Origin of the sequence: Actinotalea caeni (assembly GCF_009733795.1) — a bacterium.
In the GTDB taxonomy this organism is placed as follows: domain Bacteria; phylum Actinomycetota; class Actinomycetes; order Actinomycetales; family Beutenbergiaceae; genus Pseudactinotalea; species Pseudactinotalea caeni.
The window spans coordinates 1-80917 of the sequence record NZ_WNXX01000017.1 but is presented as its reverse complement, the minus strand read 5'-3'; the positions used below and the strand labels follow the sequence as shown (position 1 = coordinate 80917).

The window sequence follows — 80917 nt, the reverse complement described above, 5'->3', positions numbered from 1 at the left end:
CGGAGCACAGCCCGCGCACGTCGCGGGTCCGCTGCCCGCGCAGCCGCCGGCCGCCGCCCCGGCACCCGCCGGCCCGCGGCACGGGCCGGGCTGGCGCCTCGTCTACGGCGGGTTCATGGGCGTCCTCGTCGTCGCCTGCATCGTGGTCGGCGTCCTGCTGGCCGTACGCGCCGGCAGCGAGCCGAGCTTCACCGGGCCTGCCGTCGAGAACCTCCAGGCCGCGCCGAACTCGGCCGGCGTCTACCATGTGACGGTCCCGGACGGGCTGCCGATCCCCGACGACGTCGAGTCCCGGGTGCTCGAGACCGGCACCGGCACGCCGCTGCCCGAGGCCCTGCAGGTCGACGTCTCGACCGACACCGCGTCCTGGCAGGAGGGCGAGACGTTCTCGCTCAACCCGATGGAGTCGGTCAACCTCGGCACGACGGTGACGCTCACGCCCGAGGAGCTCGCGGCGGCGATCGGCCAGGACGTCGCCGACATGCACGGCGACGACGTGCTGCTCGTGGCCGCGCCGGTCGGCTACTTCGCCAACCAGCACCCCGAGCTGGGCATCACCGACAGCGACGCCAGCGTCGTCGTCGTCAAGATCGTCTCGGTGCTGTGAGGCCCGCCCGGCGGGCCGCCGGACGACCGGTCAGGAATCGAGAAGCGACCTCGCGACGCCGTCCCTAGCGTGGCGGCATGACCACCACCGTCGAGACCGTCGTCATCGAGTCGGCCACCGCCGACGACCGCACCGAGGCGTTCTTCCGCGCACTCGGGCTGCAGGAGCGCGTGCGGGTGCGCCCGGGCGCGCCCGGCAGCGGGTTCCGCGGTTTCACCGTGTCGCTCGTGCTGGACCAGCCCTCCTCCGTGGACGCCACTGTGGCTGCCGCGCTCGCCGCGGGCGGCACCGAGGTGAAGCCCGTGTCACGGTCGCTGTGGGGGTACGGCGGCACCGTGGCGGCCCCCGACGGCACGGTCGTGACCGTCGCGTCGGCGCAGAAGAAGGACACCGGCCCCGCGACGAGCGAGATCCAGCAGCTCGTGGTCCAGCTCGCCGTCGACGACGTCGCCACGAGCACGGCGTTCTACGCCGAGCGCGGCGTCGGCACCGGGAGGAGGTTCGGCCGTCGCTACGCCGAGCTCGACACTGCGCCGGTCGCCGTCACGCTGAACCGGCGCGCCGCGCTCGCGAAGGCGGCGGGCGTGCCCGCCGAGGGCGACGGTGCCCCCGGTGTCGTGCTGCAGGCCGGCACCGATCCGTTCACCGATCCGGACGGCGTCGTCTGGGAGCCCGTGACGCGGTGACCGGTCGCACCTAGGCTCGACGGCGCGTGCCACCGCCGGCGCGCGCCGCGGCACCGAGGTCCGCCATGGCGGAGACGAGGACGACCGCGCCCAGGCTGCTCTCGGGCGGCAACCCGCAGATCCCCAAGGGCGACGGCGAGAGGCCGGTCCGCGACGACGTCGCCGCCATGCCTGGCTGGAAGCGCGCCGTCGGCAAGCGCCTCGACGAGCTCCTCGTCCGGGCGGTCCCGGGCGTGCGGCAGGCTGTCCGCTGGAACCAGCCCTGGTACGGCGCCGGCGACGAGGGCTGGTTCGCCTCCTTCCGGTGCTACGGCGACGACGTCCAGCTGCAGCTGCTGCACGGGACGTCGCTGGACCCGCGGCCACCGAAGGCGTCGGAGCACGAGGGCGTGCGCTACCTCGACATCCACGAGGGCGACGACGTCGACGACGCGCTGCTGACGTCGTGGTTCGAGCAGTCCGCGCGGCTGCCCGGCGCCTCGATCTGAGCCGGGCGAGGCCGTCGAGCGCGGCGGCCCCCGCCCGCCGACGGCGTCCGGACGGCGCCGACGGGCACGCCGTGCCCCCACCGGGGCTCGAACCCGGACTGCGCCGATTTTAAGTCGGCTGCCTCTGCCAGTTGGGCTATGGGGGCGCGTCCGAGGCTAGGCCACGACGCCGTCGGACCGGTGCGGCGGTGCGGGTGCGCACGGTGTTTCCGCGAGGTTGCAGTTCGGTCACCATGAGCCGATCTGGTCCGCGCGCCCTCCGGCGCCGTTCTAGTGTGTCGGCTTCGAGTGAGACCCATTCGAAGTACGAGAAGGAGCACCATGCGAAGGACCGCGAAGTGGGCTGCCGTAGCAGCCGCAGCCACGCTCATCCTCACCGGATGTGCGTCCCAGCGCGATGACGACGGCGGCGGCGAGACCGGTGGCGGCGACGGCAGCACCGGCGGCGGCGAGGTGACGTTCACCTTCGCGTCGTCCTCCGACCCGAGCTCGCTCGACCCCGCGTTCGCCAGCGACGGCGAGTCGTTCCGCGTCGCCCGCCAGATCTTCGAGGGCCTCGTCGGCACGGTCCCCGGCACCGCGGACCCCGCACCGCTGCTCGCCGAGTCCTGGGACGTCAGCGACGACGGCCTCGAGTACACGTTCCACCTGGTCGAGGGCGTGAAGTTCCACGACGGCACCGACTTCAACGGCGAGGCGGTCTGCTTCAACTTCGAGCGCTGGAACAACTTCACCGGCGTCGCCGCCTCGGAGAGCCTGTCCTACTACTGGGGCAAGGTGAACGGCGGCTACGCCGAGGACGGCAACGGCAAGTACGAGTCCTGCGAGGCGCCCGACGAGACCACCGCCGTCGTGCGGCTCTCCTCGCCGCTGCCCGAGCTGATCGCGGCGCTCTCGCTGCCCGCGCTGTCGATGCAGTCGCCCACCGCGCTGCAGGAGTACGACGCCGACAACGTCGGTGGCCAGTCCGACGCCCCGGTGCTGCCCGAGTACGCGCTCGAGCACCCGACCGGCACCGGACCGTTCGTGTTCGACTCCTGGTCGCCCGGCGAGCGCGTCGTCCTCACCGCCAACCCCGACTACTGGGGCGAGCAGGGCGAGGTGACCCGCGTCGTCTTCCCGATCATCGACGACCCGACGGCCCGCCGTCAGGCGCTCGAGGCCGGTGACATCGACGGCTACGACCTCGTCGGTCCCGCCGACGTCGTCGCGCTCGATGAGGCCGGTTACGAGATCGTGAACCGCGACCCGTTCAACATCCTGTACCTGGGCATGAACCAGGCGGTCCCGGAGCTCGCCGACGTCCGCGTCCGGCAGGCGATCGCGCACGCGATCGACCGCGAGGCGCTCGTGGCGGCGACGCTGCCCGAGGGCACCGAGGTGGCGACGAACTTCGTGCCGCCGTCGGTCGTGGGCTGGAACGACGACGTCCAGACCTACGAGTTCGACCAGGACGCCGCGCGCGACCTGCTCGCCGAGGCCGGCTTCGCCGACGGGCTGACGATCAACTTCACCTACCCGACCAACGTGTCGCGGCCCTACATGCCCACCCCGGTGCAGGTCTTCGAGCGGATCGCCGCTGACCTCGAGGAGGTCGGCATCACGATCGAGGCCACGCCGCTGCCGTGGTCGCCCGACTACCTCGACCGCATCCAGGGCGGCTCCGACCACGGGCTGCACCTGCTCGGCTGGACCGGCGACTACAACGACACCTACAACTTCATCGGCGTCTTCTTCGGCGGGCAGTCGATGGAGTGGGGCTTCGACAACCCCGAGCTGTTCCAGATGATCAACGACGCACGCGTGCTCCCCGACATCGAGGAGCAGACCGCGGCCTACGAGGAGGCCAACGCCGCGCTGCTGGAGTTCCTGCCCGGGCTCCCGATCGCGCACCCGGTGCCGTCGCTCGCGTTCCGCGAGGGCGTCGTGTACCCGGCCTCGCCGGTGCAGGACGAGGTCTACAACATGGTCGAGCTGCCGGACTGACGCACCGCGTCAGCCCCGCCCGCTCGACCGTGACCTGACCGCCGCCGCGCCGCCCCGGGACCCCCGGGGCGGCGCGGGGCTCGCGAGGACCCCGTGCTCCGACTGATCCTGCGCCGTCTGGCGCTGCTCGTGCCGACCCTGTTCGGCCTCTCCGTGCTGCTCTTCCTCTGGGTGCGCGCGCTCCCCGGCGGCCCCGCGGCCGCCCTGCTCGGCGAGCGCGCCACCCCCGAGGCCGTCGCCGAGATCAACCGCCTCTACGGCTTCGACCGCCCGCTGCACGAGCAGTACGTGCGCTACCTGGGCCAGCTGCTCCAGGGCAACTTCGGCACCTCGTTGACGACCCGGCGGCCGGTGATGGAGGAGTTCACCAACCGCTTCCCCGCCACCGTGGAGCTGACGATCTGGGCGATCCTCATCGCCGTCGTCGTCGGCATCGCGCTCGGCTACGTCGCCGCTCGCCGGCACGGCAGCCTCGTCGACAACGCCGCGGTCGTGGCGTCGCTGGTCGGCGTGACCGTGCCGGTGTTCTTCCTGGCGTTCATCCTCAAGTTCGTCTTCGCCGTCCGGCTCGGCTGGTTCCCGAGCACGGGCCGGCAGTCCAACGACATCGACGCCACCCACTACACGAACCTGTACGTGCTCGACGGCATCCTCACCGGGGAGTGGGACGCCGCGTGGGACGCCGTGCTGCACCTCGTGCTGCCGGCGCTGGCGCTGGCCTCGATCCCGCTCGCGATCATCGCGCGCATGACCCGCTCGTCGGTGATCGAGGTGCAGAGCTCCGACTACGTGCGCACCGCCGTCGCGAAGGGCCTGCGGCCGCCGCGGGTGCGCAACCGGGTGCTGCTGCGCAACGCGCTGCTGCCGGTCGCCACGACGATCGGCCTGCAGGTCGGGCTGCTGCTGTCCGGGGCCGTGCTCACCGAGACGGTCTTCTCCTACCCCGGCATCGGCGGCTTCCTCGCCACCGCGATCTCCAGCGCCGACTACCCGGTGCTGCAGGGCTTCATCCTGCTGATCGCGCTCGTGTACGCCCTCGTCAACCTCGCCGTCGACATCTCCTACGGCATCATCGACCCCCGCCTGAGGACACGATGACCGCGACCCCTCCCCCCGCCGAGCCCGTCGTCGACGCGGCTCCCCCGCCCGAGCCCGGCGGCTCCGACACCCGACCCGGCAGCAAGCGCGACGGGCAGAGCCTGTGGCGCCAGGCGTTCCGCCGCATGCGGACCAGCCCGATCGCGATCCTCGGCGCCGTCATCGTGCTGGCGTTCGTGCTGGTCGCGCTGCTGGCGCCGTGGCTCGCCCCCTACCCCGCGCAGGCGACGCCCGGGCGTGACCTCATCCGGCCGACGATGATCCCGGGGCCGTCCGCGGAGTTCCCGCTCGGCCTCGACCGGTTCGGCAGCGACGTGCTGAGCCAGCTGATATGGGGAGCGCGCGCCTCGCTGGTGATCGGCGTCGTGTCGACGCTGCTCGGCCTCGCCGGCGGCGTGGCCGTCGGTCTGCTCGCGGGCGCGTTCGGCGGCTGGGTCGACACCGCGGTGATGCGGTTCGTCGACCTGATGCTGGCGATCCCGTCGCTGCTGCTGGCGGTGTCGATCGCGGCGATCGCCGGCCAGAACAACACCTCGATCATCATCGCGATCGGTGTCGTGCAGATCCCGATCTTCGCGCGGCTGCTGCGCGGCTCGATGCTCGCGCAGCGCAAGGAGGACTACGTGCTCGCGGCCCGCTCGCTCGGGCTGACGCGCGGCACCGTGACGATGTCGCACGTGCTGCCGAACTCGCTCGGCCCGGTGATCGTGCAGGCGACTCTCGTGCTCGCGACGGCGGTCATCGAGGCGGCCGCGCTGTCGTTCCTCGGGCTCGGCGGCGGCCGTCCCACGGAGGCCGAGTGGGGCCGCATGCTCACCGGCGCGCAGGCCGAGCTGTCGATCGCACCGCGGCTCGCGCTGCTGCCGGGCCTGTGCATCTCGATCACCGCGCTCGGGTTCACGCTGCTGGGCGAGTCGCTGCGCGAGGCGCTCGACCCGCGGATGAGGAGGCGTCGATGAGCGCGCAGGACGACGCGGTGACCACACCACGCGACGACGAGGCGCCCGCGCTGCTGCAGGTGCGCGACCTCGAGGTCACGTTCACGACCGACGCCGGCCCGGTGGTCGCGGTCAGCGGCGTCAGCTTCGACGTCCGCGCCGGGCAGACGGTCGCGATCGTCGGCGAGTCTGGCTCCGGCAAGTCGACGGTCGCCGCCGCCGTGCTGGGGCTGCTGCCGCGCAACGGCCGGGTCACCGCCGGATCGGTCACGCTCGACGGGCAGTCGCTGCTGGGGCTCTCGCAGCGACGGCTGCAGCGGCTGCGTGGCCGCGTGCTGGGCCTGGTGCCGCAGGACCCGATGACCAACCTCAACCCGACAGCGACGATCGGCCGCCAGCTGGTCGAGACGCTCGAGGACACCGGGACCGCGTCGGGCAAGGAGGCGCGGGACCGCGCCGTCGAGCTGCTGACCGAGGCCGGCATCGGGCAGGCCGAGGAGCGCATCGCCGCCTACCCGCACCAGTTCTCCGGCGGCATGCGGCAGCGCGCGCTGATCGCGATCGGCCTGTCGGCCTCCCCCGAGCTGCTCGTCGCCGACGAGCCGACCTCGGCGCTCGACGTCACCGTGCAGCAGGTCGTCCTCGACCGTATGGAGCAGCTGACGGCGGCCCGCGGCACCGCGGTCATGCTCATCACGCACGACCTCGGTCTGGCGGCCGACCGCGCGTCGGACGTGCTGGTGATGTACCGGGGCGAGCTGGTGGAGTCCGGGCCGGCGCTCACGCTGCTGCGGGAACCGACCCACGAGTACACCAAGCGGCTGCTCGCCGCAGCGCCGTCGCTGGCCTCGCGACGCATCGAGATCGCCAAGCAGACGGGTGCGGAGGACGCCGTCGAGGGCGACGACCTGCTCGCTCGCACCGACGGCCACGAGACCGGGACCGACGAGCCCCCGCTGATCCGGGTCGAGAACCTCCGCAAGGTCTTCCCGGGGGCCCGGCGCGGCCTGTTCGGGCGCGAGCCCGACGTCGTCGCGGTCGACGACGTCAGCTTCGACATGCCGCGCGGCCGCACGGTCGCGATCGTCGGCGAGTCCGGCTCGGGCAAGTCGACGGTCGCGCGGATGCTGCTGCACCTGCTGGAGCCGACCTCGGGCCGCGTGCTGCTCGAGGGCCAGGAGGTCGACGCGCGGCGCCAGGCCGACGAGATCGCGTTCCGGCGGCGCGTGCAGCCGGTGTTCCAGGACCCGTACTCCTCGCTGGACCCGCTGTTCACGGTGTTCCGCACGATCGAGGAGCCGCTGCGTGCGCACGGCTACGGCGACGCCCGCACCCGGTCGCAGCGGGTCTACGAGCTGCTCGACCAGGTGGCGCTGCCCGCCGCGATGGCGCGCCGCTACCCCGCCGAGCTCTCCGGCGGCCAGCGGCAGCGCGTCGCGATCGCCCGCGCCCTGGCCCTGCAGCCCGACGTCGTCGTGTGCGACGAGGCGGTGTCGGCGCTCGACGTGATCGTGCAGTCGCAGATCCTGCACCTGCTCGCGGACCTGCAGGAGCGGCTGGGGCTGACCTACCTGTTCATCTCCCACGACCTCGCGGTGGTGCGGCAGATCGCCGACCACACCTGCGTCATGGAGAAGGGCAGGATCGTCGAGCAGGGCCCGACGGACGTCGTCTTCGACTCCCCCGAGGAGCCCTACACCCAGCGCCTCCTCGCCGCCATCCCCGGCCGGTCGTTGGAGCTCAGCCTGTAGCGGCCCCCACCCACCCCGCCCACCGGCCCACTTTCACCGCACTTTGGAACACGGGCAGGTTTCACCGCACTGTGGAACACGGGCTGGTTTCACCGCACTTTGCAACACGGGCGAATCTCACCGCACGTGTTGCCCTGCCCTCGTCTCACGGCACCGCGCCGCGCCGCACGCTGGCACGGTCGCTCGGGGCGCCGCCGATCACGTTGCAAAGCGCGGTGAAAGTCGCCGGTGTTGCAAAGTGCGGTGAAAGTCGCCGGTGTTGCAAAGTGCGGTGAAAGTCGCCGGTGTTGCAAAGTGCGGTGAAACCGCTACTGGTGGCGGGGCTGGTCGCCGGCGGCCGCGGCGACGAACTCGGCGCGGGGTGAGGAGAAGCTGCCGAGCGCGACCATCTCGCGGCGGAACAGCAGCGCCGTCGTCCAGTCGAGGATGATGCGGACCTTGCGGTTCAGGGTCGGCATCGCCCACATGTGGTACGTGCGGTGCATGAACCACGCGAGCGGGCCGCGGAGCTTGATGCCGAACGTCTGCGCGACGCCCTTGTAGAGGCCGAGGGAGGCGACCGTGCCCAGGTTCGCGTGGCGGTACTCCTCGAGCGGCTCGCCGAGGATGTGCCGGGCCAGGTTGGCGCCGAGGTGACGTCCCTGGCGGACGGCGTGCTGCGCCGTCGGTCCGCACAGCGCACCCGGTTCGCCGGTGAGGTCCGGGACGGCGGCGTTGTCGCCGGCCGCCCACGCGCCCTCGATCACCTGGCCGTCGGCGTCGACCACCTGCAGCTGGGCGTTGGTGCGGACGCGACCGCGCTCGTCCAGCGGCAGGTCGGTGACGTTGAGCGCCGGGTTGGCCTTGACGCCGGCGGTCCAGACGAGCGTGTCGCTCTCGAAGCGGTCGCCGTCGGAGGTCTCGATGTGGCCGCCGACGCACGACTCGAGACGGGTGTTGAGCTTGAGGTCGATGCCGCGGGCGCGCAGCTGCTCCAGCGCGTACCCGCCGAGCTCCTCGCCCACCTCGGGCAGGATCCGGCCCATCGCCTCGATGAGCACGAACCGCAGGTCCTCCGGGCGGATCGAGTCGAAGTCCTTGCAGGCGTTGCGGGCCATGTCCTCGACCTCGCCGAGCGCCTCGATGCCGGCGAAACCGCCGCCCACGAACGTGAAGGTGAGCAGCCGGCGGCGAAGCGCCGGGTCCCACACCGAGCTGGCGGCCTCCATCTTGCCGAGCACGGCGTTGCGGAGCGCGATCGCCTCCTCGATCTGCTTGAAACCGAGCCCGAACTCGGCCAGCCCGGGGATCGGCAGCGTGCGCGCGACCGCGCCGAGGGAGGTGACGACGTGGTCGTAGGAGACCCGGTACGGCTCGCCCTCCAGCGGCGTGACCTCGGCGACGCGGTTGGCGTGCTCCAGCCTCGTCACGCGCCCGGAGAGGATCGTGCAGCCCTTGAGGGTGCGCCGCAGCGGCACCACCACGTGACGTGGCTCGAGGTTGCCGGCCGCCGCCTCCGGGAGGAAGGGCTGGTAGGTCATGTAGGAGCGGGGGTCGACGACGACGATGGCCGCCTCGCGCCGGCCGAGCCGCTTGCGCAGGGCCATCGCGGCGTACAGGCCGACGTAGCCGCCGCCGAGGACGAGGATCCTGGGTACCTTGCGGGGGGTCACTCCTCCAGGCTATGTCGCATCACGCCCGATGGCGTGTGTGATCGGACACCTAGCCCCGCTCCCCCAGCGCTCGCGCGCGCAGCAGCACGTCGTCGAGCATCGCCTCGGTGAGGCGGCCCGTGAAGGTGTTCTGCTGCGACACGTGATAGCAGCCGAGCACCTGCACGCGGCGGCCGTCGGGCGAGACGACGTCGATCTCGACGCCGTGGCCGAACGCCGGCCGCGGCCGCGGCACGGCCCACCCCAGCGCCCCGAGCGCGGCGAACGTCGCCTGCCAGGCGATGCCGCCGAGAGCGACGACGGCCGCCACCGACGGCGTCACCAGCTCGATCTCGCGGTGCAGCCAGTGGGCGCAGGTGCGGCGCTCGTCGGGCGTCGGCTTGTTGTCGGGCGGCGCGCAGCGGACGGCGGCCACGACCCGGGCGTCGCGCAGCTCGAGCCCGTCGCCGGCGTGCACCGAGGTCGGCTGCGTCGCGTACCCGGTGCGGTGCAGGGCGGCGAACAGCCAGTCGCCGCTGCGGTCGCCGGTGAAGACGCGGCCGGTGCGGTTGGCCCCGTTGGCCGCCGGGGCGAGCCCGACCAGCAGCAGCCGGGGCCGCTCGTCGCCGAAGCCGGGTGCCGGCCGCCCCCAGTAGGGCTGTTCGGCGAACGAGCGGCGCTTGGTCACCGCGACGTGCTCGCGCCACTCCACCAGCCGCGGGCACGCCTCGCACACGCTGCTGCGGGCGTCGAGGACCGGCAGCGCGTCGCTGCCCCGAGCCAGGCGCTCGACGTCGCGCTCCTTCCGGGCGACCGGGGTGCCGGCGTCGGCCGGGTCGCCGGGCCAGCCGGTGCCCGGCGGCACCGGCGACGGGAACGGCTGCCCGGTGAGCGGGTGCGGCAGCGGGGCCGGGTCGACCATCACGCCACGCTAGCCGCCCACGGGGTGGGCGGCAGCGGTGCGCCGCGGGACCTGCTCGCGACGCGCGTCGGAAGTGGATGTCACGATGCGGAATCGAACTTCCACTGAAGGCTTCCCAACCGTCGCCTGGGCGTGTAGCCTCGCCGCAGGCCGCGGTTGTTCGCATGGATAACCAGCCGCGGAAGGCGACTGCGAACCATGCGCGAGCAACGACGCGCGCGATGGGAGTGGTCATGACCGACATCGAGATCACCGTCAACGGTGAGCGGCGCCGCGGCGACGCCAGCACCGCTGCCCCGGTGACGGCGGCCACGACCACGCTCGACTGGCTGCGCGGCCTCGGCCTGACCGGCGCCAAGGAGGGCTGCGCCGAGGGCGAGTGCGGCGCGTGCTCGGTGCTGGTCGCCCGCCCCGACGGCGCCGGCGGCACCCGCTGGACCGCCGTCAACTCCTGCCTGGTGCCCGTCGGGTCGCTCGACGGCGGCGAGGTCGTCACCGCGGAGGGTCTCGGCGGTCCCACGGCGCTGCACCCGGTGCAGCACGAGATGGCCGTGCGAGGCGGCTCGCAGTGCGGCTACTGCACGCCCGGCTTCGTGTGCTCGATGGCGGCGGAGTACTACCGCCCGGACCGGCGCCCGGTCGAGGACCCCGACAGCACCACCCCCGACACCGGCACCGAGGCGGTGCAGGAGGCGCTCGACGCCCACGAGGTCGGTCCGAACGGGTTCGACCTGCACGCGCTGTCGGGCAACCTGTGCCGCTGCACGGGCTACCGCCCCATCCGCGACGCTGCCTACGCGCTCGGCGAGGTCGGAGCCGACGACCCGCTCGCGGCACGTCGCGGCGAGCCCGCACCCGCGCCGAGCCGCACCGTCATCGAGGGCGAGCACCCGTTCCTGCGCCCCGCCGACCTCGCGGAGGCGCTGGCGGCGCTCGCCGAGGTGCCCGGCGCGGTGCTGGTGGCGGGAGCCACCGACTGGGGCGTCGAGAACAACCTGCGCCACCGCCGCGCGCCGCTGCTCGTGGCGATCGACCACCTGCCCGAGCTCCGCGGCCTGCACCGTGGCGAGAACGTGCTGGAGATCGGTGCCGCGCTCACGCTGTCGGAGATCGAGCAGCGGCTCGCGGGCTCGGTGCCGCTGCTCGCCGACCTGTTCCCGCAGTTCGCCTCCCGGCTCATCCGCAACGGCGCCACGCTGGGCGGCAACCTGGGCACCGGGTCCCCCATCGGCGACTCGCCGCCGGTGCTGCTGGCGCTGGACGCGCGCCTCGTGCTGACCTCGGTCCGCGGCGAGCGCGAGGTGCCGCTGGCCGAGTACTTCACGGGCTACCGCACCAGCGTGCGGACCGACGACGAGCTGATCCGCGCGGTGCGCGTGCCGCTGCCGCTGCTGCCGCGCACGAGCTTCCTCAAGGTCGCCAAGCGCCGTTTCGACGACATCTCCTCGGTCGCGGTCGCGATCGCCGCGGACCTCGACGGCGGGGTGGTGCGCCAGGTGCGGATCGGGCTCGGCGGCGTGGCCGCGACGCCGGTGCGCGCGCACGCGACCGAGGCGGCGCTGGAGGGCCGGCCCTGGGACCTCGAGACCGTCACCGCCGCGGCGGCCGTGCTCGCCGGCGAGGGCACACCGATCGACGACCACCGCGCGAGCGCCCGCTACCGCGCCGCCATGCTCGAGCAGAGCCTGCTGCGCTTCTACGACACCACCTCTCGAGAGGGGGCGCTGGTATGACCGCCGGGACGAACCCGCTCGCCGACCGCCCGGAGGGTGCCGTCGTCGGCGTCGAGGTGCCGCACGAGTCCGCGCGCCTGCACGTCACCGGCGCGGCGCTCTACACCGACGACCTGGTCGCGCGCACCCAGGGCGCCCTGCACGCCTGGCCGGTGCAGACCGCCGTCGCGCACGGCCGCGTGACGGCGATGCGCACCGAGGCCGCGCTCGCCGTCCCTGGCGTCGTGCGGGTCCTCACCGCGGCCGACGTCCCCGGCGTGAACGACGCGGGCGTCAAGCACGACGAGCCGCTGTTCCCGACCGAGGTCTGCTACATGGGCCACGCGGTCGCGTGGGTGCTCGGCGAGACGCTCGAGGCCGCCCGTCTCGGCGCGGAGGCCGTCGAGGTCGACGTCGAGCCGCTGCCGGCGCTGCTGACGCTCGCCGAGGCGATCGAGGCCGGCTCGTTCCAGGGTGCGGCGCGCACGGTGTCGCGCGGTGACGTCGAGGCGGGTCTGGCGCGCGCCACGCACCGGTTCTCGGGCGAGCTCGAGATCGGCGGGCAGGAGCACTTCTACCTGGAGACCCACGCGGCGCTCGCGCTGGTCGACGAGGCGGGTCAGGTCTTCGTGCACTCGAGCACCCAGCACCCGAGCGAGACGCAGGAGATCGTCGCGCACGTGCTGGGGCTGGCGAGCAACGAGGTCACGGTGCAGTGCCTGCGGATGGGCGGCGGGTTCGGCGGCAAGGAGATGCAGCCGCACGGGCTGGCCGCCGTCGCCGCGCTGGGCGCGACGCTCACGGGCCGCCCGGTGCGGCTGCGGCTCAACCGCACCCAGGACATGACGATGACCGGCAAGCGGCACCCGTTCCACGCCGTCTGGGAGGTCGGGTTCGACGACGACGCCCGCATCACCGCGCTGCGCGCCACGCTGACCTCCGACGGCGGTTGGAGCCTCGACCTGTCCGAGCCGGTGCTCGCGCGGGCGCTGTGCCACATCGACAACGCGTACTGGATCCCGGACATCGAGGTGCACGGGCGGGTCGCGCGCACCCACAAGACCTCGCAGACGGCGTTCCGCGGGTTCGGCGGCCCGCAGGGCATGCTGGTCATCGAGGACCTGCTCGGCCGGGTCGCTCCCGCGCTGGGGCTGCCGGCCGAGGAGCTGCGGCGCCGCAACTTCTACTCCCCCGGCCAGAGCACGCCGTACGCGCAGCCGGTGCGGCACGCGGAGCGGATCGTCGAGATCTGGGACCGGCTGCGCGCGACGAGCGAGCTCGAGACCCGGGCGGCCGCCGTCGAGCGCTTCAACGCGACCCACGAGCACGTCAAGCGCGGGCTCGCGATCACCCCGGTGAAGTTCGGGATCTCGTTCAACCTCACCGCGTTCAACCAGGCCGGCGCGCTCGTGCACGTCTACAAGGACGGCTCGGTGCTCATCAACCACGGCGGCACCGAGATGGGCCAGGGCCTGCACACGAAGATGCTGCAGGTCGCGGCCACGGCGCTCGGGGTGCCGCTGTCGCTGGTGCGGCTCGCCCCGACGCGCACCGACAAGGTGCCCAACACCTCCGCGACCGCGGCCAGCTCGGGCGCCGACCTCAACGGCGGCGCTGTGCAGGACGCGTGCCGCCAGATCGTCGACCGGCTCCGGGTGGTCGCGGCGCAGGCGCTGCACGTCAACCCGCACGACGTCCGCTTCCACGACGGCGCCGTCACCGGTCTCGGCAGCGCCGCGACGCTGTCCTGGGCCGAGGTCGTGGGGCTGGCGTACGTGCAGCGGGTGCACCTGTCGGCGGCCGGCTACTACCGCACCGAGGGGTTGCACTGGGACGCCGAGCGCATGCAGGGCTCACCGTTCAAGTACTTCGCCTACGGCGCCGCGGCGACCGAGGTCGAGGTCGACGGGTTCACCGGCGCCTACCGCACGCTGCGCACCGACATCGTCCACGACGTCGGTGACTCGCTGTCGCCGCTCATCGACCTGGGTCAGGTCGAGGGCGGGTACGTGCAGGGCGCCGGCTGGCTGACGCTGGAGGAGCTGCGCTGGGACACCTCCGACGGACCGACGCGCGGCCGGCTCGCCACCCAGGCGGCGTCGACCTACAAGCTGCCGTCGTTCTCGGAGATGCCGTCGGACCTGCGCGTGGAGTTCTTCGAGCGCGCGCACGAGAGCGGCGTCGTCTACGGCAGCAAGGCCGTGGGGGAGCCGCCGCTCATGCTCGCCTTCGCGGTCCGCGAGGCGATCCGGCAAGCATGCGCCGCGTTCGGCCCGGCCGGGCACGTCGTCGACCTCGGCTGCCCGTCGACGCCCGAGCAGGTGTTCTGGGCCGTCCAGGAGGCGCGCCGTGCCGCGGCGGCGCGCCCCGAGCGCTCCCACGCTGCGCCCACCCGCGCCGGTGTGCCCGACGACGGCGCCCGTCCGGCCCCGGCGGCGCCCGCCCCGGCGCACGTGGAGGCGTGACGTGGACTGGGTCGAGGCGGTCGCGACGTTGCGCGCCGAGGGGGTCGCGCACGTGCTGGTCACGGTCATCGAGGTGCGCGGGCACGCGCCGCGCGACGCCGGCACGAAGATGGTCGTCTCCGGGGCGAGCACCTGGGGCAGCATCGGCGGCGGCAACATGGAGATCACCGCGGTCGAGCGAGCACGCGGGATGCTGGCGCAGCGCGCGGAGGGCCCCGAGGTCGTCGAGTTCGGTCTGACCGAGCACGCGAGCACCGAGCACGGCCGCCAGTGCTGCGGCGGCCAGGTGCGGGGGCTGCTCGAACCGATCGGGGTCCGGCCGACGGTCGCCGTCTTCGGGCTCGGGCACGTCGGGCACGAGCTCGCCCGCATCGTCTCCCGGCTCGACGTCGCCCTCCACCTGGTCGACTCCCGCGCCACGATCCTCACGCCCGAGCAGCGCGCCGACCTCCAGGGCGGCAGCGCCTCGGTGCGGTTCCATCACCCGCCGGCGCCGGAGTCGGTGCTCGCCGGCGACCTGCTGCCCGAGGACGCGCACGTGCTGGTGCTCACCCACGACCACGCCGAGGACATCGCGATCTGCGACGCCGCGCTGCGACGCCCGCTCGGCTCGATCGGGCTCATCGGGTCGCGCGCCAAGTGGGCCCGGTTCCGCGTGCGGCTGCACGCCGCCGGACACGACGACGCCGCGCTCGAGCGCATCACCTGCCCGATCGGCGTCGGTGACATCACCGGCAAGCAGCCGGCGGTCATCGCCGTCAGCGTCGCCGCCGACCTCCTCCGCACCCTCCAGAAGGCGAGCACCTGATGTCCACGCTGTTCCGCGCCCGCGTCGTCGACGCCCCGACCGGGCCGCTGGGCGCCGCGCGGCTGCGAGCGGACGACGACGCCGCGCTGCTCGTGCGCGACGGCGTCATCGTGGCGCGCGGGCCGTGGTCGCAGGTCGCGGGCTCGCCCGAGGCCGGCGGCGCCGATGTCGTCGACGTGCGCGACGGGTTGATGCTGCCCGGCTTCGTCGACACCCACGTCCACCTGCCGCAGGTGCGGGTGATCGGCGGGCTCGGCCGGCCGCTGCTCGACTGGCTCGAGCACCGTGCGCTGCCCGAGGAGGCCCGCATGGCCGACCGCGGCTACGCCGAGGAGGTCGCCGGCGAGCTGCTCACCGGGCTCGCCTCGGCCGGCACGACGACGGCCCTGGTGTTCGGCGCGCACTTCGCCGACGCCGTCGACGCCCTGTTCGCGGCCGCGGAGCCGACCGGGCTGCGGATCGCCGCCGGGCTGGTCACCGGGGACCGGCTGCTGCGGCCGGAGCTGCACACGGACGCCGAGACGGCGTTCCGGCAGGGTCTCGACCTCGCCGGCCGCTGGCACGGGCGCGGACGGCTGCGCTACGCCGTCACCCCGCGGTTCAGCCTGGCCGCGGGCGAGGAGCTGCTCGCGAGCAGCGCCGCCCTGCTCGACGCGGTGGAGGGCAGCGTCTTCACCACCCACATCAACGAGAACCCGCGCGAGGTCGCCACCGTCGCCGAGCTGTTCCCGGGCACCCGCGACTACCTCGACACCTACGACCGGCACGGGTTGGTGCGCCGCACCTCGGTCTTCGCCCACGACGTCCACCCGACCGACCGCGAGCTCGCGCGGCTCGCCGAGACCGGTGCGGCCGTCGCGCACTGCCCCACGTCGAACGCGGCGCTGGGGTCGGGCCTGTTCCCGCTGCGGCGTCACGTCGAGGCCGGGGTGCGGGTGGCGCTGGGGTCCGACGTGGGCGGCGGCACCGGCTTCTGCCTCATGAAGGAGGGGCTGCAGGCGTACTTCGCCCAGCAGCTGCTCGGCGAGGCAGGGCTGCCGCTGCAGCCCGCCGACCTGCTGCACCTGGCGACTCGCGCCGGTGCGGAGGCGCTCGGGCTCGACGACGTCGGTCACCTCGGCGTCGGCATGCAGATGGACGCGGTGCTCGTCCGGCCGACCGCCGGCAGCACCCTCGATGTCGCGCTGCGTCACGCGGAGTCCGCGGACGACGCCGTCGCGAAGGTGTTCGTGCTGGGGACCCCGGCCGACATCGCTTCGGTCTGGGTCGGCGGCGCCGCCCCGGGCACCCCCGACCGACACCCGGCCCCTGCCGTGACCCACCCGTAGACGAGAGGCGTCACGCACGGCACGTCGCCGTCACGGACGACGGCGACGACCACACCTGGAGGGGCACTAGTCTGCGGCCACCGGGCCCCCGGCACCGCACCGTTCTGCACAGGAGCACCCATGGCAACACGCACCGAGACGACCCAGCCAGAGGAGCAGGAGACGGCCGAACCGAGGCCGACCTCGTTCGTCGACCGGTTCTTCGAGATCACCAAGCACGGCTCGACCGTGCCGCGCGAGCTGCGCGCCGGGCTCACGACCTTCCTGGCGATGAGCTACATCATCTTCGTCAACCCGGACGTGCTCTCGAACGCGATCGAGATCGACGGCGTCTCCAACGTCTTCACGCAGCTGGTCATCGTCACGTGCATCGCGGCGGCGTTCGGGTCGCTGGTGATGGGCATCGTGGCCCGCTACCCGTTCGCGCAGGCGCCCGGCATGGGCCTGAACGCGTTCTTCGCGTTCACGGTCGTCATCGGCATGGGCTACACGTGGCAGCAGGCGCTGGCCGCGGTGTTCATCTCGGGCGTGCTGTTCGTCGTCCTCAGCGTCATCGGCGCCCGCAAGGCGATCGTGCAGGCGCTGCCGATGTCGCTCAAGCTCGCCATCACCGCGGGCATCGGCGCGTTCCTGGCGCTGATCGGCATGAAGAACGCGGGCATCGTCGTCGCGAACGACGCCACGGCCGTCGCGCTCGGCGACTTCGGCTCGCCCACCGTGTGGCTGGCGCTGCTCGGCCTCGTCATCACGGCGATCCTCATGAAGCTCAAGGTCACCGGCGCGATCCTGTGGGGCATCCTCGCCACGACCGCGATCGCGATCGTCTTCCGGCTGGCGGTCTACGTCGACGGCGACAACCTGGTGCCGTTCGCGGGTTTCGGCGACGGCATCGTCGCGCTGCCGTTCTGGCCCGGCGACCTCGCCTTCCAGATGGACTTCGGCGGGCTGTTCAACCCGGGCCACCTCGACGTGAGCCCCGGCATGCTGGTCACCTCGGCGATCACCGTGATCCTCACGTTCTTCGTCGTCGACTTCTTCGACGCGACCGGCACGCTGACCGGCCTGGCGCACCGTGCAGGCTTCATCGACGAGAAGGGCGACATGCCACGCGCCAAGACGCTGTTCTCGATGGACGGCCTCGCCGCCATCTTCGGCGCCGCGATGGGCACCTCGACGACGACGGCGTACGTCGAGTCCGCGGCCGGTGTCGAGGAGGGCGGCCGGTCCGGCCTGACGGCGGTCACCACCGGTGGTCTGTTCGTCGTGGCGATGTTCTTCTGGCCGCTGGTCGGCGCGGTGCCGAGCGCGGCGACGTCGCCGGCCCTCATCCTCGTCGGTGCGCTCATGATGGAGGGCGTCAAGGGGATCGACTGGAGCGACGTCTCCGAGGGTGTGCCGGCGTTCCTCACGATCGTGACGATGCCGTTCACGTACTCGATCGCGAACGGCGTCTCGTTCGGCATCATCTCCTACGCCCTGATCAAGGTCTTCACCGGCCGGTTCAAGGAGAGCAGCTGGCTGCTGTACCTCCTCGCCGCGCTGCTGATCGCGCGCTACATCTGGCTCGAGTAGGACGTCCTCGACGATCCCTGCACCCCCGGCAGCGACGACCGCGCATGGCACGATCGTGACCCATGCAGACGACATGGCTGGTCCCCGTGCTCGTGGTCGCTGTCGGGGGTGCGCTCGTCGCGGTGGTCGCAGCGGTCGTCCTCGCGCGCCGGGCGAGCGGCTCCTCGGCGGACACCGACATCGTCGCCGGGCGGGCCCCGTTCGCGGCTGGCCCGCCCGGGCCGGAGCTGCTGCGGCGGCTGGGGCTGACCGGGCTCGTCAGGCGAGCGAGCGGGGTGGTGCGGTGGCGGACCGAGGGACGCGAGGCCCTCGCGGCTCGCACCGACGGCCGCGGCTGGGCGACCACCCGCGGTGCGTGGCGCGCGCGCTCGACGACCTCCGGGATCGCCCACTCGCTCGTGGCGGTGCGACTGCCGGGGTCGCTGCCGACCATCAACGTGGTCGGCGACGGCGTCACCGCCTCGCACGTCGACGTCGAGTCGAGCGCGTTCAACCAGGCGCGCGACATCCGCACCGACGACGACCGGCACGCCCACGCCGTGCTCACGCCGCGGGTGATCGCCCTCGTGCAGCAGCTGCCCGACGACGCGACGGTGCAGGCGATCGGCGACCACCTGATCAGCGTCCGGCCCGGCGTCCCCGCCGCGGACGAGGTGCTGCGACGGGCCACCCTCCTCGCCCAGGTCGCGGACGCGATCCCCGCCTTCGTCTACGAGGATCTCGGCGACTGAGTCAGGCGAGCCGGCCCAGCACCGACAGCGCGATGCCGTCGAGGATGTCGTGCTCGCTCGCGACGACGGTGTCGATGCCGCTGTCGGCCGCCACCCGGCGCACCACCTCGGCCCAGACGAGCGCGCCCGCCCCGATGACGTCGACACGCCCCGGGTGCATGTAGGGCAGCGCGGCGCGCTCGGCGCGCGTGGCGTGCAGCAGCTCCTCGCACGCGGCGAGGACGTCGGCGACCGGCAGCCTGGCGCCGTTGATCGCCTCGGGGCGGTAACGGTCGAGGTGCAGCGCATGGGCGGTCACGGTCGTCACCGAGCCGGCGACGCCGACGAGCGTGCGCACCCCGCCGAGCGGGACGACGGCGGCGCCGGACTCGAGCGCGTCGCGCACGTCGCGCTCGGCCGCGGCGATCTCCTCGGCGGTGGGCGGGTCGGTGGCGAGGTGCCGCTCGGTCATCCGCACGCAGCCCATGTCCAGCGACGTCGAGGCGGTCGGCGGGCCGGCGGTCGGGCCGACGTCGCCGAGGACGAGCTCGGTGGACCCGCCGCCGATGTCGACGACGAGCGCCGGGCCGTCCTCGGGCGCGAGCGCACGCACGGCACCGGCGAAGCTCAGCGCCGCCTCCTCGGTGCCCGAGATGACCTCGGGCTCGACGCCGAGCCGCTCGCGGACCCCGTCGACGAACACGTCGCGGTTGCGGGCGTCGCGCGTCGCCGACGTCGCCACGAACCGGACCGCCTCGACGCCGTGCTCCTCGCACAGCGCGGCGTAGGTGTCGGTCGCCGCCAGCGTGCGCTCGAGCGCCTCGGGCGCGAGCTCACCCGTGCGGTCGACGCCCTGGCCGAGCCGCACGACCTCCATGAGGCGGACGACGTCGCTGAGCTCCGCGGCTCCGTCCGGCCCGGTCGTGGCGTCAGCGACGAGGAGTCGGATCGAGTTGGTCCCGCAGTCGATGGCTGCCACGCGTGTCACGGGCCCTACTCTCGCACCTCTCGCGGTACGCCTCGCACCTCGGACCGGCGCCCGAGCCGCTCAGCAGGTGCAGCGGTCGGGGCGCCAGGTGTCGCGGATGCGCTCGAGCGCCTCGTCCCCGAACGGATTGACGCCCGGCCCGACGGCCAGGGAGTGCGCGACGAGCACGTGCAGGCACTTGACGCGATCCGGCATGCCGCCGGCACTGATGCCCTCGATCTCGGGCACCTCGCCGAGCTCGGCGCGGCGGCGCAGGTAGTCCTCGTGGGCGGCGCGGTAGGCGGCGGCGAGGTCGGCGTCGTCGGCGACCCGCGCCGTCATCTCCTTCATCGCACCGCTCGCCTCGAGCGTGCTCACCGCCGCGACGGCGGGCGGGCACGTGAGGTAGAAGGTGGTCGGGAACGGGGTGCCGTCCTCGAGCCGGGGCGCCGTGCGCACCACGAGCGGGCGGCCGCACACGCAGCGCGCGGCGACCTCCACGACCCCGCGCGGCGGGCGACCCAGCTGCTCGGCGACGACCGCGAGGTCCTGCTCGCTGACCTGCGGCATCAGTCGCCGACCTCGCCGGCGACCTGGACCGAGTCCCACACGGTCAGGTACCAGGGGCCCGTGCGGGGCATCGTGACCGGGCCGTCCTCGCCGTCGGCGGCGACCTCCTCGCCGGTGACGGTCTCGGGGTCGACGACGACGAAGGGCGTCTCCCCCGGCATGACGAAGCCGAGCCTGTCGCGCGCCTGCGACTGCACGTACTGCTCGTCGCTCCACCGCTCGATCGCGCTCTCCAGCGCCGCGGTGCGCTCCCGGGAGGCGGCGATCGCGTCGTTGAGCTCGCGCAGCTGCTCCTGCTGCACGAGGTAGCCGCGCATCGTCGGCGCGAGCACGACGAACGCCACGAGGATGACGACGAACAGCATCACGGCGCGCACGGTGACCTGGCGCGGCTCCTCCGGCTGCTCGACCACGGGTCGTGCGGGCTGGCTGCGGCGCGTGGTGGCGCGGCTGCTCGCGGCGCTCCCGGGCCGTGCGCCCGGTCGCGCGGGGCGCGGGGGCCGGCGCGCCGCCGTGGCGGCAGCGGAGCGTGCGGCTGCGGCTCGGGGCGCGGCAGGACGACGGGAGCTCACCGACCCATGTTCCCTCAGGTGAGCGGCGAACCGGGTGAGGCGGGCGGGCGCGCGTCGCGGGCAGGACTGCCCGGTGCCGCGGCCTCGACGTCGAGCGCACCCTGCGCCACCTGCCAGGCCAGCGCGTCCTGGACCGCCGCGAGCGAGCCGAACCGCGGCACGAACCCGAGCAGCCGCTCGGCCTTGGCCATCGAGCAGCTCGGGCTGCGCGAGATGTGCTCGAAGGTGGCCGCGGCGTCCTCGGGACGCTGCTCGGCCGCCCACTGCTCGAACGGCGCGAACCGCAGCCGCGGCTCGTGCCCGAACCAGCGCGCCATCCCCTCGGCGTAGCCGCGCAGCGTGAGCGCCTGCGGCGAGACGGCGTGGAACGCCTCGCCGACCGATGCCTCGGGCCGGGCGAGCGCTGCCATCACGAGGGCGGCGATGTCGTCGGCGTGCACGTGGTGCACGGTCTCGAGCCCGAAGTTCGGCAGCGCCAGCTCCTCGCCGCGCGCGAGGATCTCGAACGCGGAGGGCGAGAAGTGGCCGGCCGGGTTGAGCGGCCACCAGCCGGCGCCGACGATGTGTCCGGGGTGGAGCACGGTCGCCCGCACCCGGCCGTCCTCGCCCAGCAGGGCGCGCTCGATCGCCAGCTTGTCGGTGCCGTAGCGTCCGACCGGCTCGCGCGGGGTGTCCTCGGTGACCGGCACCGCGGTCGCGTGGCCGTGGGTCCAGATCGTGCCGATGTGCACGAGGTGGGGGTCGCCGCCGGCGGCGGCGAGCGCCGTCACCAGCTGCTCGTTGCTGGCAGGCGTGAAGCAGATCAGGTCGACGACGACGTCGGGCCGCGTCGCGGCGATCCGCTCGCCGAGCTCGCCCGCTGCCTCGAGCGCCTCCCGGTCGAGGACGAGCCGCTCGACGGCGTCCCACGCCGGGTGCGGCTGGTACGGCTCGGAGCTGCCGCGGCTCACCGCGACCACCTCGTGGCCCGCGGCGACGAGCCGCGGCACGAGGTAGGTCCCGATGTGGCCGGTCGCTCCGATGACGACGGTCCTGGTCATCGATCCTCCTCAGAAGACGGGCGCAGCCCCGGGACGTGGACGTCCCGGGGCTGCACGCACGGCGGTTCTCGGCCGGTCAGGCCTGCGGCTTCCAGCGCGGGAAGGCCGAGGCGCCCGCGTAGCGGCCGGCGCTGTCGAGCTCGTCCTCGATGCGGAGGAGCTGGTTGTACTTGTTGATCCGCTCGCCGCGGGCCGGGGCACCGGTCTTGATCTGACCGGCGTTGACGGCGACCGACAGGTCGGCGATCGTCGTGTCCTCGGTCTCGCCCGAGCGGTGCGACACCATCGCGGTGAAGCCGTTGCGCTGCGCGAGCTCGACGGCGTCCAGCGTCTCCGACAGCGAGCCGATCTGGTTCACCTTGACGAGCAGCGAGTTCGCGGCCTTGCTCTCGATGCCGCGCGCGAGGCGCTCCGGGTTGGTGACGAACAGGTCGTCGCCGACGATCTGCACCTTGTCGCCGACCTCGGCGACCAGCTGCGCCCAGGAGTCCCACTCGTCCTCGCTCAGCGGGTCCTCGATCGACACCAGCGGGTAGTCGGCGACCAGCTGGCCGTAGTAGGCGATCATCTCGGCCGGGGTCTTGGTGCCACCCTCGAACTGGTAGCCGCCGTCGGAGAAGAACTCGGTGGAGGCGACGTCGAGCGCGAGCGCGATGTCGGTGCCGGCGGTGAAGCCGGCGCGCTGGATCGCCTCGAGGATGAGGTCGAGCGCCGCGCGGTTGCTGTCGAGGTTGGGGGCGAAGCCGCCCTCGTCGCCCAGGCCGGTGGCCAGGCCGCGCTCCTTCAGGACCGACTTGAGGTTGTGGTAGACCTCCGCACCCCAGCGCAGCGCCTCCTTGAAGGAGTCCGCGCCGATCGGGGCGATCATGAACTCCTGGATGTCGACGTTGGAGTCGGCGTGGCTGCCGCCGTTGAGGATGTTCATCATCGGCACCGGCAGCACGTGCGCGTTCGGGCCGCCGATGTAGCGGAACAGCGACAGCTCGGCGCTCTCGGCGCTGGCGCGGGCGGCGGCGAGCGAGACGCCGAGGATCGCGTTGGCGCCCAGCTTCGACTTGTTCGGGGTGCCGTCGAGCTCGATGAGCGTCGCGTCCAGGTAGCGCTGGTCGGCGGCGTCGAGCCCGAGGATCTCGGGCGCGATGACCTCGGTCACGGCGGCCACGGCCTCGCTGACACCCTTGCCGAGGTAGCGGGCCTTGTCGCCGTCGCGGCGCTCGACGGCCTCGAACGCGCCGGTGGAGGCGCCCGAGGGCACGGCGGCACGCGCGAACGAGCCGTCCTCGAGGGCGAGCTCGACCTCGACGGTGGGGTTGCCGCGGGAGTCGAGGATCTCCCGGGCGCCGACGGCCTCGATCGTGGCCATGTGTGACTCCTTGTCCGTGGGGGTGAGAACGCCGCTAGGGCGTTCGGGTCTGGTGTCCGGCGACCACACTAGCCCTGCGGGGCGGGCGGGTTCCGGTGGGGTTCGTCACGCGGTCCGGTGGCGCTCGTGCAGGGCGCGGACGGCGCTGCGCAGGGCCGCCTCGGCGTCGACGCCCGCGGCGTCGGCCTCGGCCACGACGGCGAGCAGCCGCTCCCCGATCCGCCGCTCGGCGTCGTCGGTCCCGACGTCGCCCTCGAGATCGCCGAGGGGCTCGACGATGCTCGACGGCGCGACACCGGCCTTGCGGAGCCGACCGACCGACTTCTGGGCGCGCGCGAGCGCCGGGAGCGAGACCGGGATGCCGTCGAGCGGGTGGGTGCGCTCGCGCTTCTCGGCCGCCTTGATCGCGTCCCACTGCTGGTGCACCTGCGCGGCCGTGAGCTCGGCGGCGTCGTCGAACACGTGCGGGTGGCGCCGCACGAGCTTGGCGACCAGGCCGCGGGCGACGTCGTCGATGTCGAAGCCCGGCTGCGGGTCGTCGGAGCCGCGCTCGCTCGCGACACGGGCGTGGAAGAGCACCTGCAGCAGCAGGTCGCCCAGCTCCTCGGCGAGGGCCTCGGCGTCACCGGCCTCCGCGGCCTCGGCGACCTCGTGAGCCTCCTCGATCGCGTACGGCGCGAGGGAGGCGTGGGTCTGCTCGGCGTCCCACGGGCAGCCGCCCGGGGAGCGCAGCCGGTCCATGACGGCGACCGCCTCCAGCAGCGCCGCCCCGACCGGCTCGGACCGCTCGGTCACGCGGCTTCGGGCGCCGGCTGCTCGATCCACTCGGGGAAGCTGAAGGAGACGGCGGAGCCGTCCCACTCGCCGTAGCGCGGGCTCACGGTGACGTCGAGGTCCGCGACGCGCTGCGCGGCCTCGTCGGCGAGCTCGGCACCCTCCTCGGAGCTGGCGAACGTCGTCTCGGCGACCACGCGGCGCACCACGCTCAGCGAGGCGTCGCTGAACTCGGTGCGCTCGGAGCCGACCGACTCGTTGAGCGAGAGCAGCACCTCTTCCGCGTCCTGCTCGGACAGGCCGACACCCGCCTCGGCGGCGACGTCGATGTAGGTCGGCGCCGTGATGAGCAGGCGCAGCGCGTCGGTCGGCGTCAGCTGGCCGCCGAAGTACGGCGCCAGCTCGTCGACCACGGTCGCGACCGCGTTCTCCCCGACCGGCCGGCCGTCGACGGTCGCGGCTGCGCCCGGGGCGGGCGCGCACGCCGTCATGAGCGCTCCGGCGAGCGCGAGCCCCGCGAGCGGGGCGAGGACACGGTGCGTCAGACGAGATGCGAGTCGAGCCACCCGGACATGGTACGGCCCCCGCACCCTCCCGCTTTCAACCCACTCCTGCCCCCCTCCTCCCGAGGTTTCAACCCACTCCTGCCCCCTCCCGAGGTTTCGACCCGCTTCCGCCCCCGCCCGAGCGGGCACCAGCACCAACTCCGGTCGTACACGAGCCGACGCCCGAATCGACCTTGTCCGACGGCGGGCCAGGAACGGGGACGAGGGGCACCGGACCGCGCAGAAGCGGTTGAACCGGCGGAGGGGCAGAAGTGGGCTGAAACCTGTGCGGGAAGAGTGGTGGATACCCGCATCGTGAGCGGGTGTTGCGGTTCTAGTCATGCCGACACTAAGGTGATCGCAGAGTTCAGGTCACATTGACCCTAAGGAGTCCGGCGATGACCGCAGCACCCGAGGTCGCCGTCTCGACGGTGATCTTCGCGCTGCGCCGCGAGGGCTCCGCCGAGCGGCCGGTGCTGTCGCTGCCGCTTGTCGTGCGCACCCGCGAGCCCTACGACGGCATGTGGGCGCTGCCGGGCGGGCCGCTCGGCGACGAGAGCCTCGAGGACGCCGCCCGCCGCACGCTCGCCGACACCACCGGTCTCGAGCCGGCCTACCTCGAGCAGATGTACACCTTCGGCGACCCGGACCGCTCCCCCGACGGCCGCCGCGTCGTCTCGGTCGTCTACTGGGCGCTCGTGCGCGCCGACGAGGTCGGCTCCGCGGCACCACGGCAGAACGTGCGCTGGCTGCCTGCCGACGACCTGCCGCGGCTGGCGTTCGACCACAACCTCGTCGTCGAGTACGCGCTGTGGCGGCTGCGCACCAAGGTCTCCTACAGCCGTATCGCCCACAACCTCCTCGGCGAGACATTCACCCTGCGCGAGCTGCGCGAGGTGCACGAGATCGTGCGGCAGACCCGGCTCGACCCCGCGAACTTCCGGCGGCAGGTCGAGGCCGACGGCGCCGTCGTCCCCACCGACCAGATGCGCACCGGCGGCGCCCACCGCCCCGCGCGCCTCTACCGCTACAACGCCGAGGTCGAACCGGTCGACCTCGGCCCGATCCGGAGCTAGGAGCCCACCATGACCAGCACCGCCTCGGTCGACCTGCGCATCCGCAGCATCGCCGCCGGCACGACCCCCGGCAGCACGTGCAGCTCCGACCTCCCGCAGGGGCCCTGGGAGTACGACGCCCGCACGTTCGGATACGGTCCCGGCGCCTCGCAGGCCGACCCGCTCCCGATCGGCTCGCCGCGCCAGGGCACCCTCCCGCAGCGCTACCGCGACGCCTCGCCCGAGCAGCTCGACGCCTGGATCCGGGCCGCGCGCGAGCGGCTGGCCGACGACGTCGTCGTGCTCGGCCACTTCTACCAGCGCGACGAGGTCATCACCTACGCCGACTACGTCGGCGACTCCTACCAGCTCGCGCAGGCCACCAAGGAGCACCCGGACGCCTCGACGATCGTGTTCTGCGGCGTGCACTTCATGGCCGAGACGGCGGACATGCTCTCCGGCCCGCACCAGCGCGTGATCCTGCCCAACCTCGCCGCCGGTTGCTCGATGGCCGACATGGCGAACCTCGACCAGGTCGAGGAGTGCTGGGAGCAGCTCGTCGACCTCTACGGCACCGAGCCGGACGCGCAGGGCCGGGTCCCGGTCATCCCGGTGACGTACATGAACTCCTCCGCCGCGCTCAAGGCGTTCTGCGGCCGCCACGGCGGCATCGTCTGCACCTCCTCCAACGCCGCGACCGTGCTGGAGTGGGCGTTCGCGCGCGGCCAGCGGGTGCTGTTCTTCCCGGACCAGCACCTGGGCCGCAACACCGCCAAGGCCATGGGTGTGCCACTGGAGCAGATGCCGACGTGGAACCCCAACAAGCCGCTCGGTGGGAACGACGAGGACACCCTCCACGACGCCCGCGTGCTGCTGTGGCACGGGTTCTGCTCGGTGCACAAGCGGTTCACGGTCGCCCAGATCGAGCAGGCGCGCGCCGAGCACCCCGGCGTGCGGGTCATCGTGCACCCCGAGTGCCCGATGCCGGTGGTCGACGCGGCCGACGAGTCGGGCTCGACCGACTACATCCGGCGCGCGATCGAGGGCGCGACCGAGCCGACGACGTTCGCGATCGGCACGGAGATCAACCTCGTGCAGCGGCTCGCGGCGCAGCACCCCCAGCACACGATCTTCTGCCTCGACCCCGTCGTGTGCCCGTGCTCGACGATGTACCGGATCCACCCCGGCTACCTCGCCTGGGTGCTCGAGGCGCTCGCCGACGGCGAGGTCCTCAACCAGGTCGCCGTCCCCGACGACGTGACCGCGTACGCGCGGGTCGCCCTCGAGCGCATGCTCGAGGCGAGGCCGCAGCCGGCGGTGGGAGCCGCGCGATGAGCCGGGTGCTCGTCGTCGGGTCGGGCATCGCGGGGCTGTCGCTCGCGCTCGACGCGGTGGCGGCCGGGCACGAGGTCACGGTCGTGACCAAGGGCGAGCTGGGGCAGTCGAACACCCGGTACGCGCAGGGCGGGGTCGCGGCGGCGCTGTTCCCGGACGACTCGGTCGCCTCGCACGTCTCCGACACCCTCGCCGCAGGCGCGGGGCTGTGCGACCCGGAGGCGGTGCGCGTGCTGTGCGCCGAGGGTCCCGACCGCATCCGGGAGCTCATCGATCTCGGCGTCGCGTTCGACACCCACGACGGCGAGCTCGCGCACGGGCTGGAGGCGGCGCACTCGTTCCCGCGCATCCTGCACGCCGGCGGCGACGCGACCGGGGCGGCGATCTCCTCGGCGCTGGTGGCGCGGCTGCGCGAGCGCGACGTCGCGGTGCACGAGCACGCGTTCCTGCTCGCGCTGCGCACCGAGGCCGGACCAGGCACGCGGGTCGTCGGCGCCGAGGTCGAGCTCGACGGCGGTGCCCGCGTCCTTCTCGACGCCGACGCCGTCGTGCTCGCGACCGGCGGTGCCGGCCAGCTCTACCCGTTCACCTCCAACCCGGCGGCGGCGACCGGGGACGGCGTCGCGTGCGCCGCGCGTGCCGGCGCCCGTCTCGCGGACGTCGAGCTGTACCAGTTCCACCCGACGACGCTCGCACTGCCCGGCAACTTCCTGGTCTCCGAGGCGGTGCGCGGCGAGGGAGCGGTGCTGCGCAACGCCGCGGGCGAGCGCTTCATGGCCGACGTCGACGGCGCCGAGCTGGCCCCGCGCGACGTCGTCGCCCGCGCGGTGTTCGCCGAGATGGATCGGCAGGGCGGCGTCCCGGTGGTGCTGGACGCGACCGCCCTCGGCGCGGAGTTCCTCGCGGCACGCTTCCCCAGCATCGACGCCGCGGTGCGCGCCGCCGGCCTCGACTGGGCCGCCGAGCCGGTCCCGGTGACCCCGGCCGCGCACTACTGGATGGGCGGCGTCGCGACCGACCTCTGGGGCCGCACGAGCGTGCCCGGGCTGCTCGCGATCGGCGAGTGCGCGCGCACCGGCGTGCACGGCGCGAACCGGCTGGCGTCGAACTCGCTGCTGGAGGGAGCGGTGTTCGCCGACCGGGCCGCCCGCGCCCTCGGCGACCTCGACTCCTGGCCGACACCGGGGTCGCTGCCCGGGACGGTGCTCGCCGACACCCCGGCGGCGCCTGCCCTCGCGACGAGCGTCCCCTTCACCCGCGCCGCGCTGCAGCAGCTGATGTGGGACGCCGTCGGGCTGGTGCGCGACGGCGAGGGCCTCGCCGCCGCGGTCGCCACCCTCGACGCCTGGGCGGCGAGCGCGCCGGCCGCGACCGACCGCGCCTCCCACGAGGACGCGAACCTGCTGCTGCTCGCGCGGGCGTGCGCACGCGCCGCGGCGGACCGCCCGCGCTCGGTCGGAGCCCACCACCGCTCCGACGACCCCGCCACCGCCCGCACGCCGCAGCTCGCCGCGGCAACCCGCTGACCCGCCGACCCGAGGCACACGCCTCACGAGGAGGACCGATGAGCGAGACCGAGACCCGCGTCGCCACGGCCGAGCGCGTCGTGCACGCGCCCGCCGAGACGATCTGGGAGCTGATCGCCGACCCCGCCCGGCAGCCGGAGTGGGACGGCAACGACAACCTCGCCACGGCCGCTCCGGGCCAGCGCGTCCGCGCCGTGGGCGACGTGTTCACGATGACGCTGACGAACGGCGCGACGCGCGAGAACACCGTCGTCGAGCTCGTCGAGGGCCGCCGCGTCGCGTGGCTGCCGAACGTGCCCGGCGAGGAGCCCCGCGGCCACCTGTGGCGCTGGGAGCTCGAGCCCGTCGCCGACGGCACGCTGGTGCGCCACACCTACGACTGGACGAACCTCACCGACCCCACGAGGCTCGCGCACGCCCGCGCGACGACGAGCGAGCGCCTGCTCGCCTCGATCGAGCGGCTCGCCGCCCTGGCCGAGGGCGCGTGACCGGCGTGCTCGACCAGGCCGCCGTCGCCGACGTCGTCGGGCAGGCGCTGCGCGAGGACGCCCCCTGGGGCGACCTCACCTGCCAGGCGCTCGTGCCCACGACCGCGACCGCGACCGCGGAGCTCGTCGCGCGCGAGCCCGGCACCTTCGCGGGCGGCGCCGCGGTCGCCGCGGCCTTCCGCCTGACCGACCCGACCACCGTGGTCGACCTGCTGGTCGACGACGGCGCGACCTTCGACGGCGGAGCGGTCCTGGCACGCGTGAGCGGCCCGGCCGCCGCGGTGCTGCAGGCGGAGCGGGTCGCGCTCAACTTCGCGCAGCGGCTCAGCGGCGTGGCCACCACGACGTCGCGCTACGTGGCCGCCGTCGCCGGCACCGGGGTGCGGATCGCCGACACCCGCAAGACCACCCCGGGGCTGCGGCTGCTGGAGCGTCACGCGGTCCGGGCGGGCGGTGGTCACAACCACCGCTTCGGCCTGTCGGACGCCGTCATGGTCAAGGACAACCACCTGGCGGTGCTGCTCGCCTCCGGGCTGGACGTCACCGAGGCGCTGCGGGCCGCGCGCGAGCGCGTGCCCCACACGGTGCGCATCGAGGTCGAGGTCGACCGCCTCGACCAGCTGGAGCCGGTGCTCGCCGCGGGTGTCGACGTCGTCATGCTCGACAACTTCACGCTCGACGAGCTGCGCGAGGGAGCGGCGCTCGTCGCCGGCCGGGCGGTCGTCGAGGCCAGCGGCAACGTCCGGCTCGACACGGTGCGCGCGATCGCGGAGACCGGCGTCGACGTCATCAGCGTCGGCGCGCTCACCCACAGCGCCGGCTCGCTCGACCTCGGGCTCGACATCGAGGTGCGATGACCCTCTACCTCGACACCGCCGCCACCGGCCCGGTGCGCCGCGAGGCCCTCGAGGCCGCCTGGCCCTACCTGACCGGCGAGTTCGGCAACCCCTCGAGCCGCCACGAGCTCGGCCAGCGGGCGGCGGCCGCGCTCGCCGACGCGCGGGCCCGCGTGGCGGCGGTGCTGGGCTGCCGGGTGAGCGAGGTCGTCTTCACCTCGGGGGGCACGGAGGGCGCGAACCTGGCGATCAAGGGGCTGGCGCTCGGGCAGCCCCGGGACCGGCACGTGCTGACGACCGCCGTCGAGCACGAGGCGGTGCTCGCCTCGGTGGACGCGCTGGCCCGGCTGCACGGCTTCACCAGCGAGGTGCTCGGTGTCGACGGCGACGGCGCGCTCGCGCCCGAGCGGCTCGCGGCGGCCGTGCACCCGGGGAGCACGCTGGTGAGCGTCGGCTACGCCAACAACGAGGTCGGCACCGTGCAGGACGTCGCCGCGCTGACCGCGGTGGCGCGCGAGCAGGGTGTGCTCGTGCACACCGACGCGGTGCAGGCGGCCGGGTGGCTGCCGCTGGACGTCGGCGCGCTCGGTGTGGACGCGCTGAGCATCTCCGGGCACAAGGTCGGCGCACCCAAGGGGGTGGGCGCCGTCTACCTGCGCGGCCGGCTCGCCGTCGAGCCGGTGCTGCACGGCGGCGGGCAGGAGCGTGGGCGCCGGTCCGGGACCGAGAACGTGGCCGGCGCGGTGGCGCTGGCGGTCGCGCTCGAGCTGGCCGAGGCCGAGCGCGGCGAGCGCGCGGCCGCGCTCGCGGTTGTGCGGGACGAGCTGGTCGCGAGCGTGCGCGCCGCGCTGCCGACGGCGGTGCTCACCGGCTCGGCGACGTCCCGGCTCCCGCACCACGCGTCGTTCTGCTTCCCGGGCACCAGCGGCGAGGCCGTGCTGCTGGAGCTGGAGCGGCGCGGCGTGCTGGTCTCCTCCGGCTCGGCGTGCGCCGCCGGTCGCGACGAGCCCTCGCACGTGCTGCTGGCGCTCGGCATCGACCCGGAGGTCGCCCAGACCGCGGTGCGGCTCACCCTCGGGCGCGACACCACCGCCGAGCAGGCCCGCGCGGCGGCGTCCGCGCTGGTCGAGGCGGTGTCCGCACTGCTGGTGTGAGGCCGTGGCAGGATCGAACGGGATGGATGCCACGCTCCGCCGCTTCCTGACCGACCTGCACGACGAGGGTCGCCGGCTCGACGAGCACGAGCCCGACCGGCAGCGCAGACGCCGCAACCTCGAGCCCGACGCCGCCGCGTGGCTGTGGTGGCACGTCCAGGCGGTCGCGGCGACCAGGGTCGTGGAGATCGGCACCTCGAACGGCTACTCGACGATCTGGCTGGCGGACGCCGTCGGGCGCACGGGCGGCCGGCTGACGTCGGTCGACGTCGCCGACCAGACCGAGGCCCGCGGCAACCTCGACCGCGCGGGCGTGACGGCCGAGCTCGTGACCGCCGACGGCGGCGCCTGGCTGGGCGCGTGCCCGCCCGGCTCGGTCGACCTGCTCTTCCTCGACGCCGAGCGCAGTCGCTACGCCGGGTGGTGGCCCGCGATCCGCACCGCACTGCGGCCGGGCGGCTCGCTCGTCGTCGACAACGCGGTCTCGCACGTCGAGCAGGTCGCTCCGCTCGCCGAGCTGCTGCGGGCCGAGCCCGGCTGGGCGACGGCGCTGGTGCCGCTCGGCAAGGGTCAGCTGGTCTCGGTCGCGGCGCGCTAGCGACCCGAGTGGCCCGTGTCACGCTCAAATCGCCTCGACCACGCCGCAGCGGCCTGGGTAGCGTGGTCGGTGACCGCGTGCGTGTCCGCGCCGCGGGTCGGACAGCGAGGAGCAGCGATGGGTGTCGCCGCAGGGAGCGGGGTGGCCGGACAGGCCTGCTCAGCGGTCGCTCCTGCCACCCGTCCCCGCTGACCGCAGCTCTCCTCGCGCACGCGACAGCGTGCGCACGCGTCGTCCCGGCGTGCCGTGCGTCGGCGTGCGGGCGGGTCCCGTCGACCCCGACCCCACGCACGAAGGACACCTCTGTCATGACCCCGCTCACCGACGCCCAGATCCGGGCGTCGTTCGTCAACGCCACCCGTCGCGAGGTCGCGCAGGCCACCCTGCCCGACCTCTCCGCCGTCCGCTGGGACCGGCTGGAGTACCTCGGCTGGCGCGACCGCAAGGCGCCGCTGGTCGCCTACGTCGTCGTCGAGATCGACGACGTCCCGACCGGTATCGTGCTCCGCGTCGCCGACCGCGGCAGCGGGCCGCGCCGGCGCGCGATGTGCGCCTGGTGCGAGGACGTCGTCGAGACCGACGACGTCACGCTCCTCACCGCGCGCCGGGCCGGTCCCGCCGGTCGCCGCGGCGACTCGATCGGCACCCTGATCTGCGCCGACTTCCGCTGCTCGACCAATGCCCGTCGTCCTCCGACGTCGGCCGAGGCCGGCAGCGGCGTCGCCGAGATCCGTGACCTGCTGGTCGCGGACCGCATCGCCGGGCTGCAGGAGCGCTGCCGGATGTTCGTGCGCGAGGTCGCGTCCCGCTGACCCGGCACCGGCGGCGAGGTCTCGTGCGGCCGGTGGTGGGCGTTCTCGGCGCCCCCGGGCGGGTCCGGGGCTAGGTTCGTCGTACCAGCTGCGACGGGCCTGCCCGGTCCTCGCCCGGGGGAAGGGATCGGCATGGAGGCGTCCGCACCACCCAGGCTCAACGCCCGCGTCATCGGCATCTGCATCGCTGCCGCGCTCGGCGGCTTCCTGTTCGGCTTCGACACCGCGGTCATCAACGGCGCGGTCGACGCGCTGACCGACCAGTTCTCGCTCGGGGCCGGGCTGTCCGGTTTCGCGGTCTCCTCGGCGCTGCTCGGCTGCGTCGTCGGCGCCTGGTTCGCCGGCGGGCTGGCCAACAAGCTCGGGCGCATCCCGGTGATGCTGATCGCGGCCGTGCTGTTCCTGATGTCCTCGATCGGGTCCGGGCTCGCGTTCGGCGTGATCGACCTCATCGTGTGGCGGGTGGTCGGCGGGCTCGGCGTGGGCGCGGCGTCGGTCATCGCGCCCGCCTACATCGCCGAGGTCTCCCCCGCCCGGGTGCGCGGCAGATTGGCCTCGCTGCAGCAGCTCGCGATCGTCACCGGCATCTTCGTCGCCCTGCTCTCCGACGCCTGGCTCGCCAGCAGCGCGGGCAGCGCCGCCAACGAGCTCTGGCTGGGCCGGGAGGCGTGGCGCTGGATGTTCATGGCCGAGGCCGTGCCGGCGATCGTCTACGGGGTGATGGCGCTGCGGCTGCCGGAGTCGCCACGGTTCCTGGTCGCGCGCGGCAAGGTCGACAAGGCCTCGCAGGTGCTGCTCGACTTCACCGGCGAGACCGACGTCAACCTCAAGATCGAGCAGATCCGCACCTCGCTCGGCGAGGAGCGCCAGCAGCGGCTCGGCGACCTGCGGGGGCGTCGGCTCGGGCTCAAGCCGATCGTCTGGCTCGGGATCCTGCTGTCCATGTTCCAGCAGTTCGTCGGGATCAACGTGATCTTCTACTACTCGACGACGCTGTGGCGGTCGGTCGGTTTCGAGGAGTCCGACGCGCTGACGATCACCGTGATCACCTCCGTGACGAACATCGTCGTGACGATCGTCGCGATCCTGCTCGTCGACCGGGTGGGTCGTCGTCCGATGCTGCTCGCCGGCTCCGCCGGCATGGTGGTCTCGCTCGGCCTGATGGCGGTCGCGTTCGCCAACGCCACGATCGTCACCGCCGACGACGGCAGCTCCACCGCCGAGCTCGCCGCGCCCTGGTCGACGATCGCGCTCGTGTGCGCGAACGTCTTCGTCATCGCCTTCGGCGTCAGCTGGGGCCCGTTGGTGTGGGTGCTGCTCGGCGAGATGTTCCCGAACTCGATCCGCGCCTGGGCGCTCGCGGTGGCCGCGGCCGCGCAGTGGTTGTCGAACTTCTTCATCTCGACGACGTTCCCCGCCTTCGCCGAGATCGGGCTCACCTTCGCCTACGGCTTCTACGCGGTGTTCGCGCTGCTGTCGTTCGTCTTCGTGCTCCTCAAGATCCCCGAGACCAAGGGCAAGGAGCTCGAGGACATGACCGACGAGATGGTCGTCGAGCGCCGCGGGCGGCGCAGCGCCGCGACCACCTGACCACGTCCGCTCGCGGCCTGCGGACGCCGGCCTGCGGACGTCAGCCGGTGGCGACCGGCACCGCGACGAGGGCGTCCTCGATCACGCTGCGCACCCACGCCATCAGCGGCTCGCCGACGAGCGGCTGGCCGCCGACCTTCGACGTCGTCGGCGCGGGCACCAGCGCGGTGCGCAGGGCGGGCTTGAGGACCGTGCCGGGGTGCAGGCGCTTGAGCCGCACCTGCCGCGACTCCGCGAGGTCGACCGGCGCGAACCGCACGTACTTGCCCTGCACGGTGATCTCCGACAGCCCCGCCGCGCGCGCGGCCACCCGCAGGCGAGCGACCTCGAACAGCCGCTGCACCGGCTCCGGCGGCGCGCCGTAGCGGTCGTCGAGCTCCTCGGCGACCTGGGCGATCGCGTCCTCGTCGGCCGCGGCCGACAGCTTCGCGTAGGCCTCCAGCCGGAGCCGCTCGTGCTCGATATAGCTCTCGGGGATGTGGGCGTCGACCGGCAGCTCGATCCGCAGCTCGGGCAGCTCCTCGGTCTTCTCGCCGCGGAACCCGGCGACGGCGTCGGCCACCATCCGCACGTACAGGTCGAAGCCGACCCCGGCGATGTGCCCGGACTGCTCGCCACCGAGCAGGTTGCCGGCGCCGCGGATCTCGAGGTCCTTGAGCGCCACCTGCATGCCGGCGCCGAGGTCGGTGTTCGCCGCGATCGTCTGCAGCCGGTCGTGCGCGGTCTCGGTGAGCGGGCGCTCGGGCGGGTACAGGAAGTAGGCGTAGGCGCGCTCACGGCCACGACCGACCCTGCCGCGCAGCTGGTGCAGCTGCGACAGCCCGAGCACCTCGGCACGCTCGACGATCAGCGTGTTCGCGTTCGAGATGTCCAGCCCGGTCTCGACGATCGTCGTGCACACGAGCACGTCGAACCGCTTCTCCCAGAAGTCGACGATCACCCGCTCGAGCTGGTGCTCGTTCATCTTCCCGTGCGCCACCTCGACGCGCGCGTCCGGCACCAGCTCCCGCAGCCGCGCGGCGGCCTTCTCGATCGACTCGACCCGGTTGTGCACGTAGAACACCTGGCCCTCGCGCAGCAGCTCGCGCCGGATCGCGGCGGCGATCTGCTTCTCCGAGTACGGGCCGACGAACGTCAGCACCGGGTGTCGCTCCTCCGGCGGGGTCGCGAGCGTCGACATCTCGCGGATGCCGGTCACCGCCATCTCGAGCGTGCGCGGGATCGGGGTCGCGCTCATCGAGAGCACGTCCACCTCGGCGCGCAGCTGCTTGAGCGTCTCCTTGTGCTCGACGCCGAACCGCTGCTCCTCGTCGACGACGACCAGCCCGAGGTCCTTGAAGTGCACCTCGCCGGTGATCAGCCGGTGCGTGCCGATGACGACGTCGACCGTGCCGTCCCGCACGCCGTCGCGCACCTCCTGGGCCTCCTTGTCGGTCTGGAACCGCGACAGCGCCTTGACGACCACCGGGAAGCCCGAGTACCGCTCCGTGAAGGTGTCGAGGTGCTGCTGCACCAGCAGCGTCGTCGGCACCAGCACCGCGACCTGCTTGCCGTCCTGCACGGCCTTGAACGCCGCGCGCACCGCGATCTCGGTCTTGCCGTAGCCGACGTCGCCGCAGATCAGCCGGTCCATCGGGACCGGCTTCTCCATGTCGGCCTTGACCTCCTGGATCGTGGCGAGCTGGTCCGGCGTCTCGACGAACGCGAACGCGTCCTCGAGCTCGGCCTGCCAGGGCGTGTCCGGCCCGAACGCGTGACCCTTGGTCGCCATCCGCGCGGCGTAGAGCCGGATCAGCTCGGCGGCGATCTCCTTGACCGCCTTGCGCGCACGGCCCTTGGTCTTCGCCCAGTCCGCGCCGCCCATCCGGTTGAGCGACGGCGCCTCGCCACCTGTGTACTTGGTGACCTGGTCCAGCGACTCCGTCGGCACGAACAGCCGGTCGCCGGGCTGGCCGCGCTTGCTCGGCGCGTACTCGATGACCAGGTACTCGCGGCTCGCCGCGGCCGCTCCGGTGCCCACGGTGCGCTGCACGAGCTCGACGAAGCGGCCGACGCCGTGCTGCTCGTGCACGACGTAGTCGCCGGCCTTGAGCGCCAGCGGGTCGACGACGTTGCGACGGCGCGAGGGCAGCGTGCGCATGTCGCGCGTCGAGGTGCCGGCGCGGCCGGTGAGGTCGGCCTCGGTGAACACCGCCAGCCGCAGCGGCTCGGAGACGAACCCCTTGCCGACCCTCGCCGTCGTCACGAGCACGATGCCGGCGGGCGGCAGCTGCGGGTCCTCGCCCTCGCGCGCGTCGCCGCCCGCGGGCTCGAGGTCAGCGACCAGACGCGCGGGCACGTCCGCGGCGAGCAGCTGCTCGACCATCCGTCGCGCCGGGCCCGCGCCCTCGGTGACCAGCACGAGCCGCCAGCCGGCGGAGGTGAGGTCACGCAGGTCCGCGACCGCGCGCTCGATGTCGCCGCGGTAGCCGACGACGTCGCGCGAGGCGATCGTCACCGACGCCGCGGGGTCGCCGTCGGCCCAGGTGACGTCGTCGCCTGCGCCCGCGGCGCCGTCGGCGACCTCGTCGCCGGCCTCCCGGGCGATCTCGGCGAGCTCGGCGTCGGCCTCGAAGGCGCCCAGCGTCCACCAGCCCAGGCCGCGGCGGGCCGCGACGTCGCGCGTCGCCGCGAGCGTCGCGAACGAGGCCTGGGACAGGTCGAGCGGGGTCTGCGCGCCGGCGGCGGCCGAGGTCCACGCGGCCTCGAGGAACTCCTGCGTCGTCGCCACCAGGTCGTGCGCGCGCCGGCGCAGCCGCTCCGGGTCGTCGAGCACCAGCAGCGAGTCGGCGGGCACCAGCTCGAGCACCGGGACCATCTCGTCGACGAGCACCGGGGCGAGCGACTCCATGCCGTCGACCGCGATGCCCTCCGCGAGCTTCTCGAGCATGTCGGCGGCGCCGGGCAGCCGCTCGACGAGGGCCGCGGCACGCTCCCGCACCCTGTCGGTCAGCAGGATCTCGCGGCACGGCGGCGCCCACACGCCGTCCTGCGCGATCTCCAGCGAGCGCTGGTCAGCGGCCGAGAACCACCGGATCTCCTCGACCTCGTCGCCCCAGAACTCGATGCGCTGCGGGTGCGCCTCGGTCGGTGCGAAGACGTCGAGCAGCCCGCCGCGCACGGCGAACTCGCCGCGGCGCGTCACCATGTCGACGCGCGTGTAGGCCGCGTCGACCAGGCCCTGCACGACGTCGTCCATCGAGGCGGTGTCCCCCGTGCGCAGGGCGACCGGCTCGAGGTCGCCGAGCCCCGCGACGACCGGCTGCAGCAGCGCCCGCACCGGCATCGTGAGCACGCGGATCGGGCGGGTCGAGCTCGCGGCACCCTGCTCGCCGTCGCCGTGGGCGTGCGCGAGCCTGCGCAGCACCGCGATGCGGCGGGCCACGGTGTCGGAGCGCGGCGAGAGCCGCTCGTGGGGCAGCGTCTCCCAGGCCGGGAAGGTCGCGACGTCGTCGGCGGGCAGGTAGCCGCGCAGCGCCTCGGCGCGCTCCTCGGCCTCGCGACCGGTCGCCGTCACGACGACCAGCGGGCGGTTGCCGCGGGTCGCCAGCTCGGCGAGGACGGCGGGCCGCACGCCGACGGAGGCGGCGATGTCGAGGGCGCCGCGCGCGGGCACGGCCTCGACCAGCTCGGCGAGGCCGGGGTCGTGGCGGAGCGCGGGCAGCAGGGCGGTCAGCGTGGGCATGAGCTCCTCGGTTCGGCCGGTGGGCAGCACGACGAGCCCACATCCGCCGGTCGCAGGGGGTGCGCGGCAGACGGCTGCGGGTAGGGCGTCAAGTCTACGGGGTCGCCGACGACGGACCCGGTGGCACGGGTCACGTCGGCCCACCCGGCGGGTGCGGGCTCAGCGCGGGGCGTGCAGCCGGTCCTGGGCGAGCACCAGGCCGTTCTCGACGAGGTCGCGCACGCCGTCGGCCGCCTCCTCGAGGATGACGGCGAGATCGGCCCGCTCGGCGACCGCGAAGTCGCGCAGCACGTAGTCCGCCGGGTCCTGGCGGCCGGGCGGGCGGCCGATGCCGACACGCAGCCGCATGTAGTCGCGCGAGCCGATCGCAGCGCTGATCGACTTGAGCCCGTTGTGACCGCCCTCGCCGCCGCCGCGCTTGAGGCGGAGCGTGCCGAACGGCAGGTCGAGCTCGTCGTGCACGACGACCAGGCGCTCGACCGGGATGTCGTAGAAGCGCAGCAGGGCGGCGACCGGGCCGCCCGAGAGGTTCATGTAGGTGCTGGGCCGCGCGAGCACGACCCGCGGCCCGGGCGCGCCGCCCGGCCCGACGCCCAGCCGGCCGTCGAGCACCTGGGCGCGCGCCTTGTGGTTGACGAACCCGCCCGGGACGTCCCGGGCGAGCACGTCGAGCACCATGTGGCCGACGTTGTGACGGTTGCCCGCGTACGCCGGGCCCGGGTTCCCGAGCCCGACGACGAGGTGTGCACCGTCGGCCATGGACGAGACCCGGGTCAGGACTCGTCGGAGCCGGACTCCGAGCCGTCGTTCTCCGCAGCGGCCTCGCCGGCCTCGCCCGCCGAGGCGCCCGCGGCGGCGGAGGCCTCGTCGGCCTCGAGGTCGTCGGCGCTCGCGCGCGGGACCGTGATCGAGACGACGACGGTGTCGCCGTCGGTCTCGAGCTCGACGCCGTCGGGCAGCGGCACCGAGGCGGCGCGGACGTCGTCGGCCTCGGTGAGGCCCTCGATCGAGACGGTGAGCGCCTCCGGGATGTGCGTGGCCTCGGCGCGCACCGACAGGGTCTGCGACTCGACCGTGTGGATCGTGCCGGGCGCGGACTCGCCCTCGACGTGGACGGGGATGTCGACGACGACCTTCTCGCCGCGACGCACGATGACGAGGTCGACGTGGTCGATGGTGCGCTTCACCGGGTCGCGCTGCACGTCCTTGGTGAGCGCGAGCTCCGAGCGGCCGTCGAACTCGAGCGTGAGCAGCGCGTTCGCGTTGCCCTTGAGCGCGAGGAACGTGTCGTGGCCCGGGAGCGCGAGGTGGATCGGGTCGGAGCCGTGCCCGTAGAGGACCGCGGGGATCTGGCCCGCGCGGCGGGTGCGGCGGGCGGCGCCCTTGCCGAACTCGGTGCGGACGGTGGCGGCGAGCGTGGTGTTGTCAGCCATGGGAGTGCGCTTTCGTCGTGGGGAGAACGGGTGCTCCTCGACGCGGGACACCGGGCGGACAGCGCTCACGCGAGCGCCCCACCACGTCGATCACGGACTGTCGGTGCGTAGGATCACGCGGCGGCCGAGTGGCACGGCCGTCCGACGTCCCTCGCCGAGGCAACGCGGGCCAGCATACCCGAGGTCGGAGCCCTGGACGGAGCCCGGGGACGGGCCGTAGCGTCGAGCAGGTGCACGAGGTGAGGTCGTGAGCCCGGGGGCCGGTGCGGACGTCGTCGTCGTCGGGGCGGGGCCGACCGGTCTGTTGCTCGCCGGCGACCTGGCCGAGGCCGGTGCGGACGTGCTGGTGCTCGAGAAGCGGTTCGGGCGCTCGAACCTCACACGCGCGTTCGCGGTGCACGCGCGCACCCTGGAGCACCTGCGGGTCCGCGGCCTCGCCGAGGCCCTCGTCGCCACCGGCCAGCCCGTGGACCGCCTCCAGCTCTTCGGGAGCGCGACCCTCCCGCTCACGGGTCTCGACAGCCCGTTCCCGTTCGTGCTCGTGACGCCGCAGCACCACGTCGAACGCCTGCTGCTCGAGCGTGCGCTCGACCACGGTGCCCGCCTCGTCGAGGGCGTCACCGTGACCGATCTCACGCAGGACGACGACGGCGTCCGGCTGAGCGGCGTCGACCAGGACGGCGGCACCACGGTCACCGAGGCGGCCTACGTCGTCGGCACCGACGGGCACCGATCGCGCGTGCGGGACGCGCTCGGCCTCGACTTCCCGGGCGAGTCGGTGATCCGGTCGCTCGTGCTCGCCGACGTCCGGCTCGGGTCCCCGCCGCCCGACGTGCTGACCGCACGCGGCAACCAGGAGGGCTTCGTGTTCGTCGCCCCCTTCGGCGACGGCTGGTACCGCGTCATCGCCCGCGACGCCCGCCGCGAGCCCGACGTCGACGAACCGGTCTCGCTCGCGGAGGTCCGTGACGTCGTCCAACGCGTGCTCGGCACCGACCTCGGGATGGGCGAGACGCGCTGGACGTCACGCTTCCACAGCGACGAGCGGCAGGTCCGCCGCTACCGCGTCGGGAGGGCGCTGCTCGCCGGCGACGCCGCGCACGTGCACTCCCCCGCCGGCGGCATGGGGATGAACACCGGCCTGCAGGACGCCGCCAACCTCTCGTGGAAGCTCGCGGCCGTGCTCGACGGGCGCGCCCGCGACGACCTGCTCGACACCTACCACGACGAGCGGCAGCCGATCGGTGCGCAGGTGCTGCGGGTCAGTGGCGGCCTCATCCGCGCGGCGCTGCGCCGCGACCCCGTCACCAGGGCGATGCGCGACGTCGCGATCCGGACGGCGACCTCCCTGCCGAGGGTCCGGGCCGCGCTCGTCGGCCGGGTCAGCGGCGTCGGGCTGCGCTACCCGGCGCCCGCGGGCAGCCATCGGGCGGTCGGGTCCCGCGCGCACCGCGGCGGCACCGACCTGCCGCTGTCGCCGGCGCGGTTCGTGCTCGCCGCGCCGCAGCGGCTGCTCGCCGCTCACCATCCCGCCGCCGTCGTGCGGACGGTCGAGACCGACCCCGCCGCGCCCGCCGTCCTCGTGCGACCCGACGGCTACCTCGCCTGGCAGCAGGACCCCGGCGGGGACGACGCGGCCGGGCTCGCCCGTGCGGCGGCCCGGTGGGGTGCCGTCGCGCCCGGGCAGCGACCGCCGGGGTCCGCGCCGCGCTGAGCGACGCCGGACCGGTCGGGTGGGGCACGCTCAGCCCGCGAACGACCAGGTGACCCGCACCGAGGCCGAGACCGCCTGGACGCCCGGCTCGACCGGCAGCGACGCGAGCGCCATCTCCGCGCCTGCCTTGAGGGCGCGGGGCAGCACGGGGCCGCCGCTGGGCTCCTCGACCACCGCGACCACCTGACCGAGGACGCGGCCGGCCCTCGCGGCGTAGCGCTGCGCGGCGGCCAGCGCCTCGTCGAACGCCGCGTCGCGCGCCTGCGCGAGGGCCGACGTCGCGTCGGAGACGGCGAACGACAGGCCGTTCATCTGCGCGACCGGACCCGCGGCCGCGAGCGCGGCGTGCACGAGCTCGCCGGCCGTGGCGGTGTCGCGCAGCGTCACCTGCAGCCCGAGGCGCACGTGCACGGTGGTGCCGACGACGGCCCCGCTGTCGTCGGTGCGGTCCTGCCGCCAGATCGAGGTCTGCGCCGTCCGCATGTCCGGCCGCTCGACGCCGCGCGACAGCAGCGCGGCGCGCATCTCCTCCAGCGCGGCCTCGGCAGCGCGGAGCGCGGTCGAGACGTCGTCGTCGCGCACATCGACGCCCATGTCGGCGACGACGATGTCCGGCTCGACGTCGACCGACGCCGAACCCGTGACGGTGACGCCCTCGTGACCGTGCATGGCTGCTCCCTCGTGGTGCCTAGGAGTTCCCGTCGAACAGGCTGGTGACCGAGCCGTCGTCGAACACCTCGCGGATCGCGCGCGCGATCAGCGGTGCGATCGACAGCACCGTCAGGGTGGGGAACTGCTTCTCCTGCGGGATCGGCAGCGTGTCGGTCACGACGACCTCGCGCGCCCCGCACTCCTGCAGCCGCGAGGACGCCGGGTCGGAGAGCACGCCGTGGGTCGCGACGACGACGACCGAGCTGGCGCCGTCGGCCAGCAGCACCTTGACCGCCTCGGCGATCGTGCCGCCGGTGTCGATGAGGTCGTCGACGAGCACGCACTCGCGGCCCTCGACCTCGCCGACCACGCGGTTGGCCTTGGCCTGGTTGGGGCGGGAGATGTCGCGGGTCTTGTGGACGAACGCCAGCGGGCAGCCGCCGAGCTTGGCGGCCCACTGCTCGGCGACCCGGATGCGGCCGGCGTCGGGCGAGACGACCGTGACGTTGTCGAGGTCGACCCGCGAGCGCACGTAGTCGGTGAGGATCGGCATCGCCCACAGGTGGTCGACCGGGCCGTCGAAGAAGCCCTGCGTCTGCGCGGCGTGCAGGTCGACGCTCATCAGCCGGTCGGCACCCGCGGTGGCGAACATGTCGGCCATCAGGCGTGCCGAGATCGGCTCGCGGCCGCGGTGCTTCTTGTCCTGCCGCGCGTAGCCGTAGAACGGCAGCACCGCGGTGATCGAGTTGACCGACGCCCGCTTGAGCGCGTCGACCATGAGCAGCTGCTCCATGATCCACTGGTTGATCGGCGCGGTGTGGGACTGCAGCACGAACGCCTCGGCACCGCGGACGCTCTCGGCGTAGCGCACGTAGATCTCGCCGTTCGCGAAGTCGTACGCCGTCGTCGGCACGACGTCGATGCCGAGCTCGGCGGCGACGTCGTGCGCGAGCTGCGGGTGCGCGCGGCCGCTGACGAGGACGAGACGCTTCTCGCCGAGGTTGGTGATACCGGTGCTCATGAGGGGTCCCCGTCGGTCGGCTCCGCGTCGCCCGTCGGTGCGGGCGGCTGCTCGTCTGTCGGCTGCGCGGCAGCGGCGGCGCGGGCCGCGGCGCTGTCCGGGAACCGGCTCGCCACCCAGCCCTCGATGTTGCGCTGGGAGCCGGTGGTCACCGCCAGCGCACCCGGTGGCACGTCGCGGCGCAGGACGGCGCCGGCGCCGGTGTAGGCGCCGTCGCCCACCGTGACCGGGGCGACCATCATCGTGTCGCCACCGATCCGTACGTAGGAGCCGATCGTCGTGCGGTGCTTGTTCGTGCCGTCGTAGTTCAGGGTGACGCTCGCGGCACCGACGTTGGTGTGCTCGCCGATCGTCGCGTCACCGATGTAGGACAGGTGCGGCACCTTGGACCCGGCGCCGATCTCGGCGTTCTTGGTCTCGACGTAGGCGCCGATCTTGCCCTGGGCGCCGAGCACGGTGCCGGGCCGCAGGTAGGAGAACGGTCCGACGCTGGCGCCGGCGCCGACGATCGCCAGGCTGCCGTGGGTGCGGGCGACGGTCGCGCCCTCCCCCACCTCGACGTCGGTCAGCGTGGTGTCCGGGCCGATGACAGCGCCGGTCGCCACCGTGGTGGCACCGTGCAGCTGGGTGCCGGGCAGCAGCGTGACGTCGGGCGCGAGCTCGACCTCGACGTCGACCCACGTGGTCGCGGGGTCGACGACCGTGACGCCCTCGAGCATCCAGCGGGTCAGCGTGCGGCGGTTGAGCTCGGCGCCGAGCGTCGCCAGCTGGGTGCGGTCGTTGACGCCCTCGACGACGATCGAGTCCTCCGCGACGAGGGCGGCGACGCGGCGACCCGCGCGGCGCGCGAGCGCGAGCACGTCGGTCAGGTAGACCTCGCCCTGCGCGTTGTCGCGGTCGACGCCGCTGAGCCCCTCGCGCAGCGCGGCCCCGTCGAAGACGTACACCGAGGCGTTGATCTCGTTGATCGCGAGCTGCTCGGGGGTGGCGTCCTTGTGCTCGACGACGCCGGTGACCTCGCCGTCCGGGCCGCGCACGACGCGGCCGTAGCCGGTCGGGTCCTCGACGAGCGTGGACAGCGCGGTCACCGCGTTGCCGTCGGCCTCGTGGGCCTCCAGCAGCGCGGCCAGCGTGCCAGCGTCGAGCAGTGGCACGTCCCCGGCGAGCACGACGACGGCGCCCTCGCAGGGCGCGCCGGTCGCGGCCTCCAGCGCCTCGAGGGCGCACTGCACGGCGCGGCCGGTGCCCGGGACGTCGTCCTGGTCGGCGATCAGCGCGGCCGGGTCCACCTCGGCGACGTGGGCGGCGACCGCCTCGCGCTCGTGGCGCACGACCGTGACGAGGTGCGCGGGGTCGAGGGCGCGCGCGGTGGCGAGCACGTGACCCAGCAGGGTGCGGCCGCCGATGCGGTGGAGGACCTTCGGCGTCGCGGACTTCATCCGGGTACCGGCGCCCGCGGCGAGGACGATGACGGCGGCGGGGCTGGTCACCGGGCCACTGTAACGCGGCGCTCGTGACGCCCGAGCACGCTCCGCCCCCAGGATTCGAACCTGGACCGCACGGCTCCAAAGGCCGGAGTGCTGCCGTTACACCAGGGCGGATGGCGGGGGTCAGTCTGCCAGGAACGGCGTCGGGGCGCCGCGCCCCGGGCGTCGACGCGCCTCGCACCGGCCGGCACGTCGCGGTGTGCGCACGGCTCGCCCGCCGGGTGTCGCAGCCGCTGGTTATCGTCGCGGCGTGACCGAGAGCACACAGGGTGGTCTGGACCACCTCGACCACCTCGACCACCTCGCAGCGCTCGCGGACCGCCAGGACGCGTTCCTGCGCACGGTCGAGGTGGCCGACCCGACGGTGCGCGTGCCCTGGTGCGGCCGCTGGCGCGTGAGCAACCTCGTCGTCCACCTGGCGCGGGTGCACCACTGGGCGGCGGCCCAGGCACGACGGCGTCGCGAGACGCCGCTCGGTCGCGGCCCCTTCGACCTGCCGGTGCTCTACGCCGAGTGCGCGGCGGAGCTGCGCGCCACGCTCGCCGAGCTCGACCCCGACGCACGCGCCTGGACGCTGCTCGACGACGGGGTGCCGCGCGAGCAGCAGCGCGGCACCGTGCGGTTCTGGCACCGGCGGCAGGCGCTGGAGACGCTCGTGCACCTGTGGGACCTGCGCACCGCGCTCGGCGAGCCGTACGAGCCCGGCCCCGAGGCCTGGCTCGACTGCCTCGACGAGGTCGCGACCGTCATGCACCCGCGCCAGGTCCGGCTGGGCCGCGTGGCCGCGCCGCCGGTGCGCGTGACCGCGGTCCCCGACGAGACCGGGGCCGAGGTGCCCTTCCTCGCGGCCGACGACGCGACGGGCAGCTGCGTGCTCGCCGGTCCCGCGCGCGACCTGGCGCTGCTCGTCTGGGGCCGCGCCGACCTGGACTCCCCCGCGCTGCGCGTCACCGGCGACCCCGACTCGCTCGCCACGGTGCTCTCCGCCGGTCTGACGCCCTGACGGCTGCCGCACGGCCCGCGCGCGCGACGGGCGGGGCGGGGCCGGTGGTGCGCTGCGGCATGATGGCGGCGTGAGCGAGACCCCCCGACGGCACCGGATGACCGGGCAGCAGCGCCGTGAGCAGCTGCTGACGATCGGCCGCTCGCTCTTCGCCGAGAAGGGCTTCGACGCGACGAGCGTCGAGGAGATCGCGGCGCGCGCGAAGGTGTCCAAGCCGGTCGTGTACGAGCACTTCGGCGGCAAGGAGGGCCTCTACGCCGTCATCGTCGACCGTGAGGTCGACGCGCTGCTCGGTTCGCTCTCGGCCGCCCTGTCGCGCGGCGGGCACCCCAAGGTGACGGTCGAGGCGGCGGCGTTCGCGCTGCTGGACTACATCGAGGAGAACACCGACGGCTTCCGGATCCTCGTGCGGGACTCCCCCGTCGCACAGGCCACCGGCACCTTCTCGTCCCTCATCGGCGACGTCGCCAGCCAGGTCGAGCACATCCTCGCCGCGCAGTTCACGCGGCAGGGGTTCGACGCCGAGCACGCGCCGATGTACGCCCAGATGCTCGTCGGGATGATCGCGCTGACGGGGCAGTGGTGGCTCGAGGCGCGCTCGCCCGGCAAGGCTGAGGTCGCGGCGCACCTCGTCAACCTCGCGTGGAACGGGCTGCGCGGCATCGAGCCGGACCCACAGCTGTCCCGAGCGTGGCGCACCCGCACCGACCCGCAGGACTGAGCACCCGGCGGCGGGGGCGCGACCTCAGGCCAGGTGCCGACCCGCGACCCAGGCCCGCGCGGCCTCGGCGGCGAGCACCGGGCAGCCGGCGAGCGCGGCCTCCAGGTCCGGCACGAGCACCGACATGGCGCCCGCGGTCCAGTCGCTCGCGACGACCGCGCGGCCGTCCCACCAGAACGAGGTGTAGGGCCGGCCGTCGAGGAGCATGTCGTAGCGGTGCGCGAGCTCGACGCCGTCGGCGCCCGGCAGCGTGACCTCCTCGGGGACCCGCGCGACCAGCTGGGCGTCGTGCACCTCGCGGTCGCCGTGCTCGTCGACCTGGCGGAACGCCACCCGGTCGCCACCGCGGCTCGCCAGGTCGCACAGCACACGCCACCCGAGGTAGGAGGGCACCACGTCGCCGTCGAGGACGGCGCCGTCGAGCACCACCCGGCCGTCCTCGCGGACGCCCGTGGTCACCGTGCCCGACAGCGTCTCCACGAAGCGGAACGACGTCCAGGCCGTCGGCTCCGCCCCGAGCGCGGTCACCTGCTCGGCCCGGTAGACCTGGCCGTCGTCGAGCCGGAACGCCACGAACGTCGCCAGCTCCTCGGCCCTGCTGTCGCGCAGCAGCACCCCCGTCTGCTCGTCACCGTCGTAGAACGCCTCGCTGACCAGCCCCATGGCTCCACCATGCCTCCTCCGCCCGCCGCCACGCCACCGGCCGCGCGGGGGTCCGGCACCGGTGCGTCCCGTACCCTCACCCCCATGGAGGACGAGGTCGACAGGATCGTCGCCGCCTGGCGCAGGGAGCGGCCGGACCTCGACCCCGAGCCGCTGCACGTCTTCTCGCGCATCTCGCGTCTGGCCCGGCACCTCGAGCTCGCCCGCCGCGCCGCGTTCGCCTCGCGCGGCCTGGAGCCGTGGGCGTTCGACGTGCTCTCGGCGCTGCGGCGCGCCGGGGCGCCCTACGAGCTGACGCCGGGCGTGCTGATGTCGCAGACGCTGGTGTCCTCCGGGACGATGACCAACCGCATCGACCGGCTGGTCGCGGCCGGGCTGGTCGAGCGGCACGGCGACCCGAAGGACCGGCGCGTCGTCGTCGTCCGGCTCACCGCGCCGGGCGCGGAGGCGGTCGACGCGGCGATGTCGGACCTGCTGGACCGCGAGAGCACGCTGCTGGCCGACCTCGACGGCGGCACCCGCGCCGCCCTGACCGACGCCCTGCGCACGCTCATGGAGCCGTTCGACCGCTCCTGAGCCGTGGGCGCCCGGCCCTGCGTCTCAGTCGTCGTCGCCGCGCACGTGCTCGAGCAGCCGGGCCCCCTGCACCGGCCCGGTCACGACCAGCACCTCCGAGGCCACCTCTGCCGCGGTGACCGCCTCGGCGATCCGCGCCGCGTCGCCCGGTCCGCTCGCGAGCGCCGCCACGGTCGGGCCGCTGCCGGACACGATCGTGCCCAGCGCGGGCGTCCCGGCCATCACCTCGAGCACGTCACCGAGGTCGGGGCGCAGCTCGAGCGCGGCCTGCTGGAGGTCGTTGACGAGGTGCCGCGCGAGCGTGCGAGGGTCGGCGGCGACCAGTGCGCTCATGAGGTCCGGGTCGAGCACGGGTGACGGCACCGGGTCCGGGTGCAGCGCGTCCCAGGCACGGAAGACCGACGGCGTCGACAGCCCGCGGTCCGACAGCGCCAGCACCCACGCGAACCGTCCGCGCGCCAGCGCCGGGGTCAGCACGTCACCACGCCCGACGCCGACGGCGGTGTGCCCCGTGAGCGCGAACGGCACGTCGGCGCCGAGCTCGGCGGCCAGCTCGCCCAGCTCCTCGCGCGCGAGCCCGGTGCCCCAGAGCAGGTCGCAGGCGAGCAGCGTCGCGGCTGCGTCGGCCGAGCCGCCGCCCATCCCGCCGGCTGTGGGTACGCCCTTGGTGACGTGCAGTCGGACGCCGGTGTCGGTGCCGGTGGCGTCGGCGAGCAGCTTCGCCGCCCGCCACGCCAGGTTGGAACGGTCCGTGGGCACCTGCGCGGCGTGCCGGCCGGTGACCGTCACGGAGATGTCGGGGGCCGGCTCGGCCACGACGTCCTCGTACAGGCTCACGGCCTGGAACACGGTCGCCAGCGGGTGGTAGCCGTCCGGGCGGGGCGAGCCGACGCGCAGCGCGATGTTGATCTTGCCCGGCGCGCGCACGTGCACGGCGTGCGGCGGGTGGCTCACGCCTCGCTCCCCGCCTCGGCCGCGGCGGCCTCCGCGATCGCGGCGAACGCGGTGATGTCGAGGCGCTCGCCCCGCAGCGTGGGGTCGATGCCCGCGGCGCGCAGCACACGCTCGGCGCGGTCCGCGGACCCCGCCCACCCGGCGAGGGCCGCCCGCAGCGTCTTGCGCCGCTGCGCGAACGCCGCGTCGACGACGGCGAACGTCGCCTCGCGCGTGGCGGTCGTCGTCGGGGGCTGCCGGCGGTCGAGCCGCACGAGCGCGGAGTCGACGTTCGGCACCGGCCAGAACACCGACCGGCCGACCGATCCGGCACGCCGCGCGTCGGCGTACCAGGCCGCCTTCGCCGACGGCACGCCGTACGTGCGCGAGCCGGGCGGCGCGACCAGCCGGTCGGCGACCTCGGCCTGCACCATGACGAGCGCCGACGTCACCGACGGCAGCACCTGCAGCACGTGCAGCAGCACCGGGACGGCGACGTTGTAGGGAAGGTTGGCGACCAGCCGGGTGGGGTGCCCGACCCGGTCGAGGACGCCGGTGAGGTCCATCGCGTCGGCGTGGACCACCGCGAGCCGTGGCGCGACCTCGGGCGCCACGCGGGCGACCGTGCCCGGCAGCGCCGTCGCGAGCCGCTCGTCGATCTCGACGGCCACGACGTCGGCGCCGGTGGCCAGCAGGCCGAGCGTCAGCGACCCCAGCCCGGGGCCGATCTCGAGGACGTGGTCCTCGGCGGCCACGCCGGCCGCGCGGACGATGCGGCGGATCGTCCCGCCGTCGATGACGAAGTTCTGGCCGAGCGCCTTGGTGGGGCGCACCCCGAGGTGCTCGGCGAGCGTGCGCACGTCCACGGGCGTGAGGAGGCCCTGTGCGGCCTCACCCGGGTGCTCGTGGGTCACCGGGTGAGCCTCCCACATCCGTGGGCCGCGGCGGTGGCACCGCCACCGCCGCGGCGCACGCGGCTGCGGGTCCGGCCGGTCAGCGCAGCCCGAGCTTCGCCGAGCACGCAGGCCACTGGCCCCAGCCCGACCGCGCCTGCAGGATCTGGGCGCGCTGGGTCTGCTCGGCGGCGCTGGCCTCCGACGGCAGCCCGGTGCCGCCGACCGCCTGCCAGGTCGGCAGCGAGAACTGGTACAGGCCGTAGTAGCCGTTGCCGGTGTTCGTGGTCGGGTTGCCGCCGGACTCGCACTGCGCGAGCGCGGCCCACACGTCACCCGAGACGGCGCCACCGCCGCCACCGCCGCTGCTGGAGCTGCTGGAGCTGCTGGAGCCGCTGCTCGTGGTCGTGGGCCTCGGCGTGGGGGCCGGGCGCTGCGCGGTGCCGTACTCGACGACGCGGTCCTGGGGCTGACGGGTCACCTCGACGCGGACGAGCTGGCTGGAGGCCACCTCGCCGTCCACGGTGTACTCGAGGTAGGTATAGGTGCGCGCACCCTCGCGACCCTCGTCGACGACGCGGCGCTCGCCCTTGTAGAGGTCGTCGGTACCGCGCTCGACGGTCTCGAACGGCAGCGCCTCGGTGCGGGTGGTCTCCTCGCTCGCGACGCGGGTGACGGTCACCACCGGCTGGCCGTCGGCCCCGGTCGTCACGGTCACGGTGTCGTGCTCGCCGACCTCGATCTCGGCGCGCAGCAGCGCGGTGCTGAGGTCCGCGACGCCGTCGACCTCGAGCGAGCGGCTCTCGCCGTCGACGACGAAGGTGACCGGGCCGTGCGCGACCAGCGGCATGTCGAGAGCGAGGCGGCCCTCGCTGCGCGACGCCGTCATCACGGCCTCGCGGCCGCTCGCGGCGACCTCGGCGAGGGTCTGGGCGGCGGTGTCGCCGATCGTCCAGACGACGGTCGAGCGACCGTCGACCTCGACCTCGACCTGCTCGGCGGTGCGCACGACGATCTCGGCGCCGTCGGCGAGGGGCTCGTCGACGCCGGGCACCACGAGGTCGTGCTCGCCGACCTCGATGCCCTCGGCGGCGAGCACGCTGCCGACGCTGCCGGCGAAGGTGCCGACGTCGACGGTGCTGCCGTCGAGGTCGATCTGGACGTCCTTGTGGGCGGCGCCGGCGGCGACCGCGCCGCCGAGCGCGAGCGCGGCGGCGACACCGAGCGCGGCCAGCGCGCGGCGGCGCGGCGCCCGGTGCTTCTCGTCGGGCGTCTCGGTCTCGGCGGGCGGGTCGACGACCTCGGTCGCGTCGGTGGGGGTCTCCTCGACGGCGGGCGGGTCGACGACGGCGGTCTCGTCCTGGCGCGGGTCAGGTGTGTTCACGTCTGGGGTCCTGGCGATCACGCGAGACTCCCTGGTGACGGTCTCGCTGCGGTGCAGCGCGGGCAGGTACGACGACCTCGGCTCGCCGCGCTGGGCTCATGGGCCGCTCGCCACCGTAACCGAATCGTGATCTCCCGCCAAGCGTGGGTGGGAGACCTCACTGTGCCCGTGAAGGACCTGTGAGGGTGCGGACCGCCCCCCGGCTAGTACCACCCGACCGACTGGCTGTGCGCCCACGCGCCGCAGGGTGAGCCGTACCGGCCCTTGATGTAGCTGAGGCCCCAGGCGATCTGGGTGGCGGGGTTGGTGCGCCAGTCGGCACCCGCGGTGGCCATCTTGGAGCCGGGCAGCGCCTGCGGGATGCCGTACGCCCCCGAGCTGGGGTTCTGCGCGTAGGGGTTCCAGTTGCTCTCGCGCTGCCAGAGCCGGTCGAGGCAGCTCCACTGGTCGGAGCCCCAGCCGTAGGCCGCGAGCATCTCCTGCGCGATCGCGCGCGGGTTGCCGCCGGAGTAGGTGACCGGCTGCGGGGTGGAACCGCCGGAGCCGGAGGAGCCCGAGCCGGAGGAGCCCGAGGAGCCGGCGGAGACCGTCCCGGTGCCGACGAGGACGACCTCGTCGACGGGCTGGGCCGCGACCACCGAGGTCAGCTGCTGGCGGTCGAGGACCTCGCCGTCGGCGTAGGTGGTCCGGTAGGTCGTGACGCGGGAGCCCTCGACGCCCTCGGTCTCGACGCGCGTGGTGCCGCTCGGCAGCTGCGACGTCTTGCGCTCGACGGTCCTGAACGGCAGCTCCTCGACCTCGGTCTCGATGTGCGTGCCGACGCGCTCGACGACGATCTCGGCGCCGTCGGCCGGCGGCTCGCCCATCGGGGCGGACACCACGTCGTCGAGCTCGACCACGATGCCGGCGTCGACGAGGGCGTCGGCGAGGATCGTCGTGCTCGTGGTCGTGAGGTCGACCGTGCGGCCGTCGACGGTCACGGTGAAGTCGACCGCCTCGCCCGCCTCCAGGATGAGCGGCTCGCGGACCATGTCGCCGCGCGAGACCTGCGCCCAGACGTCCTCGCGACCGGCGAGGCCGGCCACGTCGGCGCGTGCGTCCTCGGCGGACGGCGACGCGCCGCCGAGACCGGCGAACGACAGCGAGCCCACGAGCGCGAGCACCAGCACCGCCACGCCGAGGGCGTAGCGCACGGGACGGGGCAGCTGCACCGCGGGCGCGTCGGCGCGGTGGCTGCGCCGCTCGCGGCGGGACTCGGAGCGGTCGCTCGGGACGCTCCCGGGTTCGGAGGGCACTGGAGGGAGGTGTCCTTCGTCTCGGTCGAGGGAAGCCGGTCCACGCAGACCGACCTGGGCACCGTAACCGATCCGTGACCATCCTGGAAGCCGACGACCAGGCCTGTTCACAGGTCCTTCACAAGCTCACCAGGGGCCGTAGACCCGGGTCGCGTTGGCGTGCAGCCGGGCGCACAGCCCCGCCAGGTCGTCGCCGCGGACCTCGGCCAGCCGCCGGACCGTGAGCGGCAGCAGGTACGGCGCGTTCGGCGCACCGCGGTGCGGCGCGGGCGTGAGGTAGGGCGCGTCGGTCTCGACCAGCAGCTGCTCGGCCGGCACGACGCGGGCCGCGGCACGCACGTCCTCGGCGCTCGCGAACGTCACCGGACCCGCGAACGACAGCAGGTAGCCGCGGGCGACGCACTCCGCGGCGATCTCGGCGTCGGCGGAGAAGCAGTGGAAGACCGTGACCTCGGGGGCGCCGTCGCGCGCCAGCACCTCCAGCACCTCGCGGTGGGCGTCGCGGTCGTGGATCTGCAGCGGGAGCCCGAGCTCCTTCGCGAGCGCCACGTGCGCGCGGAACGACTCCCGCTGCACCTGTCGGCCCCGCTCACCGGCGCGGAAGAAGTCCAGGCCGGTCTCGCCGATCGTGCGCACCCGCGGGTCCCTGGCCAGCTCGGCGACGACCGCGAGCGCGTCGTCCAGCGACGTCGCGTGCCGGTCGAGCGGCTGCGGCGGCAGACCGTCGGGCGCGACCTCGCGCACGCCGGCGTGCAGCACCGCCTCGTTCGGGTGGATCGCCACGCCCGCGACGACGCGCGGGTCCTCGTGCGCCCAGGCCACGCTCACGCGCGCGGAGTCGAGGTCGCAGCCGATCTGGACGACCGCCTCGACACCGACCGCCGCCGCACGGTCGAGCTGACCGGTCATGCCCGGGTCGGGCACACCGTCGTCGAGCACGTGCGGGATCGACTCCAGGTGGGTGTGGTCGTCGATGACCGGCACCGGCAACGGCTCCGGGTCCGGCGGCCACTCCCCTCGCCTGCGCGCCACGCTCACACCTTCCTCTCGACGACCGGGCCCGACGGCCCGTGCACCGGCACCACCCGCTGCGAGCGGGCCGGACGGCACCGCGCGGTCACTCCTCGACGTAGCGCGGGAACACCCCGGACGGCGCGGGCAGCGGCGTGCCGGGCGCGAGCGGCGTCGCGAGCGTCGCGAACGGCACCTCCTCGGCCAGGCCGAGCTGGGTGAGCAGCCGGCCGGCCGCCGTCGGCATCACGGGCTGCACGAGCGTCGCGACCGTCCGCACGACCTCGAGCGTCACGGACAGCACGGTCGCCATCCGCTCGGGGTCGCTCGTGCGGAGCACCCACGGCTGCTGCGCCGAGAAGTACCGGTTGGTCTCCCCCAGCACCGCCCAGAGGCCCTCGAGGTAGACGCTGATCTGCTGGCCGTCGATGTGCGTGCGGGACTCCTCGAGCAGCGGCTCGAGCCGGCCCAGCAGCGCACGGTCCTCCTGGGTGAGCTCGCCAGGCGTCGGCACGACGCCGCCGAGGTTCTTCGCGACCATGCTCAGCGAGCGCTGCGCGAGGTTGCCGAGCTCGTTGGCGAGGTCGGCGTTGATGCGGGTGACCACGGCCTCGTGGCTGTAGCTGCCGTCCTGGCCGTAGGTGAACTCCCGGCACAGGAAGTAGCGCATCTGGTCGAGCCCGTAGGTCTCGGCGAACGCGAGCGGGTCGATCGCCGTGCCGTCGGACTTGCTCATCTTCTTGCCGCGGTCGAACAGGAACCCGTGCGCGAACACACGCCTGGGCAGCTCGATGCCGGCGCTCATGAGGAACGCGGGCCAGTAGACGGCGTGGAACCGGATGATGTCCTTGCCGATGATGTGGACGTCGGCCGGCCAGTAGCGGCGGAACCGCTCGCTGTCGACGTCGGGGTAGCCGACACCGGTGAGGTAGTTGGTGAGCGCGTCGACCCACACGTACATGACGTGCGCCGGGTCGCCCGGCACGGGCACGCCCCAGTCGAACGTCGAGCGCGAGATCGACAGGTCGCGCAGCCCGGAGCGGACGAACGAGGCGACCTCGTTGCGGCGCACGTCGGGCCCGACGAACTCCGGGTGCTCCTCGTACAGCGCGAGCAGGCGGTCCTGGTACGCCGAGAGCCGGAAGAAGTAGCTGGGCTCCTCCGTCCACGACACCTCGGTGCCGGACGCCGACGCCACCCGGACGCCGTCCTCGCGCACCTCGGTCTCGTCCTCGGTGTAGTACGCCTCGTCGCGCACCGAGTACCAGCCGGAGTAGCTGCCGAGGTAGATGTCGCCATTGGCCTCCATCGCGCGCCAGATCGCCTGGCTGGCCTCGATGTGGTCGGGGTCGGTGGTCCGGATGAACCGGTCGAACGTGATCCCCAGGCCGCGCTGCATCGCCTCGAACTTGTCGGAGTTGCCGCGCGCGAACTCGGCCGGCTCCACACCCGCGCGCTGGGCGGCCTGCATCATCTTGATGCCGTGCTCGTCGGTGCCGGTGAGGAACCGGACGTCGTAGCCGTCGAGGCGCTTGAACCGCGCGAGCACGTCCGTCGAGACGTACTCGTACGCCGTGCCCATGTGCGGGTTCGCGTTGGGGTAGGCGATCGCGGTGGTGATGTAGAACGGCGGCCGCTCGCCGTCGGTGCCAGGTGAGGTCATGATGCGGCGAAGCCTACCGACGCGTCGTGGCTGGTGACGTCGCGCGGGCGCCCAGGCTCTCGATGCGGGCGTGCGCGCTGCTCAGGCGCGCACGTAGCGCAGGAACAGCATCGGGCCGCCCGGCAGCGCGTGCACCATCCGCATCGGCACCAGGCGCTGCGGGCCGTGCGCGATCCGCGCCGCGGTGCCCGAGACCAGCACCGGGCTGATCGTCAGGTCGAGCTCGTCGACGGCGTCCGCCGCGACGAGCGCACCGAGCAGCGTCGGCCCGCCCTCGCACAGCACCTGCGGCATCCCCCGGGCCGCGAGGTCGGCGACCGCGGCCGGCAGGTCGACCGAGCGCTCGCCGTGCACCAGCACGTCGGCGACCTGCGCGAGCGCCTCGCGCCGCGCGGCGGGGGCGGTCGCGTGCGTGACGACCAGCGGCCGCACCGGCGCCTCGGTGAACACCGCCGCGGTCGGGTCGAGGTCGAGCGCGTGCGACACGATCGCCAGCCGCGCGTGCGGCGGCAGGCCGTGCTCGACCCGCCAGCGCTGCGACTCCTCGTCGAGCGTGAGGCCGTCGTAGCCCTCGATGCGCACGGTGCCGGCACCGACCAGCACGGCGTCGGAGAGCCGCCGCAGCGTCGCGAACACCTGCTGGTCCCACTCGTCGTTGAGCGGCCCGGAGCGGCCGTCGAGCCACGCCGCGCCGTCGAGGCTGCTGACGAAGCTCACGCGCAGGTGCGGCCGCGCGCGGTCGGGCACCGCGTACCGCTCGATCAGGGTCTCGACGTCGAACACGCGATCACCCGTTCGACCGCGGGTCGTCGGTGGCCGTGTCGATGTTGTGCCGCAGGTAGGCGGGCTCGCGCAGCCCGAGCACCGCCTCGGTCATCCGCACCACGTCGACGGTCTCGCGCACCTGGTGCACGCGGAGAACGCGTGCACCGCGCTCGACGCACAGGGCGGCGGCCGCGAGCGAGCCCGGCAGCCGCTCGCCCTGCGGACGGTCGAGCGTCTCGCCGACGAAGTCCTTGTTCGACAGCGCCACGAGCAGCGGCAGCCCGATCGCGGCCACCTCCTCGAGCCGGCGCGTCAGCTCGAGCGAGTGCAGGGTGTTCTTGTTGAGGTCGTGGCCGGGGTCGATGACGATCGCCTCCTCGGCCACGCCGGCGGCCACCGCGGCCGCGACCCGGTCCTCGAGGTAGGCGACGACGTCGGCCACCACGTCGTCGTAGCGCGGTGCCCGCAGGTGCTGGTGCGGCTCGGCGCGCGAGTGCGCGACGACCACGGTCGCGCCGCGGTCGGCGAGGACCTCGACCAGCCCCGGCACCCGCAGCCCCATGACGTCGTTGATGACGTCGGCGCCGCCGTCGAGCACCGCCTCGGCGACCTCGGGCCGGTAGGTGTCGACCGAGATCACGACGTCGGAGCGGGACCGGATCGCCTCGACGACCGGCAGCACCCGGTCGATCTCCTCGGCGACCGACACCTCCGGGGTGTCCGGCGAGAACGGCAGGCCGCCGACGTCGACCCAGTCCGCGCCGTCGTCGACCGCGCGCAGCGCGTGCTCGACGGCGCGCTCGAGCGCGAACGTGGCGCCGCGGTCGAAGAAGGAGTCCGGCGTCCGGTTGACGACCGCCATCACCGCGCAGCGGCGCGCGAAGTCGAAGGTGCGCGCACCGATGCGCCGCGGCGTCAGCGCGGCGACCGCGGGCGGGACCGTCGTCACCGGCGCAGCCTGCCGGTCACGCGAGCCGGGTCAGGCCGCGCTTGAGGTTGCGCACCGCCTGCCCGATCCGCTGCTCGTTCTCGATGAGCGCGAAGCGCACGAACCTCTCGCCGCCCGGGCCGAAGCCGACACCCGGCGAGACCGCGACGTCGCACGCGTTCACCAGGTGCGTCGCGAACTCGATCGAGTCCATGTCGTCGTAGGCCTCGGGGATCCGCGCCCACGCGAACATCGTGCCGCGCGGCTTGAGGATGTCCCACCCGATGCGCTGCAGGCCCTCGTAGAGCGCGTCGCGCCGGGACTCGTAGACGGCCGACAGCTCCGCGGGGTAGTCGGTCGCCTCGTTGAGCGTCACGGTCGCCGCGATCTGGATCGGCTGGAAGGTGCCGTAGTCCAGGTAGGACTTCAGCTGCGCGAGCGCCTTGATGACGTCGCGTCGCCCGACGAGGAACGCCACGCGCCACCCGGCCATCGAGAACGACTTGGTCATCGAGTACAGCTCGACCGCCACCTCGGTGGCGCCCTCGCACTGCATGATCGACGGCGGCTGCCAGCCGTCGAAGCACATGTCGGCGTAGGCGAGGTCGTGGACGAGCACGACCTCGCGCTCACGCGCCCAGTCGACGAGCCGCTGCATGTCGGCGAGCTCGACGGTCGAGGTGGTCGGGTTGTGCGGGAAGCTCAGCACGACGACGCGCGGCTTCGGCCACCCGAGGTCCCACGCCTCCATGACGCGGTCGATGTAGCCGGCGCCGTCGGTGCCGTCGCCGATCGGGACCTGCCGGGCGTCGGCACCGGCGAAGTACGGGCCCCAGATGTGGATCGGGTAGCTGGGCGTCGGCACGATCGCGCTGTCGCCGGCGGACAGCAGCACCCACATGAGGTGGCTGAACCCCTCCTTGGCGCCGATGGTCGCGAGCACCTCGTGCTCGGGGTCGAGCGTGACGCCGAACCGCCGCTGGTACAGGTTCGCCACGGCGAGGCGCAGGTTGGGGATGCCGCGCGAGGAGGAGTACCGGTGGTTGCGGGTGTTCTGGGCCGCCTCGGCCAGCTTGTCGACCGCGATCTGCGGGCTCGGCAGGTCCGGGTTGCCGAACCCGAGGTCGACGACGTCGCGACCGGCTCGACGGGCCTCGAGCTTGAGACCGTCGATGATGGTGAAGACGTACGGCGGCAGGCCGTCGATGCGGCGGAACTCCATGACGGCGAGGCTACTCGCGCCACGCCGTCGGGTCGCAGCCGTGTCCGCGGTGCGACGGCGTGTCGAGACACGGGGCGACCCCGGCATGGCGCCGTGCACACGCGTGGACGACGACGGCCGGGACAGCGAGAATGGAGCCATGACGCAGACCGCCCACCACGACCGCGACGCACGCCGCGCGCTCCTCGTCGTCGACGTGCAGCCGACGTTCTGCGAGGGCGGCGCGCTCGCCGTCGAGGGCGGCAACGCCGTCGCCGAGCGGGTCGCCGGCTACGCGGCCGCGCACCGGTCCGACTACGACGCCGTCGTCACCACGCAGGACTGGCACATCGACCCGGGCGAGCACTTCTCCGACGAGCCCGACTTCGTCGACACCTGGCCGCCGCACGGCGTGGCCGGCACCGACGAGGCCGAGCTGCACCCGGCGCTGGCCGACCTGGCCCCCGACATCAGCGTCAAGAAGGGCCGCTACGAGGCCGCCTACTCCGGGTTCGAGGGTGTCGACGTCGCGGGCCGGCCGCTCGCCGACCTGCTGGCGGCACGCGGCATCACCGAGGTCGACGTCGTGGGCATCGCGGAGTCGCACTGCGTCAAGCAGACCGCGCTCGACGCCGCCGCGCTGGGCCTGCGCGTCCGCGTGCTCACCGACCTCACGGTGCCGGTGACGCCCGAGCAGGGGGCCAGGGCGCGCGAGGAGATGGCGGCCGCGGGCGTGCTGCTGGAGCCCTCGGCCTGACTCAGGAGCCGGCGAGGCCTCCGGTGAGCGCGAGCACCCCGCCCGCGGCCAGCGGCACCCACAGCCACTGCACCGGGATGAAGAACAGCGAGTTCTGGTTGCGCAGGCGGCGTCGGACCTCCTCGCGCTCGGAGGCCAGCTGCTGCACCGCGACGCCCTCGAGCTGGCCGCGGTTGCGCGCGTAGGCGTCGTGCCAGCGCATCTGCAGGTCCTCCTGCGACAGACCCTGCAGGTCGCGCAGCGTCTGGTTCTCGGCGGCCTGGTGCACCTGCTGGTGCAGCTCCGGCTGCCGCGCGGCCACGTACCGGTCCGCGGCCTTCTCGGCGCTGCGCTGGTTCAGCCACCGCCCGAGGAGCCACGTCACCGGTGCCGCGACGAGCAGCCCGATGCCGGCGCCGACGCCCTCGAGCGCGTCGTGCCCCAGCAGCCCCGTCGAGATCAGCGTCCCGAGCCCGAACACCAGGAGCGCCACCAACGGCAGCGCCACGATCCCCCACCCCCGCCAGATGATCATGTCGGGGAGACTAGCTGTTCTGGCTCATGACGTTGGTGACGCCGGTTCGGAGTCGTGAGGCTGGGGGTTGGTGTCGACCGACGGCACCTGGGCGCGGCTGCTGGCCACCGTTCAGGGCGCGGCAGCAGCCAGGGGCGAGGTGGAGTGGACGGTCTCGGTGGACTCCACCATCACCCGCGTCCACCAGCACGGCGCCACCCTTCCCAGGGACACAGGGGGCTGGGTCGAGTTACACGAATCCCTTCGTTCGCAGCGGCGATCCCGAGCCGCCTGACCATGCGATCGGCCGCTCTCGTGGCGGTGTGACCTGCAAGATCCACCTCGCGACAGACGCCGTGGGCAGGCCGCTGGGGTTGGTGCTGACCGGTGGGAACGCTGCGGACACCACCTACTTCAACAGCGTGCTCGACACCATCAACGTCCGAGACGGCAGGCCAGGACGCCCCCGGAGCCGACCCGACCGCGTGTTGGCCGATAAGGCCTACACCTCCGCGGCGAACCGTCGCTACCTCACCGGCCGCGGGATCAAGGTCACCATCCCCGAACGCGATGACCAGAAGGCCGGACGCGCTCGCCGCGGATCCCGGGGCGGCCGGCCACGCACCTTCGACGCCGAGGCCTACAAGGGTCGCAACGTCGTCGAGCGCTGCTTCAACAAGCTCAAGCAGTGGCGCGGAATCGCGACCCGCTACGACAAGACCGCCCGGGCCTATCTCGCCGGACTCACCCTCGCCGCGACCCTCATCTGGACACGATGACGGGCTTTACCAACACGCCCTAGGCGCGCCGGAAAGTTGTTGCTTCTCTCAGAAGCGATGATTAGACTCGCGCTTGCATCAACGTAGATGCCACTAGGGGGAGGCTCAAGGTGCCGCCAACCCATCGCACGTTCAAGACGTTTCGCCAGCCAACAGTGTATCTGGCGGTTGCGGCAGCCCTTGTCATGGGGAGCCTGTCGCCGGCGCACGCCGACAACGACGACGACGCGAGCCCAGCCGACGACGGGCCCTCCGCGGTCGACGCAGCGACATGAACAGCGGATCTGGCACCCTGTGCAACAACGGCGACAGCGGCGGCCCGTGGTTCCAATTCAGCAACGCAGTTGGCCTCACCTCGGGCAAGGTCGCCAGCGGGAGCAATGCCGGAAACTGCATCGTCGCGTCGATCACCTACCAGATCCCCTCAGGATGGATCCTGACGACATGAGCGCTCCGATGAAAGGTCACCGTTCCTGGCCGTCAATGGTGGCAGTCGCTGCGCTGGCAGCGGCGACCCTGGCCGCATGCGCTCCTACGCCCTCCTCTCCGGGAGAACGCGCCGAAGAAACTGCGCGCGGCGATGACCGGTTTCCGCAGGCGTGGCGTGAGGGAGAAGCGCGCGAACCCGTCACGGGGGCACGCGACGACTGGTTCGTCGTCATCGAACTCGCCGAACCCGTGCCCTCAGACGAGTACCCATTGGACGTCTGCGCAATTCCGACGGCCGACACCTTCGACGCAGTCGTCTGGGAGATCAGCCCCGACGGAGACGAGATCCTTGCCGTCTCTCCCGTCTGGGGCGAACTGTCTTGCCTGGAGTTCCCAGAGGGCTGAGTCCGAGACCGTTCGCCTCGGCGGCGTCCCTCGTGACTCTGGCAGGTTGGTCTGGCTCCACTGTGACGGTCTGATCTGGCGGCTCTTCGCAGATGAGGGTGTAGAGGTAGTGGGTGCGTCGGCCGCTGGGTAGAGGTCGAGGTCTTCCGATGATGGAGGTTCCTACGCCAGCCACCCGAAAGACCTCGACATGCTCGAGGCTACCTTCACGCGCCCTGACCTGACCACGTTCGCCCGCCTGGACGACCTCGGCTTGGAGGTCATCGGCCAGCTGCTCGAGCCCGACCGCGCGGTGCTCGCCTGCCGAGTCACTGCGGCCGACGAGTGGTGTCGACGGTGCGGCTGCGAGGGCGTGCCGCGCGACACCGTCACCCGGCAGCTGGCGCACGAGCCGCTGGGCTGGCGCCCCACCACGCTGCTGATCACCGTGCGCCGCTACCGGTGCACCGGGTGCGGGCACGTGTGGCGTCAGGACACCACCGCAGCGGCCGAACCGCGGGCGGCGATCTCCCGCGGCGGGCTGCGCTGGGCCCTGGAGGCGATCGTGTGCCAGCACCTGACGGTCGCGCGCCTGGCCGAGGGCCTGCGCGTGTCGTGGAACACCGCGAACGCCGCGGTCCTGGCCGAGGGCAGGCGCCTGCTCATCAGCGATCCGGACCGGTTCGACGGCGTGAGGGTCGTGGGCGTCGATGAGCACGTGTGGCGCCACACCCGCCGCGGGGACAAGTACGTCACCGTCATCATCGACCTCACCCCGATCCGCGAGGGAACTGGCCCTTCGCGGCTGCTGGACATGGTCCCGGGCCGATCCAAGCAAGCCTTCAAGCAGTGGCTGAAGGATCGCGGCGAGACCTGGCGCCAGGGCGTGGAGGTGGTGGCGATGGACGGCTTCACCGGGTTCAAGACCGCCACCACCGAGGAACTGCCCAAGGCCGTGGCGGTGATGGATCCCTTCCACGTCGTGCGCCTGGCCGGCGACGCGATGGACCGCTGCCGCCGCCGCGTCCAGCAAGAGCTCCACGGCCACCGAGGACGGGCTGCCGATCCGCTCTACCGCGCCCGTCGCACCCTGCACACCGGCGCCGAGCTGCTCACCGACAAGCAGCAGTCCCGGCTCAAGGCGCTATTCGCTGTCGAGGAGCACGTCCAGGTCGAGGCCACCTGGGGCGTCTACCAGCAGATGATCACCGCCTACCGCGCCCCGGACCGCGCGACCGGCCGAGCACTCATGACCGAACTCATCACCTCACTGAGCGCCGGCGTTCCCGCCGCGCTCCACGAGGTCCGAACCCTGGGGCGCACCCTGAAGAAGCGCGCCGCCGACGTCCTGGCCTACTTCTAGTGGATGTTCCAGACGGTGATGGCGGCGGCTCGTTCGGCTTCGCTGTTCCAGGCGTGGGCGTAGAGCAGCTCTTCGGCCAGGATGCGCTGGTAGCGCTCGACCTTGCCGTTGTGGCGGGGTGTGTAGGGGCGGGTGCGTTGGTGCCGGGAGGCTGTCGCCAGGACGGTCCGGGTGAAGTCGCGGGCGCGGTAGTTGGAGCCGTTGTCGGTGATCACGCGCACGATCCGGGTGATGCCGTGCGCGGCGAAGAACGCCCGGGCGCGGGCATAGAAGGCGATCGTGGTGGCTGCCTTCTCATCGGGCAGGGCTTCGGTGTAGGCCAGGCGGGAGTAGCCGTCGATGATCGAGTGCAGGTACACGTACCCGGCGCGGGCGCCAGCTCTCTTGGCAGCCCTGGACTTCTTGTGCTGAGCGCTGCCATGGCCGTGGGCGCGCCAGCCGCCACCATCGGGGATGCGGCCGACCTTCTTCACATCCAGGTGCACCATATGACCAGGGAAGCGGGTGGTGATGGTTCCGACCTCCCGGTTGGAGGAGCCGTCAGGGTCCAGGTCCTTGCGCCGGTTGATGCCCAACCGCACCAGCCAGCGGCCCACCGTCGCGACAGAGGCCTGGTGCCCGGCAGCGCCCAGCTCGCGGGCGATCTGCCGGGCGGTCCACTTGTGTTCCCGGCGCCAGGTCTCGATCAGATCCACCACCGCCGGAGCAAGCTGGGTCGGGCGAGCGAACGGCGTGCTGGAGCGATCGATCAAGCCCTCTTCGCCGTCGGCGTCGTAGCGGGCCGTCCACTTGGACAGGCAGGCCCGCGAGATCCCTGCCTCGGCGGCCACGTGAGCGATCGGGCGGTGCTGGCAGCGCTGGATCAGACGAAGCCGACCAGCAGGGGTCAACGGAGCGTTAGCGTGACTCATCGAGGGGTAGGTCCTTCAAGCAGAACGGTCGTAGAGGTACTTCCATCCTGCCGCCGGGGACCTACCCCTTCCTCACACCCCCAGCGTCACCAACCTCATGAGACGCAACAACTAGCGAACGATCACCGACCGAGGCGTCGCTGCTCGGCGTCGTCCGCCTGCTCGGCCACGAACGCGGCGAGGATCTCGCCGCGGAGCGCGTGCAGCCGCTGCCGCACGACCTTGACCTCGCGGCGGCTGGCCGTGTCGTGCAGCATCGCGACCGCGTGGTCGAGGTTGTCCAGCCGCCGCGACCAGTCCTGGGCGCGGGCGGCCTCGGTGCCGTCGTCGGCGCTGTCGGCCAGGTAGGCGACCTGTTCGCGCAGCACCTCGATCGTCTGCCGCATGCCGGCCGGCCCGGAGGAGCGGCGCCGCAGCAGCTTGGTGACCGTCGCCTGGACCTCCTGGGCGATCTCGGGGTGCTCGCGCAGGTACGTCGCGACGACGGGGCCGGCGGTCCCGACGATCGTCATCACGGTGCGCACGAGGTTGCGGTTGACCGCCATCACCGGCCCTCCTTCCGCGAGGTCGCGCCACGATAACCCGGATGACCCAGATGACTCGGGTCACCCGGTGCGGCGTCGCGCGCCGCGAGCGCGGCCTCGTAGAGCTCGCGCCGGCTGGCACCGGTCCGCTCCGCGACGGCGGCGGTGGCCTCCTTGAGCCGCTCGCCGTCCGCGACCCGGTCGAGCACCTCGGCGAGCAGGTCGTCGGTCGACGCCGGCACGGGCGGCGCACCGGCGACGACGACGGTGATCTCGCCCCGCACGCCGTCGGCGGCCCAGGCGGCGAGCTCGGCGAGGGTGCCGCGGCGCACCTCCTCGTACGTCTTGGTCAGCTCGCGGCAGACGGCGGCGGCCCGGTCCGGTCCCAGCACCTGCGCCATGTCGGCCAGCGTGTCCGCGATCCGGTGCGTGGACTCGAACAGCACGGCCGTGCGCGGCTCGGTCACCAGCGCCGCGAGCGCACGCCGGCGCTCGGCGGGCTTGCGCGGCAGGAACCCCTCGAAGCAGAACCGGTCGGTCGGGAGCCCGGAGAGCGCGAGCGCGACGAGGACGGCGCTCGGACCAGGGACCGCGGTCACCCGCACGCCCGCGTCGACCGCGGCGCGGACCACCCGGTAGCCCGGGTCGGAGACGCCGGGCATCCCGGCGTCGCTGACGACGAGCACGGTCTGGCCCGCGAGCGCCGCCTCGACCAGCTCGGACGCCCGGGCGGCCTCGTTGTGCTCGTGGTAGCTGACCACGCGGCCGGACGGCGTCACGCCCAGCCGCGCGACGAGCGCTCGCAGCCGCCGGGTGTCCTCGGCCGCGACGACGTCGGCCTCGGCGAGCAGCCGCAGCAGCCGCGGCGGGGCGTCCTCGGCGTCCCCGATGGGGGTGCCCGCGAGCACGACGGCGCCTGAGGTGTCCACGCCGTGAGTCTGCCAGGTGCCGCGGGTCGGGACCCGGGTGCGGAGCGGTCCTCGCCGTCACCGGTCTCACGGGCCGGTTTCAACCCACTCCTGCCCCCGACGCCGCCGATCGCGCCGGGGCAGAAGTGGGTTGAAACCGTCCGAGGGGGCAGAAGCGGGTTGACAGCGGGGTCGGTTGGGACCGAGGTCCCAGGGACGGGGGGACCTCCGTCCCGAGCGGGGGCGGTCGTGGCGCCCAACAATGGTCATGAGCGCTCGATCCAAGCACCATCCCATCACCTGACAAGGACCAGACAATGAGCACCACCCGCACCGCGCAGGCCGAGGTCACCACCTCCGCCGCGGTCGTCACTCAGGAGTCGGTCGTCACCAGCCCGCTCGCCCGGAAGGTGCTAGCGGTCTCGCGGATCGTCATCGGCTTCTTCTTCCTCTGGCCGTTCCTGGACAAGACGTTCGGGCTCGGCTTCTCCACCCCCGCGGAGCGCGCCTGGATCAACGGCGGCACCCCCGCGCAGGGCTACCTCAACAACCTCGACCCGGCGCAGCCGCTCGCGGGGTTCTTCCAGTCCACGTTCGCCAACCCCGTCGGGGACGTGCTGTTCATGCTGGGTCTGCTCGGCATCGGCGTCGCGATGATCGCCGGCGCCGGCCTGCGGATCGCGGCCGTCGGCGGCGCGCTGCTCATGGCGTTCATGTACCTGGTGGCGCTGCCGTGGATCGGCGAGTCGGCCACCAACCCGATCCTCGACTCCCACTGGGTCGAGGGCCTGCTCCTCGTCATCGCGGCGGTCACGCTCGCCGGTGACACGTGGGGCCTCGGCCGCTGGTGGGCGCACCAGGACGTCGTCCGCAAGCACCCCTGGCTCCGCTGACCCTGCCTCCCGAGCCCCCGGTACCCACAGGTGCCGGGGGCTCGTCGGTGCCAGGCCGCGGCCGCGACCGCCACCTACACTCGTGGCCGTGAGGGGAGCCGACGACGACGTGCGTGCGTCCCCCGACGAGGCGTGGGCCCCGCAACCCGACGGCGGCGGGAGCGCGGGAGCAACCGCCGCGGGCGCGCCGAGCACGCGCACCGACACCGGTCTCGCGACCGACGTGACCACGACCCCCGAGGCGACCGCCTCGCCCCCCGTGCGCCGCCGCGTCGGCGTCAGCCGCCACACGCGCACCAGCGCCCCGCGCCGCCCCCGGGACCTCCTCGGCTCGTTGCGGCAGCGGCTCGCGGCGCCGGCGGTCGTCACCGCCGGGCGCACCCGGACGCAGATCGAGACCGACCTGCTGTCCCGGCTCGTGCGACCGGTGCCGGGCTCCGCCGTCACCGGCTGGGTCGTCACCCTGCTCGTCACGGCGGTCGCGGCGGTGCTGCGGCTGCTGTACCTGGGACGCCCCGGACGACTCGTGTTCGACGAGACCTACTACGTCAAGCAGGCGCTGTCGCTGCTGCAGCTCGGCTACGAGGGCGACTGGGTCGAGTACGAGGTCGGCGACGAGAGCCGGCAGCCCAACGAGCGGTTCGCCGCCGGCGACTACTCCCAGCTCAGCACCGAGGCCGACTACGTCGTCCACCCCGCGGTCGGCAAGTGGATGATCGCCGCCGGGATGCGGCTGCTCGGCCCGAACGACCCGGTGTCGTGGCGTGTCGCGGCCGCCGTCGTCGGCGCGCTGTCGGTGCTGCTGCTCGTGCGTGCCGCGCGTCGGTTGTTCGCCTCGACGACGCTCGGCGCGACCGCCGGCCTGCTGCTGGCGATCGACGGCAACCACCTCGTGATGTCCCGGATCTCGATCCTCGACGTCTTCCTGTCGTTCTGGGCCCTGGTCGCGTTCGTGGCGGTGCTGGTCGACCGCGACTCCTACCGGCGCCGGCTGGCCGCGGCGGCCGCCGTCGAGCTCGCCGAGGAGGGCCGCTACGACGACCCGTGGGGGCCGCGTGTCGGGTTCCGCCCGTGGCTGCTGGTCGCGGGCGTGGCGCTCGGGCTCGCCTGCGGCGTCAAGTGGTCCGGCATCTACTTCCTCGCCGCGTTCGGGCTGCTGGTGGTGGCGTGGACGATCGCGGCGCGCCGCGCCGTCGGGGTCCGCTACTGGGTCGGCGCGGGCGCGCTGCGCGACGGCGTGCCCGCCTTCCTGCTCACGGTCCCGGTCGCGGCCCTCACCTACGTGCTCACGTGGCTGCCGTGGTGGGCGACCACCGACGGCTACATGCGGCAGTGGGCGGCGACCACCAACGCGGCGGCCGAGCAGCCCGAGCGTCCGTGGATGCCGGACTGGCTGAACTCCTGGTGGGAGTACCACCTGCGGATGTGGGACTTCCACAACAACCTCACGAGCGAGCACACCTACCAGTCGCACCCGGCGGGCTGGCTGATCCAGCTCCGGCCGACGTCGTTCGCGTGGCGCTCGGTCGAGGAGACCGACGGCGCGTGGCAGACGTGCGGCGCCGATCGCTGCGCGGGCGCGATCCTCTCGGTCGGCAACCCGGTGATCTGGTGGGGCGCCGCGTTCGCGCTGCTGCTGGTGCTGTGGGCGGCGTTCCGGCGGCACGACTGGCGGGCCTGGGCGATCCTCGCCGGCTACGCGGGCGGCTACCTGCCGTGGTTCGCCTACTCCCACCGCACGATCTTCACGTTCTACGCGGTCGCGTTCGTGCCGTACGTCGTGCTCGCGCTCACCTACGGGATCGGCGAGCTGGTGGGGCCGCGCTCGGTACCGCTGCGCGAGCGCCGACCGGGCATCTGGGCCGCGGCCGCGCTCGTGGTGGCCGCGCTGCTGGTGTCGGCGTTCTACTGGCCGATCTGGACCGGGCAGTGGGTGCCGTACTGGTTCTGGCGGCTGCACATGCTGCTGCCGTCCTGGGTCTGACCCAGGACGGCAGCAGCGGCGGGGCGGGTGCAGGGCCCGCCCGTCGTCACTCGGGGGTCGGGCTCGCGAAGGCGGCGGTGTCGGGGTCGCCGCCGGTGCGCTCGCCGCGCTCCAGCGCCTCGATCGCGTCGATGTCCTCCGGCTCCAGGTGCACGCCGAGGGCCGCCCAGTTCTCGGCGATGCGCGACGGCGTCACCGACTTCGGGATCACGACGTTGCCCTGCGCGATGTGCCAGGCCAGCACGACCTGGGCCGGCGTCGCCTCGCGACGCTCGGCGATCTCGGCGAGCACCGGGTCGTCGAGCAGGCCCTTGCCGGAGCCCAGCGGCGACCACGCCTCGGTCGCGATCTGGTGGGCGCTGTTCCACGCACGCAGCTGCTCGATCTGCAGGTACGGGTGGCACTCGACCTGGTTGACCACGGGGACCACGCCGGTGGCGTCGATGATGCGCTGCAGGTGCGGGGCGTGGAAGTTCGAGACACCGATCGACCGGACGGCGCCCTGCTCCTGAAGGGCGACGAGCGCCTTCCAGGCGTCGACGTAGCGGTCCAGCGGCGGCGCGGCCCAGTGGATGAGGTAGAGGTCGACCTGGTCGACGCCCAGCCGCGCGAGGGACTTCTCGTAGGCGCGCATCGCCGAGTCGTACCCCTGGTCGGCGTTCCACAGCTTGGTCGTGAGGTACACGTCCTCGCGCGGCAGCCCGGAGGCGGCGATCGCGCGGCCGACGCCACGCTCGTTGCCATAGATCGCGGCGGTGTCGATCAGCCGGTAGCCGACCCGGAGCGCCTCCTCGACGGCGGGCTGCGCCTCGTCGTCGGGGACCTGCCAGACGCCGAAGCCCAGCTGCGGGATCGTCGTGCCGTCGTGCAGTGCCAGCTCGGGGGCGATCAAGGTAGAAGTCACGCGCAGCAGGCTAGGGCATGCCCGGGGGCCGCCGACGCGCCAGGAGGCTCAGGTCCCGGTCAGCGGACGGGGTGTGTGAGCGAGACCACGCGCCTGCCACAGCGCGACGTGCGCCTCGAGGTCCTCGGCGAACGCCTCCCAGTCGCGCACCTCGGGCGCCGACCAGGCGACCTCGGCGACGGCGGGCAGTCGCGGCAGCAGCATCGCGAAGAGGTCGTCCTCGGTCTCGATCGTCTCGGTCCACAGCGCGGCCTCGACCCCGAGGATCGACTCCGGCGGGAGCCCCTCGACCAGCGTGGCCGGGTCCCAGTCGTAGCTGTCGCGGACGTCGACGTAGCCCGCCCAGTCCAGCCCGAGCCGGGTGCCGGCGTCGTACTTCATGTCGAGGTAGGTGCGGTTGCCCGGGCTGAGGATCACCTGGTGGCCGCGCCGTGCGGCCGCCACCACCTCGGCGGGGTCGGCGTTGGAGTCCCACAGCTGCACGACCGAGCGGGTGTCCTGCAGCGCGGGCGCGGCCTCCTGCCAGAACACGGGCCGCTTGCCGAGCCGCAGCACGAGCGCCTCGACGTGCTGCACGAACGCCAGGTACTCCTCGCGTGTGAGCAGCCGCACCTCGTCGCCCCCGACATGCACGAACTCGCCGACGGTCTGCGCCACGAGCGCGCCGACGGCGTCCTCGAGGAACGCGGCGGTCTCGGGCAGGTCGAGCCGCAGGGTCGAGTGCCCGACGTCGGTGCCGGTGTAGGCCTCGCGCGCGACGCCCTCGACATTGAGGCCGGGCACCGCGTGCAGCGCGGCGCCGGTGTGACCCGGCAGGTCGATCTCGCCGACGACGGTGACGCCACGCTCGGCGGCGTAGGCGGTGAGGTCGGCGAGCTCGGCCGCGCTGAGGAAGCCGCCCGCCGAGCCGCCGACGGCGGTCGCGCCCGACACCTCGGTGAGCTCGGGGCGGTTCGGCACCTCGTAGCGCCAGCCCTGGTCGTCGGTGAGGTGCAGGTGCAGCACGTTGAGCTTGTAGAGCGCCGCGAGGTCGATGACCTTGCGCAGCGTGCCGGGGCCGAAGAAGTGGCGCGCGACGTCGATCATCAGCCCGCGCCACGCGTACCGCGGCGCGTCCTCGATGCGCAGCGCAGGCACACGCCGCTGCGTGAGCTCGACGAGCTGCACGACGGTGGCGGTCGCGGCCTCGTCGCCGCCCGGGCCCTGCGGGGCGATCTCGAACCCGCCCTCGGCCGACACCTCGAGGCTGTAGCGCACGTCGCCGGTCTCGGGGCCGGCGCCGGCGGTCCAGTAGTCGTGCGGTACCTCGTACGGCTCGCCGTCGAGCAGGTCGAGGCGGGCGGGAGCGGGGATCAGCGGGAGGCTCACGGCACCATCCTCCTGCGCGCTCGCCGTCCGCCGCGGGACGGCGGTCCGGCGCGCCGCGGAGTCGGACGCCGGGCGCGGGCGAGGGACCACCGGCGCCGCCGGACCGACAGGCGCCGCGTCGACGAGGTGCCGGGCCGCACGCTCCCGACGAGCGGTCCTCGACCCCTGCACGGCAGGTGCCGTGGGGTCGCCTGCGCCCGTAGCCTGACGGCATGGCAAGCAGCGGCTACGTCCTTCCCGGTCAGGAGTACACGCGGGACACCTCCTACATCGAGTCCCGCATCACCCGCGACGCCGCCGACGGCTGGCCCGTCGAGCCGGGCCGCTACCGGCTCGTCGTGGCACGCGCGTGCCCGTGGGCGAACCGCACGATCATCGTGCGGCGGCTGCTCGGGCTCGAGGACGCCATCTCGATCGCGTTCTGCGGGCCGACGCACGACATGCGGTCGTGGACGTTCGACCTCGACCCCGACGGGCTCGACCCCGTGCTCGGCATCCACTGGCTCGCCGAGGCCTACTACCGCCGCGTCCCCGGCTACCCGAAGGGCATCACCGTGCCCGCGATCGTCGACGTCCCCAGCGGTGCCGTCGTCACCAACGACTTCGCGCAGATCACCCTCGACATGAGCAGCGAGTGGGTCGACCACCACCGCGAGGGCGCGCCGGACCTCTACCCCGAGCCGCTGCGCGAGGAGATGGACGAGGTGATGCGGCGCATCTACACCGAGGTCAACAACGGCGTCTACCGGTGCGGGTTCGCCGGCTCCCAGGAGGCGTACGACGCCGCCTACGACCGGCTGTTCGCCGCGCTGGACTGGTTGGAGGAGCGGCTGACCGACCGCCGCTACCTCATGGGCGAGACGATCACCGAGGCCGACGTGCGGCTGTTCACCACGCTGGTCAGGTTCGACCCGGTCTACCACGGGCACTTCAAGTGCAGCCGCAACCGGCTCACCGAGATGCCGGCCCTGTGGGCCTACGCACGCGACCTGTTCACCACGCCCGGGTTCGGCGACACCGTCGACTTCCTCCAGATCAAGTCGCACTACTACGAGGTGCACACCGACATCAACCCGAACGGCATCGTCCCGAAGGGGCCGGACCTGTCCGGGTGGCTGGAGCCGCACGGCCGCGAGGAGCTCGGCGGCCGCCCGTGGGGCGACGGCACGCCGCCGCCACCGCCGCGCCCCGAGGAGCGGGTGCCGCAGGAGGCCACCCCGCTGCCGGGCGGGATCGCGCCCGCCTGAGGATCAGCCGACCAGGCTCTCCAGCTCGACCTCGAGCGTGTCGGTCGCGGCCTCGGCGCGGATCGCCTCGCCGAGGCGCGCGGCGGCGTCGCGGTACCGGCCGTCGTCGAGCACCCGACGGACGGCGCGGGCGATCCGCGCAGCCGAGGCACGCCGCGACAGCGTGACACCGGCGTCGCGCAGCGCGACCCGTCGCGCGTTGTCGGCCTGGTCGCGACCGTGCGGGAGCACGACCAGCGGCAGCCCCGCCGCGAGCGCCTTCATCACCGTGCCGTGCCCACCGTGCGTGACGACCGCGGCGGCGTGCGGCAGCACCTCGGCGTGCGGCGCCGCGGCCAGGACCTGCACGCGGTCGCTGCCGCGCACCGCACCGGGCGGGACGGCGGGTCCGGTGGTGACGACGCCGCGCACGCCCGCCTGCGCCAGCGCGTCGGCGACCCGCTGCAGGCACGCGACGTGGTCCTGGAACGTCGAGGACATCGCGACGAGCACCAGCGGCCCCTCCCCCGGCGGCGGGGTCCACGCCTCGCCGGCGGCCCAGTCCGGGTCGTCGAGGACGGGCCCGACGTAGCGCGCGGTCCCGGGCAGCTCGCCCGGCAGGTCGAACGCGGCCGCGGTGAGCACGAGCTGCCGCTGCGCGCGCTGGTGCTGACCTCACACGCTCGCCAGCGGCGGGAGCCCGTGCTCGCGGCGGACGCCGTCGAGCGGCTCGAGCGCGTAGCGACCGAGCATGCGCGTGCTCGCGTCGGACAGCACCCGGTCCCTGAGCCTGCCCGGCGCGCCCCGCGCGGGCGGCAGCCCCAGCCCGAACGGCGGCAGCCCTGGCGCCGGCAGCGAGTACACGTTCGGGACGAGGACGGCGTAGGGCAGCCCGGCCGCCTCGGCGGCGATCATCGCGCCGACCGCGACGAACGAGGCGACGACGGCGTCCGGCGACACCTCGGCCACCGCGGCCGCGGTGTCGCGCGCGTGCCCGGCCGCGGGGCCCGCGATCATCGCCTCAGCCATGCCCCGCGCGAGCGCGGTGGGCGAGCGCAGCCGCCAGTCCTCGAACGGTGCGACCGCGACCGACCAGGTCCGCACGTCGGCGCCCGTGCGCTCCGCGGCGGCCGCCATCGAGGCGTCGCACAGCACGGTGACGCGGTGGCCCCGGGAGCGCAGCCGGCGCGCGACGCCCAGCTCGGGCGGCACGGTGCCGCCGGCGTCGGTGAGCGCGAGGAGGTAACGGCTCATGTCACCAGCCTCTCGGCCAGCCGAGCGGGCGCCTGGATGCGGTAGGAGTCGGTGACGAGCTCGGCGACCTCCGCCCAGTCCGTCGTCTCGTCGACGACCATCCCGATGACGTTCTCGCCCCAGCCCGCCCGGAAGTAGGGCGGCCCGAGGTGCTCGAAGGCGGCGACCTCGTCGGGCTCGCCCCGGAACACGATCCGGAACAGCTGGTCCTCGCCACCGAACACGTGGACGACCGTGGCGGTCCCGACCCGCCAGCGCTGCCCGACCCACGCGTCCTCGCGGTAGGTCTCGGGCAGGTCGGCGAGGATCGCGTCGAGGCGCTCGAGCATCTCCTCGGGGACGTCCGGGCGTGGCGTGCTCATGCGTCACATGCTGCCGCGCGCCTCCGACGTCGGCAGCCCCAGCAGCGCGTTCTCGACGACCTCGGCGAGCGCGGGGTGGATCCAGTACTGGCCGCGCGCGACCTCGTGCGCCGGCTGCCCGAAGCTGGCCGCGTGCACGAGCGTCTGCACGATGCTCGACGACATCGCCCCCACGCAGTGCGCGGCGAGCACCTGCCCCTCCGGGGTGGCGTGCACCGTGACGAAGCCGTCGAGGTCCTCCAGCGCCCAGCCGTACGCGACGTCGCCGTAGCGCTGGGTGTGGGTGACGAACGCGGTGCCCGACGCGGCGAGCTGCTGCTGCGTCGGGCCGAACGACGCGACCTGCGGGTGACCGAAGACGGCGTGCGGCACGAAGCGGTGGTCGGCGCGCTGCAGCTGCCCGTCCCGCCGGCCGAGGGTGACCTCGAGGTTGTGCGCGACCACCCGGGCCTCGTGGTTGGCCACGTGCTTGAGCTGCCAGTGGGAGCAGACGTCGCCGAGCGCCCAGGTGCCGGGCGCCGTCGTGCGCTGGTGGTCGTCGACGACGACGTAGCCGTGCTCGTCGACCTCCATCCCGCCGCGCTCGACGGCGAGCCGGTCGCCGTTCGGGACGCGACCGACGGCGAGCAGCACCATCTCGGCCTCCAGCACCTCGGTGCGGTCGTCGGCACCGAGCACCGACACCCGCCAGACGCCGTCGACGTGCTCGGCGGCCGTGACCGTCGTGGAGGTGTGCAGGTCGTAGCGGCGGCGCGCGGCCGCGGTGCAGGCCTCGGAGACGGTGCGCTCCTCCCGCGTGAGCAGCACGTCGGAGCGCTGCACCTGGGTGATCGCGACGCCGTAGGCCGAGAACACGTGCGCGAGCTCGCACGCGACGTACCCGCCGCCGAGCACCAGCATCCGGGGCGGCAGCGCGTCGATGCGCATGATCGTGTCGGAGGTGTGCAGGCCACGGGCCGGGTCGGGGTGCTCGAGCCCCGGCACCGGCAGCCCCTGCGCACGGGAGCCGGCCGCGACGACGACGTGGTCGCCGCTGACCTCGGTGCCGTCCGCCAGCCGCAGCGTGCGCTCGCCGACGAACTCGGCGTGCTGGTCGTAGACCGTCACGAAGTCCTGCGAGCGCCGGTAGGCCTCGCCCCCGGTCGCGATCGGGTCGATGCGCCCGAACACGCGGTCGCGGATCGCCGGCCAGTCGACGTGGGGCGGCGCGAACGTGACGCCCAGCCGGGCGGCGTCGGCGGCCTCGACGACGCGGTCGGCCGGCACCACAAGCATCTTCGTGGGGATGCAGCCGACGTTGAGGCAGGTGCCGCCGAACCGGCCCTCCTCGACGATCGCGATGTCCAGGCCCTCCAGGTCGGGTGTGATCAGCGAGTTGCCCGAGCCGGTGCCGATGATGACGAGGTCGTGGTGCGGCATGCGGTCAGGCTAGGCCGTCGGCGGCGAGGTGGCCGACGCCGCTGGCGGGCTCCCGCCCCCCGGGAAGCGACGCCGTCGGGCCGCTGCCTCGGCGTGCACCGCCGTCATGGGCGGCCGCGTGAGCCCGAGTACGTAACTCGTACACAAGTGTTCGATTTCGTGCGACGATGTCGGGACCGGCGGGGCGGCTCCGTCCCCGCGTGAGCACACCGATCGAGGGAGCAGACATGAACCAGCAGAAGATCGCCGAGGTCCTCGCCAAGCCCTACGCCCAGCAGCTCCTCCACAGCACCGACCCGCTGCGGCTCGCCTACGACGGCCTCGACGGCGACCCACGCGTCGTGCCGATCGGGTTCTGGCTCGAGGACGGCCGGATCACGATGGCGACCGCCACGAACGCACCGAAGGTCGCAGCGCTGCGCGCCAAGCCGACCGTGGCGATCACGATCGACACCAACGCGTTCCCGCCCAAGGTGCTGCTCCTGCGCGGCGTCGTCGACCTCGAGACCGTCGACGGCCCGCCGGAGGGCTATCTCGAGGGCGGCGAGACCTTCATGACGCCGGAGCAGTATGCCGAGTGGGAGGCCGGTGTCCGAGGCCTCTACGACCAGATGGTCGTCATCCGCGTCACACCCACCTGGGCGAAGCTGCTCGACTTCGAGACCACGATCCCGCAGGCGGTCGAGGAGCTCATGGAGGCCAAGGCCGGCCGCGGCTGACCGCCCTCTGCCGCCCAGCGCCACCCGGCGCACACTCCGCCGAGTTCGCACCGTCGTGCCGAGTTCGGACCGTGCACGGTGCGAACTCGGCGGGACGGTGCGAACTCGGCGAGGAAGCACAGCCCGAGAGACGCGGAAGGACCCCCGCCGGAACCGGCGGGGGTCCTTCTGTCCTGTGGAGCTAGGGGGACTCGAACCCCCGACCTTCTCATTGCGAACGAGACGCGCTACCAACTGCGCCATAGCCCCAGGTCGGCGTCCAGAATAGCACCTGGTGCGCCGTGGTTCGACGCCGCGTCAGCCGGCGGCGCGACGGCGGGCCAGCACCGCCTGCACGTCCATGGCGGGGGCGACCGGCGTGGTGGTCTCGGCCGCGGGCTCGGCGCTGCGCTCCTCCGCCGGCGCCGCCCCCGGTGCGGGCTCGGCGACCGGGTCCATGCGCTCGGTCGGCGCGTCCATGACCAGCGGCGACACCTGGCGGCGCGGCGCGCTCTGCTTGAGCGTGTACGCCGGCGGCGGCACCGGCACCGGCGTCCAGGACGCAGGCTCCGAGGGGGTCTCGGCCGGCTTCTCCGGCGCCGGCGCCGCGTCGGTCACGAGCGTCGTGGGGTCGACGTCGACACGCAGCCGCGGCCGCCCGCTCGCGCGGACCTTCGACGCGCTGCGGCGGTGCGCCTGCGCGGTGATCTGCGCGATCTCGCGCTCCCACCGGGCGTCGGCGGCGGCACCCAGCGCGGCCGCACGACGACCGAGCGCGATCACCCCGACGAGCGCGACCGCCGGGACGATGCCCGCGAGCATCGGCCAGCTGAGCAGGCCCCAGCCCACCCACCCGGCCACCGTCAGCCCGGCGACCACGACGGTGAGCAGCAGCCGGCGACGCGCCGCGGCGGCGCGGCTGCTCGACGCGGCTGCGCGCGCCGCCCGGGCAGCGGCGAGACGCCGGGCGTCCGACGCCGCGAGCAGACGATCGGCCTGGGACTTCATGGGGTGCTCCTCGTTCAGCCGCTGGTGCACCAGCACGCGGGTGGAACCTGGGGTCGCGACCGGACGGTGACCGGCCGTCGCGACGACCCGCAGGTCGCCCGAGTAGCGGTCGTCCACGCGGGAGTCGACGACGACCTGCCGCGACCGGATCGCGACAGGAAGGATGTAGGCGAGCACGAGGACGACGATGCCCAGCAGCACCCAGCCCGCGAGATCGCCCACGTCATGACGGTAGGTCCGCCGTCGGCAGGTTCCCGGGCACGACGTCGGCGTGTCGGGCTCTGACTCCCGTCAGCCCCTCTCGAGGCTCCTCGCGAGGGCGGCGACCAGGCCGTCGCCGACCTCCTCGCTCGTCAGTGCGAACGTGCGGTGGTCGCACCACGCGCCGTCGATGTGCAGGTACCGCTCCCGCAGCCCCTCGTCGCGGAACCCCAGCTTCTCGACGACGCGCAGGCTCGCCGCGTTCTCCGGACGGATGTTGATCTCCACCCGGTGCAGACCGAGCTCGAAGAAGCAGAAGTCCGTCACCAGCGCGACCGCCCGCGGGATGTAGCCACGACCGGCCCAGCGCTCCCCGATCCAGTAGCCGATCGCACAGCCACGCAGCGACCCGAGCGTGACCGACGAGACCGTGACGTGCCCCACCAGCTCGCCGTCGACCTCGACGCCGAAGCTGTACCCCGTCCCCCGCCGGGCCGCGCGGGCCTGGTCGCGCACGTACTGCGCGAACGTCGGACGGCGGCCCTCGAGCGAGGGCGCGGTCGCCTCCCACCGGGACAGCCAGTGGTGGTTCTCGCGACGCAGCCGCTCCCACGCGGCGGCGTCGCGGCGGCGCAGCGGCCGCAGTCGCACGACGCCGTCGGTCAGCTCCACGCGAGAACTGTAGGGCCGCGCCGCTGCCCGGTGCCTCCCCGTCTCGTCGTCTTGATGCGCGGCTCCTCGGGGTGCCGAGTAGCGCGACGGGCCCGTCGTGCGGGAAGGTGGGAGTCATGTGGTCGGTGTCGTCCCTGGTCGTGACCGAGCCGACCCTCGACACCGAGGACGCCAAGCAGCAGCTGCGCGAGGCGGTCCGCGCCCACCGGCACGGTCGCAGCTCTCGCGAGCGCACCGAGGCCGGTGCCGCCATCGCCCGGCACGCGAGCGACATCGTCGCCGACGCCGGGTGCGTCGCCGTGTACGCCGCCCGCCCCACCGAGCCGCCCACCCAGCCGCTCATGGACCACCTGCACGAGCGCGACATCGACGTGCTGCTGCCCATGCTGGGCCCCGGGCTGTCGCGCGACTGGGCGCTGCACCGCGCGGGCGAGCCGCTCGAGGTGCGCGCGCCCGGTCGCCCGCCGGACCCCGCCGGTCCCGGACTCGGCGTCACCGCCCTGCAGCGCGCCGACGTCGTGTTCGTTCCCGCGCTCGCCGTCGACCGCACCGGGGTGCGGCTCGGTCAGGGCGGTGGCTGGTACGACCGCGTGCTCGTGCATCGCCGCCCGGACGCACCGGTGGTGGCGATCGTGTTCGCCGACGAGGTGAGCGACGCTCCGCTGCCCCGCGCCGACCACGACAAGGTGGTCGACGGCGTCCTCACCCCCGACGGCTGGTGGTTCGTCGGCGAGGAGTGAGCCTCAGCTCCTCGGCAGCAGCGTCAGCGTGCTCCGCCCGGCCTTCTCGACCGCCTCCGCGCCGAACGGCCACGGGTAGGTCTCGCCCGCGGCCCACGCGTGCAGCTGGTCGGCGTAGTGCTGCGACAGCGGGTGCCCGGAGTTGCCGGTGAGCTGCACCCAGGTCGAGGCGTCCCAGTCGGAGAGGTCGAGCACCATCCGCATCGACGGCACCGCCGTCACGGTGAAGATCGGGTAGGTCGGCTCCCCGTCGACCAGCTCCCAGGCGGAGGCGTCCCACCCGTTGGCGTTGACGATCGAGCTGCCGCCGGCGACGCCGACCTGGTGCGGGTTGACGATGCTGCGGATCGCGCCCGGCACGGTCTCGCCGCCCAGCACCTGGTGCTGCGGTGCCGCGACGTGCAGCGCGCCCCACCGCCAGTCCGAGGGGTCCTTGCCGAGCAGCACCGTCAGCTGGGTACGGGCCGCACGCAGCGCCTCCGCGAGCACCTGGTCGCGCTGCTCGACGACGTTGATCGTCGCCCGGTCGTCCCACCAGGGGCTCTCGTCGTCCTCCAGCAGCGCACGGACCGCCTCGAGCCACTGCGAACCGCCCGAGGGCCGGTGCTCCGCCGGCATCTGGTCCCAGAACGTCAGCCGCAGCAGGTTCGCCCACACGGCCGAGAAGTAGGCGGCCGCGGCCGAGTCGACGTCGTTGCGCATGTCCCAGTCGGCCAGCAGGTCGACCGCCTCCTGCGTGAAGGCGTCGTCCTCGCCGGTGAACGGGTCCTTGACCGGGATCTCGAGCAGCACGGGCACCAGCAGTTCGGCGTACGGGTTCGCGTCGATCAGCTGGATCTCGTTCATGTCCGCGACCGTGAGCTCGCCGCCGTCCGCGATCCGCGCCTCCAGGGCGTCGCGGATCGCCTGCGACCGGTAGCCGTAGTCGTAGTCGACGGTGAGGAACGGCTCGGTCCCCGGCGCCTGCACGGCCTGGTTGGCCGCGACGATGAAGCCCTCCGGCGGGTTGAGCGCGCGCGGCATGTCGGCGGCGTCGACGTAGCCCTGCCAGTCGTAGCGGGAGTCCCAGCCCGGTCGCGGCCAGGAGCCGTCGGTGGGCACCGGGGAGCCGGGCACGTCGGCCCGCACCGGGATCGACCCCGGTGCCTGGTAGCCGATGTCGCCCGACGTCGTCGCGAACACGATGTTCTGGGTCGGCACCTCGAACGCGGCGGCGGCCGCGGCGACGTCGGCGGCGTCCGTGGCGGTGTTGAGGAGGAAGATCGCGTCGGCGGTCCGGCCCGGCTGCAGCGCGGTCCACTGCATCGAGACCGAGAAGCCGCTCACACCGCCCGGCGGCTGGTCCTCGTGGTCGGGGCCCTGGGTCGCCCCCCGGACGCCGCCGATGACGTCGGAGACGATCGGGCCGTGCTCGGTCGCGGCGACCTCGATCGTCACGGGCGAGCCGCCGTTGACCTCGATCACCTCCTGCCGCACGGTCAGCGGGAGCCGCTCGCCGTCGTACAGGTAGGTGTCGTCGGGGTAGACCCGCTCCATGAACAGGTCCACGGCGTCGGAGCCCATGTTGGTGAAGCCCCAGCCCAGCTCGGCGTTGTGACCGATGACGACACCGGGCAGCCCCGAGAAGCTGAAGCCGGCGACGTCGAACGGGCAGTCCGGCCCGACCTCGCGGCAGTGGAGGCCGTTCTGGTACCAGATGCCCGGCTGCGAGATGCCGAGGTGGGGGTCGTTCGCCAGCAGCGGCAGCCCCGAGGCCGTGTGCTCGCCCGAGACGACCCAGCTGTTCGACCCGATGCCGTCCCCCTCGCCCAGCAGGTGCGGGACGGCGGCCAGGGCGGCTGCCGCGCCGGCGAGAGCCTCGTGGGCGAGCAGCGCGGCGTCGGGGGACGGGCCCTGCGGTCCGGGCGTGGCGGTCGTGTCGTCCGAGGCGCCGGGGCCGGCCTCCGCCTGCTCGGTCGCCTCGAGCTCGGCGTTGGCGGCCAGCAGCTCCGGCGTGGTGAGGATCGGCAGGTTCCGCTCGGTCGGGTACGCCGGGAAGATCGTGCGCACCATGTCGAGCGCGACGTCGTCGCCGTACCCCTGCGCCTGCCCGTAGACGGCCGCGCGACCCAGCTCCTCGTCGTAGTTGCCGAGCAGGTCCCACGCCATCGCCTTGAGCCAGGCGAGCGAGTCGATCGGGTCCCACGGCTCGATCTCGGGGACCGCGGACTGCATGTCGAGGATCGTGTACTCCAGCGCCAGCTGGCTCGGGGCGCGGGAGGCGATGTAGGCGTTGACGCCGTCGGCGTAGGACTGCAGGTAGGTGCGCGTCTCCTGCGACAGCAGCGCCCACTCCTGCTCGGCGACGTGACGCCAGCCGAGGGTGCGGATGACGCGGTCGGTGCTCAGGCCGGCCTCGCCGACGAGCTCCGACAGCCGGCCCGCGGTGATGTGGCGGCGCAGGTCCATCTCGAAGAAGCGGTCCTGCGCGTGCACGTAGCCCTGCGCCATGAACAGGTCGTGCGTGGTGGTCGCGTAGATCTGCGGCACGCCCCGCTCGTCGCGCACCACCTGGACCTCGCCCTGCAGACCCTCGACGCGGAACTCGCCGCCGGTGTCCGGCAGCGCCCTGCGCGAGATGGAGAACAGCGTGATGGCGCCCCCGACGAGGACGACGACGAGGACCGCCGCCACAGCGATCGCGATCCGGCGCCACCAGGACATCTTCGACACGTCCCGAGACTAACCGCCCCCGGGTGCGCGACGTACAATCGCCACTCGTGCCGACCTATGCCTACGCCTGCACCTCCTGCGGGCACCGCTTCGAGCTCTATCAGTCGTTCTCCGACGCCGCGCTGACGGAGTGCCCCGAGTGCGCAGGGACCCTGCGCAAGGAGTACGGCAGCGTCGGCGTCGTGTTCAAGGGGTCGGGCTTCTACCGCACCGACTCCCGCTCCAGCTCGGCCTCCTCCGACAGCTCCTCCTCGAGCTCGTCGAGCTCCGGCTCGAGCTCGTCGGGCTCGTCGACCTCCGGCTCGTCGACCTCCGGCTCGTCGGGCTCCGGCTCGTCGGGCTCCGGCTCGTCCTCGAGCAGCAGCCCGTCCTCGACCACCGGCTCCTCCGGCAAGGCGGCCTCCGGCTCCTGAGCCCCCGCGCGCCGCGTCGTCCACAGGGTCGCGGTGCTGCACCGTCGTCCACAGCACCCCTCCGGGCGCACCGGCACGCCCCGGGCGGCGGCCCTAGCGTCGCCGCATGTCTCGTCGTCTGCGCACGCTGCTGTGGCGCACCCGGTGGCTCGTGGTCGCGGTCTGCCTCGCCGTCGCCGTGTGGGTGGTGCTCGGCCAGCTCCGGCCGGTACCGCCTCCGACGGTCCCGGTCGTCGTCGCGGCCCGTGACCTGCCCGCAGGCACCACGGTCGCCGAGACCGACGTGCGGGTCGAGCGGTTGCCCGCGGCTCCGCGCACCGGTGTGACGGCGGCCGACGTCATCGGCTCGAGACTCACGATCGGCGTCCCGGAGGGCCTGCCGGTGGTGCCGACGATGCTGCTGGGCCCCGGGCTGCCCGAGGCGGCGCCGCCGGGCTGGGTGGTGACGCCGGTCGTGCTGGCCGACCCGGTGCTGGCCGACCTGCTGCGCGTCGGCGACCGGCTCGACCTCTACCTCGCGGCCGCCGACACCGGGGGCCGCACCGAGGAGGCCAGGCTCGTGACGGCGGGAGCGCTGGTGCTGGCGCGGCACGAGGCCGAGGCGGGCACGTCCTCCTGGCTGGGCGGCGGCGCGGCAGCCACGGTCGAGACCGTGGTGGTGGCGGTGCGGCCCGGCGACGCCGGCGCCCTCACCGGAGCCAGCGGGTTCGGCCCGTTCCGTGCGGTGCTGTCCGGGGCGGCGGGCACGTCGGACCTCCCGCCCGCCGCGACCGACGACGGCGTGAGTTCCGAGCCTCCCTGATCCATCCGCCGCCGGGACGTGCGACGCCCCGCAGGGCGCCCGCCCCTCCCTGGACGCACGACGGCCCGGGGCCCCGCAGGGCACCCGGGCCGGGCTCGGGAGCGGCGGGGGCGGTCAGGCCTGCCGCTGCGCCTTGAGCAGGTCGCGGATCTCGGTGAGCAGCTCGGTGTCGGTCGGCTCCGGGACGCCCTCCTGGATGCCCTTGCGCTTCTTCTGCATCTCCGTGAACTTGTTCATCGGGACGACGAAGGCGAAGTAGACGACCGCCGCCGTGATGAGGAAGACGATCAGGGCGTTGACGATCGCGCCGAGGTCGATGAGCGTCGGGTTGACGCCGTCGACGGTGTCACCGGCGCGCAGGTCGATGCCCCAGCCGCCGGTGTCCGGCGAGCCGAACACGTTGAGGATCGGCGTGACGATCGACGACACGAACGTGTCGACGACTGCGGCGAACGCGGTACCGATGACGACCGCGATCGCCAGCTCGACCACGTTGCCTCGCATGATGAAGTCCTTGAACCCCTTGATCACCGGGCCTCCTAGATGTGAGTGTCGGTGCCGCGGTTCGGCGCCGCCCTGCGCTGACGAGGGTAGCGGCCGGCCGTCACGGGGTCAGGAGACTCGCGGCGCGGGGCCGCGGCACGCGGCACACCGGCGCGCGGTGTGAGCCGGCAGCGCGGGTCGGCCGGCGCGGCCGGTCGGCCGGGTCGACCGGCGCGG

General features: G+C 73.6%; 75 protein-coding genes, 3 tRNA genes and 3 pseudogenes. 38 read left to right on the top strand and 43 right to left on the bottom strand.

The window, feature by feature from the left end:
- From GPA02_RS18840 to GPA02_RS14270, 3 genes are all read left to right on the top strand, one after another.
- The coding region (locus tag GPA02_RS18840; RefSeq protein WP_420809362.1) for a hypothetical protein at positions 1 to 607 on the top strand (607 nt) is incomplete at its 5' end.
- A gap of 77 nt (positions 608 to 684) precedes the next feature.
- Positions 685 to 1293, top strand: a complete 609-nt coding sequence (locus tag GPA02_RS14275) for a glyoxalase (protein ID WP_156200789.1) — start codon at positions 685 to 687, stop codon at positions 1291 to 1293.
- A 65-nt stretch (positions 1294 to 1358) separates the two neighbouring features.
- A complete protein-coding gene (locus GPA02_RS14270) occupies positions 1359 to 1781 on the top strand; it encodes a DUF1801 domain-containing protein (RefSeq protein ID WP_156200787.1) in 423 nt (140 codons plus the stop codon).
- A 72-nt stretch (positions 1782 to 1853) separates the two neighbouring features.
- On the opposite strand, the gene GPA02_RS14265 is transcribed toward GPA02_RS14270, so the two are convergent.
- Positions 1854 to 1927: transfer RNA gene (locus GPA02_RS14265), tRNA-Leu, on the bottom strand.
- 175 nt (positions 1928 to 2102) lie between these two features.
- On the opposite strand from GPA02_RS14265, the gene GPA02_RS14260 reads away from it, so the two are divergent.
- The 4 genes from GPA02_RS14260 to GPA02_RS14245 all read left to right on the top strand — a co-directional run bounded on the left by GPA02_RS14260 (position 2103) and on the right by GPA02_RS14245 (position 7554).
- A complete protein-coding gene (locus GPA02_RS14260) occupies positions 2103 to 3767 on the top strand; it encodes an ABC transporter substrate-binding protein (RefSeq protein WP_156200785.1) in 1665 nt (554 codons plus the stop codon).
- Positions 3768 to 3860: 93 nt separating this feature from the next.
- Entirely contained in the window at positions 3861 to 4865 is a 1005-nt protein-coding gene (locus GPA02_RS14255; RefSeq protein WP_156200783.1) for an ABC transporter permease, read from the top strand.
- Positions 4862 to 5824 (top strand): ABC transporter permease, encoded by a 963-nt coding sequence (locus GPA02_RS14250; RefSeq protein WP_156200781.1) that lies wholly within the window; start codon positions 4862 to 4864, stop codon positions 5822 to 5824. The genes GPA02_RS14255 and GPA02_RS14250 overlap by 4 nt, the downstream gene beginning before the upstream one ends.
- Positions 5821 to 7554: a dipeptide ABC transporter ATP-binding protein gene (locus GPA02_RS14245; protein ID WP_156200779.1), complete on the top strand. Its 1734-nt coding sequence runs from the start codon at positions 5821 to 5823 to the stop codon at positions 7552 to 7554. The genes GPA02_RS14250 and GPA02_RS14245 overlap by 4 nt, the downstream gene beginning before the upstream one ends.
- 308 nt (positions 7555 to 7862) lie before the next feature.
- Here GPA02_RS14245 and GPA02_RS14240 read toward each other — a convergent pair whose 3' ends face one another.
- Together GPA02_RS14240 and GPA02_RS14235 are read right to left on the bottom strand one after the other, a co-directional pair.
- On the bottom strand, positions 7863 to 9206 hold the full coding sequence (locus tag GPA02_RS14240) for an NAD(P)/FAD-dependent oxidoreductase (protein WP_240134060.1): 1344 nt from the start codon (positions 9204 to 9206) through the stop codon (positions 7863 to 7865).
- 49 nt (positions 9207 to 9255) lie between these two features.
- Positions 9256 to 10107 carry a uracil-DNA glycosylase gene (locus GPA02_RS14235; RefSeq protein ID WP_156200777.1) on the bottom strand — a complete coding sequence of 284 codons (852 nt, stop codon included), beginning with the start codon at positions 10105 to 10107 and terminating at the stop codon, positions 9256 to 9258.
- A gap of 233 nt (positions 10108 to 10340) precedes the next feature.
- On the opposite strand from GPA02_RS14235, the gene GPA02_RS14230 reads away from it, so the two are divergent.
- From GPA02_RS14230 to GPA02_RS14205, 6 genes are all read left to right on the top strand, one after another.
- The gene (locus tag GPA02_RS14230; protein ID WP_156200775.1) at positions 10341 to 11840 is read left to right on the top strand and encodes a xanthine dehydrogenase small subunit; all 1500 of its coding nucleotides are present in this window, start codon (positions 10341 to 10343) and stop codon (positions 11838 to 11840) included.
- Positions 11837 to 14284, top strand: coding sequence for a xanthine dehydrogenase molybdopterin binding subunit (gene xdhB, locus GPA02_RS14225; RefSeq protein WP_156200773.1), 2448 nt, complete (start codon positions 11837 to 11839; stop codon positions 14282 to 14284). Before GPA02_RS14230 ends, xdhB begins: the two co-directional genes overlap by 4 nt.
- A gap of 1 nt (position 14285) precedes the next feature.
- Positions 14286 to 15092, top strand: a complete 807-nt coding sequence (xdhC, locus tag GPA02_RS14220) for a xanthine dehydrogenase accessory protein XdhC (protein WP_156200771.1) — start codon at positions 14286 to 14288, stop codon at positions 15090 to 15092.
- Positions 15092 to 16420 carry a guanine deaminase gene (locus tag GPA02_RS14215; RefSeq protein ID WP_156200769.1) on the top strand — a complete coding sequence of 443 codons (1329 nt, stop codon included), beginning with the start codon at positions 15092 to 15094 and terminating at the stop codon, positions 16418 to 16420. Before xdhC ends, GPA02_RS14215 begins: the two co-directional genes overlap by 1 nt.
- 120 nt (positions 16421 to 16540) lie before the next feature.
- Positions 16541 to 17992 (top strand): NCS2 family permease, encoded by a 1452-nt coding sequence (locus tag GPA02_RS14210; protein WP_156200767.1) that lies wholly within the window; start codon positions 16541 to 16543, stop codon positions 17990 to 17992.
- Between the two features lie 62 nt (positions 17993 to 18054).
- Complete coding sequence (locus tag GPA02_RS14205; RefSeq protein WP_156200765.1) at positions 18055 to 18723, top strand: hypothetical protein; 669 nt, start codon at positions 18055 to 18057, stop codon at positions 18721 to 18723.
- 1 nt (position 18724) lies between these two features.
- Here GPA02_RS14205 and GPA02_RS14200 read toward each other — a convergent pair whose 3' ends face one another.
- The 7 genes from GPA02_RS14200 to GPA02_RS14170 form a co-directional block, all read right to left on the bottom strand.
- Positions 18725 to 19690, bottom strand: coding sequence for a Ppx/GppA phosphatase family protein (locus GPA02_RS14200; protein ID WP_156200763.1), 966 nt, complete (start codon positions 19688 to 19690; stop codon positions 18725 to 18727).
- Positions 19691 to 19750: 60 nt separating this feature from the next.
- Positions 19751 to 20239, bottom strand: coding sequence for a DUF501 domain-containing protein (locus GPA02_RS14195; protein ID WP_156200761.1), 489 nt, complete (start codon positions 20237 to 20239; stop codon positions 19751 to 19753).
- Positions 20239 to 20652 (bottom strand): FtsB family cell division protein, encoded by a 414-nt coding sequence (locus tag GPA02_RS14190; protein ID WP_156200759.1) that lies wholly within the window; start codon positions 20650 to 20652, stop codon positions 20239 to 20241. Before GPA02_RS14190 ends, GPA02_RS14195 begins: the two co-directional genes overlap by 1 nt.
- A gap of 173 nt (positions 20653 to 20825) precedes the next feature.
- Entirely contained in the window at positions 20826 to 21851 is a 1026-nt protein-coding gene (locus GPA02_RS14185) for an NAD-dependent epimerase/dehydratase family protein (RefSeq protein ID WP_156200757.1), read from the bottom strand.
- A 76-nt stretch (positions 21852 to 21927) separates the two neighbouring features.
- The gene (eno, locus tag GPA02_RS14180; RefSeq protein ID WP_156200755.1) at positions 21928 to 23214 is read right to left on the bottom strand and encodes a phosphopyruvate hydratase; all 1287 of its coding nucleotides are present in this window, start codon (positions 23212 to 23214) and stop codon (positions 21928 to 21930) included.
- Positions 23215 to 23319: 105 nt separating this feature from the next.
- Entirely contained in the window at positions 23320 to 24009 is a 690-nt protein-coding gene (locus tag GPA02_RS14175; RefSeq protein ID WP_240134059.1) for a nucleoside triphosphate pyrophosphohydrolase, read from the bottom strand.
- Positions 24006 to 24554: a hypothetical protein gene (locus tag GPA02_RS14170; protein ID WP_156200753.1), complete on the bottom strand. Its 549-nt coding sequence runs from the start codon at positions 24552 to 24554 to the stop codon at positions 24006 to 24008. The genes GPA02_RS14175 and GPA02_RS14170 overlap by 4 nt, the downstream gene beginning before the upstream one ends.
- 377 nt (positions 24555 to 24931) lie before the next feature.
- On the opposite strand from GPA02_RS14170, the gene GPA02_RS14165 reads away from it, so the two are divergent.
- The 9 genes from GPA02_RS14165 (at position 24932) to GPA02_RS14125 (ending at position 33927) form a co-directional block, all read left to right on the top strand.
- Positions 24932 to 25609, top strand: a complete 678-nt coding sequence (locus tag GPA02_RS14165; protein ID WP_156200751.1) for an NUDIX hydrolase — start codon at positions 24932 to 24934, stop codon at positions 25607 to 25609.
- Between the two features lie 9 nt (positions 25610 to 25618).
- A complete protein-coding gene (gene nadA, locus GPA02_RS14160; RefSeq protein ID WP_156200749.1) occupies positions 25619 to 26923 on the top strand; it encodes a quinolinate synthase NadA in 1305 nt (434 codons plus the stop codon).
- Positions 26920 to 28449 (top strand): L-aspartate oxidase, encoded by a 1530-nt coding sequence (nadB, locus tag GPA02_RS14155; RefSeq protein ID WP_156200747.1) that lies wholly within the window; start codon positions 26920 to 26922, stop codon positions 28447 to 28449. The genes nadA and nadB overlap by 4 nt, the downstream gene beginning before the upstream one ends.
- 38 nt (positions 28450 to 28487) lie before the next feature.
- The gene (locus tag GPA02_RS14150; protein WP_156200745.1) at positions 28488 to 28937 is read left to right on the top strand and encodes an SRPBCC family protein; all 450 of its coding nucleotides are present in this window, start codon (positions 28488 to 28490) and stop codon (positions 28935 to 28937) included.
- Positions 28938 to 28942: 5 nt separating this feature from the next.
- Positions 28943 to 29794: a carboxylating nicotinate-nucleotide diphosphorylase gene (gene nadC / locus GPA02_RS14145; RefSeq protein ID WP_156200805.1), complete on the top strand. Its 852-nt coding sequence runs from the start codon at positions 28943 to 28945 to the stop codon at positions 29792 to 29794.
- Positions 29791 to 30927 (top strand): cysteine desulfurase family protein, encoded by a 1137-nt coding sequence (locus GPA02_RS14140; RefSeq protein ID WP_156200743.1) that lies wholly within the window; start codon positions 29791 to 29793, stop codon positions 30925 to 30927. The genes nadC and GPA02_RS14140 overlap by 4 nt, the downstream gene beginning before the upstream one ends.
- A 22-nt stretch (positions 30928 to 30949) precedes the next feature.
- A complete protein-coding gene (locus tag GPA02_RS14135) occupies positions 30950 to 31525 on the top strand; it encodes an O-methyltransferase (protein ID WP_156200741.1) in 576 nt (191 codons plus the stop codon).
- 308 nt (positions 31526 to 31833) lie between these two features.
- The gene (locus tag GPA02_RS14130; RefSeq protein ID WP_156200739.1) at positions 31834 to 32337 is read left to right on the top strand and encodes an FBP domain-containing protein; all 504 of its coding nucleotides are present in this window, start codon (positions 31834 to 31836) and stop codon (positions 32335 to 32337) included.
- Positions 32338 to 32469: 132 nt separating this feature from the next.
- A complete protein-coding gene (locus tag GPA02_RS14125; protein ID WP_156200738.1) occupies positions 32470 to 33927 on the top strand; it encodes a sugar porter family MFS transporter in 1458 nt (485 codons plus the stop codon).
- A 40-nt stretch (positions 33928 to 33967) separates the two neighbouring features.
- Here GPA02_RS14125 and mfd read toward each other — a convergent pair whose 3' ends face one another.
- The 3 genes from mfd to GPA02_RS14110 all read right to left on the bottom strand — a co-directional run bounded on the left by mfd (position 33968) and on the right by GPA02_RS14110 (position 39084).
- Entirely contained in the window at positions 33968 to 37651 is a 3684-nt protein-coding gene (gene mfd, locus GPA02_RS14120; RefSeq protein WP_156200736.1) for a transcription-repair coupling factor, read from the bottom strand.
- Positions 37652 to 37810: 159 nt separating this feature from the next.
- Entirely contained in the window at positions 37811 to 38410 is a 600-nt protein-coding gene (gene pth, locus GPA02_RS14115; RefSeq protein WP_156200734.1) for an aminoacyl-tRNA hydrolase, read from the bottom strand.
- Between the two features lie 14 nt (positions 38411 to 38424).
- Positions 38425 to 39084 (bottom strand): 50S ribosomal protein L25/general stress protein Ctc, encoded by a 660-nt coding sequence (locus GPA02_RS14110; RefSeq protein ID WP_156200732.1) that lies wholly within the window; start codon positions 39082 to 39084, stop codon positions 38425 to 38427.
- Positions 39085 to 39331: 247 nt separating this feature from the next.
- Here GPA02_RS14110 and GPA02_RS14105 point away from each other — a divergent pair, with 247 nt between their 5' ends.
- On the top strand, positions 39332 to 40798 hold the full coding sequence (locus GPA02_RS14105) for an FAD-dependent monooxygenase (protein ID WP_156200730.1): 1467 nt from the start codon (positions 39332 to 39334) through the stop codon (positions 40796 to 40798).
- A gap of 30 nt (positions 40799 to 40828) precedes the next feature.
- On the opposite strand, the gene GPA02_RS14100 is transcribed toward GPA02_RS14105, so the two are convergent.
- From GPA02_RS14100 to GPA02_RS14085, 4 genes are all read right to left on the bottom strand, one after another.
- The gene (locus GPA02_RS14100) at positions 40829 to 41467 is read right to left on the bottom strand and encodes an SIMPL domain-containing protein (RefSeq protein WP_156200728.1); all 639 of its coding nucleotides are present in this window, start codon (positions 41465 to 41467) and stop codon (positions 40829 to 40831) included.
- Positions 41468 to 41486: 19 nt separating this feature from the next.
- Positions 41487 to 42470: a ribose-phosphate diphosphokinase gene (locus GPA02_RS14095; protein WP_156200726.1), complete on the bottom strand. Its 984-nt coding sequence runs from the start codon at positions 42468 to 42470 to the stop codon at positions 41487 to 41489.
- Positions 42467 to 43960 carry a bifunctional UDP-N-acetylglucosamine diphosphorylase/glucosamine-1-phosphate N-acetyltransferase GlmU gene (gene glmU / locus GPA02_RS14090; RefSeq protein WP_156200724.1) on the bottom strand — a complete coding sequence of 498 codons (1494 nt, stop codon included), beginning with the start codon at positions 43958 to 43960 and terminating at the stop codon, positions 42467 to 42469. Before glmU ends, GPA02_RS14095 begins: the two co-directional genes overlap by 4 nt.
- 39 nt (positions 43961 to 43999) lie before the next feature.
- Positions 44000 to 44071, bottom strand: a tRNA-Gln gene (locus GPA02_RS14085).
- Between the two features lie 136 nt (positions 44072 to 44207).
- Between GPA02_RS14085 and GPA02_RS14080 the strand changes: the two genes are divergently transcribed.
- Both GPA02_RS14080 and GPA02_RS14075 read left to right on the top strand, forming a co-directional pair.
- Positions 44208 to 44960, top strand: coding sequence for a maleylpyruvate isomerase family mycothiol-dependent enzyme (locus GPA02_RS14080; protein WP_156200722.1), 753 nt, complete (start codon positions 44208 to 44210; stop codon positions 44958 to 44960).
- Between the two features lie 97 nt (positions 44961 to 45057).
- Positions 45058 to 45681, top strand: coding sequence for a TetR/AcrR family transcriptional regulator (locus tag GPA02_RS14075; RefSeq protein ID WP_156200803.1), 624 nt, complete (start codon positions 45058 to 45060; stop codon positions 45679 to 45681).
- Positions 45682 to 45705: 24 nt separating this feature from the next.
- Here GPA02_RS14075 and GPA02_RS14070 read toward each other — a convergent pair whose 3' ends face one another.
- Complete coding sequence (locus tag GPA02_RS14070; RefSeq protein WP_156200720.1) at positions 45706 to 46344, bottom strand: hypothetical protein; 639 nt, start codon at positions 46342 to 46344, stop codon at positions 45706 to 45708.
- 84 nt (positions 46345 to 46428) lie between these two features.
- Between GPA02_RS14070 and GPA02_RS14065 the strand changes: the two genes are divergently transcribed.
- Positions 46429 to 46920, top strand: a complete 492-nt coding sequence (locus GPA02_RS14065; protein WP_156200718.1) for a MarR family winged helix-turn-helix transcriptional regulator — start codon at positions 46429 to 46431, stop codon at positions 46918 to 46920.
- Positions 46921 to 46944: 24 nt separating this feature from the next.
- On the opposite strand, the gene GPA02_RS14060 is transcribed toward GPA02_RS14065, so the two are convergent.
- The 9 genes from GPA02_RS14060 to GPA02_RS14020 all read right to left on the bottom strand — a co-directional run bounded on the left by GPA02_RS14060 (position 46945) and on the right by GPA02_RS14020 (position 57014).
- A complete protein-coding gene (locus GPA02_RS14060) occupies positions 46945 to 47874 on the bottom strand; it encodes a 4-(cytidine 5'-diphospho)-2-C-methyl-D-erythritol kinase (protein ID WP_156200716.1) in 930 nt (309 codons plus the stop codon).
- Complete coding sequence (gene rsmA / locus GPA02_RS14055) at positions 47871 to 48785, bottom strand: 16S rRNA (adenine(1518)-N(6)/adenine(1519)-N(6))-dimethyltransferase RsmA (RefSeq protein WP_156200714.1); 915 nt, start codon at positions 48783 to 48785, stop codon at positions 47871 to 47873. Before rsmA ends, GPA02_RS14060 begins: the two co-directional genes overlap by 4 nt.
- 61 nt (positions 48786 to 48846) lie before the next feature.
- Positions 48847 to 50130 (bottom strand): resuscitation-promoting factor, encoded by a 1284-nt coding sequence (locus GPA02_RS19335; protein ID WP_275689727.1) that lies wholly within the window; start codon positions 50128 to 50130, stop codon positions 48847 to 48849.
- Positions 50131 to 50333: 203 nt separating this feature from the next.
- The gene (locus tag GPA02_RS14045) at positions 50334 to 51425 is read right to left on the bottom strand and encodes an aggregation-promoting factor C-terminal-like domain-containing protein (protein ID WP_240134057.1); all 1092 of its coding nucleotides are present in this window, start codon (positions 51423 to 51425) and stop codon (positions 50334 to 50336) included.
- 126 nt (positions 51426 to 51551) lie between these two features.
- Positions 51552 to 52463 carry a TatD family hydrolase gene (locus GPA02_RS14040; protein ID WP_156200712.1) on the bottom strand — a complete coding sequence of 304 codons (912 nt, stop codon included), beginning with the start codon at positions 52461 to 52463 and terminating at the stop codon, positions 51552 to 51554.
- Positions 52464 to 52542: 79 nt separating this feature from the next.
- Positions 52543 to 54099, bottom strand: a complete 1557-nt coding sequence (gene metG / locus GPA02_RS14035) for a methionine--tRNA ligase (protein WP_156200711.1) — start codon at positions 54097 to 54099, stop codon at positions 52543 to 52545.
- An 81-nt stretch (positions 54100 to 54180) separates the two neighbouring features.
- Positions 54181 to 54882 carry a pyrimidine reductase family protein gene (locus GPA02_RS14030; RefSeq protein WP_204986620.1) on the bottom strand — a complete coding sequence of 234 codons (702 nt, stop codon included), beginning with the start codon at positions 54880 to 54882 and terminating at the stop codon, positions 54181 to 54183.
- Positions 54883 to 54886: 4 nt separating this feature from the next.
- A complete protein-coding gene (gene folP, locus GPA02_RS14025) occupies positions 54887 to 55813 on the bottom strand; it encodes a dihydropteroate synthase (RefSeq protein ID WP_156200706.1) in 927 nt (308 codons plus the stop codon).
- A 16-nt stretch (positions 55814 to 55829) separates the two neighbouring features.
- Positions 55830 to 57014 (bottom strand): aminotransferase class I/II-fold pyridoxal phosphate-dependent enzyme, encoded by a 1185-nt coding sequence (locus GPA02_RS14020; protein ID WP_156200704.1) that lies wholly within the window; start codon positions 57012 to 57014, stop codon positions 55830 to 55832.
- Positions 57015 to 57153: 139 nt separating this feature from the next.
- Here GPA02_RS14020 and GPA02_RS14015 point away from each other — a divergent pair, with 139 nt between their 5' ends.
- Complete coding sequence (locus GPA02_RS14015; protein ID WP_156200702.1) at positions 57154 to 57750, top strand: isochorismatase family protein; 597 nt, start codon at positions 57154 to 57156, stop codon at positions 57748 to 57750.
- A gap of 1 nt (position 57751) precedes the next feature.
- Here GPA02_RS14015 and GPA02_RS14010 read toward each other — a convergent pair whose 3' ends face one another.
- The gene (locus tag GPA02_RS14010; protein WP_156200701.1) at positions 57752 to 58264 is read right to left on the bottom strand and encodes a hypothetical protein; all 513 of its coding nucleotides are present in this window, start codon (positions 58262 to 58264) and stop codon (positions 57752 to 57754) included.
- A gap of 26 nt (positions 58265 to 58290) precedes the next feature.
- Between GPA02_RS14010 and GPA02_RS19465 the strand changes: the two genes are divergently transcribed.
- The 4 genes and pseudogenes from GPA02_RS19465 to GPA02_RS13990 all read left to right on the top strand — a co-directional run.
- Positions 58291 to 59022, top strand: coding sequence for an IS5 family transposase (locus tag GPA02_RS19465; RefSeq protein WP_156200698.1), 732 nt, complete (start codon positions 58291 to 58293; stop codon positions 59020 to 59022).
- A gap of 271 nt (positions 59023 to 59293) precedes the next feature.
- The gene (locus GPA02_RS14000; protein ID WP_156200696.1) at positions 59294 to 59470 is read left to right on the top strand and encodes a hypothetical protein; all 177 of its coding nucleotides are present in this window, start codon (positions 59294 to 59296) and stop codon (positions 59468 to 59470) included.
- A complete protein-coding gene (locus GPA02_RS13995; RefSeq protein WP_156200695.1) occupies positions 59467 to 59856 on the top strand; it encodes a hypothetical protein in 390 nt (129 codons plus the stop codon). The genes GPA02_RS14000 and GPA02_RS13995 overlap by 4 nt, the downstream gene beginning before the upstream one ends.
- Before the next feature lie 190 nt (positions 59857 to 60046).
- Positions 60047 to 61195 (top strand): annotated as a pseudogene (locus tag GPA02_RS13990) (ISL3 family transposase); the annotation flags it as partial.
- 2 nt (positions 61196 to 61197) lie between these two features.
- Here GPA02_RS13990 and GPA02_RS13985 read toward each other — a convergent pair.
- The 3 genes and pseudogenes from GPA02_RS13985 to rsmI form a co-directional block, all read right to left on the bottom strand.
- Positions 61198 to 62109 (bottom strand): annotated as a pseudogene (locus GPA02_RS13985) (IS481 family transposase); the annotation flags it as partial.
- 122 nt (positions 62110 to 62231) lie between these two features.
- On the bottom strand, positions 62232 to 62654 hold the full coding sequence (locus GPA02_RS13980) for a hypothetical protein (RefSeq protein ID WP_156200693.1): 423 nt from the start codon (positions 62652 to 62654) through the stop codon (positions 62232 to 62234).
- Positions 62654 to 63562, bottom strand: a complete 909-nt coding sequence (gene rsmI, locus GPA02_RS13975; RefSeq protein ID WP_156200692.1) for a 16S rRNA (cytidine(1402)-2'-O)-methyltransferase — start codon at positions 63560 to 63562, stop codon at positions 62654 to 62656. Before rsmI ends, GPA02_RS13980 begins: the two co-directional genes overlap by 1 nt.
- A gap of 296 nt (positions 63563 to 63858) precedes the next feature.
- Between rsmI and GPA02_RS13970 the strand changes: the two genes are divergently transcribed.
- Together GPA02_RS13970 and GPA02_RS13965 are read left to right on the top strand one after the other, a co-directional pair.
- A complete protein-coding gene (locus GPA02_RS13970) occupies positions 63859 to 64434 on the top strand; it encodes a DoxX family protein (RefSeq protein WP_156200691.1) in 576 nt (191 codons plus the stop codon).
- A gap of 88 nt (positions 64435 to 64522) precedes the next feature.
- Positions 64523 to 66418, top strand: coding sequence for a dolichyl-phosphate-mannose--protein mannosyltransferase (locus tag GPA02_RS13965; RefSeq protein ID WP_156200690.1), 1896 nt, complete (start codon positions 64523 to 64525; stop codon positions 66416 to 66418).
- 46 nt (positions 66419 to 66464) lie between these two features.
- Here the strand turns inward: GPA02_RS13965 and GPA02_RS13960 are convergent, their stop codons facing one another.
- Together GPA02_RS13960 and GPA02_RS13955 are read right to left on the bottom strand one after the other, a co-directional pair.
- Positions 66465 to 67322 carry an aldo/keto reductase gene (locus GPA02_RS13960; RefSeq protein ID WP_156200689.1) on the bottom strand — a complete coding sequence of 286 codons (858 nt, stop codon included), beginning with the start codon at positions 67320 to 67322 and terminating at the stop codon, positions 66465 to 66467.
- 48 nt (positions 67323 to 67370) lie between these two features.
- Positions 67371 to 68690 carry a family 20 glycosylhydrolase gene (locus GPA02_RS13955; RefSeq protein WP_156200688.1) on the bottom strand — a complete coding sequence of 440 codons (1320 nt, stop codon included), beginning with the start codon at positions 68688 to 68690 and terminating at the stop codon, positions 67371 to 67373.
- Positions 68691 to 68902: 212 nt separating this feature from the next.
- Between GPA02_RS13955 and GPA02_RS13950 the strand changes: the two genes are divergently transcribed.
- On the top strand, positions 68903 to 69937 hold the full coding sequence (locus tag GPA02_RS13950; RefSeq protein ID WP_156200687.1) for a glutathione S-transferase family protein: 1035 nt from the start codon (positions 68903 to 68905) through the stop codon (positions 69935 to 69937).
- A 3-nt stretch (positions 69938 to 69940) separates the two neighbouring features.
- Here GPA02_RS13950 and GPA02_RS19140 read toward each other — a convergent pair whose 3' ends face one another.
- Genes GPA02_RS19140 through GPA02_RS13935 form a run of 4 tightly spaced genes read right to left on the bottom strand, consistent with a single transcriptional unit; the run spans position 69941 to position 72951 of the window.
- A complete protein-coding gene (locus GPA02_RS19140; protein WP_204986619.1) occupies positions 69941 to 70561 on the bottom strand; it encodes a glycosyltransferase in 621 nt (206 codons plus the stop codon).
- A gap of 30 nt (positions 70562 to 70591) precedes the next feature.
- Complete coding sequence (locus GPA02_RS19135) at positions 70592 to 71170, bottom strand: glycosyltransferase (RefSeq protein ID WP_204986618.1); 579 nt, start codon at positions 71168 to 71170, stop codon at positions 70592 to 70594.
- Positions 71167 to 71532 carry an MmcQ/YjbR family DNA-binding protein gene (locus GPA02_RS13940; protein WP_204986617.1) on the bottom strand — a complete coding sequence of 122 codons (366 nt, stop codon included), beginning with the start codon at positions 71530 to 71532 and terminating at the stop codon, positions 71167 to 71169. The genes GPA02_RS19135 and GPA02_RS13940 overlap by 4 nt, the downstream gene beginning before the upstream one ends.
- A gap of 3 nt (positions 71533 to 71535) precedes the next feature.
- Positions 71536 to 72951 carry a mycothione reductase gene (locus GPA02_RS13935; RefSeq protein ID WP_156200686.1) on the bottom strand — a complete coding sequence of 472 codons (1416 nt, stop codon included), beginning with the start codon at positions 72949 to 72951 and terminating at the stop codon, positions 71536 to 71538.
- A gap of 227 nt (positions 72952 to 73178) precedes the next feature.
- Here GPA02_RS13935 and GPA02_RS13930 point away from each other — a divergent pair, with 227 nt between their 5' ends.
- Entirely contained in the window at positions 73179 to 73670 is a 492-nt protein-coding gene (locus GPA02_RS13930; RefSeq protein WP_156200793.1) for a pyridoxamine 5'-phosphate oxidase family protein, read from the top strand.
- A gap of 176 nt (positions 73671 to 73846) precedes the next feature.
- Here GPA02_RS13930 and GPA02_RS13925 read toward each other — a convergent pair.
- From GPA02_RS13925 to GPA02_RS13915, 3 genes are all read right to left on the bottom strand, one after another.
- Positions 73847 to 73919 (bottom strand) — tRNA-Ala (locus tag GPA02_RS13925).
- Positions 73920 to 73967: 48 nt separating this feature from the next.
- The gene (locus GPA02_RS13920; RefSeq protein ID WP_156200685.1) at positions 73968 to 74879 is read right to left on the bottom strand and encodes a hypothetical protein; all 912 of its coding nucleotides are present in this window, start codon (positions 74877 to 74879) and stop codon (positions 73968 to 73970) included.
- 69 nt (positions 74880 to 74948) lie between these two features.
- Positions 74949 to 75530 carry a GNAT family N-acetyltransferase gene (locus tag GPA02_RS13915; RefSeq protein ID WP_156200684.1) on the bottom strand — a complete coding sequence of 194 codons (582 nt, stop codon included), beginning with the start codon at positions 75528 to 75530 and terminating at the stop codon, positions 74949 to 74951.
- 116 nt (positions 75531 to 75646) lie between these two features.
- Here GPA02_RS13915 and GPA02_RS13910 point away from each other — a divergent pair, with 116 nt between their 5' ends.
- The gene (locus GPA02_RS13910) at positions 75647 to 76270 is read left to right on the top strand and encodes a 5-formyltetrahydrofolate cyclo-ligase (protein WP_156200683.1); all 624 of its coding nucleotides are present in this window, start codon (positions 75647 to 75649) and stop codon (positions 76268 to 76270) included.
- A 3-nt stretch (positions 76271 to 76273) separates the two neighbouring features.
- Here GPA02_RS13910 and GPA02_RS13905 read toward each other — a convergent pair whose 3' ends face one another.
- On the bottom strand, positions 76274 to 78973 hold the full coding sequence (locus tag GPA02_RS13905) for a penicillin acylase family protein (RefSeq protein WP_156200791.1): 2700 nt from the start codon (positions 78971 to 78973) through the stop codon (positions 76274 to 76276).
- Between the two features lie 32 nt (positions 78974 to 79005).
- Between GPA02_RS13905 and GPA02_RS19605 the strand changes: the two are divergent.
- Positions 79006 to 79170, top strand: a pseudogene (locus GPA02_RS19605) (FmdB family zinc ribbon protein); the annotation flags it as partial.
- A 14-nt stretch (positions 79171 to 79184) separates the two neighbouring features.
- Here the strand turns inward: GPA02_RS19605 and GPA02_RS19600 are convergent.
- Entirely contained in the window at positions 79185 to 79376 is a 192-nt protein-coding gene (locus GPA02_RS19600) for a hypothetical protein (RefSeq protein ID WP_420809363.1), read from the bottom strand.
- A 125-nt stretch (positions 79377 to 79501) separates the two neighbouring features.
- Between GPA02_RS19600 and GPA02_RS13895 the strand changes: the two genes are divergently transcribed.
- Positions 79502 to 80197 carry an RcpC/CpaB family pilus assembly protein gene (locus GPA02_RS13895; protein ID WP_156200681.1) on the top strand — a complete coding sequence of 232 codons (696 nt, stop codon included), beginning with the start codon at positions 79502 to 79504 and terminating at the stop codon, positions 80195 to 80197.
- Positions 80198 to 80311: 114 nt separating this feature from the next.
- Here GPA02_RS13895 and mscL read toward each other — a convergent pair whose 3' ends face one another.
- Positions 80312 to 80728 (bottom strand): large conductance mechanosensitive channel protein MscL, encoded by a 417-nt coding sequence (mscL, locus tag GPA02_RS13890; protein WP_156200680.1) that lies wholly within the window; start codon positions 80726 to 80728, stop codon positions 80312 to 80314.
- Between the last annotated feature and the right edge of the window lie 189 nt (positions 80729 to 80917).

What these genes read in the sequence shown, in the direction of transcription:
- GPA02_RS14275 (WP_156200789.1), top strand. Translation starts at nt 685, where the DNA reads ATGACCACCACCGTCGAGACCGTCGTCATCGAGTCGGCCACCGCCGAC.
- GPA02_RS14270 (WP_156200787.1), top strand. Translation starts at nt 1,359, where the DNA reads ATGGCGGAGACGAGGACGACCGCGCCCAGGCTGCTCTCGGGCGGCAAC.
- GPA02_RS14260 (WP_156200785.1), top strand. Translation starts at nt 2,103, where the DNA reads ATGCGAAGGACCGCGAAGTGGGCTGCCGTAGCAGCCGCAGCCACGCTC.
- GPA02_RS14250 (WP_156200781.1), top strand. Translation starts at nt 4,862, where the DNA reads ATGACCGCGACCCCTCCCCCCGCCGAGCCCGTCGTCGACGCGGCTCCC.
- GPA02_RS14245 (WP_156200779.1), top strand. Translation starts at nt 5,821, where the DNA reads ATGAGCGCGCAGGACGACGCGGTGACCACACCACGCGACGACGAGGCG.
- GPA02_RS14235 (WP_156200777.1), bottom strand. Translation starts at nt 10,107, where the DNA reads ATGGTCGACCCGGCCCCGCTGCCGCACCCGCTCACCGGGCAGCCGTTC.
- GPA02_RS14230 (WP_156200775.1), top strand. Translation starts at nt 10,341, where the DNA reads ATGACCGACATCGAGATCACCGTCAACGGTGAGCGGCGCCGCGGCGAC.
- xdhB (WP_156200773.1), top strand. Translation starts at nt 11,837, where the DNA reads ATGACCGCCGGGACGAACCCGCTCGCCGACCGCCCGGAGGGTGCCGTC.
- GPA02_RS14215 (WP_156200769.1), top strand. Translation starts at nt 15,092, where the DNA reads ATGTCCACGCTGTTCCGCGCCCGCGTCGTCGACGCCCCGACCGGGCCG.
- GPA02_RS14210 (WP_156200767.1), top strand. Translation starts at nt 16,541, where the DNA reads ATGGCAACACGCACCGAGACGACCCAGCCAGAGGAGCAGGAGACGGCC.
- GPA02_RS14205 (WP_156200765.1), top strand. Translation starts at nt 18,055, where the DNA reads ATGCAGACGACATGGCTGGTCCCCGTGCTCGTGGTCGCTGTCGGGGGT.
- GPA02_RS14195 (WP_156200761.1), bottom strand. Translation starts at nt 20,239, where the DNA reads ATGCCGCAGGTCAGCGAGCAGGACCTCGCGGTCGTCGCCGAGCAGCTG.
- GPA02_RS14185 (WP_156200757.1), bottom strand. Translation starts at nt 21,851, where the DNA reads ATGACCAGGACCGTCGTCATCGGAGCGACCGGCCACATCGGGACCTAC.
- eno (WP_156200755.1), bottom strand. Translation starts at nt 23,214, where the DNA reads ATGGCCACGATCGAGGCCGTCGGCGCCCGGGAGATCCTCGACTCCCGC.
- GPA02_RS14165 (WP_156200751.1), top strand. Translation starts at nt 24,932, where the DNA reads ATGACCGCAGCACCCGAGGTCGCCGTCTCGACGGTGATCTTCGCGCTG.
- nadA (WP_156200749.1), top strand. Translation starts at nt 25,619, where the DNA reads ATGACCAGCACCGCCTCGGTCGACCTGCGCATCCGCAGCATCGCCGCC.
- nadB (WP_156200747.1), top strand. Translation starts at nt 26,920, where the DNA reads ATGAGCCGGGTGCTCGTCGTCGGGTCGGGCATCGCGGGGCTGTCGCTC.
- GPA02_RS14150 (WP_156200745.1), top strand. Translation starts at nt 28,488, where the DNA reads ATGAGCGAGACCGAGACCCGCGTCGCCACGGCCGAGCGCGTCGTGCAC.
- GPA02_RS14140 (WP_156200743.1), top strand. Translation starts at nt 29,791, where the DNA reads ATGACCCTCTACCTCGACACCGCCGCCACCGGCCCGGTGCGCCGCGAG.
- GPA02_RS14135 (WP_156200741.1), top strand. Translation starts at nt 30,950, where the DNA reads ATGGATGCCACGCTCCGCCGCTTCCTGACCGACCTGCACGACGAGGGT.
- GPA02_RS14130 (WP_156200739.1), top strand. Translation starts at nt 31,834, where the DNA reads ATGACCCCGCTCACCGACGCCCAGATCCGGGCGTCGTTCGTCAACGCC.
- GPA02_RS14125 (WP_156200738.1), top strand. Translation starts at nt 32,470, where the DNA reads ATGGAGGCGTCCGCACCACCCAGGCTCAACGCCCGCGTCATCGGCATC.
- mfd (WP_156200736.1), bottom strand. Translation starts at nt 37,651, where the DNA reads ATGCCCACGCTGACCGCCCTGCTGCCCGCGCTCCGCCACGACCCCGGC.
- pth (WP_156200734.1), bottom strand. Translation starts at nt 38,410, where the DNA reads ATGGCCGACGGTGCACACCTCGTCGTCGGGCTCGGGAACCCGGGCCCG.
- GPA02_RS14110 (WP_156200732.1), bottom strand. Translation starts at nt 39,084, where the DNA reads ATGGCTGACAACACCACGCTCGCCGCCACCGTCCGCACCGAGTTCGGC.
- GPA02_RS14100 (WP_156200728.1), bottom strand. Translation starts at nt 41,467, where the DNA reads ATGCACGGTCACGAGGGCGTCACCGTCACGGGTTCGGCGTCGGTCGAC.
- GPA02_RS14095 (WP_156200726.1), bottom strand. Translation starts at nt 42,470, where the DNA reads ATGAGCACCGGTATCACCAACCTCGGCGAGAAGCGTCTCGTCCTCGTC.
- GPA02_RS14075 (WP_156200803.1), top strand. Translation starts at nt 45,058, where the DNA reads ATGACCGGGCAGCAGCGCCGTGAGCAGCTGCTGACGATCGGCCGCTCG.
- GPA02_RS14070 (WP_156200720.1), bottom strand. Translation starts at nt 46,344, where the DNA reads ATGGGGCTGGTCAGCGAGGCGTTCTACGACGGTGACGAGCAGACGGGG.
- GPA02_RS14065 (WP_156200718.1), top strand. Translation starts at nt 46,429, where the DNA reads ATGGAGGACGAGGTCGACAGGATCGTCGCCGCCTGGCGCAGGGAGCGG.
- rsmA (WP_156200714.1), bottom strand. Translation starts at nt 48,785, where the DNA reads ATGTGGGAGGCTCACCCGGTGACCCACGAGCACCCGGGTGAGGCCGCA.
- metG (WP_156200711.1), bottom strand. Translation starts at nt 54,099, where the DNA reads ATGACCTCACCTGGCACCGACGGCGAGCGGCCGCCGTTCTACATCACC.
- GPA02_RS14020 (WP_156200704.1), bottom strand. Translation starts at nt 57,014, where the DNA reads ATGGAGTTCCGCCGCATCGACGGCCTGCCGCCGTACGTCTTCACCATC.
- GPA02_RS14015 (WP_156200702.1), top strand. Translation starts at nt 57,154, where the DNA reads ATGACGCAGACCGCCCACCACGACCGCGACGCACGCCGCGCGCTCCTC.
- GPA02_RS14010 (WP_156200701.1), bottom strand. Translation starts at nt 58,264, where the DNA reads ATGATCATCTGGCGGGGGTGGGGGATCGTGGCGCTGCCGTTGGTGGCG.
- GPA02_RS19465 (WP_156200698.1), top strand. Translation starts at nt 58,291, where the DNA reads ATGACGTTGGTGACGCCGGTTCGGAGTCGTGAGGCTGGGGGTTGGTGT.
- GPA02_RS14000 (WP_156200696.1), top strand. Translation starts at nt 59,294, where the DNA reads ATGAACAGCGGATCTGGCACCCTGTGCAACAACGGCGACAGCGGCGGC.
- GPA02_RS13995 (WP_156200695.1), top strand. Translation starts at nt 59,467, where the DNA reads ATGAGCGCTCCGATGAAAGGTCACCGTTCCTGGCCGTCAATGGTGGCA.
- GPA02_RS13980 (WP_156200693.1), bottom strand. Translation starts at nt 62,654, where the DNA reads ATGGCGGTCAACCGCAACCTCGTGCGCACCGTGATGACGATCGTCGGG.
- GPA02_RS13970 (WP_156200691.1), top strand. Translation starts at nt 63,859, where the DNA reads ATGAGCACCACCCGCACCGCGCAGGCCGAGGTCACCACCTCCGCCGCG.
- GPA02_RS13950 (WP_156200687.1), top strand. Translation starts at nt 68,903, where the DNA reads ATGGCAAGCAGCGGCTACGTCCTTCCCGGTCAGGAGTACACGCGGGAC.
- GPA02_RS19135 (WP_204986618.1), bottom strand. Translation starts at nt 71,170, where the DNA reads ATGAGCCGTTACCTCCTCGCGCTCACCGACGCCGGCGGCACCGTGCCG.
- GPA02_RS13940 (WP_204986617.1), bottom strand. Translation starts at nt 71,532, where the DNA reads ATGAGCACGCCACGCCCGGACGTCCCCGAGGAGATGCTCGAGCGCCTC.
- GPA02_RS13935 (WP_156200686.1), bottom strand. Translation starts at nt 72,951, where the DNA reads ATGCCGCACCACGACCTCGTCATCATCGGCACCGGCTCGGGCAACTCG.
- GPA02_RS13930 (WP_156200793.1), top strand. Translation starts at nt 73,179, where the DNA reads ATGAACCAGCAGAAGATCGCCGAGGTCCTCGCCAAGCCCTACGCCCAG.
- GPA02_RS13910 (WP_156200683.1), top strand. Translation starts at nt 75,647, where the DNA reads ATGTGGTCGGTGTCGTCCCTGGTCGTGACCGAGCCGACCCTCGACACC.
- GPA02_RS13905 (WP_156200791.1), bottom strand. Translation starts at nt 78,973, where the DNA reads ATGTCCTGGTGGCGCCGGATCGCGATCGCTGTGGCGGCGGTCCTCGTC.
- GPA02_RS13895 (WP_156200681.1), top strand. Translation starts at nt 79,502, where the DNA reads ATGTCTCGTCGTCTGCGCACGCTGCTGTGGCGCACCCGGTGGCTCGTG.